Genomic DNA, 114,158 nt, shown 5'->3' on the forward strand with positions numbered 1-114,158 from the left:
GGCGGGCCGCCGCGCGCGGGCGCGCGCGGGGGGGGCGGGGGGGGGGGCGGCGGGGGGGGGGGGGGGGGGGCGCCCCCCGCCCCCCGGCCCCCCCCCCCCCCCCCCGACCCTGCCGTCCGACCGACCCTGCCGTCCGACCCGACCCGACCGTCCGACCGACCCTGCCGTCCGACCCGACCCGACCGTCCGACCGAGCCTGCCGTCCGACCTGGGCGGCCGTTCAACCGAGCCTGCCGTTCAACGGGATCGCGCCACCGACGCCCTGCCGGGAGTCGGTCCCGGTTGCGTGTACTGGGGCCCGGCGCCGGAGCACGGTGCCGTCGACGCCGAAGGAGCCGCCGTGACCCCGCCCCGTCCTGGAGACCCGATCCCCGGCCTGTACTGCCCCGAGGTGTCCGAGCCCGATCCGGAGCTGGTCGCGGCGGTCGACGCGCGGATCGCCGCATGGGTGCGGACCGAGGACGTCTGCCCTCCGCAGTGGGAGGAGGGGCTGGCCGGCTTCGGGGTCGGCCGGGCGGTGGTGCTGCAGTACCCGGACCACGCGAGCATCGACCACCTGGTGACGGCGGCCGAACTGCTGGCCGCCGAGAACGTGGTGGACGACTGCTACGCGGAGGACTCGGGCGGATCGCCGGAGGGTCTGGGCGCCCGGCTGGTGATCGCGCAGAGCGCACTCGACCCGGCCCACCTGCCCGCCGGGTACCGGGCCGACTGGGAGGTGGGCGTGAAGGCGGACGAGGCGTTGCGGAGCTACCGCACCGCGATGAGGGACTTCGAGGCCCTCGCCTCGCCGCTCCAGGCGGACCGGTTCCGACACGACATGGCCCGGCTGCACCTGGGCTACCTGGCCGAGGCGACCTGGAAGCTGGACGGCCGGATGCCCGCCGTGTGGGAGTACCTGACGATGCGCCAGTTCAACAACTTCCGGCCCTGCCTCACCATCACCGACACCGTCGCCGGCTACGAGCTGCCCGCCGGGCTGTACGCCGCGCCCGAGGTCCAGCGGGCGGTGGCGTTCGCCTGCAACGCCACCACCGTGGTCAACGACCTCTACTCCTACACCAAGGAGCTGCACATGCGGCACCCCCATCTGAACCTGCCGGTGGTGATCGCGGCGGGGGCCGGCGACCACCGGGCCGCCTTCCTGGCGGCGGTGGAGGTGCACAACGACCTGATGCGCACCTTCGAGGACGCGGCGGAGCGGCTCCGCGGCCGGCACCCGCTGCTCGACCGGTTCCTCGACGGTCTGGCCGCCTGGGTGGCGGGCAACCACCGCTGGCACCAGACCAACACCCGCCGCTACAGCCTGCCCGACTACTGGGGCTGACCGGCCGGCGGGCCGTCCCGGGGCCCGGGCGGGTGCGGGATGCCCGCCCTGCGGGGACCGGACGGGCCGGTCACCTGACCGGCCCGGACGAGCAGTCGCTGGGCGATGGGCTCGCGCCGGTAGGACCGCAGCCGCCGCCGGAGGTCCCGGAAGAACGCGTCACCCCGGCCGGAGGAGACCAGCGGATAGTCGTCCAGGAACAAGTCCCAGGTGGTGCAGGCGAGTTCGAGCCGTCCACGGGTCAGGTACAGATCGGCCAGCCGTGCGGTGGTGAGCATCCGGGCCCGGCGCTCCCGGGCGGGCCTGAGTCGGAGCGAGGTGGTCAGCGCGGCGCAGGCGGCGGTCAGGTCGCCGACCGCCGCCAGCACCTCGGCCTGCTGGTGGGCGAACGCGGCCGGGTGGTAGCCGCCCAGCGCCGTGCCTCTGCCCTCCGCCCGCTCCAGCAGGTGCTCGGCCCGGCCGAGCGTGGCCAGCGCCGACCGCCGCCGGCCGGCGCCCGCCAGGGCCAGCGCCAACTGGCCGACCACTGCGGCGGCCGGGCGGGCGGGCAGGGACCGGACCTCCCGGCCGGCCGCCTCGGCGAGCAGCAGGGCGAGCCGCCGGTCGCCCAGTCCGTGGGCCTGGACACTCATCTGCCGGACGGCGGTGGCGTACCGGACCGGATCGCGGGCCTCGGCGGAGAGCTGGGCGGCGATCCGCAGGTACGCCTGGGCGGCGCCGTGCAGCTGCTCGTCGAAGGCCATGAACCCGGCCAGGTAGGCCAGATCGGCGCTCGCCCGGCGGTAGGCGCGGCTGACCGTCGCCGAACCGGGGCAGCGCAGCCGCACGGCGACGTCGGAGGCGAGGTGGGCGGCCAGCGCCGGACGGGCCCGCGCACCGCCGAAGACCTCGTCGGCCTCGGCGAACAGGGTGACCATCAGTTCGGCTCCCCGGACGTGGTCGGACCCGATGCGCTCCGACCGGTCGGCCGGGGGGAGGCCGGCCCGGCCGAGCTCCGGCAGGGAGGGCTCGGGCGAGTAGGGGAGCTGCCGGAGCGCCCGGTGGCCGGACGCGCCGGGGCGGGCGAGCCGGTGCAGCTGCTCGGGCAGCGTGGCGGTGGCCGGCCCGGGCGCCGCCGGCGTGCCCATCCCGATGTCCACCGGCCGGACCGGGCGGCGCAGTTGCCGGGAGAGCACCCGGCAGATCAGCTCGCGGATCGGCTCCCTCGGCCGGGCGCCGCCCAGCCAGTGGGCCACCGCCGTCCGGTCGTAGCGGGTCGGGACGGCGCTGCGGCGGCCCTCCTCGTTCACCGCCCGGGCGAACTCCGGTCCGGTCCAGCCGGTCTCGTCGAGCAGGGAACGGAGCCTCAGATTCGGTGTCCTGGACGTCACGCCGCCTCCTGCTCGGTCGGGTGCCCGGGGCGACCGGCCCCCGAGCGGTCTCGCCTGGTTCGGCTCCCGCGTGCTCTCTGCTTCCCGTCACGGCCTCGGACAGCGAAAGTTCACCCGATCGGGTGAGGCGGTCCTTTCGAGGGCCGTCGCACCGCCCTAGTGTCATGGACTCGTTCGACGGTCGGGTGGGACCGTGCGAGTCGTATCGGGAGGGGATGAGGACATGGGGGAGAACGTCGAGGACTGGGCGGAGCGCGGTGCCTGCCGGACGGCCGATCCGGACGCGCTGTTCGTCGAGGGGGCGGCCCAGCACCGGGCCAAGGCGGTGTGCAGCGGCTGTCCGGTCCGCACCGAGTGCCTGGCCCACGCACTCGACCGGCAGATCGAGCACGGGGTGTGGGGCGGCATGACCGAACGGGACCGCCGGGCGCTGCTGCGCCGCCGTCCGACGGTGGCGTCCTGGGCCGAGCTGCTGCGGCAGGCGCGGTACGAGCACGAGCAGCGGTTCGCCGGGAGCGCCTGGGAGTTGGGCAGTACCGGCTGAGCCCGATCGGGGGCGACGGGCAGCGGGCAGGGGGCAGGGGCGGGCCGTTCCGACAGCCGAGGTCGGAGCGGCCCGCCCCGTCGTCACCAGTCGGAGTTGTCCGCGCCCAGACCCAGCAGCACCTGGTCGAAGGAGTTCCCGTCGTTGTCGTCGGTGTACGCCATCGCCAGCGTGCCGAACGGCGAGGAGGCGACCGTGAGTTGCTCCTGCCGGCCGGTGGCGGTCTGGCTGACCGACCGGGCCGGCAGCCGCCCGGCGAAGGTGCCGTCCGGGTTGACGCCGCGCGCCCAGACCGCGGGATCGGCGCCCGCGACGCTCCACCCGGCCACCACGTGGCGCTGGTCGTCGATGCCGACGCTCGGGGCGGTGCCCCCGGCGGCGATCTCGGCCTCGGCGGAGCCGGCCGTCCCGCCCGCCGAGAAGGAGCGGGCCCAGACGCCCCGGGTGCCGGTGTGGTCGGACTCCCAGGCCACCGCGAAGTCACCGTTGAAGTCGGCTGCCACGGAAGGGCGTTGCTGCTGCCCGTCGGCGAAGGAGTTGGCGCTGCGGCGGGTCAGGGTGACGGCCCCGTTCGCCTTGGCCAGCCGGACCAGGCCGATCTGGTAGTAGCCGTTGCCGTCGGTGTCCTCGTCCCAGACCACCACCGCCTCGCCGGAGGCGGAGACCGCCACGTCGGGGGCGTGGTGGGAGCCACCGGTCGCGTTGACCGCCACCTCGTACGCCTTGGTGGTGGTCCCGGTGTAGCCGGCCGCCCGCACGGTGGCCGGCGCGCTGCCCTGGACGTCCTCCCAGACCACCGAGAACGCGACCGCTGCCGCGTCACCCGGAGCGCCGTCCGGATCGACCCCGACGCGCGGGTGGATCTGCTGGCCGGCCGTGTCGGCGTTGGCCCGGCCGGAGCCGAGCACCGCGCCGGTCGGGGAGAGCACCCGGTAGACGATGTTGTAGAGCCCGTTCCCGTCCGGGTCCTCCGCCCAGACCACGACCGCGTTGCCCCGGTCGTCCAGGCCCACGTCGGGCTGGAGGTGGCGCCAGGCCGTGCCCGCCGTCCCGCCGGCCGAGAGCTTCTGCTCGTAGGCGGAGGTGCCGTTGCGGTACAGCCGCACCCACACCTCGCTGTGCGCGTCGTCGGCCGGGGCGGTCGAGTCGCGGTCGTCCTCCCAGACCACCGCCACGTCGCCGAGGCGGTTGGCCGCGACCGAGGCCGAGTCCTGGTCGCCGGTGGCGTCGCTGTTCACGGTGGTCCAGGAGGACGGCCCGGCCGCCGAGGCCGGGGCGGCCAGCGCGAGGACGGCGGCCAGGGCGGCCGTGGCCACGCCGAGTACGGAGCGCCTACGCATCGGCCAACCCCGGCTGTCCGTCGTGGATGACGAAGGTCCGGGCGGTGGTGGCCGCCGCCCCGTGCTCGGTCACCGTCGCCACCGACCGGAAGTCGGCGGTCAGTTGTGAGGGTGTGATGCGGGTGCGGACGTACCCGCGCCGGTTGGAGTAGTACCGCAGGTGCGGGTTGTACGCGCCGTTGGGGATCGCGGTGGTGGCGCTGCCGTCGCCGCCGCTGGTGATGGAGGTGCAGACCAGCTCGGAGCCGATGGTCGCCGAGGACGGGTCGGCGTAGTCGGCCTTCAGGTCGTTGCCCCAGGAGGCGTGCACGTCGCCGGTCAGCACCACCGGATTGCGCACGCCCCGGTCGACGATGCCCTGCTGGATGCGGGCCCGGCTGGCCCGGTAGCCGTCCCAGGCGTCCATGTTCATCGCGCCCGCCGCGTTCACGTTGCGGGCGAAGAAGACCTGCTGGCCGATCAGGTCCCAGGTGCCCAGCCGCTGGCCCAGCCCGTCCAGCAGCCAGGACTCCTGGGCCGAGCCGGTGATCGAACGGTTCGTCAGATCGGCGTCGGCGCAGACCTTGGTCCCGTCCCCGCACGCCTGGTCGTCGCGGAACTGCCGGGTGTCGAGCATGTGGAAGGTGGCCAGGGTGCCCCAGCGGACCCGGCGGTAGAGCTGGATGTTGTTGCCGTTCGGGGTCGCGGCGGCCCGCAGCGGCATGTTCTCGAAGTACGCCTGGTACGCGGCCGTGCGGCGCGCGGTCCACTGGGCCGCCGTCAGGACCGGGCTGCTGTCGGCCCGGACCATGTTGGCGTAGTTGTTCTCCACCTCGTGGTCGTCCGGCACCACCAGCCAGGGCGCGACGGCGTGCGCCGCCTGGAGGTCCGGGTCGGTGCGGTAGAGCGCGTAGCGGCGGCGGTAGTCGGCCAGCGAGACGATCTCGCTGCCGAGGTGGCGGCGCACGCCGCTGCTGCCCGCACCGCCCTCGTAGATGTAGTCGCCCAGGTGCAGGATCAGGTCGGGGCGGTCGTCGGCGATCCGCCGGTAGGCGGTGTAGTAGCCGGACTCGTAGTGCGCGCAGGAGGCGAAGGCCATGGTGAAGTCGCGCCCGAGCGAGGTGGGGGAGGGGGCGGTACGGGTCCGGCCCACCGGGGAGACGAACCCCTGGGCGCGGAAGCGGTAGTAGTACTCCGCGTCCGGCGCCAGCCCGCCGGCCAGCACGTGCACGGCGTGGGCCTGGGCGTACCGGGCGGTGACGGTCCCCGAGGCGACCAGGGAGGCGAAGTCCTGACGGGCCGACACCTGCCAGTCCACGGCGACGTCGGCGTTGGGCATGCCGCCCTGGCCGTCCGCGTTGACCGGCGACGGCGCCAGCCGCGTCCAGAGCACCACGCTGCTGTCGTCCGGCTCCCCGGAGGCGACGCCGAGCGTGAAGGGGAAGGGGGTGGTGGCGGCGGCCGACGGCTGGGCCGTCGCGCCGAGTTGGAGCGCTGCGGCGCTCGCGGTGGTGAGCCCGCCAAGGATGAAGATGCGGCGACTGAGGTTGCTCATGACCGTTCATGGTCAGGGCCCCGGATGAACTCCCGCCGCTGCCGAGGAGACGCCCGCATGACGGGCCGACGGCGCACCGCCCGGCCGCGCACCGCCCGGCGACTACTCCGAGGCGCGGACCGGCCAGCGGGCGCCCAACCGCTTGGAGATCCGGTCGCCGACCTCGAACTGCACGTAGACCTCCGCCGGCACCCGGAGGAACTCGGTGTCGCCGCGGTCGGTGCGGACCTCCAGCGTGTGGTCGGTCCGCATCCCGGTGGTCAGCGTGACCTCCTGGACGGTGCGGCCGACCACCTCCCCGTCGAAGGCCCGGTCGATCTCCCGGGCGCGGTTGTTCGAGGCCATCACCAGCAGCGAAACGAACGTCACGATCCCGATCGCGAACAGGATCAGCTCCACGGGTACCCCCCCGGTCCCTCGGCCTCACCGGCCTGTGTGCTGCGAGGGTAGCGCCGTGCGCGGACCCCGGACAGGGCTCGGGCCGATGCCGCCGCGCCCGATGTGACGGTGCGTCAGGCCGGACGGCGGCGAGCCCCTGCTGTCGGTCCGTCCGGCGTCGGATGGGCAGCTCCGGAGTGTCCGTCACCCTGCGGTAGGGCACGGGTGGTCAGCCGGCGTCCTCCTCCGGTAGCCAGCCGGCCGGGCCGGCGTGGTCCGGGGCCAGGCGGCGGACCACCTCGGCCAGTTCCACGCAGGCCTGTTCCAGGCGCTGGTGGGTGTTCTGCTGCTCGGCGACGATCGCGGAGAGCAGCAGGCCGGTGAGCGCGGCGCAGGCGTTGAGCGCCTGGAGCATCACCATGTCGGCCACCAGCCCGTGGTCGGCGAACGGGCCGGCGTGCCGGGTGGCCGCCATGATGGTGATGACCGAGACCACCGCCACGCAGGGTGCGGCGCCCAGCAGTTGGAAGCGCAGCGCGGCCCAGATCAGCAGCGGGAAGACCAGGAACAGCACGCTCAGCTTGGTGGAGCTGGCGATCAGCGTGACGGCGGCGGTGCCGGCCAGCAGCAGGGCCGGCTCCAGCCAGTCGACGGGCGCCGGGTCGTCGGGGAGCCGGGCCGTGCGCAGCGCCAGCAGCAGCGGGGTGACCACCAGGACGCCCATCGCGTCGCCGGTCCACCAGGCCGACCAGGTGGGCCAGAAGCCGCCGTCCGGCAGGCTCCCGCTCAGCCCCAGCACACCGGCCCCGAAGGTGGCGCTGACCAGCATCCCGGCGCAGGCTCCGAGGAAGACCAGCGCCATTCCGTCCCGCAGCCGGTCCAGCTCGGTCCGGAAGCCGACCCGACGCAGCATCAGGTACGCGGCGACCGGGGCCAGCGTGTTGCCGGCCACGATGCCGATGGATCCCCAGCGCGGGGCGCCGGAGGAGGCGATCACCAGGAAGGCGCCCAGCGCCACGCCCGGCCAGACCCGGAGGCCGAAGAACAGCAGGCAGGCGAGGGCGATCCCGGTCGGCGGCCAGAGCGGGGTGACCCGCGCCCCGCCGATCACCACCTGTTGCAGCAGGCCGATCCGGCCGGCCGCCAGGTAGACCCCGGTGACGGCCAGCAGGAGACCGCAGGTCCGCGCGAGGCGGCGGAGGTCACGGGGGGAGGTGGTGGTGGGAAGGGGCACAGGAGCCATCACACTACGGCCCGGCGGCGGAGTGGGCGGTGACACGCACGGTGGGGGTGGGAGGTCGAGGTCGGTGCGGGGCGCGGTGCGGTCGCGGTCCCTGGCCGGTGGTCGGCTTCGGCATCCCGCCGGTTCGGGGCCGGGAGGGACCGGGATGGGCCCGTTCGGGGCCGGGAGGGACCAGGGGCTGCGTGGGCTCCGGGGAGCGGCGGCGCGGGGGCGGTGACAGGCGCGGTGTAGTGCCGGGGGCCAACGGCGGCGCGGTGGGATCATGGCCCTTGACGGGCGCTCAGTTCCCGCGCACCGTCGCCGGGTCGCCGGGTCGCCGGGTCGCCGGGTCGCCGGGTCGCCGGGTCGCCGGGTCGCCGGGTCGCCGGGTCGCCGGGACGTCGGGGCCCGGGCCCGGTGGCGGCCTCAGCCGTGGCGTAGCACCAGGACGGCGGCGTCGTCGGTGTGCCCGGTCAGTTCGGCCACCGCCAGCAGTTCGGCGGCCAGCACGTCCGGATCGGCCCCGGCCTGCTTGCGCAGGACCGACTCCACCCGGTCCAGCCCGGTGTCGATGGAGAACTGCGGGCCCTCGACCACCCCGTCGGTGACCAGGGCCACCACCCCGCTGCCGGTCAGCCGGTGGCGGGCGACCGGGTACCGCTGGCCGGGCAGCACGCCCAGCGGCGGCCCGGGTTCGTCGGAGTAGTGGCCCCCGTCGCCGTCGCCGTCGGCCCAGATCGGCGGGACGTGGCCGGCCCGGGCGTGGGACAGCTCCCCGGAGACCGGGTCGTAGCGCAGGAAGCTGCAGGTGGCGAAGCGTCGGAAGGCCATCGAGGTCAGCAGGTCGTTGGCCCGGCCGAGCACCTCGCCGGGGTCGGTGGCGGTGGTGGCCAGGGCCCGCAGGGCGATCCGGATCTGACCCATGATCGCGGCGGCCTCCGCGTCGTGGCCCTGCACGTCGCCGAGCGAGAACGCCACCGAGCCGTCCGGCAGCCGGAAGCCGTCGTACCAGTCGCCGCCCACGCTCAGCCCGTGCCGGGCCGGGGCGTAGCGGGCCGCCGTGCGGAGGCCGGGGAGCTGGGGGAGGGCCGAGGGCAGCAGCTCGCGCTGCAGGGCCATGGCCAGCTCCACCCGGGCCTTCTGCAGCTCGGCCTGCTCCAGGGCGGAGGCCGTGAGCCGGCCGAGCTCGGTCAGCAGGTCGTCCGCGCTGCGGCGGCCGGTGGGGCGGCGTCCCGTCATCGGCCCTCCGGCGGTCCACGGGGTGGGTGGTCCGGCCCAGCCTATGTCGACCGAACGGGCTACGGCTGCCCGTGCGCAGCGGTGGTGGCAGGGCCGTGACCAGGCGCGTTCGCGCCTTCACGCACGGTCTCCGGTGCGGGGGCCGGCTCCTCGTCCAGGTGGGCGTAGACCTTCAGGACCGGCACCCGCACCTTCCGCCGGGCCTGGCTCGCCCAGTCCGCCTGGAAGAACTCCTCGATCAGGTGCGGTGCGGTCAGCACCACGACCTCGTCCGCGCCGGTCTGCCCGACGACCGCCTCCAGCGCCTCCAGCGGGTGGCCCTCGACCACCCGGCCGACCGCCTCGGCCCCGGCGGCACGCAGGGCCGCGAGCGACCGCTCCAGCGCCTCGGCGGGGTGGGCGTCCGCGCCGGTGCCCTCGGACTCCCCGCGCTCGTGGACCGCCTGGTCGAACGCACCGAGGGCCACGTCGTCGATCGCGCGGAGCAGGACGGCCTCCGCCTCGCGAGGCCGCATCAGCACGAGGAAGGACACCGGCTCCGCGCCGTGCAGGGTGGTGACGAAGCGGACGTCCGTGGCGGACAGCTGCCGTTCGGTCAGCAGGACGGTGGTGAACACGATGGGCTCTCCCTCTCCGGCACCCCCGGTGGAGGTGCTGCCGCCGGTGCGGCATCGGTGGATCGACTGGTGGCGCCCGTCTACCCCGGGGAGGGGCGGTGCAGCGCACCGGACGGCGATCTTTCGGCCGTGCGCCGCGAGGAGGCCGTCCCCGGGATTCGGCCCGGGCGGATCGGGGCACTGCTCCTGACGACCACGGACGTGCACGCACCACCACCCCCGAGGAGACACCCGTGAGCCTCGAGCCCCAGGACCAGCCCCAGGACCGGGACCAGCCCCAGGTCGAGCCCGAAGCCGAGCCCCGGGACGGAGCCGAGGCCCTCCGGCGCTCCGCCGCCTTCCTAGCCGACGAAGCCCTCGGCTTCCTCTTCCCGGCCGCCCTGCGCGCCGCCGCCGAGACCGGCGTGGCCGACCACCTGGCGGACGGCCCCCGCAGCCCGGCGGAGCTCGCCACCGCCACCGGGACCGACGCCCGCAACCTGCACCGGGTGCTGCGACTGCTCGCCACCCGGGGCGTGGTGACGGAGGATCAGGCCGGCCGGTTCGCGCTGACGGAGGCGGGCCGGGCGCTGCGCGGGGACGTGCCGCACTCGGCCCGGACGGCGGTGCTGATGCTCACCGACCCGACCATGTGGCGGCCGGCCGGGGAGCTCGCCCGCTGCCTCACCGAGGGCGGCTCGGCCTTCGAGGGCATCTTCGGCATGCCGTTCTTCGACCACTTCGCCAAGGACGAGCGCACCGCCGCCGTCTTCCACGTCGGCATGGCGGCGTTCTCCGACGCGGAGAACGCCCCCGTCGCCGGCGCCTGTGAGCTGCCCGCGACCGGCACGGTGGTGGACGTGGGCGGCGGTCACGGCGGCCTGCTGCGGGAGGTGCTGCGCCGCCGGCCCGGACTGCACGGGGTCCTCTACGACCGCGCGCACGTGCTGGCCGGTCACGGCCTCGGCGACCTGGCGGCGGACCGCTGGTCGCTGGCCGAGGGCGACTTCTTCGAGGCCGTCCCGCCCGGGGACGTCCACCTGCTCAAGCGGATCACCCACGACTGGGACGACGCGCAGTGCGTCGCCCTGCTCGGGCACTGCCGCCGGGCCCTGCGTCCGGGCGGGCGGGTCCTGGTCCTGGACGCCGTGGTGCCGGAGGGCAACGCCCCGCACCAGTCCAAGGCACTGGACCTGATGATGATGGCCTCGCTCACCGGCCGGGAGCGGACCGCCGCCGACTTCGCCGCGCTGTTCGACGCGGCCGGCCTGCGCCTCGTCCGGGTCACCCCCACGCCCACCGTGCTCTCGGTGGTCGAGGCGGTACCGGTCTGACAGGCGGCGCCGTGACACGTGGGTGCCGTGGGGGGCGGGTGCCGTGACGCGCGGTGCCGCGACACGCGGTGCCGGTCCGACCGGCGGTGCTCCGACGGCCGGTGCCGCAGCCGGGGGCTGACGGACGGTCAGCGCGGCAGGGCGACGTGCAGGCGGATGGTGGTGCCGGCCTCGGGGGTCGAGCGGATCTCCACCAGGTCGCAGAGCTGGTGCACCAGCCAGAGGCCCCGGCCGCCGATCTGGTCCACGGTCGGCCGGGACCGGCCGGCCAGCGGGTCGGGGATGTGGCCGGCGTCGTGGAACTCGCAGACCAGGCTCGTGCCGTCGCTCCAGGTCCGAAGGACGCCCCGGCCGCCGCCGTGCTTGATGCTGTTGGAGGCGACCTCGCTGACCGCGATCAGCAGCTCGCGCAGCCGCGCGCCGTCCAGCCCGACGGCCTCCGCGCAGTCGGCCACCCTGGCCCGGACGGCGGCCAGGTCGCCGTGCCGGTAGGGCAGCTCCTGGGTCGGGTCGCAGGCCGCGGAGAGCTCGGGGAAGGCGAAGGGCTCGTCCAGGTAGGAGCCGTTCGGGCCGTGCGCGCCCCCGTGCAGCACCAGCGGGTGGCAGCGGCCGGCCGCCTCCAGGATGCCGGGCTCCAGGGTCGCGGTGTCGTACGGGCAGAGCAGCCACCAGGCCGGTGAGCGGGCGAAGGCGAGGTTCAACAGCCATTCGTGGTAGCGCAGTTCGCTGCTCTCGGCGGGCGAGCGGTCGTTCCAGGAGGACTCGCTGATGCCCCGGACCGGGTGGCCGGCGGCGGTGTGCTTGCTGATCCAGTCCTGCCAGGCCGGGATCAGCCGGCCGGGATTGCGGCCGAGCCCGGCGGCGTCCAGGAAGGTGACCGAGGCGGCTGCCCCGGTGCCCTCCAGCTCGCGGCGCAGGATGCGCTCCTTGGGCTCGGCGACGGCGATCAGCACCAGGCCCTGGCCGGCCCGGGCGTCCTCGATGAAGGACATCGCGCCGGCCAGGAACTCGGCATCGCCGTCGTACGGGTAGAACTCGTGCCGGAAACCGCCCTCCGCCGCCCCGGCCTCCACCGTGGTGCCGTCCTTGCTCATGGCGTCAGCTCCACGGGGATCAGCGGATGGTCGTACCCGAGCAGCGTCCAGCACCGCCGGACCGTCTCGTTGGCGTGCTCCAGCAGCACCCGGCGGCCTGGGACCGCCCGGGTGGCCTCCGCGAGGGCCCTCATCCCGGCGGCATCCATGAACTCAGTCTCCTCGCAGCGCAGCCGGACGGTCGCGGATCGGGCGAACAGCTCGCCCAGCGCGGTGCGGAACGCCTCGGCACCCTCCGAGTCCACCACGCCGCTGACGCCCCAGCAGCCCGGGGCCACGCTGAACAGCCGGAAGGCGGGCGGCGTCCGGTGCCCGCCCAGGCGCTGCGGGTGCACGGCGCCGGCCTGCTCCAGCGCGCCCGGCCGGAACGCATCCCGGTGGTACGCGCAGACCACCAGCGCGGCGCCGCCGGCCACCAGCGAGTCCAGGCCCAGCTCGTGCCGGGCGATCTCCTGCGGGCTCGCTCCCTCGGGCCAGACCCGGTCCATCCGGGCCAGCACCCGCAGTGCCCGGAAGCCCTGTCGGCAGGCGGTGTCCGCCTCCCGGCGCAGCAGGCCGAGCATCGCCTCGGCGTCCCAGCCGGGCCGCTCGGCGGCCGGGTCGACCAGGACGCCCCGGGCGGTGCCGCCGGGGGCCCAGCGGGCCTCGGGGGAGCCGATCACCAGGACCTTGTCGCCGAACAGCGCACCGTCGGCGGCGAACGCGCGGGCGGTGCCGGCGAAGTCCTCGTCCGGGCCGGTCACCCAGCAGACGTGGTCCCCGACCTCGACCGGGTCGAGGGTCGCCAGGTGCCGTGATCGTCGTGCCGTCACTCGTGACCCTCCCCTCACCCGTTCCGGCGCATCGTACCCCGGGGAGCCGCCCGCCCCGTCCGGGCCGCGCGGTCGGGCTGAGGGGCCGTCAGGCAGCCTGCACCGGCCGCACGGGCCCGAGCAGAACGGCCCGTTCGTCCTCGGAGAGGCCGCCCCAGACCCCGTACGGCTCGCGCACCTGCAGGGCGTGCCGGAGGCACTCCCGGCGCACCGGGCAGCCCTGGCAGACCAGCTTGGCCTGCTCCGCGCGCTCGTCCCGGGCCTTGCCGCGCTCGCCGGAGGGATGGAAGAACTCGGCGGTGTCGTGGTCCCGGCAGACGGCTCGGAGCTGCCAGTTCCAGTGGTGCTCGAAGGCGCCGGGCAGGCGGGCGATCTGGGTCACTGCTCTCTCACCTCGGGGAGTCGGTGGCGGGCGGCGGGACGGAGCGGGCCCGCACGGTCCTCGTGCGGGCCCCGGCCTGAGCGGTGGTCACCACCGGTACCAGCGGCCCCGGCTGCCGGAGGCGCCGGTGCCCCGGGCCACGAAGCCGACCAGCCAGAACACCAGCACGATCACGGCCACCCACCAGAGCGCCTTCAGGGCGAAGCCGGCGCCGAACAGCAGGAGGGCCAGCAGCAGGACGAGCAGAAGGGGAACCATGGTGACCTCCGTGGTCAGTCGTTGTCGGCGGCTCGCCTGCCCGGGGCGGCGGAACGTATGCGGGGGAATCTTCCGGGCGGACCGGGGCAGACGACGCGAACCCGTGTGCGGGCACTGGGCCGGTGGAGTGAAGCTGCGGGGGAGGGCGGAGTGGAACCGCGCAGCCGGGGCATCCGGGCTCCCACGGAGCGTCAGGGACCGACCTCACGCCGCCGCCTGACCACCCGTCACCGAGGGGGAGTGTTGGACACCGCCAAGACCGTCGCCCACCGCCTGGCCGTCCGGATGCTGAACAGCGCCCACCCGGACCTGTCGCTCTCCGCCCGGCTGGTGTACGACGCCGCCGCTCCGTACGCGGTCGAGCTGCACGTCCTGGAGGTGCGCCCGTACCCGGAGGACGAGCCGCCGGTGTGCTGGACCTTCGGCCGGGAGCTGCTGGACCGGGGACGCCACGTGCCGTCCGGCCTCGGCGACGTGCTGGTGGCGCCCGGCCCGGGCGGCACGGTGCTGATCGAGCTGCGCGGCACCGGCGGCACGGCGGTGCTCGGCATGCCGGGCGGCCAGGTGGACGACTTCCTGGCGGACAGTCACTCGCTGGTGCCGCCGGGGGAGGAGGGCCGCCACCTCGACCTGGAGGGCTGCCTGGCCCGGCTGCTGGTCTGACCGGCCCTCCTGGAACCCCGGCGGATCTTTTTCACCGGAGGGTGGTTTGGGATCGCGCGGACGGGTCAGACGGGCGTGAGCCCGTGGGTACGGGCCCGATCGATGGGATGTGCGCGCGTGACGGTACAGGCAGTGGAGTCGGTGCGGCTGGTCGAGCTGCTCTCGGAGCGGCGCGAGGCGCTCGGCGCGGAGTGGGTGGAGGCGGTCGCGCGGACGCTGCGCGGCCGGATCAGCGCGGCCGAGCTGGACCGTGAGCTCCAAGAGCTCTTCACAGCCCTGGTGGAGGCGCTCCGGCGCGGCGGCCAGGACTGGCAGGGCGAGGAGTACGCCGAGGTCCGCGCGCTGCTCACCGAGCTCTCCCGCAACCGCGCCCGGCAGGGCTTCAGCACCACCGAGACCGCCACCAGCGTGCTCGCCTTCAAGGCGATCCTGGCGCCGACCACCGACAGCTCGGCCCAGGACATCACCGCCTACCTGGAGCTGGCGCGGCTGATGGACGCGCTCGCGCTGTTCACCATGGAGGTGTACGCGCGGACCCGCGAGGAGCTGATCAGCGCGCAGTCCGACCAGCTGCTGGAGCTCTCCACCCCCGTGGTCAAGCTCTGGGACGGCGTGGTGGCCGTGCCGCTGGTCGGCACCCTGGACTCGGTCCGCACCCAGGTGGTGATGGAGAAGCTGCTCCAGGCGCTGGTGGACACCGGCTCGGAGCAGGCGATCATCGACATCACCGGTGTGCCCGCAGTGGACACCGAGGTCGCCCAGCACCTGCTGAAGACGGTGGTGGCGGCCCGGCTGATGGGCGCCGAGTGCACCATCTCCGGCATCCGCCCGCAGATCGCGCAGACCATCGTCGCGCTGGGCATCCAGTTCGGCGACATCGTCACCAAGGCGACGCTGGCCGACGCGCTCAAGCACGCGCTGCGCCGCGGCGGCATCGACCCGACCGAGACCGGGGGCCGGCCGTGAGCGAGCGGGTGCCCGTACTGAAGATCGGCGAGGTGCTGCTGGTCTCCATCCAGGTGGACCTGGAGGACCAGACCGTCCTGGACCTCCAGGACGACCTGGCCGAGCGGATCGTGGCGACCGGGGCGAGCGGCGTGGTGATCGACATCACCGCCGTGGAGATCGTCGACTCCTTCGTCGGCCGGATGCTGGCCACCACCGCCGCGATCTCGCGGATGCTGGACGCCGAGACCGTGGTGGTCGGGATGCGCCCGGCCGTCGCGATCACCCTGGTCGAGCTCGGGCTCTCGCTCGGCGGGGTGCGGACGGCGCTCAGCCTGGAGAAGGGCCTGGAGATGCTCGGCCGGCCGTCCGACGGCCGACGCGCGGTCCGCCCGTGACCGGCTTCGCGCCCGCCCCCGAGGGCGCGCAGGAGAGCCTGCCGGTGCGGTCCAACGACGACGTGGTCCGGGCCCGGCAGTCCGTCCGGGTGCTGGCCCAGCGCTGCGGGCTCTCGCTGGTCGACCAGACCAAGCTGGTCACGGCCGCCAGCGAGCTGGCCCGCAACACGCTGGTCTACGGCGGCGGCGGCACGCTGCGGGCGGGGCTGGTCCGCCAGGGCGCCCGGCTCGGTGTGCGGGCGGTCTTCGAGGACCACGGGCCCGGCATCCCGGACGTGGAGCTGGCCCTGACCGACGGCTGGACCTCCGGCAGCGGGCTGGGCCTCGGCCTGAGCGGTGCCCGCCGGCTGGTGGACGACTTCGAGCTGGACACCGAGGCGGGCCGGGGCACGCTGGTGTCGGTGACCAAGTGGGCGCGGTGAGACCGGTGCTGACGGCCAGTGAGGACGTGGCCTGGTACCGCGACGAGCCCTCGCTGCCCGCCGCCGCCCGGGGCGCCGCCGCCGCGCTGGCCCGCCGGATCGGCCTGGGCGACCAGCGGGCGGCCGAGGTGGCGCTCGCGGTCAGCGAGGCCGCCACCAACCTGTGCCGGCACGCGGTGGACGGCTCGCTGCTGCTGCGGGTGGTCCGCACCCCGTCCGAGGCCGGGCTGGAGTTCGTCACGGTCGACGCCGGCCCCGGCATGGCCGACGTGCCGCACGCCCTGACCGACGGGACCTCCTCGGCCGGCACCCTGGGGATCGGTCTGGGCGCGATCTCCCGGCTGGCCGACTCCTTCGACCTGCACTCGCTGCCCGGCCGGGGCACCGTGCTGGCGGCCCGCTTCTGGGCCCGCCCGGCCGGGCCGCGCGCCCGCGCCGAGCAGGGGCCCCCGGTGGCCGGGCTGACCCGGCCGATCAGCGGCGAGCAGATCTGCGGCGACGCCTGGGCCGCCCGACCGGCCGCCGGCGGGGTGGCCGGTGAGGCAGCCGAGCCCGTCGCCGCCCACCGCGCGACCGCCGCCCCGGCCCTCAGCTGGGCCGCGCTGACCGGGCTGACCGGGCCGTCCGGACCGACCGGGCGCAGCCCCGGGCCGGACCGTCCGGGGCTGCGCCCGGCGCCGACCGCGCGGCCGACCGGCCCGGCCGATCCGGACGCCCTGCTGGTGATGCTCTGCGACGGCCTCGGCCACGGCCCGCTGGCGGCCCGCGCGTCCCAGGACGCGGTGGCCGCCTTCCACGAGTCCCGGGCCGTCCGGCCCGAGACCGTGCTGGCCGACGTCCACCGGGCCCTGCGGGGCGGCCGGGGCGGCGCGGTGGCGGTGGCCCTGATCCGGCCGGCCGCCCGCCGCCTGCTGTTCTGCGGCGTCGGGAACGTCAGCACCTATCTGCTCGACCCGGCCGCCGGCACCCGGCGCGCCCTGGTCTCCGCCCCGGGCATCGTCGGTCACCACCTCCCGCCCCTGCACTCCGTCGAGCTGGAACTCCCGGCCGGCAGCGCGGTGGTGATGCACTCCGACGGGCTGACCGACCGCTGGCGCTCGGACGACCTGCCCGGCCTGCTCGACCACACCCCGCTGGTGGCGGCGGCCCAACTGCTCCGGGAGGCCGCCGTGCGCCGGGACGACGCGGGCGTACTGGTGGCGAAGGGGCCGTGGTGACCGAGGACGACACCGCCGCCGTGCACCTGATGACCGTCCCGGTCGCCACCGAGCAGGACACCTTCGCGCTGCGCCGCTGCGGCCGGTCGGTGGCCGAGCTGTACGGCGTGGAGCACCAGGACCAGATCCGGCTGGCCACCGCCCTCAGCGAGCTGGGGCGGGACCTGCTGGCGGCCACCGCCCTGACGGTGGAGTTCACCGTCAGCGGCGGGGCCCCGCCCGTGCTGCTGGTCACCCTGCGCTGGCAGGGCGGCCCCGGTCCCGGCCGGGAGGCGCTGGGCGCCGCCGCGCGCCTGGTGCGGATACGCCGGGACGGAGGTCCGGAGACCGGACACCTGACGGTGGAACAGCCCCTGCTCATCTCCGGCACGTCAGCGGCCGGCCTGACCGGAAGGGCACGCGAGGTGCTCAGCGCGCACGCCGGCTCCTCGGGCGCGGAGGATGCCCGGGCACAGACCAGGGACCTGATCGCCGCACTGGAGGAGTCCCGCGCCCAGCGCGAGGAACTCCACCGGCTGAACCAGGAGTTGGAGGAGACCAACCGGGGAGTGCTGGCGCTCTACTCCGAGCTCTCGGCCGAGCTGGAGGAGACCAACCGGGGCGTGGTCGCGCTCTACGCGGAGCTGGACGAGAAGTCCCGCCTGCTGCGCGAGGCGAGCGAGGCCAAGACCAGGTTCTGGGCCAACGTCAGCCACGAACTGCGCACCCCCGTCAACTCGGTGGTCGGCCTGGCCGGTCTGCTGCTGGACGGCGACCAGGGCCGCTTCGAGGAGGAGGAGCGGATGCAGCTCGGGCTGATCGCGGCCTCCGGCCGGACCCTGCTGACCCTGGTCGAGGAGCTGCTGGACGTGGCCAAGGCCGAGTCCGGCCGGCTGGAGCCGGCCTGGTCCCGGGTCGACCTGAGGGCGCTGCTCGGCGAACTGCGCGGCACCCTGCGGGCGGTGGGCCCGGCCGAGCAGGTCACCCTGGCCATCGCCGACCCGAGCACCGCACCGCCGCTGGTCAGCGACGAGGTGATGCTCACCCGCATCCTGCGCAACCTGCTCTCCAACGCGCTGAAGTTCACCGAACGCGGCACCGTGGCCCTGGACGTGACGACCGGTCAGGACGGGGAGCTGGTGCTCACCGTCACGGACACCGGCGTCGGCATCCCGGCCGACCAGCAGGAGCGGATCTTCGAGGAGTTCTACCAGGTGCGCGGGCCGCACCAGCGCGGCCGGTCCGGCACCGGCCTCGGCCTGCCCTACGCCCGCCGCCTCGCCGGCCTGCTCGGCGGCACCCTCACCCTCACCAGCACCCCCGGCGAGGGCACCGCCGTCACCGTCCGGCTGCCGGCCGGCCCACCCGCCCAGGAACCGCCCGCCCAGGACCCGCCGGGCCGGGTCGCGGTGCTGGTCACGGTGGACGACGACGAGGCGTACCGGGCGGTCGTCCGGCCGCTGCTGGACCAGGTGGCCGAGCGGGTCATCGAGGTGGCCGAGGGCGGCCGGGCCCTGGAGGCCGTCCGGCGCGAGCACCCGGACGCCGTGCTGCTCGACCTGCAGATGCCCGACCTGGACGGCTACCAGGTGCTGGCCCAGCTCGCGGCGGACCCGACGCTCCGTCAGCTCCCGGTCGTCGTGATCACCTCGGCCGACCCGTCCGTCCTGGAGCACGACCGGCTGGCGCACGCCCGCGCGGTGCTCGACAAGCGCACCCTCGCACCGCAGCAGCTGGCCACCGCCTTCGCGGCGCCGCCGGTCCGGGCCCTGGACGGGCGGGCCGTCCGGTGACCGCCGACCACAGCACCGACGGCGCGGCCACCGTCCTGGTGCTGGACGACAACGACGTCAACCGGTACCTGATCCGCAGCCGCCTGACCCGCCACGGCCACACCGTGCTGGAGGCCCGCGACGGCACCGAGGCGCTGGCCATGCTGGCCGCCGCCGACGACCGCGAGCTGCCCGAACTCGCCGTGGTGGATGTCCGGTTGCCCGACATGAGCGGCTTCGAGGTGTGCGAGCGGATCAAGGCCGACCCGCGCACCGCGGCGATCCCGGTGGTGCACGTCTCGGCCACCGCGATCGAGGTCGCGGACCGCGCCCAGGGCCTGCACCGGGGTGCCGACGCCTACCTCACCGAACCGATCGCCCCGACCGAGCTGCTGGCCACCGTCACCGCCGTGCTGCGCTACGCGCGGGCCCGCCGCCGGGCCGAACGGCTGGCCACCCGGGTCACCACCCTCAACCGCACCACGCTCGCGGTCTACGAGGTGACCGGCGCCGAGGCGTTCGCCGCCCGGGCGGCGGCCGGCACCGCCACCCTGATGGACTCCCCGGCCCTCGCGCTCGCCCTCAGCCCGCACGGTGGCACCCTGCACCTGGCGGCGGCCGACCGCCCGGGCCGCGAGGGCGACGCCCCGCCCCGGCTCTCCCGGGCACCGGTCGGCCTGCTCGACCAACTGGCCGACCGGGTGCTCGGCGACGCGACCGGAGCCGAGACGGCCGTGCTGCCCCGCGCCGACTGGCAGCAGCTGGCCGCCCGGCTCGACGGCCCGGTGGCCGACCTGCTGCCCGGCGACGTCGCCGTGCTGCTCGCCCGCACCAAGCAGGGCCGCCCGCCGGTCGCCCTGCTGGTGGACGCCGACGCCCTGGCCAACCCGGACGACCGGGGCCTGTTCGCCCAGCTCGGCCACACCTGCGGACTCGCCCTGGAGGCGGTGCGGGTGCGCAGCGAGGAGCACGCACTGGTGCTGACCCTCCAGCGCACCTTCCTGCCCGACCGGCTGCCCGAGGTCGAGGGCGTGGACCTCGCCGTCCGCTACGAGCCGGCCGCCGCCCACACCGAGATCGGCGGCGACTTCTACGAGGCCATCGAGACCCCGGCCGGCCTGCTGCTGGCCATCGGCGACGTGGCCGGCCACTCGCTGCACGCCGCCATGGTGATGGGCGAACTCCGGCACGCGCTGCGCGCCTACGCCATCGAGGGCCACGACCCGCAGACCCTGCTGGACCGGCTGGACGCCCTGCTGGTGCGGCTGCGGCCCGCGATGACCGCGACCGTCTGCCTGGTCCTGGTGGAGCCGGGCGGCCGGCGCGTGCGGATCGCCAACGCCGGGCACCTGCCCCCACTGCTGCGCTACCCCGACGGCTCCACCCGCTACCTCACCGAGCACGGCATCCTGCTGGGGCTCAACCTGCCGCACCCCGCGCCCGTCACCCACGAGGTGCCGCCCGGCTCCACCCTGCTGCTGCTGACCGACGGTCTGGTGGAGGTGGCCGGGGAGGACCTGGACGAGGGCCTGCGGGAGCTCGCTGACGCCGTGTCAGCCTCCTCGCAGGAGCTGGACGAGCTGTGCGACGGGCTGCTCGCCGACTTCGGCAAGGCGAAGACCGACGACATCGCGCTGCTGGCGGCGAGGCTGCACTGAGCCCCCGTACTCAGCCCCCGTACTCAGCCCCCGCACCGAGCCTCTGCACGGAGCCTCTGCTCCGAACCTCGGAGACCCCGATCGCCCACCCATCCGCCCGCCCGTCGGTACGGGCCCTGTCAGGAGTTCCGGTGCCCGACTACACCCTCGCCACGTCCGTCCACACCCATCCGAGCGGGGCGGTGGTGGTGGTCGCGGACGGAGAGCTGGACCACCACACGGCGCCCCGGCTGATCCGGACCCTGACCACCCTGGAGCCGACCGCCGGCCTCCCCCTGGTGCTGGACCTCTCCGGCCTGTCGTTCTGCGACTCGGCCGGGCTCTCGGCCCTGGTCGCCGCCTACCGGGTGGCGGTGAACGCCGGGGCGCCGTTCGCCCTGGCCGGGGCCGACCGCGACCTCACCCGGATGCTCCGGATCACCGGCGTCGACGGGGTCTTCGGCCTGTACCCGGACGTGGAGCAGGCGGTGGCCGCCCGGTCCTGACGACGGCTCGGCCGGACCGAGCGCGCTCCACCGAGCCGTCGGCCGTGCCCGTCCGTGCGTCCGGCTGTCGGGTGCCCCGGTGCCGGCCCTGCCCCTCGGTCGGCTTACCGCCGTGCCTGGTCCTGACGGCGGCTCGGCTCGGCCCGCCGTCCGTGCGCACCCGTCCGCCCGTCCCGCAGCACCCACCCGGCTGGGAGCGGACGGACCGTCACCGGCGGGCGCCCACCGCCTCGGCCGGTGCCGCACCGTGGGCCGCCGCCCCGGCCAGGTCCGTCAGCCCGGTGAGCGACAGCAGGGTGGTCGCGGCGGCGGTCAGCACCGCGACCGGCCGGCGCTCGGGCCGACGGGCGTGGCGGTGGCGCTGCGGCGGGGCCGGGACGGCCGCCAGCTCGGCCAGGGTCCGTGCGCACTCGTCGGCCGAGGGCCGCCGGTCCGGCTCGGTGGCGGTCATCCGGCGCAGCAGCCGGGCCAGCGAGTGCGGCAGTCGGCCCGGTATCCGGGGCGGCCGGTGGAGCCGGGCGGCTGCGGCCTCCAGCGGGGCGCCACCGTACTCCCGACGCCCCGTCAGGCACTCCAGCAGCACCAGCCCCAGCGCGTAGACGTCCGAGGCGGGCCGGGCCCGCCGCCCCCGGATCTGCTCGGGGGAGAGGTAGGCGGGTGTGCCGACCACCAGCCCGGTCCTGGTCAGCTCGGCGTCCCCGGGGAGCCGGGCGATGCCGAAGTCCGCGAGCCGGGGGGTGCCGTGGCGGTCGAGCAGGACGTTGGACGGCTTGACGTCCCGGTGGACGATGCCGTGGCCGTGGACGAAGGCCAGGGTCCGGGCCAGGGCGGCGCCGAGGCCGGCGACCGAGGCGGGTGACAGGGCGTCACGGGCCAGCAGCTGCCGCAGGGTCGGGCCCTCGACCAGCTCCAGCGCCAGGTAGTGCAGGCCGCCCCAGCTGCCGCCGTCGTGCACCGTGACCAGGCCCGGGTGGTCGAGCCCGGCCAGTGCGCGGCCCTCCAGCACGAAGCGCTCGGCGGCGCCCTCCTCGGCCGTCGGCCGGAGCACCTTCAGGGCCACGTCCTGCCGGGAGTGGTGGTCGTGGGCCCGGAGGACGTCGGCGGCCCCGCCGCTGCCGAGCCGCTCCCGGACGTGGTAGCGATCGGCGAACAGCTCTGTCGCCACGGGCAGGGCACAGGGGGTGGCCATCGACGTCTCCGCTCCGGAGGTTCCACCGCGCCCCGGCGCCGGGAAGGGTGGGCTCCGGGCCGCCTACCCGGCCGTGGCCGGTCCACTCCCCGTGCGTCCGGGTGGCGGTCCGGGGTAGGCGAGGGAGGGTCAGTGAGCTGGAGCGGAGGGCGGAGTGATGGGTGATCAGTCGATGCGGGCGACCGGGTGGGCCAGGTCGTTCCCGGTCAGCGGAGGGGTGCGCGCGGGGCGGCGGTGGACCGGCGAGCACCTGCGCGCGCTGGGCTGGACGGAGCACGCGCCCGACACGGCGGATTCGGTGCTGCTCGCGGTCTCCGAGCTGATCACCAACGCGCACCGCCACGCGGGCAGCGACGCCAGCCTGGTGCTCACCTGGGACGGCCGCTCCCTGGAGGTCAGCGTCCACGACTCCTCCCCGGTCCTCCCGGTGGTCCGCGCCCCGGACGCCACGGCCACCGGTGGTCGCGGCATCGGCATCGTGGCCGCCCTCGCGGACGACTGGCGCACCCACCCGCAGTCCGACGGCAAGACCGTCACCGCCACCTTCACCCCGCCCGGGACGGACTGACCCTCCGCCACGTGCGGAGGGCCGGACGTCCGCCGAGGCCCGGCGGTGCGAGGATGCGTCAGGTGCCGGTACCCGTCCGGCCGGAAGCGGTGAGGTGCGTGGTGGTGGAGACCGACGGCTGGCTGTCGCAGCGCGAGGTGGCGGCCGAGCAGGTGGTCGAGGGCGCCTTCGACCTGTCCGCCTGCGTGCGCGAGGAGATCCACCTGCTGGGCGGTGTCCAGTCGTACGGGACGCTGCTCGCGGTCGATCCGGCCACCGGCCTGGTGGACACCGCCGCCGCCAACGCGGCCGGGCTGCTGGGCCACCCGGGCCGCAGCCTGCCGGGCGTGCCGGCCGAGGAGCTGCTCGGCGCGGAGCAGTACGCCGAGGCCCGCGCGGTGGCCGAGGACGAGGGCGGGGCGGCCGGGGTGCTGCCGATGGTGCTGACGGCGGGCGGCGAGCCGTGGCCGGTGGACGTGACGGTGCACCGCACGGGTGGGCTGCTGGTGCTGGAGTTCGAACCGCGCGCCGAGCCGCCGTTCCGCCTCGACGGGTTCTACCGGGGCGTGCGGCAGGCGCTCAACCGCCTGCGGAAGTCCCGGACCGTGCTGGAGGCCTGCGCGGCGGCGGTGCACGAGATGCGCGAACTGACCGGCTTCGACCGGGTGGTGGCCTACCGCTTCGACGGCGAGGACGGTCCGGGCGAGGTGCTGGCGGAGGACGCGGCGCCGGGCCGCGAGCCCTGGCTCGGCCTCTGGTTCCCGGCCACCGACATCCCGCCGCAGGCCCGCCGGCTCTACCGGGAGAACTGGATCAGGGTGATCGGCGACGTCGACGACCCGACCGTCGGGCTGGAGCCGCCCACCCGCCCGGCCACCGGACGGCCGCTGGACCTCTCCGGCTCGGTGCTGCGGACCGTCTCGGGCTTCCACCTGGAGTATCTGCGGAACATCGGCGTGCGCTCCTCGATGTCCGTCTCCATCCTCTTCGAGGACCGGCTCTGGGGTCTGATCGCCTGTCACGGGGACCGGCCGAACCGGCTGTCGCCCGAACTGCGGGCCGCCTGCGAGTTCTTCGGCATCGCCTTCTCGATGCAGCTGGCCGCGATCGCCGAGCGGGAGCGGTCCGCCGCCTCCGACGCCGCCCGCGCGGCGGTCGACCACACCTGCGAGCGGCTCTCCACCGACCTGGCCGCCTTCGTCCACGACGAGGGCGACGCGCTCCGCGAGCTGGTGGCGGCCCAGGGGGTGGTGCTGTACCGGGACGGGGTGGCGACCGGCGACCTGGACGCCCTCCCCGGCACCCTGCTGGCCACCCTGGCCGAGCGGGCCGCCGCCGCCGGGTCGGCCGAAGTCTGGTCCACCGACCGGCTGTTGGAGGACCTGTACGGCGCCGACGGCGCCCCGGACCCGGCCGGTCCGGTCCCGCCGAGCGGGGTGATGCTCGCCCCGCTCGGCGGCACCGGCGACTACCTGCTCTGGTACCGGGGCGAACGGGCCGTCACCCGCCGCTGGGCCGCCGACCCGCAGCGCCCGGTGAACGTCGGCAGCCGCGGCGAGCGGCTGACCCCGCGCGGCTCCTCGGCGGTCTTCGAGGCCACCGTGCGCGGCCGGAGCGAGCCCTGGCGCACCGCCGACCTGGTGGCCGCCCGCGAGCTCGGCCGCACGGTGGCCGGCCGGCTGCTCGCGCACACCGCCGAACTCACCCGGCTGAACGCCGAACTGGCCCGTTTCAACGAGGACCTGGACTCCTTCGCGCACGCCGCCGCGCACGACCTCAAGGAGCCGCTGCGCGGCATCGCCAACGCGGCGGCCTTCATGGCCGAGGACGCCGGCGACCGGCTGGACGGCACCTCCCGGCGCCGGCTGGCCACCGTCCAGCGGCTGGCCACCCGGATGGACGACCTGCTCAACTCCCTGCTCCACTTCGCCCGGCTCGGCCGGGCCGGGCTGCGGCCGGTGCCGGTCGCGCTGGACGAGGCGCTGGACGAGGCGCTGGAGGTGGCCGGCCCCCGGCTGGCCGAGCAGCGGGTCACGGTGGTCCGCCCGCCCGCGCTGCCGGAGCTGACGGCCGACCGGGACCGACTGCACGAGGTGCTGGTCAACCTGCTGGTGAACGCGGCCAAGTACGCGGCCGACGGAGGGCCCCGGACGGTCGAGCTGGCGGTGGCGGAGCGGGTGCCGCCGGGCGGTACCGCACCGGTGCGGGCGGTGGTGGTCCGGGACAACGGGATCGGCATCCCGGCCGACCAGCAGCAGGAGGTGTTCGAGCTGTTCCGGCGGCTGCACCACCGGGAGGAGCGCGGCGGCGGCTCCGGGGTCGGCCTGGCGGTGGTGAAGCGGATCGTCGAGCGGCACGGCGGCCTGCTCTGGCTGGACAGCGAGCCGGGCCGGGGCACCGAGGTCTGGTTCACCCTCGGCGGCTGAGCCGACGGACCGTCAGGGTGCCGGGGCCGCCTCGCCGGTGGTGCCGTCCGGGCGCTGCGGGAGCACCTTCCGGGCCCGGCAGCGGGCCGGCCCCGGATGTCGGCCGGCACGCCGTGCCCGCCCCGGCTGTCAGGCGGCGCCCGCGCCGAGCCAGTAGTCCACTGCGCCGCGCAGTACGGTCTGGAACAGCTCGAAGTTGACGGGTTTGTAGACGTAGCTGTCGGCGCCGGCCGCGTAGCAGGCGTCCACCTCGGCCGGGGCGGTGGAGGAGGTGAACACCACCACCTTCACCTCCGCCAGCTCGGGCCGGGCCCGGATGTCGGCCAGCACGCCGTGCCCGCCCCGGCCGGGCATGTTGAGGTCGAGCAGCACCAGCAGCGGGGCCGGCCGGGTGGTGTCGAGCAGCCGGGGGAGGGCCGCCTCGCTGCGGGCCAGGAACTCCAGGCGGAGCAGCGGGTGCGAGCGGGTGAGGGCGCGCAGGATCGCCTCGGAGTCCTCCTCGGAGTCCTCCACCACCAGCATCAGGGCGGGGTCCTTCATCATCGGGTGGTTCCTCCCGGTGCTGCTCCGGCAGCGGGCGTGAGTGCGGGGGCGGACGGGGGTGGGGTGAGGCCGGCCACCAGGACCGCTATGTCGTCGGTCCCGGAGGCGGTGAACTCGGTCGCCTCGTAGGCGAGCCGCTCGGCCAGCTCGGCCGCCGGGAGGTCGCGCAGCTTCGCCAGCCGGGCCTTCAGGTGCTGCTCGAAGAAGACCCCGCCGGCGTCCCGGGACTCGGTCAGGCCATCGGTGAACATCACCAGCCGGTCGCCCGGCGCCAGCCGGACGGTGCTCTCCTCGTACGCGGAGCGCTCCAGCACCCCGAGCAGCAGGCCCCGGGCCGGCACCTCGTCCACCGTGCCGTCCGTGCGCAGCACCAGCGGCGGCGGGTGCCCGGCGTTGGCGGCGTGCACCAGCAGCCCGCCGTCCACCGGCTCCAGCACGCAGGCCAGCGCGGTGACGAACCGTGAGGTGGCGGCGGAGTGCAGCGTGCGGTTCAGCCGGGTCAGCGCCGGGCCCGCACCGGTGCCGTCCTCCAGCACGGTGCGCAGGGTGTGCCGGGCCAGGCCGGTCAGCGCGGCGGCCGGCGCACCACGCCCGCAGACGTCGCCGATCAGCAGCGCGGTCCGACCCTCGGGCGCGGCCACCACGTCGTAGAAGTCGCCGCCGACCTCCAGCATCGCGTCCGCGACCCGGTAGGCGGCGGCCAGCTCCAGGCCGGGCAGCTCCGGCAGCCGGGCGGGGAGCAGGTGCCGCTGGAGCGAGAGCACGTCCTGCCGGCGCTGCTCGTAGCTGGCGGCGTTGTCGATCGCCAGCGCGGCCCGGGTGGCCAGGTCGGCGCGGAAGGCGGGCTGCGGGACGCGGTCCCGGTCGTAGAGGAAGGTCAGGGTGCCGAGCGCGCGGCCGTGGGCCCGGAGCGGATCGACCGTCAGCGCCCGGATCGGCCCCGCCTCCGAGCCCGGACCGAACGGGCCGCCGGCCAGCTCGGCCTCGCCCAGCAGCAGCCCGCCGGGGCTGCGGGAGGCCCGGGCCAGCAGCGCGGCCAGCCACGGGTCGGCCGGGTCGATGGCCACCAGTCGGGCCTGCCGCCGCGCGCTGACGTGCACCTGGGCGACCGCGGCCGGAGCGCCGTCCCGGTACAGGTGGACCAGGCAGCCGTCGGCCACCGCCGGGACGGCGATCCGGGCCACGCGCTGCAGGGTCTCGCCGATGTCCAGCGAGGACCCCATCTGGAGCGAGGCCTCGGCCAGGATGGCGTCCCGGGCCAGCAGTTCCTCGCGCCCGTGCTGGTCGGAGAGCCGCTGCTCGCAGCAGGCGACCACGTCCGCGGCCTGGGCCAGGCAGTCCGCGGCGGCGTCGGCCGCGGACTCGTCGGCGACGCCCAGCAGGATGGTGCCCCAGCCGCCGTCGCTCAGCGGGAAGACCGCCTGGACGGCCAGTGCCGCGCCGCTCGCCGCCAGTTCGGCCGCCTCCGGGCGGCCGGCCGCCGCCAGCGCGCCCGGGTCCGAGCGGTGGACCGGCGGGCCGTCGGTGACCGGGGCGGGCAGCGGTGCGTGCAGTGCGCCGTCCGGGTACTCCCAGCGCGGCTCGGCGTCACCGGGGTGACTGATCCTCAGGTACCGCACCCGGCGGTCCGCACCCCACCGGGCGCCCGCCACCACCAGGACGCCGGGCTCCCCGCCCAGCGCGCCGAACAGCTCGGCGGTCAGCGCGGTCACGTCCGGCGCCGAGGTGGCCACGCGCCACAGCCGGTGCAGGTGGTCGCTCCACGCCATGCGCTCGTCCTCGTGTCCTTGACGGCCCGTCGGGCCGGTGTCGTGCTCCGGTCGCGGCTCGCCGGGGCGGTGGCCGGAGCCCCGCCTACCCGCGACCGGTGGTGCCATGCGGTGCCGACCGTCCGTCAGTCGCGGGGCGGGCGGGTGGCGGTGTCGAGGTAGAAGGCGTCGATGCTCTGCACCGCCCGCTCGAACTCGGCCAGGTTGACCGGCTTGGTGACGTACGCGTTGGCGTGGCTGCTGTAGGCGCCGGCCACGTCGTCGGGGGCGGCGGAGGTGGTGAGCACCACCACCGGGATGGACCGCAGGTCCTCGTCGGTCTTGAGCACCCGCAGCAGGTCGCGGCCGTTCATCCGGGGCATGTTGAGGTCCAGCACGATCAGGTCGGGCCGTACCGTGCCGGGGGCGCGCAGGTGCTCCAGAGCGGCGATGCCGTCGGTCACCTGGACGAGGTTGCGGGCGCCGCGCTCGGCCAGCGCCTCCTCGATGAGGATCGCGTCGGCCTCGTCGTCCTCGACCAGCAGGACGTCGAAGGCACGGGCGGGGCTGGTCATCATCAAGGTCTCCGTGGGTGCTTCATCGGAATGGTCGTAGATGCCCGGCCAGCGCCGTCGGGCGCCCTGGCGGGTCAGGCCGCAGGCCGCGCCGAGCTGCGGGTAGCCGGCCCCGGCGCGGGCGGCGGTGACGGCGGCCTCCCGCTGGAGGTGCTCGGCGGCCAGCCGGAGCCGGTCGAGGACGTGCACCAGGCCGAGCGCCGGGGCGGCGGCCCCGGCTCCGGTCGGCTCCAGCAGGTGCAGGACCAGGCGCCGGGCCAGCCGGTCCACGGCGGCCTCGGCGATCGCCGCCGTCTCCTCGGTGCTGGATCGGAGCACGAAGTTCTTGCCAGGCATGACGCCCACTCTAGGCGGGTTTCCGGAGCCACGACAACAACCGTTGTCGCAATGGCCCTACAGTATGCGCGGGCCCCCCTCCCGGATGGCCCGTACTGGAGGTGCTCAAACCATGCCCGACGACCGCAGGCCTCCGCACAGCGGGCCGGGTGCCGGATGGACCACCCGGCGCTGGCTGCGGAGCGGCGTCGCCCTCGCCCTCGCGGCACTGGCGTTGCTGGGCGGTGCCGGGTTCTGGGTGCTGGACCGGACCCAGATGCTCAGCACCGAGCTGGTGGACGTGCGCTCCCCGGCGATGTCCACCTCGTTCCGCCTGGAGGCGGCCCTGCTCAACCAGGAGACCGGCATCCGGGGCTACGGCCTGACCGGCAACCCGGTCTTCCTGACGCCCTATCAGCAGGGCCTGGCCGACGAACGGGCGTACACCGCCCGGCTGGCCGAGCTGCTGCGCGGCAACGACACCGGGCTGGCCGACCTGGCCGCGCTCGGCACGGCGGTCGCCGCCTGGCAGCAGGACACCGCCCGCCCGATCGCCGAATCCCCGCCCGGCACCCCCTCGCCGGAGGCCGCCGCCTCGGCCACCGCCGGCAAGGCCGGCTTCGACGCCGTCCGGGCCGGCCTCCAGCGCCAGCAGGAGCACCTGAGCGCGGACCGGGCCCGGGCCCGGACCGACCTGCTGTCCACCATGCGGCTGCGGAACTGGCTGTTCGGCGCCATCGCGGTGGTCATCCTGCTGCTCACCGTGCTGGCCTTCGAAGGCCTGCGCCGGGGCGTGACCAGGCCGCTGGAGCGGCTGGGCTCGGACACCCGGCGGGTCACCGGCGGTGATTTCGGACACCCCGTCAGCACCGCCGGCCCGGCCGACCTGCGGCGGCTCGGCGAGGAGATCGACTCGATGCGGCTCAGCCTGGTGCGGGAGCTGTCCTTCACCGAGGAGGCGAGGATGCGGCTGGACGCCCAGGCGGCCGACCTCCAGCGGTCCAACGCGGAGCTGGAGCAGTTCGCCTACGTGGCCTCGCACGACCTCCAGGAGCCGCTGCGCAAGGTCTCCAGCTTCACCCAGCTGCTCCAGCGCCGGTACGGCGGGCAGCTCGACGACCGCGCCGACCAGTACATCGGCTTCGCGGTGGACGGGGCGAACCGGATGCAGGTGCTGATCAACGACCTGCTGGAGTTCTCCCGGGTCGGCCGGGTGCACCAGAGCCACCAGGAGGTGGACCTGGAGAAGACCCTGGAACGGACCCTGGACGCGCTGAGCGTCGCCGTCGAGGAGGCCGGCGCGGTGATCACCCACGACCCGCTGCCGACCGTGATCGCCGACCCCACCCAGATGGGGATGCTCTGGCAGAACCTGATCGCCAACGCGGTCAAGTTCCGCCGCCCCGGCGCCCACCCCGTGATCCACGTCTCGGCCCGCGCGCAGGCGGACGGCCGCTGGCACTTCGCCGTCACCGACGACGGCATCGGCATCGGCCCGGAGTTCGCCGAGCAGGTCTTCGTGATCTTCCAGCGGCTGCACACCAAGGACGTCTACGGCGGCAGCGGGATCGGTCTGGCGATGTGCCGGAAGATCGTCGAGTTCCACGGCGGCACCATCGCCGTCGACCCGGAGCACCGCGAGGGCACCCGGATCACCTTCACCCTCGCGGCCGGCGCCCCCGCCGCCTCCGCCGACGCCCCCGCTCCCGCCGCCGACGGCCCGGTCGCGGAGCGGCCCGCCCGATGACCACCACCGCCGCCACCGTGCCCGGCACAGCCGAGGAGCAGCCGCTCTACCGGGTCCTGCTGATCGAGGACGACGACGCCGACGCCCTGCTGGTCGAGGAACTGCTGCTCGACACCGGCCTGCGCTTCGAACTGACCGTCAGCACCACCCTGGCCGAGGCCAAGCGGCTGCTGACGACCCGTCGGATCGACTGCGTCCTGCTCGACCTGCACCTGCCCGACGCGGCCGGCACCGCCGCCGTCCGCGAGCTCGCGCCCGAGCACGCCGTGATCGTCCTGACCGGCCTCTCCGAGGCCCGGGCCGGCACCGAGGCGATGGCCGCCGGCGCCCAGGACTACCTGGTCAAGGGCAAGGTGGAGCCCGAGCTGCTGCGCCGCACCCTGCGCTACGCGGTCTACCGCAGCCGGACCGAGCGGGCCGCCATGGAGGCCCGGACGATCCGGTTGCGGGCCGAGGAGAACGCCCGGCTGGAGCGCGGCCTGCTCCCGCCGCCGATCCTCGGCACCTCCACCGTGCAGGTCACCAGCCGCTACCTGCCCGGCACCGCGATGGCCCTGCTCGGCGGCGACTTCCTGGACGTGGTCGAGGGCGACGACGGCCTGCTGCACGCGGTGGTCGGCGACGTCAGCGGGCACGGCCGGGACGCCGCCGCACTCGGCGTGCTGCTCCGGATCGCCTGGCGCTCGCTGATCCTCGGCGGCCACCGGGGCGAGGAGCTGCTGCACCTGATGGAGCGCGTGCTGGTCGCCGAGCGGGACGGCGACTCGCACTTCGCCACCTGCACCCTGCTCACCCTCGACCAGCACCGGGGCACCGCCACCCTGCACCTGGCCGGTCACCACGAACCGCTGATCACCACCCCGGACGGCACCCGCGAGGTGAGCGCCGCCCACGGCATCGCGCTCGGCATCCTGCCGGGCCTGCGGAACTGGCCCAGCACCGTCGTCCCGCTGCCCGGCACCGGCGCCCTGACGCTCTACACCGACGGCCTCACCGAGGGGCACGACGGCGGCAGCGGGGAGCGGCTCGGGGTGGACGGCCTGCTGGCCCTGATCAACGCCTCGGCCCCGGCCGACCCGGCCGTCCACGTGGACCGGCTGATCGCGCGCACCCAGGAGCTGAACGCGGGCCGCCACACCGACGACCTCGCCGTGCTCCACCTCCGCTGGGACCGCAGCCGGCCCGCCCCCGAACCCCTTCACCGAAACTTCACATCCGATCCGCGCATGGGCTCCGGAATCCCGGGTAGCCGGGCGTCGGACCCGACAGCCGAGGGGAAGGATCGACATGGCCGCGATCGGTGACCAGTTGGTGGTAACCGCGCCCGCCCAGCAGGAGGACCGGGTACGCGTGGCTCCGCCGCGCAGCCCCCGGGACGCCGCGCCCGAACTGGCCGAGGTCGGCGACCTCGCCGAGGTCGCGCCGACCGACGCCCGCGACCTCACCCGGGTCCTGCTGGTACGGCTGGCCGCCCTGGAGGAGGGCACCCGGGAGTACTCCTACGTCCGGTCCTCGCTGGTCGAGCTGAACCTCTCGCTGGTGCGGTTCGCCCTGCGCCGGTTCGGCTCGCACCGGGAGAACACCGAGGACCTGATGCAGGTCGGCGCGGTCGGCCTGATCAAGGCGATCGACCGCTTCGACCCCGAGCGCGGGGTGGAGTTCACCACCTTCGCCATACCGACCATCCTCGGCGAGCTGCGCCGCCACTTCCGGGACACCACCTGGGCCGTGCACGTGCCGCGCCGGCTCCAGGAGCTGCGGCTCTCGCTGGCCAAGGCCCAGGACGCGCTCTCGCAGAGCCTGGACCGGGCGCCCACGGTGGCCGAGCTGGCCGAGTACCTGAGCATCTCCCAGGAGGAGGTGGTCGAGGGCATGACGGCGGCGAACGCGCACAGCACCGACTCCCTCGACGTCCCGGCCGGGCCGGACGAGGACGGCCCGGGGGCGATCGCCGCCCGGATCGGCGGGGTGGACGAGCGGCTCGGGATGGTCGAGGACCTGGTCTCGCTCCAGCCGCTGGTCGCGGCACTGCCGGAGCGGGACCGCCTGATCCTGTCGATGCGGTTCACCCAGGAGATGACGCAGTCCCAGATCGGCGAGCGGCTCGGGCTCTCCCAGATGCACGTCTCCCGGCTGCTCAGCCGTACGCTGAAGCAGCTGCGCGCGGGCCTCGAGGGCCGCTGACAGCGACCCGCGTCCGCTGGTCCGGTCCGGCCGGTTTGGCCGGGCCGGGCCGCGGTGCGTACAGTCACGACGACACTCCGGGGAGGGAACGAGGATGCCCGTCCACGACGACGAAGGCTTGACGGTCGACCTGCGACCGTCCGGCGAGCACGCGGTGGTCTGCACCCTCGCGGGCGACTTGGACATCGAATCGCTGGCGCCCGCCGAACAGGTGCTGGGTGAGGCGCTCCGGAGCGGGCCCGCCACCCTGGTGATCGACCTGGAGCAGGTCGGCTTCTGCGACTCCTCCGGGCTCAACCTGCTGCTCAAGGTACGGGTGGACGCCAAGGCAGCCGATGTCGGACTGCGGCTCGCCGCACCCTCCGCACCGGTCCGCCGACTGCTCGAACTCACCGGCGCCGAGGCCGTGTTCGAGCTCCATCCGAGCGTCCGTGCCGCCCTCGGGGAGCCCGGGTGAGCACCTTCCGGGTGGGCCCCGGCCGGGTCCGCCCGGGGCGACCGCCCGGCGGGCGGACCGCCGACCGCGCGCATCATCCGCGCCACGGCGGGAAGCAGCCTCAGCGACGACCACCGATCCGAAGGGTTGACCCCATGAGCGCCCCCCGGGAGACCCTGACCGACCGTCAGCCCGCCGGCCCCGCCTTCCCGCCCGGCGGCCAGCGCCGCCGACTGGCCCTGGCCGGGCAGCGCAAGCCGGTGGCCCGGGCCCGGGAGTTCACCGAGGGCGCGCTGGCCGACTGGCAGTGGCCCGGGGCCGAGGACGTGGTGCTGCTGGCGGCCGAGCTGGTGGCCAACGCCATGCTGCACGCCGGCGGCCCGATCGACCTGCTGCTCGACATCACCGAGGCCCGGCTGCGGATCGAGGTCGGCGACTCCTCCCCGGAGCTTCCGGTGCTCCGCGAGCCGCACCGCCCCGGCGTGCCCGGCGGCCACGGCCTCTACATCGTCCAGCAGGCCTCCGACCGCTGGGGCGCCACGCCCCGCGCGGACGGCAAGGCGGTCTGGGCCGAGATCGACGCCGTGAGCGGCCCGCAGCCGGCCTGAGGTTGTTCACGGTTGTTGTTCGGCGGCGGTCCGCCGACCCCGAACAACCCCGGTGCGCTACACCTGGGAGGGCATGCTGCGGGAGCTGCACCTAGGGGCGGGAGACGGCGCCGGATGGCCACGCTGTGGATCGGGAACAACCGGACCGAGGAGATGGTCGGCGACCTCTCCGGGATGTCCTCCGTGGAGCTGGCCTTCGCCGGCTGCGGCGCCCAGCGGATGCTGTGGTTCGCCGAGGACGGCGACGTCCTGGTGCTGCCCTGGGAGCCGGAGCCGCACTACCTGGCGTACGTCACCGGGCTGACGGGCACTCAGGCGCCGGCCCTGACCGTGGTGGTGCCGCCCCCGGGCGTGCAGGGCACCGAGGTGCTCACCCCCGACCGGCTGGCCGACCCCGGCTTCCGGGCCGCGCTGGCCCGGGTGCTGGCCGCACGGGCGGCGGCCGGCGACCCGGTGGACCGGGTGGTCGGGATCGCGGGGAACGCCACGGTGGCCGCCCTGGCGGAGGCGCTGGGCATCGGCGGGGCCGTCCCCGGACACGCCTTCGCCGCCCAGGGCGGGCTGGCGCTGGTCAACTCCAAGGCCGCGTTCCGCGCACTGGCGGCCGGGGCCGGGGTGGCGGTGGCGCCCGGGACGGTGGCCGGCTCGCCCGCCGAGGCGGAGGCGGCGGCCGAGGCGCTGCTGGCGGCCGGGCACAGCGTGATGGTGAAGGTCGAGTACCAGGCGGGCGGCCACGGGAACGAGGTGCTGGTCCGAGACGAGGCCGTCCCGGTGCCGGCCGGGGCGCAGCGCGCCGTGCCGCTGGCGGACCGGGCGGCGGTGGCCGCCTACCTGGCCGAGCGGTGGGGCTGGCTGACCGGCGGGCGGGACCACCGGGTGGTGGTGGAGCGGTACTTCACCGACGCGGTGGCGCTCTACGCCGAGTTCACCGTCGGCGACGGCGGCGCGGTGCTGTCCGGCTGCGGCGAGATGCTGATGGACCCGGTGGTGGTCGGCGAGATCACCCCGCCGGTCACCCCGGACGCCGCGGTGCTGGCCGAACTGGTCGACCAGGCGGGCCGGCTGTGCGAGTCGCTGCGGGTGCTCGGCTACCGGGGCACGGTCAGCGCGGACGCCTTCCTCACCCCCAAGGGCGAGCTCTACTTCAGCGAGACCAACGGCCGGCTGACCGGCTCCACCCACCTGCACGAGGCGCTGATGCGCCGTCTGGTCGGCGCCGGGCGCCGGGCCGACCGGGTGATCCTGGAGCTGGCCGGTCTGGCGGTGCCGTCCTTCCCGGAGGCGGTGGCGGCGGTCCGCGACGCCGGGCTGGCCTTCGACCCGGCCACCGCCACCGGGGTGGTGTTCAGCTGCGACTTCGCCCGGGCCGACGGCTCGGTGATGTACTGCGTGATCGCCGGCTCGGCCGCCGAGGCCCGGACCGCCGAGCACCGGCTGCGCGCGCTGTTCGGCGGCTGAGCGTGCGGGCCGCGCTGATCCGGCGGTACGGCGGGCCGGAGGAGTTCGAGGTCGCCGAGGTGCCGGAGCCGGTGCCCGGCCCCGGGCAGTCGCTGGTGGACGTCACGCTGGCCGGGCTCAACTACGCCGATCTGCACTGCCGTCGGGGCGAGTACCTCCGGCTGCCGCTGCCCGCCGTGCTCGGCGCGGACGTGGTCGGCCGGCGGCGTACGGACGGCCGGCGGGTGGCGGCGCTGCTGCGCGGTGGCGGCGGGTACGCCGAAGTCGCCTGTGTGGAGCAGGCGTTCACCGTCGAGGTGCCGGACGCCCTGTCGGACGCGCAGGCGCTGGCGCTGCTGGAGCAGGGCGCGACGGCCTACGGTGCGCTGGCCCTGCTCGGGCGGCTGAGGCCGGGCGAGTGCGTGGCGGTGACGGCGGCGGCCGGCGGGGTCGGACACCTGGCGGTGCAGCTGGCCGTGGAGCTGGGGGCCGGGCGGGTGATCGGGCTGGCCTCGACGGCGGCGAAGCGGCGCTTCGTCCGCTCGCTCGGGGCGGACGAGGTGCTCGACCCGGCCGATCCGGCGCTGGCCGACCGGCTGGCCGGGTCGGGCGGGGTGGACCTCTTCCTGGACACCCTGGGCGGGCCGGTGCTGCGCGCGGGCCTGGCCGGGCTGGCGCCGTTCGGCCGGCTGGTCGGGGTGGGGGACCGGGGCGGTGCCGAAGAGGCTTTCACGGTCGGTGAGTTGGCGGACCGCTCGATCGGCGTGGCGGGCTTCTGGTTGCACCAGGTGCTGGCCGACCGGGCGCTCTACCTGCGGGTGGCCGGGGAGCTGTACCGCCTCGCGGCGGCGGGCCGGCTGGTGGCCACCGTGGACCGGGTGGTGCCGCTGTCCGGGGTCGGCGAGGCGCACCGGGCGCTGGCCGCCCGGGAGACCCGCGGGAAGGTGCTGGTGGACGTCGGCCGGACGGACTGAACCCGCCGGTGCCCGCGCGCGGGACGCGGGCACCGGCAGGTCCGGTCCACCCGGTGCGGTCAGTACCCGGTCGCCTCGTCCAGGCCGTGGCCGGACAGCGGGACCAGGAAGCTGCGTTCGAAGACCACCACCACCTCACCGGTCGACTTGGTGCCGGTGCTGCGGCAGGTGACGATGCCATGGCCGTCCCGGCTCTTGGAGAGCCGCTTGGCCAGGGTCTCGGTCTCGGCGTAGAGGGTGTCGCCGGCGAAGACCGGATGGGTCAGCCGGATGTTCTCCCAGCCGAGGTTGGCGGTGGTGCGACCGCTGGTGGTGCGCGCGGTCATCCCGCCCACGATGCTGAGCGTCACCAGGCTGGAGACCACCGGGCGCTGCCACGGGGTGTGGGCGCTGTAGGCGGCGTCGATGTGCAGCGGTGCGTCGTTCATGCTCAGCATGCTCATCAGCACGTTGTCGAGCTCGGTGACGGTCCGGCCGGGTCGGTGCTCGACCACCTCGCCGACGGTGAACTCCTCGTAGTACCGCCCGACCACCTCGCGGTAGCGCCCGGGGCCGAGCTCCCGGAAGCCGGAGAAGGCGGCTCCGCTCTCCCCGGCCGCGCTCACCGCTCCTCCGTCAGATCCCGGACCTGGGCCGCGAAGTCGGTGATCAGGCGCTCGTCCATGTCGGCCCGGAGCATCAGCCGCAGGCCCGCCTCGCCCTTGGGGACGATCGGGAAGAACACCGCCGAGCTGTAGTAGCCGCGCTCGAAGAGCCGCGCGGAGAGCCGTACCGCCTGCTCGGCGTCCCCGACGTCCACCCGGCGCACCGGCAGGCCGTTCCCGGCGAAGGAGGTCGGCAGCAGCTGGTCGAACAGGTCGATGTTCCGGTTCAACCTGGCCTGCAGGTCTTTGAGTTCGGGCGAGCGGTGGATGGCGGCACTGGCCAGCGAGGCACCGACCAGCGGCAGGGCCATGTTCTGCGACCAGCCGACCGGGCCGGCGTGCCGGTGCAGGAACTCGAACTGCTCCCGGCTGCCCAGCATCGCCACCCCACCACCGGTGCCGAAGCCCTTGCCGAGGCTGGCGGCGATCACGGTGAGCGGGTTCATCTCCAGCCGGGAGCGGACGAAGCCCTCGCCGTGCTCGCCCATGATGGAGAGCGAGTGCGAGTCGTCGACGTAGAGGAACAGGCCGTAGCGGTCCTGGAGTTCGAGCAGCCCGTCGAGGGCGGCGGCGCCGCCCATCGAGTAGGCGCCGTCGGCCACGTAGGCCACCCGGGGGTACTTGCGGCAGATGTCCTCCAGGTAGTTCAGGTCGTTGTGCGGGCAGTTGAGCACCAGGGCCTCGTCGGCGCAGATCGGCTTCACGTAGGCCATGCAGAAGTGGCAGAACCGGTCGAAGACCATCACCCGGGGCGTGCCGTCGCCGCCCAGGTGGCCGGAGGCGATCAGCGGCAGGATGCCGGCGGTCAGCGAGGTGCAGGAGGCGCCGGGCAGCACGTGGGCGCCGAACAGCTCGCCGAGCTCCTCCTCCAGCCGGACCAGCAGGTTGTGCCGGATCCGGGTGGTGGAGGTGACCAGCCAGGTGGAGCGGGACTCGGCCAGCGCGTCCACCGCCCCGGCCGCCACCGAGGGGTGGTTGTTCAGGCCGAGGTAGGCGCAGGAGACCATGTTGGCGAACTCGTGGCCGGTCTCCCGGACGGTGAGCCGGTTGTTGGACTCCGAGTCGACCTTGATGCCGATCAGCCCGTGCTCCCCGGCCGCCCGCCAGACCGGGTCGGCGGTGGCGAGCATGGTCTCGGCGTTGCGGTACCGGCGCGGTCCGGCGACGTCCGGGGGGTTGGGCTGGCTGCTCATGACGGCTCCTTCTCGGCGGAGTCGGCCCGGGCGCCGGTCGGGCCCGGGACGGCGGGGACGGGCTGGTCGGGCTGGTGGGTCGGATCGGTTGCGGTGGTCGGGTCGGTTGGGGTGGTCGGGGGGTCGAACTGCTCGACCAGGCGCAGCGCGGCCTCGAAGAACGGCATGCCGACCATCACGCCGTCCACCACGGTGACCGAGCGGCCGTTCTGCAGCCCGGCCTCCACCACCCGCCTGGCCCGGTCGAGCAGCTCCTGGTCCGGGCTGAACGCCTGGTTGATGGACGGGAGTTGGCGCGGGTGTACGGCGATCTTGCCGCTGAAGCCGAGGTCCCGGGCGAGCCCGGCCTCCCGGCGCAGCCCGGCCAGGTCGGCGACCTCGAACAGCGGGGCGTCCAGCACCTCCAGCCCGGCCGCCCGGGCCGCGTTGACCACCCGGGCCCGGGCCGGGGCCAGCGCCTCCCAGCCGAGCCGGGCGCCGACCGCGAAGGCGTAGTCGGCCGAGCCGAAGACCAGCCCGCGCAGCCGGTGGCCGGCCAGCGCGATGGCGTGGGCGTTCTCGATCCCGCGCGGGGTCTCCACCACGGCCAGGTACTCGGTGGCGGGGCAGTCGGCGGCCAGCGCCCCGGCCACGATCTCCACGTCCCGGGGGGATTCGGCCATCGGGATCAGCACCAGCTCGGGCTTGACGGCGTACCGGGTGAGGGCCAGCAGGTCGCGCAGCCCGTCCGGGCCGGCCACCGTGTTGATCCGGACCGCGCTGCGGGCCAGCCGGGTGGTCGGCAGCGCGAAGAACTCCTCGGCGAGCGCACGGGCCTCGGCCTTGCGGGCGGGCGGGACGGAGTCCTCCAGGTCGACCATGGCGATGTCCGCGCCGGAGCGGTGGCTCTTGGCGTAGCGCTCGACCGCCAGCGCGGGGGTGGAGAGCAGGGAGCGGCAGAAGCGGGTGTACTTCACGGGCGGTCTCCGGGGGTCGGTGTCGCTGGAGCCGGTCCCCGGTTCTATCCCAGGCGAGTTGTTCGCCGCCGAGCGGGCGGGCATCGAACAAAAGGTCGGAACAACCGCTCCGTGTGACCCGTTGTTCGGCGCCGTCCGACTGCGCATCATGAATCACGGGGGATGCGGGAGCGAACGTGCGTCGTTCGAACCACTTCAATGGAGAAGGGGGCCGCTGTGCCGCGTCGGGAGAGTCCACTGGATCAGGGGGACGGGCCGCTGGTGCGGTTCGCCGGCGATCTGCGGGCACTGAGGGAACGGGCCGGCAGTCCGCCGTACCGGCAGATGGCCGTCCGGGCCCACTGCTCGGCCTCCGGCCTCTCGGTGGCGGCCGGCGGCCGACGGCTGCCCAGCCTGGCCGTCACCCTGGCGTACGTGCGGGCCTGCGACGGTGACGTGGCGCAGTGGCAGCACCGCTGGCAGCTGCTGGCCGCCGAGCTGGCCGCCGACACCGCCGCCCGGCGCCGGGCCGGCGAGGCCGGCCGGGCCCCCTACCCCGGCGCGGCGGCCTTCGAAGTCGCCGACGCCGAACGGTTCTTCGGTCGTGAGCTGCTCACCGACCGGCTGCTGGAGGTGCTCGCCGACCGGCCGCTGGTGGTGCTCGCCGGGCCCTCCGGTGCGGGCAAGTCCTCGCTGGTCCGGGCCGGCCTGCTGGCCCGGCTCGGCGGGGCCCGGCAGCCGGTGCGGACGGTGCTGCTGACGCCGGGTGAGCGGCCGGTGGAGGCGTACGGGGTGGCGCTGGCCCGGCTCGGGCAGCAGCCGGCGGGTGCGGGCGGCGCGGTGCTGGTGGTCGACCAGGCGGAGGAGCTGTACACCCGCTGTCGCGACGGCGCGGAGCGCGACCGCTTCCTGGCCGAGCTGGCCCGCCTGACCGGCCGGGCCTCCGCCGGTGCCTCCGCGGGAGACCGCGCCGAGAGCGGCCCGGCGGGCGGCGTCGCGGGTGCACAAGTCGGGTCCGGGGTACGGGTGTTACTCGTGGTGCGGTCCGACCATCAGGAGCGGCTGGCCGGGCACCCGGTGGTCTCCACCGTCTGTCGGGTGCCGGTGCTCTCGCTCGGTCGGCCCGCACCGGAGGAGCTGCGCCGGGCGATCGTCGAACCGGCCGTGCGGGCCCGCTGCACCGTCGAGGGTGCGCTGCTGGCGGTGCTGGTCTCGGCCGTCGCGCAGGAGCCCGGCGCCCTGCCGCTGGTCTCGGCCGCCCTGCTGGACACCTGGCGCCGCCGCAGCGGCAACGCGCTGACCCTGGCCGGCTTCCAGGCCACCGGCGGCTTCGAGGGCGCGCTGGCCCGGACCGCCGAAGCGCTCTACGCCGGCCTCACTGCCGGGGACCGGGACCGGGCCGCGACGGTCTTCCGGCTGCTGGGCGGCGGGCCCGGCCAGGACGGCCCGCTCGGGACGCCGGTCGCCCGGCGGGAGTTCGAGGCCGACGGGATGCCCGCGCTGCTGGAGCGGCTGGCCCGGGCCCGGCTGGTGGTGCTGGACCGGGACGGCGTGCTGCTCGCCCACCAGGGCCTGGCCCGGGCCTGGCCGAGGATGCGGGACTGGCTCGCCACCGGTCCGGACACCACGGCCGAGCAGCGGCGGCTGACCGAGGCGGCCCGGGCCTGGGCCGGGGTCGGGGGCGATCCCGAACTCCTCTACCGGGGCGCCCGGCTGGAGCAGGTACGGCGTCAGCTGATGACCGGTGAGCTGGCCCCGGGCCGCTCCGAACGGGCCTTCCTGGCCGCCGCGTTCCGGGCCGCCGCCGCCGACCGGCGCCGGCTCCGCCGTCAGCGCCGGGCGGTGGCGACCCTGGCGGCGGCCGGCGGGGCGCTGCTCACCCTGGCGGGGGTGGCCGCGGTCGAGGAGGCCCGCAAGCTGCGGCGGGGGTGACGGTGGCGGCCCGGGCGTCCGGTGGCGGCCCGGGCGATCGGCGGTGGGGAGGCCCGACCGGAGGGATGGCCAGAGGCGGTGCCGCCCGGCGGAGAGGTGACCGGAGGCGGTGTGGTTGATCGCCCCCGGGTGCGGTGCCCGCGAACAACGCGGGGCCGCTCCCGGGGTCGCGATCAGCTCCTTGCGCGCCCTTCGCGAGCGTGGGTATGTTGGCGCTCCGCTTGACCGGCCCGCTGAAGAACTCCCCTGCCCAGCAGGGGTTTTCGGCCGGTTCCGGCGCCTCTCCGATCCACCGCCGGGCCGTCTGCCCGGGTCCTCCGCGCCCTCGTCGGCGCCCCGTGTCCTCGCAAGGGGTAGTCATGTCCGATTCGGTCAGCCCGGTGCACAGCTGGGACGAGTTCAGCACCCTGCGCGAGGTGGTGGTCGGCACCGCCGTCGGCGCCCGGCTGCCCGCCCAGGACGACCGCTCGTCCTGGCTGTCCTGCTATCCCAAGACCCCGGCCGGAGACCTGGCCGGCATCGCGGCCGGTGCCTACCCGCGCCGGGTGGTGGAGGAGACCGAGGAGGACCTGGACGCCCTGGTGACCACCCTGCGCGGCCTCGGGATCACCGTCCACCAGCCGGAAGTCATCGACCACGCCCGGGAGTTCGGCAGCCAGGACTGGCGGGTGGAGGGCGGCTTCCACTCCTACTGCCCCCGCGACCTCACCCTGGTGGTGGGCGAGACGGTGATCGAGAGCCCGAGCCCGATGCGGGCCCGGTACTTCGAGGTCTTCGGTCTGCGCCCGCTGTTCCAGCGCTACCTGGCCGAGGGCGCCCGCTGGCTGGCCGCGCCCCGGCCGCAACTGGCCGACGGGCTCTTCCCCTTGGACCCGGACGGGCTGCCGCTGCTCGGCGAGACCGAGCCGGTCTTCGACGCCGCCAACGTGCTCCGGCTCGGCCGCGACGTCTTCTACCAGGTCTCCCGCAGCGGGAACGAACTCGGCCTGCGCTGGCTGGAGTCCACCCTCGGCCTGCTCGGCGACCTGCGGGTGCACCCGCTACGGGACATCTACGGCTACACCCACATCGACTCCACCATCGCCCTGCTCCGGCCCGGCCTGGTGCTGCTCAACCCCGAGCGGATCACCCCCGACCAGGTGCCCGCCGCCTTCCGTGACTGGGACGTCCTCTGGTGTCCGCCGGCCGACCCCACCGCCGACGGCCCGGCCCCCGAGCACTCGCTCAGCGAGAGCTGGATCAGCATGAACCTGCTGATGCTGGCTCCCGACCTGGCGGTGGTCGAGTCCGGCCAGCACCGCCTGATCGCCGCCCTGGAGCGGGCCGGGATCACCGTCCTGCCGCACCGCCTGCGGCACTCCCGGGTGCTCGGCGGCGGCTTCCACTGCGTGACGCTGGACATCCGCCGCGACGGCGGGATGGAGGACTACCTCTCCTGACCCGTCGTCACCCGGGCCGGGTGTGGCAGGGTGTGGCCACCGGGGCGGGGTCCGCTCCGGTGGCCGACGAGCACCCGGAGGACGCACGGTGACGCACAGCCAGGCGCGGCGGACGGACGACCGGGCCCGCACGACGGCACCGGCCGAGGCCGAGCCACCGCTCGTGGTCCTGGTCAACGGGGTGCCGGCGGCGGGCAAGACCACCCTGGCGCGGGAGCTGAGCCGCCGGCTCCGGCTCCCGCTGTTCGGCAAGGACGTCATCAAGGAGGCGCACGCCGGGGTCTTCGGCGCCGAGCCGCCGGACGGGCGCCCGCAGCGGGAGTGGAACCGGCAGTTCGGTGAGGCCGCGAGCCGCACCCTGTGGGCGTTGCTCGCCGATGCCCCGGCCGGCGCCGTCCTGGAATCCACCTGGCCGGCCGCCGAGACCTGGGGCCACGTGCGCGACGGGCTGCGCGGCGCCGGGATCGAGCGGGCGCTGCAGATCTGGTGCGCCGTCCCGGTGGAACTCGCCCGGGAGCGCCACGAACTGCGCCACCCGAGCCGCCACCCGGTGCACGGGGCCGCGCCGGACGACCGCGAGTGGACCGAGCGCTGGGCCGGGGCGGGGCCGCTGCCGCTCGCGGACACCCTGCACGTGGACACGGCGGGCCCGGTCGATCACGACGCCCTCGCCGCGTGGTGCCGGCGCACCGCAGCCGCCCCGCTCGCCTGACCACCGGCCGGGTCCCGCCGGAGGCCGGCCCCTACCCTGGCCGGATGGGTACGACGGGTGCGACGGGCGAGTGGGACCTCAGGCGGCTGCGGGTGCTGCGGGCGGTGGACGAGTGCGGGACGGTGACGGCGGCGGCCGAGCGGCTGCACCTGTCGGCCTCGGCGGTCTCGCAGCAGATCTCGGCGCTGGCCCGGCAGGTCGGGGCGCCGATGCTGGAGCCGTACGGGCGACGGGTGCGGCTGACCCCGGCGGCCCGGCTGGTGCTGCGTCACGCGGCGGTGGTGTTCGGGCAGTTGGAGCGGGCCGAGGCCGAGCTCGCGGGCTATCTGCACGGCGAGGCGGGCGAGGTCCGGGTCGGCTCCTTCGCCACCGCGATCACCGGGCTGGTCGTCCCGGTGGTGGCCCGGCTGCGCGGGGCCGCCCCCGGGCTGACGGTGCGGGTGGTGGAGGCCGAGGCGGACGAGGCGGTCCGGCTGCTGGCGGCGGGGGAGGTGGACCTGGCGCTCTCCCTCGCGGTCGGGTCGGTCGGGCGCGGACCCGGCTTCGTGGAGACGGCGCTGCTCACCGATCCGCTGGACGTCGCCCTGCCGCCCGGACACCCGCTGGCCACCACCCCGGGGCTGCGGCTGGCGGACCTGGCGGAGGAGGAGTGGATCTACGGCGCGGCGGGCCCCTGGCGGGAGATCACCCTGGAGGCCTGCGGCGAGGCCGGCTTCACGCCCGAGCGGGCCCACACCGCTGTCGACTGGGCTGCCATCCTGGCCATGGTGGCGGCCGGGCTCGGGGTGGCGCTGGTGCCCCGGCTGGCCTCGGCCGGGCGGGACGGCGGGACGGTGATCCGGGCGCTGCCGGCCGATCTGCCGACCCGTCGGGTGGTGGCGGCGGTCCGGGCCGGGACGGAGGCGACCCCGCCGCTGCGCCGGGTGCTGGCGGAGCTCGCCGAGGTGGCCGGGACCGTTCAGCCGCAGTGAACGGTTCGGTCAGAACTCCGTGATGGACCTGACAGGTCGTCGGCGGTGAAGGTGGACCCATGACCACGCACCCGAACTCCAGCCCCCTGCAAGCCCGGTCGACCGACACCGACGCCCCGCAGTACGCCGGTGGCCACCCCTACGCGGACTACCGCTCCGCCGAGTTCCCGTTCACCACCCTGACCGACCTGGCCGACCGCCGCCTCGGCGGCGCCGTGCTCGCCGCCAACGACGAGCTGTTCGCCGAGCGGGAGAACCTGCTGCTGCCGCAGCCCGCCGAGTTCCGCCCGCACACCTTCGGCAACAAGGGCCAGATCATGGACGGCTGGGAGACCAGGCGCCGCCGGGGCGGCGAGCGGCACCCGCACCCGGTGGCCGAGGACCACGACTGGGCGCTGATCCGGCTCGGCGTGCCCGGCGTGGTGCACGGCGTGGTGGTGGACACCGCGCACTTCCGGGGCAACTACCCCCAGCAGGTCTCCGTCGAGGGCACCGAACTCCCCGGCACCCCGGGCCCGGAGGAGCTGCTCGCCCCCGGCACCGTCTGGCACCCGCTGGTGCCCCGGAGTCCGGTGCGGGGCCACGCCGCCAACGGCTTCGCGGTCGAGGACGGCCGCCGCGTCACCCACCTGAGGCTCCGTCAGTACCCGGACGGCGGCATCGCCCGGCTCCGGGTGCACGGCGAGGCCCGGCCGGACCAGGCCTGGCTGGCCGCGCTCGGCACCTTCGACCTGGCAGCCGCCGAGAACGGCGGCACGGTCGAGGACGCCTCGGACCGGTTCTACTCGTCCCCGGAGAACATCCTGCTGCCCGGCAAGTCCGGCGCGATGGGCGACGGTTGGGAGAACCGGCGGCGCCGCGACGAGGGACACGACTGGGTCCGGCTGCGGCTGGCCGGGCGCGGCGCGATCCGGGCGGTGGAGATCGACACCGGCTACTACGTCGGCAACGCGGCCGGCTGGGTCGGGCTGCTCGGCCGGGACGAGAATGCGGCCGACCCGGAGGAGTGGTTCGAACTCCTCCCGCGCACCCGCCTCCAGCCCGACGCCGTGCACCGCCTGCTGCTCGACGCACCGCGCCCGGCCACCCACGTCCGCCTCGACGTCTTCCCGGACGGCGGGATCGCCCGGCTGCGCCTGTACGGCGGCCTGGCCAAGTCGTGACGGGCCGGGTCGTGACGGGCCCGGCCAGGCCCGCCGGAGTGGTTTCCGCGATCGGGGGCAGAGGGGCAGGGCCGGTGGCGGGGACCTCACGGAGCACCACCGTCCTTCCGGGGTAGTCCGCACGGACACCCCGTCGACCACCGGTCTTGGCGCTCCCGGGTGCGACCGTGCCCCAGGACAGCGCCGAACGTGACGCGGTCACCCCTCGGCGGGCGAGCCGGTGGGGCGGGTGGGACGAAGGGGCAGGGCATGAGCGAGACGGCAGCACCGGACCTGGCGGACCAGGCGGCACCCGGCCCCGCCACCCCCGCCCCGACCGGACCCCCGGGCCCGCCGTCGTCCTCCGGCACTCCGGCGGCCGAACCGTCCCCGGGGTCCTCACCCGCCGCTGCGCCGTCCTCCGGTGCTCCGGTCCCCGGGTCGTCCCCGGGAGCGCCGGCTGCCGGGCCGTCGTCCTCCGGTACTTCGGTCGCCGAGCCGTCGTCCGCCGAGCCGTCGTCGCCCGAAGCAGCGCCGCCGCCGGACGGGACCACCCCACCGCAGGCGGTCCCCGCCGCGATGGGGAGCCCCGCGCGCCGGCCGCAGCCGCAGGGCCCTGCCGCGCGCTGGCTGCTCAAGTACCGGGTGCAGCCGGTCGGCCCGGCCGCCGCCGAGGGGCATTCGGAGCCGCACGCCTGGTGGAAGGTGATGTGCCTGACCGGCGTCGACTACTTCTCCAGCCTCGCCTACGTGCCGGCCATCGCCGCTCTCGCGGCCGGCGCCGTCTCGCCGCTGGCCACCCTGCTGCTGGTGCTGCTGACCCTGGCCGGCATGCTGCCGATGTACCGGCGGGTGGCGCGGGAGAGTCCGAACGGTGCGGGGTCGGTGGCGATGCTGGAGGACCTGCTGCCGTTCTGGCGGGGCAAGGTCTTCGTCCTGGTGCTGCTCGGCTTCGTCGCCACCTCCTGGATCGTCACCATCACGCTCTCGGCCGCCGACGCCTCCGTCCACCTGGTGGAGAACCCCGCCCTCGGCGCCGCCCTGCACGGCCACGAAGTCGCCCTGACCGTCGGCCTGTTGGTGCTGCTGGGCGGGGTCTTCCTGCTCGGCTTCAGCGAGGCCGTCAAGGTCGCCATCCCGCTGGTCACGGTCTTCCTGCTGCTGAACGCGGTGACCATCGGGGCCGGTGTGCTGGAGGTGATCCGCACCCCCGGCGCCTGGGCGGCCTGGACGCACCAGCTGACCGAGGTCGGCGGTGGCGGCCTCGGCGGCATGGTCCGGCCCGCGCTGCTCGCCTTCCCGCTGCTGGTGCTCGGCCTGTCCGGCTTCGAGACCGGGGTGAGCATGATGCCGCTGGTGGCCGCCGACGGAGCGGACGACGCGGAGCGGCTGCGCGACCGGATCCGCAACACCCGCAGGCTGCTCACCACCGCCGCCGCCGTGATGAGCGTCTACCTGCTGGCAGCCAGCTTCGTCACCACCGTGCTGATCCCGCACCGGGAGTTCGAGGCCGGCGGCGCGGCCAACGGGCGCGCGCTCGCCTGGCTGGCCCACGAGCAGGTCGGTGAGGCGTTCGGCACCGTGTACGACGTCAGCACCATCCTGATCCTCTGGTTCGCCGGGGCCTCGGCGATGGCGGGGCTGGTCAACATCGTCCCGCGCTACCTGCCGGACTACGGCATGGCCCCGGAGTGGGCCCGCGCGGTCCGTCCGGTGGTACTGGTCTACACCGGCTTGTGCGTGGTCATCACGCTGGTCTTCGGCGCCGACGTCAACGCCCAGGCGGGGGCGTACGCGACGGGCGTCCTGGCGATGATGGTCTCCGGCGCGTTCGCGGTCACCGTCTCCGCGCTGCGCCGCCGACGGCGCGGTGCGACGGCCGGATTCGCCGCCCTCACCGCCGTGCTGCTCTACGCGCTGGCCGCCAACATCGTGGACAAGCCCGACGGCATCGCCATCTCGGGCGCCTTCGTCCTCGGCATCGTGCTGGTCTCGCTGGTCTCGCGGATCTCCCGGACCACCGAACTGCGGGTGGACAGCATCGCCTTCGACCCGACGGCCCGTCATTTCCTCACCGAGACCCTGGCGGCCGACCGCGGGTTCAACATCATCACCAACCGCCGCCACACCGGGGACGGGGCGGAGTACGCGCACAAGGAGCGGGAGCAGCGCGGCGACAACCCGGTGCCCGGCGCGGCGCACGTGCTCTTCCTGGAGATCGACGTGGTCGACCCCTCGGAGTTCAGCGAGACCCTCACCGTGCGCGGCGTGGAGGTGGACGGCTACCGCGTCCTGCGGGCGGAGGCCCCGGCCGCGCCGAACGCCATCGCCGCGATCCTGCTGGCCCTGCGGGACGCCACCGGAGTCCGCCCGCACTGCTACTTCGCGTGGGCGGAGGGGAGCCCGCTCAAGCACATGTTCCGCTACTTCCTGCTCGGCCGGGGCGACACCGCGCCCGTCACCCACGAGATCATCCGCCGGATCGAGCCCGATCCGGCCCGTCGCCCGGGCATCCACGTCGGTGCCTGACCATTCGGCCGCACACCGTTCGCACCCCAACCCGCTTGTACAGCAGGGTGGATGAGCACCGATCAGGGGTGGCAGGTGTTTGGAACCCGCGATCCGGGTCAGCCGGGGGGAGGAGTGAAACCGAGCAGCGCGGCACCCCGGGAGGGGAGGCCGCCGGTCAGGAGGCAGAGCATGTCCAGTGGTCTGGTCGTGACGATCGCGGTGGTCGTCCTCGTCGCGGTGGTGGTGCTCGGTGCCGCCGCCCTCGGCGTGCGGCGCCGGCAACACCCGGACCTGAAGCGGCGGTTCGGCCCCGAGTACGGCCGCACCGTGGCCCGGCATGGCGGCGACACCGCCGCAGCGGAGCAGGAGCTGACCCAACGCGTCGAGCGCCACCGGGAGTTGACGCTGACGCCGCTGAGCGAGGACGCCCGGACCCGGGCCGACCGGGAGTGGGCCGAGCTCCAGGCGCACTTCGTGGACTCCCCGGCCCGGGCGCTGGTCGAGGCCGAGGCGCTGCTCTCCCGGGTGGCCCGCGAGCGCGGCTACCCCGACAGCGACGTGGACGCCCAGATCGACGCGATCTCGGTCGACCACGGCGAGCAGGTGGAGTACTACCGCCTGCTGCGCACCAACGCCGGCCCGGATGCGGCCGGTACCGAGGAGCGCCGCCAGGCGCTGATCCAGGCCCGGGAGCTGTACGCCGCCCTGGCGGGCGCGGACACCGCCCGGCAGCCGGCCCGTAGCGACGCGGCCCCGGCCCGGCGCGAGCGGACCGCCCCGATCACCAAGAACTTCCCGAGGCAGCGCGAGTACCACGCGTAGCTCCGCGCCCCACCCATCAGCAGCCCCACCGAGGAGGACAGCATGACCACCAGTCACCAGGACCGTCACACCGACTCCGTGGACACCCCGCACCGCGCGGACCGCACCCGCACCCCGGGCCGCTGGGCCCGGACGGACGACCACCTGACGTCGGTCACGCCGCGCCGCGAGCACCCCGCCCCGTCGGCACCGCCGCAGCACCCCGCCCCGTCGGCACCGCCGCAGCACCCCGCCCCGTCGGCACCGCCGCAGCACCGCGCGCCGGAGGCGGCCGCCCCGGAGGAGGTGGCCGCCGCGTACGACGCCGCCACGGCCGAGGACCGCAGGCGGTCGGCCCAGGCGGGGGACGAGTCCCCGGCGGCCGTCGCCGCCGCGCACGAGGCGGCCACGGCCGAGGACCGGCAGCGCTCCGCCCGCAACCACGGCGGGACCCGGCCCACCGGCTCCGCCACCGTCCTCCCGCCCGAGCTGGCGGCGCGGCTGACGGACCGTCTGGAGCAGGCGGTGGGCGGCTTCGTGGACGACCCGCGCGGCTCCGTGGACCAGGCCGACGCCGCCCTCGACGAGGCGATCCGCCGCCTCACCGAGGAGCTGCGCGAGCGCCGCGCGGCCCTGCGCGGCACCCACCACGGCACCTCCGGCGACGTAACGGACGGCAGCAAGGACACCGGCACCGCCACCGGCACGGCCGAGCGCGGCACCGAGGACCTCCGCCTCGCCCTCCGGGACTACCGCGACCTGCTGCACCACCTGCTCACCGTCTGAGCCCCACCCCACCGAGCCGGGGGGGGGGGGCCCCCCCCCCGGGGGGGGGGGCCCCCCCCGCGGGGGGGGGCCCCCCCCCCGGCTCGGTGCCGTCCCGGAAGCGCCCGTTCGCACCGGAGGTGTGGTGCCATCAGCGTTCCGGCTCAGCTTCCCGAGCACGTTCGGTGCCACGACGGACCCGGCGCCGTCATCCCCGGCCGCCCCGGCCGGCGAGCCCCGCAGCCGCTCCGGCCCCGGCCGAGGAGCCGCGCATCGGCCGGGGCCGGGAGGATCTCGACATTCCGCAGTCCTCCGCTGCACGCACCCGTGTCGTCCCCCGGACCGCGAAGGACCCGGCGGCACCCGCGACCGGGCCGTCCCGCCCCACCGCCGCGTCACCGCCGTGGGGCAGGATGGCGGTCATGATCCTGATGCCCGTCACCGTGCCCGCCGTCCTGATCGACGAGGTCGGCCTCGACCCCGCAGCGGACTCGTGGCGGCAGGAGGTCCTGCACGCGGTCGGCACGCCGGACGGCGGCGCCTACGTGCTCAGCAGCCTCTGGCGGCACGACCCGCGCCCAGCCGGGGACGGCGGCCGGGGCTTCGGCTGCCGCCTGATCACCCGTCACGACCCGGACGGGACGGCCCTCGCCACCGCCGTCCTGGCGCAGGAACTCCCCGGCCGGGCGCCCTCGGTGGTCGTCCCGGGCAACGACGCCGCCCTCGCCGTGCTCCCCGACGGTGCGCTCGCGGTCAGCTCCCGGCCCGGGAACACCCACCTCCTGACCCCCGCCCTGGACGCGCTGGCGGCCGGCTGGACGATGCCGGCCAACCCCCGGGCCCGGGACGGCGCCGGCCCGGCCGACGACCCGTTCGCCGCCTCGGTGGCCGTCACTCCGGGCGGCCGGCTGCTCTGCCTCAACGCCGAGCGTAACCTCGGCCCCTGGGGCGTCCCGCTGGTCAATCTGGTCACCCTCTCCGAGCCCGCCGCCCGCCCGGCCGTCGGCCACAAGCCCGAGCTCCGCGCGCTCGCCACCCTCGGCACCGAACGCACCCGGCAGAGCGAGGCCGACGCCCAGCCCCACCTTCGCCACGGCGACGCCCCGGTGGCCGCCGGCCACCGCCCGTCACCCACCCTGGTCGAGATCCTGCCCGAGCTGGTCGGCGGCGCAGCGCACCGCTGGAAGGACGCCTTCCTGCGCCGCCCCGTCCCGATCGCCGAAGACCGGTACGTGGTCCCGGTGTTCGGCCGCACCCACCGGGCCGGCAGCCGGGGCCAGGTCTTCGCCTTCGTCCTGCTCGACGACACCGGAGCGGTGCGCGGCCACCTGGGCGGCCTCGACCCGTACGCCCACAGCCCCTACACCGGTGACCACTTCACCGTGGCCGCCGACCCGGCCCGGGGCACCGCCTTCCACCTCAACCGCTACGGCCTGTTCGGTTGGACCGCCGACGGTGCCCTGCGGGCGCAACTCCTCACCACCGACGCCCCGTTCAAGGCCCTGACCACCTTCGAGCTGCTCACCGTCACCCCCGCCGGAGAGCTCCTGCTGGCCCACCGCACCCAGCACCTCCTGCTCCGGGTACCCGTCCCCGCCGAACTCGCCGGGCTCCCCGCCGCCGTCACGGAGGCGCTGGCCGGCCTGACCCGGGCCCGCAACGCCCTCAAGCGCCGCCACGCCCCGGTCGAGTGGCTCTGGCCCGAGGCCACCGGGGCCGTTCACCACCTCTGAGCGTGCGCCGCCTCTGAGCGGGCGTCGGCTCCGAGCGGGCGCCGGCTCACGGCGGGGCCTGGCCGCGCTCGCGCTCCGCGGCCAGCACCTCCGGCAGGCCGGTCAGCCGCCGCATCCCCGCCACCGCGCGCGAGGTGCGGTGGTTGCCGGCCAGCAGCTCCTGGTGGCGGTGGACGAAGGCCCAGTAGCCGGTGGTGAACGGGCAGGCGCGCGGCCCGAGCCGCTCGGTCGGGCGGTAGGCGCACGGGCCGCAGTGGTCGCCCATCCGGTGCAGGTAGGCCCCGCCGGCCGCGTACGGCTTGGTGGTGACCAGCCCGCCGTCGGCGTACTGGGACATGCCCAGCACGTTGGCCGCCATCACCCAGTCGTAGCCGTCCACGAAGCTGCGGTGGAACCAGTCGGTCAACTCGGCCGGGTCCCAGGCGTGTTGGAGTGCCCAGTTGCCGAGCACCATCAGCCGGGGGATGTGGTGGACCCACCCGTGGTCGCGGACCTCGCCCAGCACCCCGGCCAGGCAGCGGGCGGTCACCGCTTCGGCGTCCAGCTCGCGGAACCACCCGGGCAGCGGCTCGTGGTGGCCCAGCCGGTTCACCTCCCGGTACTCGGGCCCGAGGTGCCAGTACAGCTGCCAGACGTACTCCCGCCAGCCGGCCACCTGCCGGACGAAGCCCTCGGCGCTGTTCAGCGGCACCGCCCCGGCCCGGTACGCGGCCTCCGCCGCCGCCACGCACTCGGCCGGGTCGAGCAGCCCGAGGTTGAGCGGCACCGAGAGCGCGCTGTGCGCCATCCACGGGTCGGCGTGCAGCATGGCGTCCTCGTAGCGGCCGAAGTCCGGCAGCCGGTGCTCGACGAAGTGCGCCAGCGCCCGCTGCGCCTCGTCCCGGGTGGCGGCGAACCGGCGCGGGCCGTCCCGGCCGACGAAGGCCACCTCGCCGGCCCGCTCCCAGCGGTCCAGGTCGGCCCGCACCTGCCGGTCGATCTCGTCCTCCCGGGGCTCGAACGGCGGTGGCACCGGGAGGGTGGCGGCGCCCTTCGGCGGCGGCTCGCGGTTGTCGTGGTCGAGGTTCCACCGCCCGCCCGCCGGGCCGCCGTCGGCATCGAGCAGCAGGTGCTCGGCCCGCCGCACCCGGTGGTAGAAGTCCTCCATCAGCAGCCGCCGCGAGCGGGTCGGCCCGGCCCACCGCCGGAAGTCGGCGAACGGCACCAGGAAGCCGCGCGGCGGCAGCACCGTCACACCCTCCAGTGAGCTCACCAGCCCGAGCGCGGCCCTGGAGGTCGGATGACACACCGTCACCTCCGCGCCCGCGCCGACCGCCTGCGCCAGGCCGTCCCGGTAGGTCTCGGCCCGGACGTACCGCACCCGGTCGCCCCACTCCTCGGCGGCGTGCCGCATCGCCGACAGCACCAGATGGGCCTTGGCCCGGTGGAAGCGGCGCCGCCGCAGCACCGACCGGGCCTCGATCAGCACGACCGGCGCCCCCGAGTCGGGGCCGTCCGGGCCCGGGGCCCGGAAGTGCGGGCCGAGCTGGTCGCCGAAGACCCAGTGCGGCCTCGGCCCGGTCGGTCGTCCTCGTCCCACGGCAGCTCCGTCCCCTGACCCGGTGTCACCACCACCGTGCCCCCGGGGGCGTCGGCGGGCGCAGCCGCATCGATCGTGCACCGGCTCCGGGCACCGCTTCGGGGGGTGTCGGAGCGGTGCGCGAGGATGACCGCCATGACGCACTTCCCGATCACCGTGCCCACCGCCCTGGCCACCGCCTTCGACCTCGACCCGGAGGCCGACGACTGGGGACAGGCGGCCCGGCACGCGGTCGGCACCGCGAACGGGGAGACGTACGTGCTCAGCGGCCTCTGGCGGCACGTGCCGTACCGTGCGACCGGGCCGGAGCGGGACCGTGGCTTCGTCTGCCAGCTGATCACCCGTCACGCCCCGGACGGCACCACCCTGGCCACCGCCGTGATCGCGGACGAGACCCCCGGTGGCGGCGCCCCGTCGGCGATCCGCCGGGGCGGCGAGGGCAACCTCACGCTGCTCCCCGACGGTGCGCCGGTGCTGAGCTCCAAGCCCGGGAACACCTACCTCCTCACCCCGGAGCTGGACCGCCTGCAGGCCGCCTGGCAGATGGACGAGCGCCCCGGCTGGAGCGACGAGCCGCAGACCGACGACCCGTTCGCCGCCACCGTCGCCGTCACCCCCGGCGGCCGGCTGCTCTGCCTCACCTCCGAGCACCGCCTGGAGAACTGGGGCTACCCCCGGGGCAACCTGATCGCGGTCTCCGAGCCCGGCGCCGTCCTCGCCCCCGGCCGCAAGCCCGAACTGCGGGCCCTGGCCACCCTGAAGACCGAGACCAAGCGGCAGACCGAGAACGACGCCATCGCGCACGTCCGCTTCGGCGACGCCCCGGTGCTCGGCGACCACCGGCCCGCGCCCTCGCTCGCCGACACCCTGTACGCGCGGCACGGCAGCAGCCGGTTCCGCCGGGACGGCTCCTTCCTGCACCGTCCGGTCCCGCTCGCCGACGACCTCTACGTGGTCCCGGTGTTCGGCGGCACCTACCGCTCCGGCAGCCGCGGCCAGGCCTTCTCCTTCGCCCTGATGGACGACCGGGGCACCGTCCGGGGCGAGCTCGGCGGCCTCGACCTGCATGCGCACAGCCCCTACAACGGCGCCCACTACCGGGTGGCGGCCGACCCGCACCGGGGCACCGCCTTCCACCTCAACCGCTACGGCCTCTACGCCTGGACCGCCGACGGCACCCTGCGCGCCCTGATCGGGACCGACCGGGCTCCGTTCAAGGCCCTGGCCACCCTGGAGCTGCTCACCGCCACCCCCACCGGCGACCTGCTGCTCTTCCACCCCAAGCACCACCTGGTGCTGCGCGTCCCGGTCCCCGCCGACCTCGCCGAGCTCCCCGCCGCCGTCGCGGCGGTGCTGGCCGGCCTGGCGAAGGGGCGCAATGCCCTGAAGAAGCGTCACGCCCCGCTCGCCTGGCTCTGGTTGGACACGGCGGGAGCCGTGCACCACCTCTGACCCGTGCTCGTGCTCGCGCTCGTGGCGTCCGGGCCGGGCCGATGCCGGCCCGGACGGTCGGTCAGCCGGTCTTCTTGATCTGCTGGATGACCAGCACCCCGCACCAGGAGCCGTTCACCGTGCCGGTGACGGTCCATCCGGCGGGCAGCGGCGTGTTGCCGCAGACCTGGAGGTCCGTCTGGGTGGTGATCCGCAGCAGGCTGTTCACCCAGTAGGCGCCGCACGGGGAGTTGGTGCTGCTGATCGAGGTCACCACCCAGCCCGCCGGGACGGGGGAGTTCCCGCAGCCCTGGAGGGTGGTCTGGTCGGTGATCTTCACCAGGCTGTACGTGCCGTACGTGCCGCACGGGGTGTTGGCGGTCTGGATCGAGGCCACGATCCACCCGGCCGGGACGGGCGTCTGGCTGCAGACCTGGATCGCGGTCTGGGTGGTCAGCCGGGTGATGGTGTAGGTGCCGTAGGTGCCGCACGGCGTGTTCGCCGTCTGGGTCGCGATGATCACCCAGCCCACCGGGATGGCGGACTGCGCGCAGTCGGTGACGGTGGTCTGGTCGGTGATCTTCAGCATGGTGTAGCGCGGGTAGCTGCCGCACCCGGCGTTGTTCTGCATGGCGGTGATCACCCAGTTCTCGGCGATCGCCGAGTGGCCGCACGCCTGGTAGGTGGTCGTCGCGGTCTGCAGGGTGACGGTGTAGGTGCCGTAGGTCCCGCAGGGGGTGTTGGCGGTCTGCACCGCGATGATGACCCAGCCCGGGAGGATGGCGGACTGCGCGCAGTCGGTGACCGTGGTCTGGGTGGTGATCCTCAGCAGCGAGTAGAGCGGGTAGCTCGCGCAGCCGGAGGTGTTCTGCATGGCCGTGATCACCCACCCGTCCGGGATCGGTGAGTTGGAGCAGGCCTGGACGGTGGTCTCGGTGGTCAGCTGCATGATGGTGCGCTGCCCGTAGCCGCTGCACCCCGCCGTGGTCTGACTGACGATCACCCACCCGGCGGGCACCGGTGCCCAGCCACAGATGGTCTGGGTCGGTCCGCTCTGGACGGTGGCCGCTGCCGTCGCGGCCGGGACGCCGGCCGAGGCCGTCCCGACGAGTATCAGCGCGACGACCGTCAGCAGCCGGGCCAGCAGGAGCCGGAACGCTCGCATGTGCACATCCCTGGTGATCGATTCCGATGGGGCTGCCGGCGAGCCTGGCACGGCCCCGGGCCCACCCGACACCCCCCGGACGGCGGTGGCAGGAAGCGACCCTGACGGCCCGTCAGTCGAGCGGCCGCGCGTTCTCCCCGGTCCTCGCGCGGGACGGCGCGTCCGGATCGGCCCGGTACGCTTCCCGGGTGGCAGACGGCCCGGAACGACGTGACCCGATCACAGCTCGACACCCCTACCGCGCCCTGGTGCTGGACTTCGCCGGCGTGCTCACCAGCCCGCTCGGCGGCTCCGTCCGCGCCTGGTGCCGGGCCCAGGGCCTGCCCGAAGGAGCCTGGCGGCAGGCCCTGGTGGAGCACCCCGAGGGCCGTGCGCTCTACCTGGACCTGGAGGCGGGCCGGATCGGCCAGCGGGAGTGGAACGCGGGGACGGCCGCGCTGCTCGGCGTCGACCCGGAGGACCTGATGGGCCGGGCCCACGCCGCAGTCCGCCTCGCCCCCGCCGTCGCGGCCACCGCCCGGGCCGCCCGGGCGGCCGGGTACACGGTCGCGATGCTGTCGAACTCCTACGGCCTGGAGGGCGACCCGTACGACCCCTACACCGCGCTCGGCGTCTGGGAGCTGCTCGACCTCGCCGTGGTGTCCGGCCGGGAGGGGCTGGCCAAGCCGGACCCCGCCCTCTACCGGCTGCTGCTGGACCGCCTCGGCCTCCCGGCCGCAGCCTGCCTCTTCGTCGACGACCAGGCGGCCAACCTGCCGCCCGCCGAAGCCCTCGGCATGGCCACCCTGCTCGCCGACCCCGACGACCGCACCACCGCTGCCCGGCTGACGGCCCTCCTGGGCCTGCCGCCCCGTCCCTGACGGCCCGTCCGCCCCGGGCGGGGCGCCCGGCGGGACCGCGCACGGACGCCCGCCCGCCTCAGCTCCGCCCCTGACGCCCCGTCCGCCGCGCACCCCGCCGACCGGGCCACCCGGACCGATCCCGGATGCCGCCCGGTACGAGTCGGGGCAAGCTGCTGGGGAGGGGACGACCGGCCGAACCGGAAGGCGCGCACGCGGTGGACGTACCAGGCTTCCCAGCGGACGGCACCGCCACCGTGCTGCTCGACGGGCGACGCACCGTCAGCTGGTGGTCCCGCGCAGCCGCCGACCTGTTCGGCCGTACCGCCGACGAGGTGCTCGGCCGCCCGGTCGCCGAGGCGCTCGGTGCCCCACTCCCGCCGGGCACCGCGCGGGTCGAAGGCGCCGAGCTGCACCGCGCCGACGGCACCCGGTTCACCGCCGACCTGACGCTGCTGCCCACCGCCGGAGCCCAGGACACCGCCGCCGGAGCCGAGGACCCGGCCGTCGGAGCCCAGAACACCACCGTCGGAGCCGAGGACACCGCCGACCGACGCTCCGCCACGGGCTCCGCGCTGCTGGTGGTCGAGCCGCACCCGACCGGCCCCGGCCGCGCGGACGACGTGCTGCTGGCCCGTGCGCTGCTCCAGCAGGACCGCCTCGCCGTCGCCCATCTGGGCCCCGACCTGGAGCTGCTCCGGACCAACCCGGCGTTCGAGGTCCTGCGGCTCTCCGGACTGGCCGCCCCCGGGGAGGGGCCGCAGTGGCTGGAGCGGCTGCGCACGCCTGACGACGCGTCGAGCGCCCGGGAGGCGGTGGCGCTGGTCGCGGCCCGGGGCGACGGCGTGATCGGCGCCGAGTACCGGCTCACCGAGCCGCTCGCCCCCGCCCCCGCCTCCGGACCGCGGCCGCGCACCGCCACGCACCGCGTCTTCTCCCTCACCGGCTTCCGGGCGACCGACCCGGCCGGGGCCCCGGCCGGGGTGGTGCTGGTCCTGGTCGAACTCCCCGGACGGGACGGCGGGCGGCTGCAACTCGCCGAGGCGTACCGCCGGGCCGCCGAGATCGGCGCCTCGCTGGACGTGGTCGGCGGCGCCCGCGAACTGGTGGACATCCTGGTGCCCGCCCTCGGCGACCTGGCCGCCGTCGACTTCCCGGACGCCGTCCTGCAGGGCCGGGACCCCCAGTTGGGCTACCCGGGCCCCGAGGCGTCGGCCCCGCGCCGGGTGGCCGCCAAGGCCGCCGTCGGACGCTGGCCGACCGCCCTGGTCCAGGTCGGCGAGCTGACCCCGACTCCGGCGGCCACGCCCGAGACCGCTGCCATCGCGGTCGGCGGCGCCATCCTCTTCGACCCCGCCACCGCCCTGCTGGCGATGGGCGACCAGCCCGAGCTGGCGATCCGTCACATTCCGGCCGGCCTGCGCTCGGCGATCGGCTGCCCGCTCTACCACCGGGGCCGGCTGTTCGGCTACGTGCAGGTCTGGCGGACCGGCGACGCCGAGCCGCACGACCAGGAGGACCTGCGGGTGGTGCAGGACCTCTGCGACCGCACCGCGCTCGCCCTGGACAACTCCTTCCGCTACACCCGCGAGCACCGGACGGCCGTCGTCCTGCAACGCAGCCTGCTGCCGCCCGCCGCCACCGCCAGCACCGCCTGCGAGACGGCCGGCAGCTACCGCCCCGCCAGCGGCGCGGTCAGTGTCGGCGGCGACTGGTACGACGCCTTCCCGCTCTCCTCGCTCCGGGTCGCCCTGGTGGTCGGCGACGTGGTCGGCCACGGCCTCCAGGCCACCGCGACCATGGCCCGGCTGCGCACGGCCGTCCAGACACTGGCCGAACTCGACCTCCCGCCGGACGAGTTGCTGATCCGGCTGAACGACCTGGTCCAGCGGATGGCCGCCGAGGCGGACGAGCCCGACACCGTCGGCGCGTCCTGCCTGTTCGCCGTCTACGACCCTGTCACCGGCACCTGCGAGCTGGCCAGCGCCGGCCACCCGCCGCCCCTGCTGCTCACCCCCGACGGTCGGGCCGAGGTCCTCGCGGTGCCGCCCGGCCCGCTGCTCGGCGCGGCCGACCAACCCTTCGAGCCGACCCGCACCGTGCTCCCGGCCGGCAGCCTGCTGGCCCTCTACACCGACGGCCTGACCGCCCACGACCCGGACACCGCCCTGCCCCGGCTGCTCACCGAGCTCACCCGCCGGCACGACCCGGACCGCCCGCTCGCGGACATCGGCGCCCACCTGATCGCCACCGTCCCCGCCGAGCACCCCGACGACGACATCGCGCTGCTGCTGGCCCGCACCCGCACGGTGCCGCCGGACTCCACTGCCGGCTGGCGGTACACCGACCTCTCCGAGGTCTCCCGGGCCCGGGCCGACACCGCCGCCCGGCTCGCCGCCTGGGGCCTGGACCACCTCGCCTTCGCCGTCGAACTGATCGTCAGCGAGCTGGTCACCAACGCCATCCGGCACGCCGGCGGCCCGGCCGAGCTGCGGCTGATCCGCGACCGCATCCTGGTCTGCGAGGTCTCCGACCCGTCCAACACCCAACCCCGGCTGCGCCGCGCCCTGGAGACCGACGAGGGCGGCCGGGGCCTGTTCCTGATCGCCCAGCTGTCCGACCGCTGGGGCTGCCGCTACGCCGCCCGGGGCAAGACCATCTGGGCGGAGTTCGCCGTGGAGCCCGAGCTCTGACGGTGCCTCGGGCCGCTGCGGATGCTCAGCGGCCGGGGTCGTAGCGCTCCAGCCGGACGGCGACGGCGCGGTCGCCCGGCCGGACCGGGTGCTCCGTGGTGGACAGCCAGTCGCCGGGCCTGAGCCACTCCGCGCCGCTCGGCGTCCAGCCGAGGTTCAGCACCGCGCTCGCGGCGTAGCGCTCCGGCCCGTCGGCCGGTGCGGCGAAGTCGAGGGCGATCCGCCCCGGCAGCACGCCGCCCGGAGGGATCGGGACGGACCGGGCCGCGAGCGTCCGCGCCGGGGCGTCCATCAGGCTCACGTCCTGGACCCGGACGTGCAGCACCCCGCCGCCCGTCAGTCCGGCGGTCCCGCCGCCCAGTTCCACGGTCACCACGATCTCCGTCACGCCCCCGACAGTAGCCGCGCACGGCCCCCGCAGGGCGTCGCCGGGCCGACGTTCGCGGTGTGCGGATCGGGGCGGAGGGTCGGGAGGGACGTCACGTGCCGCGGGCATCGGCGTGCAGGCCGACGGCGGGCCATCGCCGGACTGACGGCGCGTCACCCCGGCTTCGCGGCGCGTTCCGTCACGGGCGGATCCGGGCGGTGCGACCGTCGGGGCGGGACGTCAGCCGTCCTGCGTGGTCCAGGTGCCGAGGGCGCGCTCGCGGACGTCGGCGTGCGGGTGGAGCCGCAGGGCGTGGAGGGCCGCGCGCCACTCGGTGGACCACGCCTGCCCCGGACCCACATCGCACCGACGTACAAGCCGCTGTTGGACCAGAACCCGAGAACCGACAGCAGATGTTCAGCACTTCGGGCTCTGGCTCAACCTCTGTGGTGGGGTACCGCCCCGGTGGGCCTCGCCGCCCCGTCGGTCGATTGAGGGCTCTGGCACCCTTCTCTCATGGATTCGATCGATGCGGCAGAGGATGTCATCGAGGCGGAGTGGGCGGAGCTCCTGGTCTCGGATCACGTGGACGGCGGTTTGGTGCGCGCGGCCTACTCGGAGCCCAGGCTGCGGCAGCTCTTCCCGTGGGTCGGCATGTGGGAGCTGCACTTCAGCCGGTGCACCGAGCACCCCTGCACGTGGGACGTGCCCTACATCGCCCCACGGCCGGGCGGGGGCTACGTCGTGGAAGGCCCGTCCAGAGCGGAGTTCGTCGGTGAGGCTGACACCGCGGAGACAGCTGTGGCAATGGTGGCGGACCGTCTGCCGCCGGGCTGTGGCCGGGCCATTGTCGGCAACCGTCACGACGTCGGCGCGTCGGCAGAGGACGGCTGACGATCGGATCCCCGTCCCCCGAGCGGCACCATCACGGAAGTTGAGCCAGAGACGCACTTCGGGAGTCGGTTGACCATCCGTCAGAATCGAACTGCATGGCTGTCAGCGGCCCTCCATGGCGAGTTCAGACAAGCCACTCGTTCCCTGAGTCCCAGTGCTGGACCCAACCCTCGAAGCTCGTGGCGTCGGCGACCGGTGCTGGGACGGCTCCGACGTCGGAGCCATCCAGACCTCACCGCGAGGGGGCCCGTCGTTAGCAGCGGCCAGAACATCGGCCCGTCCTCAGCGCTGAGGACCACCGATCCGTAGGCGAGGACAGCGTCGATACGCGGATCGTCGGCGCTGACCGTCTCGTCGTCCTCCCACGCCCAGGCCCGCTCCAGCGGGAACGGCTCTCCAGGGCGCCGCAGCCCCGGATCCGGCCAGGGTGGCGTCGTCGGGACGGGGATCAGGTGCACTACATGTGCCGTCGGGCCCTCGGGTTCTGGCTCACTTTCGGTGAAGTGATGATGGAGAGTCAGATCCTGGGCGCCAGACGATGGCGGTTCGGATGAGCGTGAAGCTTCGGTGAGGTGAGCTGCAGGGCCGGGTTGTCGAATCCGGCGCTCATGTGGTTGAGCCAGCGTTCGTACCAGCTGAGGAAGTCATGGGCGGAGGAGACGTTGGGGCCCCAGTAGCCGTCGCCGTTACCAATGAGGACGCGGCCGGTGAGGGGGCCGGTCACCGCGATGACGCATATGTCAGTGCAGCCCATCTCGATGATGTGGAGGAAGAGGTCGCGTCCGTGTGCCCTGGGGTCTCTGCCGTCGAAGCCGCGGGGTTTCCCTGGTTCTCCGCGGGGATTCATGACCCGCAGGGAACACTGCTCCAGCGGCACGAGGCCGTAGAAGGGTGCCGCGCCCGAGCCGCCGACGTGCGTGAGGAACTGTCGATAGGCGTCGGGCAGGGCAATGTCCTGCTCGGCCTCGAACGCAGCGACACGTGCTTCGGTCAGCTTCGGATCGAGGCAGAACCTGTGCTTCTCTTCCCCGAAGGAGTGGCTGCGGAGTGGTTGGAACGGGATCGCGGCCAGCTTGCGACGCAGGCGGGGGATGCGGGGATCCATCGTGCTCTTCTCTCGTCCCCGTCACCCTAAGGGTGGCTGTGGTCAGCTGGCCAGGAAAACCCTCTTCCGTGGCCGAGCGAAGCCGGCCCGTCCGAACATCCGGCGCTTGAGCATCTTGATCGGGTTGACATGCCCTTCGACGACGCCGGAGTTCCATCGGAGGGTGAGTCCTGCGATGACGGCGTCCCGGTCGGGGTCGATGCCGGCAGCGAGGGTGTGAAGGCTGGGCAGGTCGTCCTGGCGGACCGCGTCGAGCCGATCGGGGAGCCGCTGGCCCTGGCGCTCGGTGAGCATGACAGCGAAGGAGCGGACGCGCCGGGTGAGGGCGTCGAGTTCGGGGCAGTGGGCCAGGACGGTCTTGAGCTGGAGTTGTCCGGCCTCAGGCGGTGCCGAGGGCTGCCGGAGAATCCAGTCGGCGGCGGTGCGGGGTGGCGGCGGTGCGGTCACCGGCTGCGGCGAGGTGCGCTTGAGCCGGTGGTAGGCCCGGACTCTCCCGCAGGTACGGCACCAGCCGCTCGGCCACCGCCGTCCGGCCGGCCCGGAGCGGGGTGCGGACCAGCTCGTGGCGGATCGTGGTCGGTGCGGTCCGGACGGACTGCTCCAGCACCTCGTCCGGCACCGGGAGCGCCCGCACCGCCCGGTGGGCGTAGCGCCGCACCACGGCGTCCGGATCGGCCAACCTGGCGCTGAGGTACGAGAGTTCACCGCCGGTCAGGGCGGCGAGGGAGGCGAGCCGCTGCTCGTAGGGGCCGCGCGTGGACAACTCGGCCAGCAGGTCGGTGAGTCGTCCCTGGAGTGTCAGGCGGTGGGCGGCCCGGGCGAACTCGCGCAGGCGCTGGGCATGGGGCAGGCACTCGACGTCGGCGAGCAGCCGGTCGGCGGTGAGCTGAGGCATCGCGGGCGATCCTGCCGGCGCGACCGCCCCGCCGCACCGGGTTTTCCGTCAGGGCGGGGCAGGGCGGGGCGGAGCGCCGGAGCCCGTCGCCGGGCCGGGTCGCGGTGGGGGCGGGACCCGGCCCGGCGACGGGCGGACGGCGGCGGATCAGCCGCAGTGACCCCAGGGGCTCTCGTACGAGCTCTGGTCGTTGTCGCTGAACCAGCCGTTCCACTTGACGCACTTGCCGGCGGCGTGGGCGTAGACCGGGCCGGCGTAGGACCCGTAGTAGCCGGTGTCGTTCTTCTGCGGGCTGCCCGCCACGGTGAGGCCGGCCGACATGTGCACCGGGGCACCGGCGACATCGCGCACGGTGACCACGCAGTTGTAGCCGTTGGAGCTGTTGTAGGTCAGGTAGACCCACACGTCACGGTTGATCAGCTTCTCGGAGTCGACGACCTTGTAGCCGGGGCCGCAGACCTGGGCCGGCGAGGCGGCGAGCGCCGAGGCCTGGGGCGCGGTCAGCACGGTGGCGGCTCCGGCCATCGCGAGGGCGCCGAGGGCGGAGACGAGCTTGTTGCGCACGGGACTGCCTCTCTTGCGCCGGACACCCAGCGGTTCGGCGCGGTGGGGGGTTCGTCGGTGACCGATCGAAACGCGACCATGCTGGCGCAGCCGTGTATCACCGCGGTATCGCCGGGGGAGCGGGGCAGTCGGGGCGGCGGTCGGTCCCGCAGCCAGGCCCGCAGCCAGGGCCCGTAGTCGGGCTCGCAGGCAGACCCGCGAACCGGCCGGTACCGGGGGCGCGGGCCATTGATTACGTAACCCTACGGGGCGTCACCTCGCTTGTTCGCCCGGGCACCGCGCCCAACAGTGGGGCACCGGCGGCCCCGACCGCCGCCCACGGCGCGACCCGCACCGTGGGCTCCCGTACGAGCAAGCGGAGCCAGAGCATGCGCAGACTCCTCGTCGCGGCAGCGGCGATACCGATCGCCCTCGGCCTCGGCGCCCCGGCCCTCGCGGTCTCCCCGCCGGCCGCCGAGCCGGAGGGCACCGTGGTGGCGGCCCGGCAGCACTACGGCGACCAGTACATCGTGGTGCTGAGGCAGACCGCCTCCGCCGCCGGGGCGTCCACCCTGGCCGGGCGGTACGGAGGTGAGGTCCGCTCGACCTGGAGCCGGGCCCTGTCCGGCTTCTCGGCCCGGGGCCTGACGGCCCGACAGGCCCGGCGGCTGGCGGCCGATCCGGCGGTGGCGGCGGTCTACGAGGACGGCACGGCCCGGGTGGCCGGTACCCAGGCGAACCCGACCTGGGGGCTGGACCGGATCGACCAGAAGGCGCTGCCCCGGGACTCGTCCTACACCTACCCGAACACCGGGGAGGGCGTCACCGCCTACGTCATGGACACCGGGATCAAGCCGGACAACCCGGAGTACGAGGGCCGCGCCTCGGTCGGCAAGGACTTCGTCGGCAGCGGTGGCGCGGACTGCTTCGGGCACGGCAGCCACGTGGCCGGCACCATCGGCAGCCGGACCTACGGGGTGGCCAAGAAGGTGAAGCTGGTCGCCCTCAAGGTGCTCGGCGGCGACTGCTCCAACACCGGCCCGGACTCCGCCGCCGTGGACGCGATCGAGTGGGTGACGGCGAACGCGGCCAAGCCCGCCGTGGTCAACATGAGCATGACGATGGATCAGGTCGGCGTCGGCGACGACGCGATCAAGCGCTCGGTGGCCGCCGGGATCACCTACGCGGTGGCCTCCGGCAACAGCAGCACCGACGCCTGCGGCACCAGCCCGGCCCGGGTGCCGGAGGTGATCACGGTGAACGCCACCGACGAGTCGGACAACCGGGCCTCGTTCTCCAACTACGGCTCCTGCACCGACATCTTCGCCCCGGGCAACAACATCACCTCGCTCGGGCTGAACAACGGCAGCACCGCCGGGATGAGCGGGACCTCGATGGCCACCCCGCACGTGACCGGCGCCGCCGCGCTCTACCTGGCGGCCAACCCCACCGCCACCCCGAAGGCCGTCCGGGACGCGCTGGTGGCCGGGGCCACCGACGGCGCGGTCAAGAACGCCGGGTCCGGCTCGCCGAACAAGCTGCTGAACGTCTCCTTCATCGGCGGTGACACCCCGCCCCCGGCCTGCGCCGCGCGCTCGAACACCACACCGGTGGCGATCCCGGACGCCGGTGCGGCGGTCAGCAGTTCGGTCACCCAGCAGGGGTGTGAGGGCCGGGCACCGGCCGCGCTCGCCGTGAAGGTGGACATCGGCCACCCCTACACCGCCGACCTGGTGGTGGACCTGGTCGGTCCGAGCGGCGCGGTCTTCCCGCTCCAGAAGGCGGGCGGCATCGGCTCGTCGGGCGGCATCCACACCACCTACACGGTGAACGCCGCCACCGAGCAGGCCAACGGCACCTGGTCGCTGCGGGTCCAGGACGTGTACCGCTTCGACACCGGCACCGTCGAGGGCTTCACGCTCACCTTCTGACGCACCGGCAGCAGGACGGGAGGGCCACCCGCCGGTGGCCCTCCCGTCCTGTTCCGCTCCCCGACGGCTACTTGACGGTCAGGGTGTACGTCGCCGTCGAGGTCCGGCCGGCCGCGTCCTTCGCGGTCACCGTGACCGGGAAGGTCCCGGTTCGGAACGGGGCGACCACCTGCATCCGCGAGGTGCCCGAGCCGTTCACCGAGGCGGGGCTGAACGAGGGCGGGATCGGCAGGCCGGGGCCGGTGGCCGAGAGCTTCACGGTGCCGCTGCCCCCGGTGACGGTCACCGTCGGGTTGACGAAGAAGCCCGGCGAGGCGGTGCCGCCGGTCGGGTTCACCGAGACCTTGAGGTCACCGGGCTGGGGCTGGCCGGCGCCGACCGTCAGGGTGAGCTTCGCGGTCGCCGTGCCGCTCGGGCCGGTGCCCGTGACGGTCACCTGGTACTCGCCCTGCGGGGTGGTGGCCGCCGTCTCCACGGTCAGCTTCGCGTTGCTCCCGGTGCTGATCGAGGCGGGCTGGAAGGTGGCCTTCGCCCCCTGGGGCAGGCCGGAGGCGGTCAGGTCGACCGTCTCGCTGCCGTTCTGACCGGCCGTGCTCGTCACCGTGGTGGACACGGAGCTGCCCGGCTCCGCCTTGACGGCGGCGGGGGAGAGCCCGAGCGAGAAGGTCTGCGGCGGCTGGGTGCCGCCGATCTGCTCCTTCACCCAGTCGCCCATGTCGTTGTTGAGCCGACCGTAGACGCTGTACCACTTGAAGTCGCTGCGGCTCCAGGAGGCGACGCCGACCACCTTGCCGTCCACGATCAGCGGGCCGCCGCTGTCGCCGGGCAGGATGGTCACCCGGCCGTCGGAGTAGCCGCTGCAGATCATCGTGGCATCCTGGAAGCCGGCGCCGACGCCGTTGCAGTTCGCCCCGGCCACGATCGGCAGGCTGAACTTGGCGAGGGTGACGTCCTTGGAGTCGTCGTTGAAGTCCTTCTTGCCGTAGCCGAGCCCGAGCCCGGTCCTCCCGGGCTTGTGCAGCTCGGTGTCGGCGGAGGTGGCCACCGTGGCGTACCGGCCGCCCGGCACCGGGATGTCCTGGTCGGTGGTGACCACGGCGACGTCGTACCCCTGGTCGAAGTTCACGTACTTGGGGTGGGTGTCGTAGCTGACCACGCCGATCCGGGTGCCACCCCCGGCGTTCAGGTCGTCCAGGCCGTAGAGGAAGGACTTCCGGCCCTCGGCCGCCTTGCAGTGCGCGGCGATCAGGATCTTGCGCGGCGCCACCACCGAGCCGGTGCAGGTCTGCCCCTGCGGACGCGAACCCCCTTCCCGCAGACCGGCGATGATGAACGGGTGGTCCTTGACCGAGGCGGGGGTGCCGCCCACCGACTGCGGTGAGGCGTCGGAGTGCGGCAGCGGGGTGTCGCCGAGCGGGGCGACGGCCCGCTGCGGGGCGGCGGGGGCCGCACCGGCGGTGGTGATCGGGAGGGCGAGCAGCGGCAGGGCGAGCAGGGTGGTGAGGGCCACGCCCAGCGTGCGGCGGTCGGGTTTCACGGCAACTCCTCGTCGGGGGTGATCTGTTGCCGGTAACCCTGGGGCGCCGTCCGGACCGGAACAATCGGTGGAGCACCCCGTACGGCTACGGTACTAATGCCGGGCGTCCGCCGGGCCGACGGGGCGTCAGGCCCGGTCCGCCGAGGGCTCGGGGACGGCGGTCACCTCCGCCCGGGAGCCGACCCTCAGCTTGCGCAGCACGTTCACCACGTGCTGCTCGACCGTCCGCACCGAGAGGAAGAGCACCTCCGCGATCTCGCGGTTGGTGTGGCCGTCGGCCAGCAGCCGGGCCACGTCGTGCTCGCGCGGCGAGAGCCGGTCCCCGTAGCCGCGCCGCCCCCGGCGGGACGGGGTCGGCGCACCGGTGGCCCGGTAGGCGTGGCGGCAGCGGGCCGCGTCCCGGGGAGCGCCCAACGCCAGGAAGACGTCGGCCAGTTCGCCGATCGCGGCGGCGGCCCCGGGGTCACCGAGGGCGAGCCCGCAGCGGGCCGAGCGCTCGGCGGCCAGGGTGGCGGGGTAGGGGGCGGGCAGCCGCCCGTACAGCTCCCGGGCCCGGTCGAAGCAGCGGACGGCGGTGGTCTGGTCGCCCTCGTGCGCGGCGACCACGCCCCGGCCGTGGGCCAGCGCGGCGCGGGCCAGCGGGGCGGACAACTCGGCGGTGTGCGCGTCGAGTTCGGCCAGCAGCCGGAGTGCCTCGCCGGTCCGGCCGACTCGGCAGAGCGCCTCGACCGCCACCGGGGCCAGCTCACCCGCCCAGGCCCAGACCCCCTTGGCGCGCAGCAGGCGCAGGCCGCGGGCCGCCTCCTCGGCGGCGGGCCCGTCGGCGTCCTGCGCCAGCAGCAGGCCCACCAGGCCCGCGTGGGCCGCGAGGGCCACCGGGGTGACGGCGTTGTCCGGCCGGTGCACCCCGGTCGCCGTCAGGTGGAGCACCGCCCGGTCCCAGGCCCCGCGCGCCGCCGCCAACAGCCCGAGCACCAGCTCCAGTTCACTGGCGACCGGGAGCAGGTCCCGGTACTCCGCGAGCAGCCGGGACGCCCGCTGCTCCAGGCCCGCCCACCTCCCGGTCAGCCAGTCGAGGTGCGAGGCTGTCGCCCGGGCGGTGCTCACCACGTAGGGGGCGCGGGAGTCGGCGGCCAGCCGCAGGCCGCGCCGGAGCAGGCTGTCGGCCCGGCGGTGGTGACCGGTCCAGGCGCCCGAGTCGGCGGCGTTGCAGTAGAGCCGGGCCAGTTGGCGCAGCTCCTCGGGGGTGGCGGCCTCGGCCGGGAGCCCGTCCGCCGCCGCCCAGGCCTCCGGGTCTCCGGTGTGCAGCCGGGAGGGCAGGTTGTTCGCCGCCAGGGTGAGGCGCAGCCGGTGGTCGTCGGTGGTCCCGATCAGTGCGTCCACCCGGTGCAGCCAGGGGAGGTGGACGTCCAGCGGGCACGCCCCGAGGTAGGGCTGGGCGAGCACCGCCATGCCGAGCCCGGCCAGGTCCGGCCGGTGGGTCAGCCCGGCGACCGCCAGCTCGATCTCCACCCGGGCCGCCTCCAGGCCGTCGGCCTGACGGATCAGCAGCAGGCCCAGACTGAGCCGGAGTTCGGCGGCCCTGGGCGCGGACAGCGGGGCCCCGGAGACCAGCGCCGCCAGCAGGGCGAGGACCTCCCGCTGGGAGACCCCGGTGTAGGCGACGGCGCCGAGCTTGGCCGCCAGGCGGTCGAGGTCCTCGGCGGGCAGCCGGTCCAGATCGAGGGCGGCACCGGGGCCCGCGTCCAGGTCGAGGATCGGGCCCGACTCCTCGGTCGGCCGTGCCTCGTTGATCGGCCGGGCCTCGTCGGTCGGCCACGGTTCCACGCCCGGCCACGGCGCCTCGGCCCGCCATGACTCCTGACCCGGGATCAGACCGGCGCCCGGGGCGGTGGCCCCGGCGGAGCCGCTGCCCCACGGGCCCGATCGGCCCACCTGCGCCCCTGGCGCGGGGTCCGTGCGCGGCCGTCGCCCGGCCGGGGAGGGGGTGGAATCCGGGGAGTGGAGCAGGCGTTGGAGCAGGTCGATCGCGGCAGCCGGGTCGCCGGCCCCGATCGCGTGGTCGGCCGCGGCCTCCCCGTAGCGGAGGAATCCGGCCGGGTCGCCGGCCCGGCGGCTCTGCTCGGCCAGCCGGCTCCAGGGTTCGGGCCGCTCGCCGAGCAGGGCGGCCACCGCCCGGCGGTGCAGCTCCTGCCGACGGGGTCCGGGCACCGTCGCGTAGACCGCGAGCCGGGCCAGCTCGTGGCGGCAGGCGTAGCGGCAGTCCGCCACCTCGACCAGCGCGGCCCGTTCGAGCGCCAGGCTCAGGGCCTGTCGGCCCTGAGCGGGTGCCAACCCGGCGACGGCGGACAGCAGGTGGGCCGGCGCGGGCTCGGCCAGCACGGCGGCGGCCTCGGTGATCCGCCGGGCGGCGGGCGGCAGCGCCGCGAGGCGTTCGGCGGTGGCCTCCAGCAGCACGGGCGGCACCTCGGGGGAGCCGAGGAGCCGTCGGACGGCCACGTCGGCCCTGGGTCCGGTGTGCCCCGGCCCGATGCCGTCCGGTCCGGACCCGTGCGGGCCGCTGTCGTAGGAGCCGCTGCCGAAAGGGCTGGTGTCGCGCGGCCCGGTGTGGTGGGGGCCGGTGTCGTGGGGGCCGGTGCGGCCCGCTCCGTCGGGCGGCGCCGCGGCCGTCGTCACCGCCGCCACCACGGCCAGCGGCAGCCCCGCCGTCCGGGCGTGCAGGCGTGCGGCGAGGACCGGCGGTACGTCAGGCCGCCCGAGCAGCGCGGCAGTCAGCCGTCCGACCTCGCCGACGTCCAGCGGGCCGAGCCGGACCTGCAGGCTGGTGCAGCCCGGTGCCGGCCGGTACGCCCGGCCCAGGGGGAGCCCGCCGGGGGAGTCCTCGGGGCGGTGGGTGAGCACCAGCACGGTGCGCGGCGGCAGGTCGTCCAGCAGGAAGCGCAGCAGTCGCCGCGAGCCGTCGTCCGCCCACTGGAGGTCCTCCACCACCAGGACCAACGGGCCGAGCAGGCCGAGCAGTTCGCGCACCGCGCGGTAGAGGCGGTGCAGCTCGCCGCGCCGGTCGCCGAGCGGTGCGGGCGGCTCCGGCAGGTGCGGGGCGAACTCGGGGAGGTAGCGGCCGAGCACCCCGAGCAACGGGCTGTGCCCGGCGGCGGTGGGCAGCCGCGCGGCGGCGCCGAGCAGCGCCTCGATCACCACGCCGTACGGGAACTGCTCCCGTGAGGCCCGGCAGCGCCCGCTGAGCAGCCGGTGCCCGGCCAGCTCGGGGCGGGCCAGCAGCTCCCCGACCAGCCGGGTCCGGCCGACCCCTGCCTCGCCCTCCACGGTCAGCACGGCCGGTGGCGACAGCGCCGCGTCCAGCAGCGCGGCCAGCTCCGCCGCCCGGCCGACCAACGGGGGCACGCCGGTGCCCGCCACGATCCTGGAACCCATGGACACCCCGATCCGCGCGTCGGTCGCGCGTCGGTCGCGCGCCGACCGCGTCCGGTCCACCCGGGCCGGGTGAAACGGGGTCAAGTGTCCTGAGCCACCGGTGAGTCGGCAAGGGAGCGCGCACGCGCGGACGGGCCGGGCCTCCACGGAGGCCCGGCCCGCCGGTACGCCGCTCGCCATCACGGCGGCGGCAGGGCGATCGAGTCGACCGGCGTCAGGTCCTCGTCCGTCTCTCCGGGCGGATGCGGACCGCACCGTACCGGCAGCCCCGGTAGCCGCCCGCGCCCTGGGCGCTGCTGGTGCCGACGGGGCGGCGAAGGCCGGTGCGATCGCCGAGCCGGGAGTCCGCAGGCGGATCGATCGCCGCCGTCGGTCGGTGCGCCGTCGGCCGGTGAGGGCCCGTCAGGCCGGGTCGGCCACCCGGCCCAGGGCCTCGACCTGCTGCTCGGGCACGTACGCGGGCGGGATCTCCCGGCCCCGCCCGAGGTGGTTGAAGAGCAGGTTGAGCACGACCGCCAGCAGGCAGCCGACCGAGATGCCGGAGTGCAGCACCGTCGCGAGCTGCTCGGGGAAGGCGTGGTAGAAGGACGGGAAGGCGATCGGGAAGATGCCGAAGGCCAGGCTGACCGCGACGATGACGGCGTTCGAGCCCAGGCTGAGGTCCGCCTTGCCCAGGGTGCGGATGCCGGCCACCGCGACGGAACCGAAGAGCACCACGCCCGCGCCGCCGAGCACCGGCTGCGGCACCAGCGAGACCAGGCCGCCGACCACCGGCACCAGGCCCATCACCACCAGGAAGACCCCGGCCAGCGCGACCACGAAGCGGCTGCGGATCCGGGTGAGTGCCACCAGGCCGATGTTCTGCGCGAAGGCCGAGCAGATGAAGCCGTTGAAGACGCCGCCGAAGGCGGTGGCCAGCCCGTCGGCCCGCAGGCCGCCCGCGATGGTCCGGTCGTCGGCGGGGCGGTCCACCACCTCGCCGAGGGCGATCATGTCGGCGGTGGATTCGGTCATCGAGACCACCATCACCACCAGCATCGAGACGACGGCGGCGAGTTGGAACTGCGGGGCGCCGAAGGCGAAGGGGTGCGGCAGCTCGAAGAGCGGCAGTTCGGCGAGCGCACCGGCGTCCACCTTGCCGAGCGGGATCGCCACCAGGGTGCCGACCAGCAGGCCGAGCAGGATCGCGATCCGCTGGAGGAAGCCGCGCAGGAAGCGGTTGAACAGCAGCACGGCGAGCAGGGTGAGGCCGGCCAGGCCCAGGTTGCCGAGTGAACCGTACTCCGGGGCGCGGGAGTTGCCGCCCTGGGACCAGTTCCCCGCGACCGGGAGCAGGGAGATGCCGATCAGGGTGATCACGGTGCCGCTGACCACCGGGGGGAAGAACCTGACGAGGCGGCAGAACAGCGGCGCCAGCAGGAAGCAGACCAGGCCGGCGATCAGCGTCGAGCCGAAGATCAGCGGCAGCGCCGCGTCCTTCTCGGCCTCGATGACGGCCAGGATCGGCGAGACGGTGGCGAACGAGACGCCGTTGACGAACGGCAGCCGGGAGCCGATGCCCCAGGGGCCCAGGGTCTGCAGCAGGGTGGCGATGCCGGCGATGAACAGGCTGGCGGCGAGCAGGGTGGTCAGCTGGGCCGGGCCGAGGCCGGCCGCCGCGCCGATGATCAGCGGCGGGGCGGCGACGCCCGCGTACATGCTGGCCACGTGCTGGAGCGCGACGGTCGCCATCCGGCCGGGCGGCAGCAGCTCGTCGACGGGGTGCGGTGTCGATCCGGGGGCCGTGACGGCGGTCCGAGGTCTCACGTGGGGTTCCTCCACATCCAAGGCGTCTTCGGGTCCGGGAACGCCGACCGCTGGGGGACGGGGCGGCGCTGGGACGACCCTGGCGGGCGACGGTCCCGTCGCGCGCCTGCCGGCTCCTGCGGCGAACAGGTCCGGCCCATGGGTGGGATGGCTCCGCGATGCGGAATGGGGTTTCCGCGATCCGGGCTGCAACAGAATGTAGAAAGTCGGCGGGGCCTGGTCAATAGCTCCGGCCGGATTGCCGACGGCGCCCCGGGGTGCTGTACGTTCCACCAAATCGGACGGGTGCTGACCAGCTGTCAGCAAGCGGGCCCGCAGGCGGGTTGACGGGCCGTCCGGCGGGCCGGTGGCAAGGGGAGGCGGCGGTCCGGCCTCGATTCGATCAAAGTCATTGACGTACGTGCGATTTCTGTCGTCATACTGCTGGTCATCTCCGCGCCCCTCCGCGATAACGATGCAAGGAACTACCGTGACCAGCACACCGAGACGACGCTGTCTCGGCGCCCTCGCCGCCCTCCTGCTGACGGCGGCGACCGCCTCCTGCTCAAGTCCCGCCGACGAGACCACCACCCTGACCTTCTGGGGATGGGCGCCCGGCTACGCCGAGGCCGCCGCCGCCTACTCCGCCGACCACCCGAAGGTCCGGGTGGAGTTCAAGAGCACCGACCCCGGCAGCAAGGGCGGCTACGACGCCATGCTGCAGGCGATAGCCGACGGCAAGGGCCCCTGCCTGGTCCAGGTCGGCTACGAGTCGCTGCCGGCCTTCGCCGCCGCGAAGGCCGTCACCCCCGTGGACACCGGGGCCGCCCGGGTGCTGTACCCCGAGTCCGCCTGGTCCCAGGTCACGGTGGAGGGCGACGCCTACGGGATGCCCGTCGACGTGGGCCCGATGGCGCTGTTCTACCGGCGCGACGTCTACCAGCGGTACGGCATGCGCCCGCAGTCCACCTGGGAGGAGTTCGCCCGGGACGCCGACCGGCTGCACCGGGTCGCCCCGCGCACCACCCTCACCGCCTTCACCCCCGACGACCCCTGGTGGTTCACCGCCCTCGCCGCCCAGGCCGGTGCGCAGTGGTTCGCCACCCAGGCCGGCAAGTGGCAGGTGGACGTGGCCGGCGCGGCCACCGTGACGACGGCCCAGTACTGGCAGGGCCTGGTCGACCGCGGGCTGGTGTCGGTCCGTCAGGGCTTCTCCGCCGACCTCTACAAGGGCCTGGGCGACGGCACCATCGGGGCCTTCCCGGCCCCCGTCTGGTTCGCCGCGCTGATGGAGGAGAACGCCCCCGGCGCCTCCGGCACCTGGGCCGTCGCCCCGCTCCCGGGCTGGGGCAAGGGCAACGACCCGGCCGTCTTCGACGGCGGCTCCGCCACCGCCGTGGCGGCCGGCTGCCCGAAGCCCGCCGCCGCGGCCGACTTCGCGGCCTGGCTCGGCACCGACCGCAAGGCGCTCGACATCCTGGTGGCGAAGGCCAAGATCTACCCGGCGGCCGTCGCCACCGACACCCTCCCCTCCCTCAACGCGCCGAGCGCGTACTTCGGCGGCCAGGTCATCGGCGACGTCTTCCGGCAGGTGGGCGCCTCCGGCAGCACCCGGTGGCGCTGGGGGCCCGGGGTGGCGGCCACCGCGACCAGCCTCACCGCCGAGCTGCCCAAGGCACTCAAGAACCGCACGCCGCTGAGCGGTCCGCTGCGCACGGCACAGGACGCGACGGTGGAGGCGATGCGCAAGCAGGGCGTCCCGCTGGCCGGCGGCTGAGGCCGGCCCGGCCGGGGCCATCCCAGGGCGGCACCGTCACCGCCCGGTGCCGCCGACCCGCTGCGGTTCCGCCGACCCGCTGCGGTTCCCCGGCCGGCCCGTGCTCCCTGTCCTGCACGTCGTCCTGGAAGTCGTGGTGCTCCAGGGCGGCGATCTCCGCGCTGCGGGCGAACATCGTCCGCTCGTGAGCGGCGAGCGCGGCCTCGACCCGGCCCGGGTGCGCGGCCAGCGCCCGGCCGAGGTCCGCGCCGTCCAGCATCGCCAGATTGGCGCCCTCGCCGTTCGGCGGCTGGAGGTGGGCGGCGTCGCCGAGCAGGGTCACCCCCGGCACCCGGGCCCAACGGTGGTCGCCCGGCAGCCCGAAGTGGGCCCGCAGGACCGGTGCGGTGTCGCCGTCGGTGAGCAGCGCGGTGAGGGCCGGGGCCCAGCCCCGGTACTCGGCGGCGATCCGGGCCCGGGCCGCCGCCGGATCGGTGAAGTCGACGGCCGCGAACCAGTCCTGACCCCTGGTCAGCAAAGCGTAGGCGTGCAGCGTGCCGCCCTCCTCGCGGTGGGCGAACAGCTCGGTGTCCCGCCCCTGCACGATCATCGAACCGCCGCCCACCGCTGCGGCGGCGGCCGGGTGGCGGGTGTCCGCCCCGTACAGGTAGGTCTCCACGGAGGAGACGCCGGAGTACTCGGGCACGGCGTCGGAGAGCAGCGGTCGCACCCGGGACCACGCGCCGTCGGCACCGACCAGCAGGCTGGTCGTGACGGCCGTACCATCGGCGAAGGCCACCTCGTGCCGGCCACCGCCCACCGGGCGGACCCCGGCGACCTTGCGGCCCCAGCGGACGGTGCCCGCCGGAAGCGACTCCAGCAGGATGCGGCGCAGCTCACCGCGCGGCACCTCCGGCCGCCCGCCGGTGCCGTCGTCCGGCCGGTCGAGCAGCACGGACCCGTCGCTCGCCAGTACGCGCAGCGCCTGGCGGCCCGGCAGCACGATCCGCTCGAACTCGGCCGTCAACCGCGCCGCCTCGACGGCGAGCAGGCCGTTGTAGTCGTGGATGTCGAGCAGCCCGCCCTGGGCCCGCTCGGTGGGCGAGGACTCCGCCTCGTAGACGGTGGACGGGATGCCGTGGACGTGCAGGACCCGGGCCAGGGTCAGGCCGCCGAGTCCGGCACCGATGATCGTGACGTGGGTGGGGGTGGGGGTGGGGGTCGGGGTGTGGGCGTGGTCGGGCACGGTGGCTCCTCCGGGCTGGGGCGGCCCGGTCGTTCCGGGCTGCCGTCCCTTCCGAAGGTGCCGGACCGCACCGGCAGTTCACCGGCATCCCGCTCACGCCCGCTGTCAGGTGACCGGCAGTTCGCTGCCGGGCGGAGCAGGACCCGCTCCGGCCCGGTGCGAGAGGCGTGCCTGGCGGTCAGACGTGCGGGGTGAGCGGCCCGCCCGCAGTACGGGTCGCGCCCAGCGGAGCCAGGGCGGTGGCGGCTGCCGCGATGGTCTCGGCCAGCAGGGCGGCGGTCCGACCCGCCTCGTAGAGGTGCTCGCGGGCGTCCCGCGCCAGCCGGACGGTGTCGAAGTCGTCCGCCTGGGGCGTGCCGATCCGGCCGGTGGCCTGCTCGCTGCTGAGGAACGTGCCGACCTGGTCCAGCAGTTCGGGTAGCCGGGCGGTCAACCCGGCCAGCGCGTGCACGGCCTCGGCGGCATCGGCGGGGTGGAGCAGACCGGGAGCACCGCCGGGCTGCGCGGCCAGCCCGGCCGCCCGGATCAAGTCGGCGGCCTCGGAGGCCAGTTCGGCGGTGGAGAGCTGGGACGGGACGGGTCGGTTCATCGGGGATCTCCTGTTCCGGTGTGCTGACGCTCCGTGGCTCGCCGCGCGGGTGCGGCGGCGTCCGGGCGCGCATGCCCCGGATCCCGGCGGCCATGCGGGGGCACGGGCCGGACCCCCGCCGGAGTAGCGCGAGCCGACCGTGCGAACCGGCACTGTGGGCCGGCGTACTGACGTGCGGTCAGGCCGGCTGTCCTCGGTCGTGCGGGTCGGTGTGCTGACGCCCTGTGGCTCGCCGCGCGGGTGCGGTGGTGTCCGGGTGCGCATGTCCCGGATCCCGGCGGCCATGCGGGGGCACGGGCCGGACATCCGCCCCGCCGGAGCGGCGCAAGCCCACCGCGTGAACCGGCTTTGTGCGCCGGTTTACTGACGCGCGGTCAGTCCTGCGGTCCTCGGCCGTGCGGGTCGGTGTGCTGACGTTCCGTGGCTCGCCGCGCAGGCGCGGTGGTGTCCGGGCGCCCATGCCCCGGATCCGGGCGGCCACGCGGGGGCGGGGGCCGGACTCCCGCCGGAGTAGCGCGAGCCGACCGCGTGAACCGGTACGGTGCGCCGGTGTACTGACGTGCGGTCAGTCCTGCTGCTCTCGGCCGTGCGGGCCGGCCGTACTGGCGGCATCGCTCCGTCCGTCGGCTGTGCGGCCCGGTGTGCTGATGCACCGTCAGACTGGCTCCGCCCCTTGGCTGGTGGCCGTCAGCCGACCGGCAGCGGATTCGCCTCCAGCCAGTTCCGGACGCCTGCAGCCTCCTGCTCGCGGCCGAGGCCGGACAGCAGATCCGCCTGGAGCCGGAGGGTGCGGCGCAGGCGCGGCAGGGCAGCGGGCAGCCTGGTGACGTACGGCCGGTACGCCTCCACCGCCTCGCCGGTCGCGTGCAGGGCGCCGGTCAGGTCGCCCCGGTTCGCCCGAGCCGTCGCCCAGGCCGTCAGTGCCGTGCCGAGCTCCGGCGCATGCGCGGCCGGAGCGGACCGCGCCAGCCGGCGGCGGAGCGCCACGGCCTCCGCCAGCACGGTCAGCTCCTGCTCCAGCAGGGCGGGTTCACCGGTCCGCCGGCCCTCACGGCCCAGCCCGAGGGCGAGGTTGAACAGGGCGCCGGCCAGCGCGCTCTGACGGGCGGTGGACTCCGGGGTCGACTCCAGGGTCGACTCCGGGGTCGACTCGGAGGTGGACTCGTCCAGCCGCCGGTAGATCTCCACCGCCGTCCGCTGCGCGGCCACCGCCTCCGGGTGCCGGCCCGACCTGGCCAGCTGGACGCCGTGGTTGACCAGGACGGCGGCCAACTCGGGCCGGTGGGCGGCGGGATCGACCCCGGCCGACCACCGGAGCAGTGCCACGGCCTCCTCGGCGGCGGCGAAGCCCTCCTCACCGCGTCCCGAAGCATGCAGCCAGGAGCTGGAGTTGGCGAGTGCGATGGCCAGGGAGTGCCCGTACGCGGCCGGGTCCGCCTCCGCCAGTCGGCGGCGGATCAGGATGGCCTGCTCCGTCGCGGTCAGCGCGGCGTCGATCCGCCCGGCCTCCGCCAGCCGGAGGCCGAGATCCCCGAGCGAGCGGGCCAGTTCGGGCCCGTGCGCGGCCGGGTCTGCGGCGGCCAGTCGACGCCGCAGCGCCACCGCCTCCTCCAATACGGCGAGGGCGTCCGCCCGCCGGCCCGCATCGCGCAGCCGGGCCCCGAGGTCCGCCAACGCCCCGGCCAGCAGCGGCAGTCGGGCCTCCGGGTCGGAATCGGCCAGTCGGCGGTGGATCGCCGTCGCCTCCTCCGCGCGGGCCAGCCCCTCCGCAGGCCGACCGGCCTCGGCGAGGCGGTGCGCCGAGTCGCCGAGGGAGTCGGCGAGCGCGGGCTCGTGCGCGGCCGGGTCGGCGGCGGCCGGGTGCCGCCGGAGCTCCACCGCCTGCTCCGTGACGGCCGGCGCCTCGTCCGGGCGGCCCGTCTCGGCGGTGGCCAGCCGACGCCACAGTTCCACCGCCTGCTCCGTGACGGCGAGCGCCTCGTCCGGGCGGCCCGTCTCGGCGAGCAGGGTGCCCAGCCCGCGCAGCGAGGCCGCCAGCCTCGGCTCGCCGACGGCCGGCTCACGGACCGCCGCCCTGCGGTCGCCGTGGACCAGGGCGGTCTGCAACTGGAGGGCGAGCGGGGCGAGCACACCGGCCGGGCGGGGCAGTGCGAGGACGGCGGCGCGCACCGTGTCGTAGGACAGGCCCAGGCCGCCCAGGGCGGCGGCGAGGGCGGTCAACTCCCGCTCCCCGGCGGCAGTCCGGCCGGCCTCGACCTGGGCCTGGCCGGCCCGGGCCAGCACGGTGACGGCCTGCGCCCGCTGCGCCCGGTCGGCCGCGCCGAGCACGGCCCGCAGGTCGAGCCCGCCCCCGGCGAGCGTGCGGGCGGCGTGGTACTCGGCTATCCGGCCGGGCAGCGGGGAGCACCGGGGGCTCCCCGGACCGGTCGGAGCGAGGGCGGCCGACCAGGCCGCGGCTGCTTCGAGCCGGTCCGCAGGGAGCCCGGGGACGGCACCGAGGACGCGGGCGGTGCGGTCCCGGTCGGCGGAGCCGCACAGTACCGCCGTGGCGACGGTGGCGGCCAACACGGCGGTGGGCAGGGCGAGTCCGGAGGTCTCGGCATCGGCGGCCCAGCACCGGGCCTCGTGCTCCAGCAGGATCTCCTCGGCCGGGGCACCGGGTGCGGCGGCCACCGGCAGGGGGCCCTCCTGGAGCAGGGTGACCAGGGCGGTCACGTGCAGGGTCAGGGGGTCGGCGTAGCGCGGGTGGTCCAGGTCCCCGGGCACCTTGAGGCAGTCGGCGAGGGCCGCCCAGTCGTGCTCGGGCAGCGTGGACACCCGCGGCAGCAGCCGGGCCAGGTCGGCGGCGGCCCGGTGGAACGCCGTGCGGCGAGCGTCGGTGGAGCCGGTCGGCGGGCGGAGCGGGAGCAGGGGGGCGAGCGGGACGATGGGGGCGGCGGCGCAGCCGGCCTCGGTGCGCCACCCGCCGTCGGCACGGGCGAGCAGGAGCAGCCTGACGCGGTGTCGGGAGCCGCTCAGCCGGGCGAGCAGACGGCCGACCAGGTGCGGGCGGGTCTCGGCGTCGTCGACCACCAGCAGCAGGGGCAGACCGGTGTGGAGGGAGTCGAGGTCGGGCAGGTCCCCGTCGGTGAGGTCGGGGCGCAGGTGACCGACGGCCCAGCCCTGCCGGGCCAGCACCTCGGTGAGGCGGCGGGCCAGCCGCGTCTTGCCGTGCCCACCGGGGCCGGTGAGCACCCGGACCCGGACCGGCCCGGGGGCGTCCCGGCACCAGGCGGTCAGGTCGGCGAGCTCCTGGTCACGGCCGTGGAAGGCGACCGCCTCGGCGTCGGCCCACAGCAGGGCGGCGGGGGAGCGGAGGCTGTGGGCCTCGGAGGAGGCGGGGCTCAGCAGGCCGGCGGGTTCGACCGGCTCCGGTCGCGGCTCCCGACCGGTGTGACGGGTGACCAGCTCACGGAACTCCGGGTCGTCCAGCAGCCGGTGCGCGGAGGTGACGGTCAGTCGGGTGCCGCCACCGTCGGCGCGGCGGTCCTGACGGACCACCCCGCACAGCAGGTCCCCGCCGGAGCCGCCCTCGGCCAGCACCGCGGCCCCGGCCAGCCCCGACCAGCGGCCGACGGCCGCCGGCGGGTCGATGGCCAGCGCGCCCGTGCCGGGCTCCAGCAGACCGGTCAGCGGCTCGGCCGCCCGGCCGTCGCCGTCGCCGGGCGCTCGCGGCGTCCGGAGCGGCCGGGGCAGGCCGGTGACGGCCACCGGACGGGGACGGTCGCCGATCAGCTGCCCGAAGCGCAGGGGCGGACGGTGGCCCGGACCGGCCGGCCAGTCGGGGTGCTCGTCCGCCTCGATCAGCGCGGCGTCCAAGCCGTCGTGGTGGCGCCGCCAGCGCACCGTCGCGGCGAAGTCGCGCTCGCTGGTCCCCGGCAGCCGGACGGTGACGGTGCCGGGCGGGCCGTCCGGATCCACGCCGTCCAGCAGGTGGCCCGCCGTCAGCACGAGCCGGGGGGCGATCAGGTACCCCGCCCCGATTCCCCGCACGGCCGTACCGGCCCGGCGCACCCGGATCTGTGCCCGACGGTCGAACTCCACGAAACCCCCAGCCACTCACCACCACCGCCGTTGCCCGGCCCCCGATACTCCTACCTGGCCACCTGCCCCTTCGTCCACTCGCCCCCCGTCGGGTGCTGCCCCTCGTCCACGGCGGAGAGCGGGGCGGCGACCTGCTCCAGCGGCCTGCGCTCGGCGTCCACACCCCAGCGCAGGGCGGTCAGGCCGCCCGCCACCATCAGCACCGCCCCGACCGCGTAGCCGCCGAAGACCCGCCACGGGCTCGACCCGTCGCCGATCAGGGTGGCGAACAGCCAGGGCGCGACCACCCCGCCGAAGAGCGTGGAGAGGGCGAAGAAGAACGAGATCGCCTGGGCCCGGATCTCCACCGGGAAGACCTCACTGACCGTCAGGTAGGCCGAGGAGGCGGCGGCCGAGGCGATGAAGAAGATCACGCACCAGAGCACGGTCTGCGTGACGGCGTTCAGCATCCCCTCCGCGAACAGCCAGCCGGTGACGAACAGCAGCACCCCCGAGGTGCAGTAGGTCGCGGCGATCATCCGGCGCCGTCCGAGGGTGTCGAAGAGACCGCCGAGCAGCAGCGGCCCGAGCAGGTTGCCGACCGCGAACGGGAAGAGGAAGTAGGCCACCGCGCCGTCCTTGACGCCGTAGAACTCCGCCAGGATCAGCGCGTAGGTGAAGAAGATCGCGTTGTACAGGAAGGACTGGGTGACCATCAGCACGAAGCCGAGGATCGACCGGTTGCGGTGCTCCCGGAACAGCACCCGGGCCAACTCCCGGTAGCCGATCGGCGGGCGCTGCCGCAGCGCGATCCCCTCGCTCTCCGGCACGGCCGTCAGCTTCGTCCCGGCCGCCTCGACCTGCCGCTCGATCTCGCCCACCGTCTGCTCGGCCTCGGCCGTCCGACCGTGCGTCAGCAGCCACCTGGGGCTCTCCGGCAGGGTGCGGCGCAGCCCCCAGATCAGGACCCCGATCACCGGGCCGACCAGCAGCCCCAGCCGCCAGCCGAGGTCCGGACCGAACAGCGCGGGGTTCAGGAAGGCGAGGTTGGCGGCGGCGCCGATGATCGCCCCGAGCCAGTAGGTGCCGTTCACGGCCAGGTCGGCGTGGCCCCGGTGGCGGCTCGGGATCAGCTCGTCGATGGCCGAGTTGAGCGCGGCGTACTCGCCGCCGATGCCCGCGCCGGCGATGAACCGGGTGACGGCGAAGAAGGTGAAGTCCATGGACAGCGCCGTCAGCCCGTTGCCCAGCAGGTAGACCGCGAGGGTGACGATGAACAGCTTCCGCCGCCCCAGACGGTCCGCCAGCCGCCCGAACACCAGCGCCCCGACCACCTCGCCGAGCAGGTAGATGCTGGCCGTCAGCCCGACCTGGGAGGAGCTGAGGCCCAGGGTGGCGCCGTCCCGCAGCCGGTCGGCGATCGACCCGGCGATGGTGATCTCGATCCCGTCCAGCACCCAGGTGATCCCGAGCGCGATCACCACCTTCCAGTGGAACCGGCTCCACGGCAGCCGGTCCAGGCGTTGCGGCACCGTGCTGCGCACCACCGTGCCGGGTGTCTCCTGATACGTCGTCATGACCACGGACCTCCATGCCGTTCACCGCGAAACCGTCCGGGTCTGCGTGTGGCTGCCGGTCGGTGGGTTCAAACCTCCTCGGTGGCGCGCGGGGGGGGGGTCGGAGCGGGGGGACCGGGCCCGGCCCGGAGGCCGAGGCGGAGAGCGGGTGGAGAGCGGGGCGGATGGATCCGGTGATCGGGGGTAGCCGGGTCAGCGACACCGACGCGACCCGAGGAGAGGACCCACCGATGACCACAGGGACACCCGGCGACGACGTCCCCGCGCCGACCGCCGACCAGTTGAGCGCCGAAGTCGCCCGTACCCACCGCCAGTTGGGCCGCACCATGGAACGCCTCGACGAGGCGGTCCCGGACCCGGCGGACCAGACGACCGAGGGCGGGCACACCGTGGCGGAAGTGGCCCAGCAGGCCCGCGATCTCGCCGGCCAGGCTGCCTCGACGGTGCGCGAGACGGTGACCCACGTGGTGGACGCCGCGCGGGCCCACACGCCGGAGGCGCGCGAGCAGCTCGACCAGGCCACCGCGATGGCCGAGCAGGCGGCGGCCCAGCTCGGGCAGTTCGCCGCCGAGCACACCCCGCCGCACCTCCAGGAGCAGGCCGGCAAGGCCACCGCCGTGCTCCGGGCCAACCGCAAGCCGCTGCTGGTGGCGGCGGCCACCGCGACGGCCACCGCGGCCGGTGTGGTCGCCCTGCGTCGGCTGCGCCGCCGACGGGGCCTGCTGTCGTGAAGGCGGTGGCGCTCGCCTACCGGCCCGTCGGGCTCGCCCTCGGCGTGACCTCGGGCCTGGTGGCGGGCGCGCTGTTCAAGCAGGCGTGGAAGTTGGTCTCCCACGACGACGACGCACCGGACGCCACCGACCAGGAGCGCGGCTGGCCCGAGGTCCTGGTCGCCGCCGCCCTGCACGGGGCGATCTTCGGCTTCGTCAAGGCCGCCGTCGACCGGGGCGGCGCCACCGCCACCCGCCGCCTGACCGGGGTCTGGCCGGCCTGAGCGGGCCGGCCGGATGGGTACGGCCGGATGGGTACGGCCTCCCCCGAACGCGCGGCTCCGGTCGCGGAGGTGACGGGCGGCTGGCACCGTCACAAGGGTTGCCCCGCAGCGGTGCGGGGCGGCCGTCCATGAACAGAGGAGCGATCCGTGTCCGACGCGAGCGACAAGTTCAAGCACAAGGCCGAGGAGGCCGTCGGTGCGGCCAAGGAGAAGACCGGCCAGGTGACCGGCAACGAGCGGCTGGAGGCCGAGGGCCGTGGCGACCAGGCCGAGTCCCAGGCGAAGCAGACGGTCGACGAGCTGAAGGACAAGGCCAAGGAAGGCATCGACAAGATCAAGGGCGCCTTCAAGCGCTGATGCCGGGCCGGAGGCCGCGGTGACACCCCACCCGGGGGTGTCACCGCGGCCTCCGGCTGTTCCGCTGGTGACGGTGCCCCGTCGCGTCCTCGGCCTGCGACCTGGCCCCCAGCCGGGAACGCCCCGGGACCGCCCGACCCTCGCCCGGTTCGGGCGCCAAGGACGCCGTCAGGGCCTCTCCTGACCCTCCGTCATTCCGCGCTGTGGTGACGGATCGTGGGTGATAGGAGAAGCCCTGATGGGCCGGCCGGTCGGAACGGGAACAGGTCGCGCACCGCCTTGAGCAGCATCGACAGCGCCCGTTGCGTGGCCGAGCCCGCGATGTCCTTCCGACGGGTCTCCGAGACAGGACGCGCAGTGTCCTCGCCCTGGTGGGCCGGCCCCCTCCGATCGCCCGCAGGGGCGCGACCACCCCGCTCAGGCGTCCAGGACCGCAGCGCGGGCGAGGCGGTCGAAGGTCCGGTGTAGCACGGCCCGCCGTTCCTCCTTGAAGGCCGGTGAGGGTTCGAGACCGTCGATGCTCTGCTCCCAGACGGCCATAAAGGTCCGCTTCCAGCCCTCGACCACCTCGGCCTCCGGCAGGCTGCCGCCCGCGTAGCCGCCTTCGGCCAGCGCGTGCAGCAGTTCGAGGTGGCACGGCACGGCGACGCCCCAGTACTCGTCCGGCTCCAGCTCGACGGGATCGCCGGCCATCGCCTCGGCGACCTCGCCGACCAGCCGGTCGATGACGATCGACAGGTGGTCCAGTGCCGTGTCGCTCTCGAAGTTGCCGCTGCCCCAGGTCCCCACGAGGTCCCCTCCGGAAGGTGGTGGCGCCGTCTGTTCGGGTCATCGAAGCAGGGCGGGGTGACACCAGGTGCCGGAGGGGATGGAACGGAGGGTGATGCGGCGTCAGTGGCTGTGGTCGATGACGTTGCCGTTGGAGCAGTTGTTGACGTGGTCGCCGACCCAGTCGCCGAGCACCGGCACGACGGCGAGTTCCTGGAGGCAGACGGCGGCGGCGGTGAAGTTCCAGTTGTTGGCGGCGTTGACTCCCCCGCCGAAGTTGCTGTCGTTGTCGGCGTGGGCCGGGGCGACGGCGAGGGAGAGGGCGGCGGCGGTGAGCGCGCACAGCGCGGCGGTCTTCTTCATGCTCCGAGCCCACCAGCCGCCGGGTGCACGGGCGACGGCTGCTGTGCCAGGTGGCCGAGGCGGTTCCCCCGTCCGACGGGGCGTCAGCCCTCCGGGTCCTGGAAGCGGGCGAGTTCGTGGTCGATCATCGACTGGGCGCGGGCCAGCACCCGGGAGTTGTAGGTGCCGGTGGTGCGGATGGTGAGCAGGGCGTCCTGCTGGGCGGAGGCGGCGGTGAGCATCAGCTCGCGGTACTGCTCGCGCGGGTCGACGCCCTCGGCGACCGCCCCGGGGGCGGGGCGCTTGCGGCGGGCGGCGGTGAAGGCGCGGGCCTGGTCGAGGATGGCGGGGTCGTACGGGGTGCCGTCGGGCATGGTGAGGGTGGGATCGGTGAGGGTCTCGGTCACCTTCGCCGAGAGCTCGGCGTAGAGCTCGGTGAAGGCGGCGCGGTCGGCGGCCTCGTCGTCGCCGGGCAGCTTGAGCGCGCGGATCACCCGAGGCAGCGTCAGGCCCTGGAGCAGCAGGGTGGTGCCGGCCACGGTGAAGGCGATCAGCAGCAGCTGCGGGCGGTAGGGGGTGTCGGCGGGGAGGCTCTGGGCGGCGGCGACGGTGACCGCTCCGCGCATGCCGGACCAGGCGATGACCAGGCCGCCGCGCCAGCCGAACTTCTCGTTGATCCTGAACTCGGCGTCGTTGCGCCCGTGTTCGATCCGACCCTCCAGCCGCTTGGGGTCGGTCTTCTGGAACCGGCGCGGCAGCTCCTGCCCGGAGTCGAGCCGGTCGGCGAGGTCGTCCAGCCGGGTCCGGAAGTCCACCGCCTTGTCGGCGTCGCGGCGCAGCGAGGCGACCAGCGGGGCCACGAAGAGCATCCGGATCACGATGGCCAGCAGGGAGGCGAGCAACCCGATGCCGACCGCGTGGGCGACGCTCTGACCGGCGTCCTCGGCCTGGTCCACCAGGGTGCGGAGCTGAAGGCCCATCAGCAGGAAGATGCTGCTCTCCAGCAGGAAGGCGATGGTCTGCCAGTTCACCTCCTCGGCGAGGCGGTCCCGGGCACGGAGGAAGCGCGGGCTGAGGTGGCCGCTGACCAGACCGGTGAGCACGACGGCCAGCACACCGGAGGCGCCGAGCTCCTCGGCGGGCAGGAAGGCGAGGAACGGGACCACGAAGGAGAGCGCGGTGGTCAGCACCGTGTCCTTGAGGCGCCCGCGCACCAGCACGGTGAGCAGGCCGACCAGCACACCGATCACCGAGGCGACCGCGACGGAGAGCAGGAAGTCGGTGCCGACCTTCCACAGGTGCACCGTGGAGGTCATCGCCGCCACCGCCGAGCCGAGCAGCACCAGGGCACTGGCGTCGTTGACCAGGCCCTCGCCCTCCAGGATGGTGGTCAGCCGGGTCGGCAGCCCGAGCCGCTTGCCGATCGAGGTGGCGGCCACCGCGTCGGTGGGGCTGACGATCGCGCCGAGCGCGAAGGCGGCGGCCAGCCCGAGGCCGGGCAGCAGCCAGGCGAACAGGTAGCCGGAGCAGAGCGTGGTGATCACCACCAGCAGCACCGCCAGCCGGAGGATCGCCTTGAGGTCCCGGCGGAAGTCGACGGCGGGCATGTGGACGGCGGAGGCGTACAGCAGCGGGGGCAGCACCACCGTCAGCACGAGGTCGGGCTCGACCTCGATGTGCGGCACCCCCGGCAGGAAGCTGAGCGCCGTCCCGACCACCACCAGGGAGAGCGGGGCGGCGACCCCGATCCGCCGGGAGGCCGCCGCCACCGCCACGATGCTGATCACGCCGAGTACGGCGACCAGCGTCCACACCATCGGCCGACTCCTGTCCTGGTCCCTGCGCCGCCGCACCGGTCGCGCGGGCGCTCACCCCGCATCATGGACGCCGGGCCGGGCCGGACCGTGCTTCCCGGGGCGGACGGCGTGCCGTCGCCGTCAGGCCTCCACGGGGGCGGAGACCTCGCCGGTGCGCCGGAGCTTCTGCCAGCGCAGTCGGCCGCCGGTGACCGCGGTGATCGCGGACTGGAGCAGGACGATGTACATCAGCTGACGGTAGACCAGTTGCTGGGTCGGCAGGCTGATCAGGTGCCAGGGCTTCTCGCGGTCCAGCCGGAAGGCGTACCAGGAGAGGATCGCCTGGATCCCCAGGAAGCCAGCGAAGCTGACCAGGGTGGTGGTGGCGTCCGCGAACACCACGCCGTAGATCAGGAAGATGTCGACCAGTGGCGCCAGCAGCGGGGCGACCACGCCGAACAGCACGACGAGCGGCAGGCCCCGGCGGCCGTACCGCCCTGCCGGTCCCTTGGCGAAGACCGCGCGGCGGTGCTTCCACATCGCCTGCATCGAGCCGTAGCTCCAGCGGTAGCGCTGGGACCAGAGCTGCTGGATGCTCACGGGGGCCTCGGTCCAGGCGCGGGCCCGCTCGGCGTAGACCACCCGCCAACCCTGGCAGAGCACCGCCATGGTGATGTCGGTGTCCTCGGCGAGCGTCTCGTCGCTCATGCCGCCGACGGCGTCGAGGGCCTCCTTGCGGAAGGCGCCGACCGCGCCGGGGATGGTCGGGATGATGCCGAGCATGTCGTACATCCGGCGGTCCAGGTTGTGGCCGAGGACGTACTCGATGTGCTGCCAGGCGCCGATCAGGGTGTCGCGGTTGCCGACCTTGGCGTTGCCGGAGACCGCGCCGATCGTCGGGTCCGCGAAGGGCTGGACCAACTCGCGCACGGTGGACGGTTCGAAGACGGTGTCGCCGTCCATCATCACGATGATGTCGTGCGAGGCGGCCGCGATGCCGGCGTTCAGCGCGCTGGGTTTGCCGCCGTTCACCTTGCGGATCAGCCGCACGAACGGCAGGGCCATCTCCTCGACGACGTCCGCGGTGCCGTCCGAGGAGCCGTCGTCGATGACGATGACCTCGATCGGGTAGTCGCTCGCGGCCAGCGAGTTGAGGGTGTGGGCTATGCACTCGAACTCGTTGTACGCGGGCACCAGCACGGTGACCGGGCGGGTGACGGGCTCGCCCCAGAGGTCCTTGCGCTTGGAGCGCCGGGCGTGCAGCGGGGCGAGCACCAGCATCAGGGCGAAGCGGCCGAAGTTCAGGAAGCCGACCACGGCCAGCAGGGCGATCAGCGCGGGCAGGGTGTGCACCGCCAGCTGGGTGGCCCAGACGTAGCCCTTGCCGGCCCACAGCTGGAAGCCGGTGACCGGCGTGGTCGCGCTGGTGGCGCCGAGCGCCTCGGAGATGGTGGTGAAGCGGTAGCCGTCCGCCTTCAGCTTGTCGATCAGGATGCCGAGCGCCTCGACGGTCTGGGAGCGGTCACCACCGGAGTCGTGCAGCAGGATCAGCTCGCCCGCGTTCGGCGTGGTGGGCATCGCCTCCTTGACGATGGCCTCCACCCCCGGCCGCTTCCAGTCGTCGGTGTCGTGGTCGATGAAGGCCGTGACGTAGCCCCGGGCCCCCAGGTACTTGATGACCGGCCAGGTCCAGTCGTCCAGCGCCTGGGCGTTGGACGAGTACGGCGGGCGGAACAGCGAGCTGTGCACCCCCGCCACGCCGGCCAGCGCCAACTGGGTCTGGGCCATCTCCCAGGTGATCCGGGCGTGCGACTGGAAGGCCAGGTCGGGGTGGGTGAAGCTGTGCAGGCCGATCTCGTGACCGTCCGCCACGATCCGCCGGATCAGGTCCGGGTGACGGGCCGTCATGGCGCCGGTCACGAAGAAGTCCGCGCGCACCTTGCGGGACTCCAGGATCTCCAGGATCTTCGGGGTCCACTCCTCGTCCGGGCCGTCGTCGAAGCTCAGCACCACGGTGCGGTCGGGGATGCGGTAGCTCACCGGGTCGTCGTTGCGCTCACCGCGCGCGTCGATGATCGGGCCGCCGGTGAGCAGGTTCTCCGGCACGGTGGTCTTGTCCGCCGAGTCGGCGACCCGGGTGTCGTGGAACACCTCGTTGGTGGCCAGGCCACGCAGCACGATGAGCGCGAGCAGACAGGCCAGCAGGGAGAGCGGCATGAAGAAGCGCAGTGGCGGCGCGGCCAGTCGGCGCGGCCTGCGCAGGGACTGCCGGCGGCGCTGGTGGCGGGACAATGGTGCTCCTGGAGATGGGTGGTACGGCGGTTCAGGGCTGCTTGGTCGACCGGGCCGAAGGCGTGGCGCCGTGCGGTGCGGTGGTGCCGGAGGTCTTCGAGGTCGGCTTCGCCGTGGGGGTCGCCGGGCGCGTCGTGCCCTTGGAAGGCGTGGTCGACGGCTTCTGGGACGGCTTCTGCGACGGAGCCGGAGTCGGCGACGGTTCGGGGGCCGGTGTCTCCACGGGTGCGGGCGTCTCGGCGACCGGCTGCGCGGGTATCCCCATGGCCGGAGCGTCCGCCTGGACGCCGACCAGGCTGCCGGCCATCACGAAGGCCAGGACCGCGCCGATCACCGAGACCGGCCAGCCGAGACCGCGCAGCAGGCGTCCCCGCCGACCCGACTGGGAGACGAACACCGGTGAGGGATCTGCCTCTTCGAGGCTCGACCCCGGAACGTCGGGCTGCGGCGGCCGGGCCGAACCGCTTTCGACGGAGGTGATGACTGGGCGCACCTTGCCACGCCTTTCAGTGCAGGGCACGTAGACCATCGGAGCGTAGGCCGAACGCTAGTGCACCTCACGAACGGAAAGGCACCCCGTGGGTTGATTTGGACCGATCTGGCAGTCGGCCGTAACCGGATCGCAATGCCCGCCGACGCGCTCCGGAGGGCCCGTCACCTCCCGTTAGGATGTGCCCTTCATCCGAACCGCACGAACGTGTGACCGGTACGTCCCGAGGAGCCCGCGTGAGTCAGCCCCGCCGCCCCCGTCACCACCGCGGGTGGAGCCTCCTCACCCTCCCGGTCCTGCTCGGCACGCTGGCCGCCTGCTCCAGCGGTCCGGTCTCCGGTACCGGCAGCGGCGCCGGGGGCGGCGCCACCGCGACGGCGAAGGGCGGGGCCGCCGCAGTCGCCACCCCGACCCCGACCGGTCCTCCCGGCACGCTCTTCGACAGCTTCCGCTACACGGGTGCCACCGATCCCGCGCTCACCGCCCACGGTTGGGAGGTCCGCACCGGCGAGGGCGGCCCCGGGATCAAGGACACCTGGTCCGACGCCGGCGCGAGCTTCCCCGCCGACTCCACCGCCCAGGGCGGTAGGACCCTCCAGTTGCAGGCCACCACGGACGGCACCGCGAAGGGCACCAAGCAGGTCGAGATCCAGACCACCGGCGTCAAGCTCCTCAACGGCACCTACGCCGCCCGGATCCACCTCAGCGACAAGCCGGCCGCCGGCAAGAACGGCGACCACGTCGTCCAGTCCTACTTCCCGATCTCCACCTCCGACGACTCGGCGAACTACAGCGAGCTGGACTTCGAGTACATGCCGAACGGCGGCTGGGGCGCGCCGGGCCCGCAACTCGACACCACCAGCTGGTTCAAGGCCGATCCGGCGGACCGCTCCACCAAGCCGCACAAGCAGCGCCTCGAGGGCTGGCACATCATGATGGTCACCGCCGTGGACGGCAAGGCCACCTACTCGCTCGACGGCAAGGACCTCTTCACCAGCACCGGCAAGTACGTCCCGCGCGAGAAGATGAACGTCCACTTCAGCAACTGGTTCATCGACCTGCTGCCCTCCCTGGGCGGACAGCGCACCTGGAACATGAAGGTCAACTGGTTCTACTACAAGGACGCCGCGGCCGTCTCCTATGCGGACGTCCAGAAGACGGTGGACGGCTTCTACGCCGCCGGCACCGACTTCGTGGACACCCTGCCCAAGTCCTGAGCCCCGCCCGGGTCCTCGGGCCGGGCCGGCCCGAGGACCTACGGTCAGCCCTTGGCGATGTCCACGTGGATGTTGAAGCGCACGGACACGAAGGAGACGAACATGTTGCCCTGCACCTTGCGGCGGGCCAGCGTGGCGCCCACGCTGCCCTTGCCCTTCTCGTCCTTGTTCTCGGGCTCGAGTGCCTTGAAGCCGAAGAACAGGTCGGAGTCGACGGATGCGGCGAGCTTGGCCAGGCGCTCCCAGTCGGCGGCCATCTGCGCGTAGCGGTCGGCCTTGACGGCGGTGCTGTAGGTCATGTCGGTCTGGGCACCGTCGATGTATTGGGCGCTCGCCTCCAGGAAGGCGGCGAGGGCGTCCGAGATGATCGCCTTCGAGGTCCCATCGAGTGCCCGGACCTTGGCGACCAGTGCGTTGAGCTTGGTGGTGATCGCCCGGCGGCGCTTCTCCTTGGCGGTGTCCTTGGCCTTCTCGTCCTTGTCCGCCAGGATGGCGTCGTAGGTGGTCTTCAGACCGATCGTCGGGTCACAGGCCATCCGGAGCGAGGTGCTCCAGGCGTCGGCGTCGATCCAGCCCGGGTCGAAGTCGATCTCCTTGCAGAACTCCCGGAGCAGCCTCTCCGCCTCGTCCTCGTCGATGGCGTGCTCGATCTTCCTGGTCGTCTTCGGCATGGTGGACCCCCTCCACTGTCCGTGCCCACCCGGGCCGCGCGCCCGGCTCGGCCAGCAGCGTCCCACCGCGTCCACGGCACGTCACCCGGTGGCGCGGCTTCCGCTTCGGGGCCGCTGACGGGAGGTCAGGAGAGCTGCTCGGCCAGGCCGACCACGATGCCCTCGGGGCCACGGAGGTAGCAGAGCAGGTAGACGTCCTCGAACCGCACGATCTCGCCCACGAGTTCGGCGCCCCGCTGCCGCATCCGACCGACCACCTCGTGCAGGTCGTCCACGGCGAACATCACCCGGCGCAGGCCCAGGGTGTTCGCCGGGGCCTCGGCGGGGACGGGCGTGATCGCCTCGGGCTGGTGGAACCGGGCCAGCTCGATCCGGCCCGGGCCGTCCGGCACCCGGAGCATCGCGATCTCCTGGCGGACGCCGGTGAGGCCGATCACCCGTTCGGCGCCCGGCCAGTCCAGCGGGCCCCGGCCCTCCAACTCCAGGCCGAGGGCGAGGAAGAACGCGATGACGGCATCGAGGTCGTCCACCACGATCAGGACGTTGTCCAGGCGTCGGATCGCCATGAGGGGTGTCTCCTCCGGGTCGGGATGAGGGTGCGTCAGAGGGCGGCGCGGGCCAGGCGGAGCAGCCCGGCCCGGATCCTGGCTGGGCCCAGCTCCGGGAGCAGGGCGGCGACCTGCTCGGCGGCGAGCGGGGCGAGCAGGGCGTGGGCGGTGTACTCGGGGTCGGGGGCGGGAGCGGGGGCGTCGGCGAGCAGCAGGGCGACGTGGTGGTGCCAGAAGCGGTAGGCGCCGATGCGGTGGCGGGCGCCGGGGGAGGCGGTCTCGGACATCCGGACCAGGGCGAGGTGGTCCAGCAGGTAGTCGAGGTAGGCGGAGAGGAAGGCGGGCAGGCGTTCGGCGGCCGGGGCGCCGGGGCCGAGCGGGGGCGGACCCTGGATGACGGCCTCCTGGAGGACGCGTTCGCGACTGTCCAGCAGTGCCGCCGCCAGGCCCGACTTGTCGCCGAAGCGGCGGAACAGCGTGCCCTTCCCGACCCCCGCCGCCGTCGCGATCTGGTCCATCGAGACGGCCTCGACGCCGTGCTCGGCGAACAGCCGGGCCGCCGCCTCCAGGACGGCCGCGCGGTTGCGGGCCGCGTCGGCGCGCTCCTTGGGCGGGGGCGTGCGCAGCAGTTCGAGCGGCACGGGTGCCGGAGGCGTTGCGGAAGCGGACTGCGGTCCGTTAATGTCGTGAGCCACAAGAGGACTGTAGTCCGATTCTCTGTAGGAGGCACTGCCATGACCGCACTCATCACCCGCGACGAACTCGCCGCAGCCATCGGGGCCGGCACCGTGACCGTCGTCGACACCCTCGGCGGCCAGTACCACGCCCAGCAGCACCTGCCGGGCGCGCTGGCCCTGACGCCGGGCGAGGTGGACGCCCTGGCGGCCACCGTGCTGCCGGACCGCACCGCCGCCATCGTCACCTACTGCTCCAACCCGGCCTGCCCCAACAGCGGCCAGGTCGCCGACCGGCTGACCGCCCTCGGCTACACCGACGTCCGCAAGTACCGGGAGGGCATCCAGGACTGGGTGGAGGCCGGTCTGCCCACCGAGTCCGCCTGACGGACCGGCAGGGGACGGGGGCGGACGGGACCGGGGCACGGAGGGGACGCCCCGGACCCGTCCGGTCCGCCGGTCCGCCGGTCCGCCGGTCCGCCGGGGCGGTCGGCGGTCGGCGGTGGGGCACCGGGGCGGCCGGCCCGGGACGGCGGCGCGAACCGGTGCCCGAGGTGGCAATCCACTGTCCGACCGGCTCCGAACCGTAGTCTGCGGACCCCAGCACCGGTCCGCCCGCGCGCTCGAACCGACCCGGGACCACCACGATGACCGTCTCCATCGCCCTGTTCACCCAGGACCTGCGACTGCACGACAACCCCGTCCTGCACGCCGCCCGGACCGCCGACACCACCGTCCCGCTGTTCGTGCTGGACCCGGCCGTCGACAAGGCCGGCTTCGCCGCTCCGAACCGGATGGCCTTCCTCGCCGACTGCCTGGCCGACCTCGACCGGGAACTGCGCAGACGCGGCTCCCGGCTGATCCTGCGGCACGGCGACCCGGCCGAGCAGGCCGCCCGGCTGGCGGCGGAGACCGGGGCCGCCGAGGTGCACGTCGCGGCGGGGGTGAGCGCCTTCGCCCATCGCCGGGAGGCCCGGCTGCGCGAGCTGCTCGGCGACCGGCTGCGGGTGCACGACGCCTCGCTCACCGTGGTCCCGGCCGGGGCCGTCACCCCGGCGGGCAAGGACCACTACGCCGTCTTCACCCCGTACCACCGCGCCTGGCAGCAGGCCCCGCGCCGGGCGGTGCTCGGGGCGCCGCGCGTCCTGCGCCTGCCGGACGACGTCACGAGCGAGCCGCTGCCCACCGCTGACGGCACGTCACCCGGGCTGGCCGCCGGCGGCGAGAGTGCCGCCCGCGAGCACTGGAAGCGCTGGGACCCGGACGCGTACGCCGAGCTCCACGACGCCCTGGCCGCCGACGGCACCTCGCGGCTCTCGCCGTACCTGCACTTCGGCTGCCTCTCCGCGAACGAGCTGGCCGATCGGGCCACCGCCCACGGCGGCGCGGGCGCCGAGGCGTTCGTCCGTCAGCTGGCCTGGCGGGACTTCCACCACCAGGTGCTCGCCGCCCGCCCCGAGGCGGCCCACCGGGACTACCGCAGCCGGGAGGACCGCTGGCACCAGGACGAGGCGGAGGCCGAGGCCTGGCGGCAGGGCCGCACCGGCTACCCGATCGTGGACGCGGGCATGCGCCAGCTGCGCCACGAGGGCTGGATGCACAACCGCGCCCGGCTGCTGACGGCCAGTTTCCTGGTCAAGTCGCTCTACCTGGACTGGCGGATCGGCGCCCGCCACTTCCTCTCCCTGCTGGTCGACGGGGACGTGGCCAACAACCAGCTCAACTGGCAGTGGACCGCCGGCACCGGCACCGACACCCGGCCGAACCGGGTGCTCAACCCCCTCCGGCAGGCGGACCGTTACGACCCCGACGGCGCGTACGTGCGGCGCTGGGTCCCCGAGCTGGCCCACCTCCCCGGCGCCGCGATCCACCGCCCCTGGGGCCACGCCCCCGACTACCCGGACCCGATCGTCGCCCCGGAGTCGCTGGGCGCCCGGCTCCGGCACGCCCGCGCCCTCGACTGAGCAGGAGGAGCACCGATGACACCCGCCCCCGGACGCCCCGACGTCGTGGTGATCGGCGCCGGCCTGGCCGGCCTGGCCTGCGCCGCCGACCTGACCGCAGCCGGACGCACCGTCCGGCTGCTGGAGGCCTCCGACGCCGTCGGCGGCCGGATGCGCACCGACCTGGTCGGCGGCTTCCGGCTCGACCGGGGCTTCCAGGTCTTCAACACCGGCTACCCACAGGTGCGTTCACGCCTGGACACCGGGTCGCTGGACCTGCGGCCGTTCAGCCCCGGCTTCCTGCTGGCCGGCTCCCGGGGGCGGCGGCGGTTCGCCCACCCGCTGCGCAGCCCCGGGCAGTGCGGCGACCTGCTCACCGGCCGGCTCGCGCCCCGGCGGGACGCCGCCGCGCTCGGGGTGCTGAGTGCGCGCGACCTGCTGACCCCGGCCGCCCGGCTGCGCGCGGCCCCCGACCGGACCACCGCCGAGGCGCTGCGGGCGGCCGGGATCTCCGGGCCGGTGGTCGACCACGTGCTGCGGCCGTTCCTGTCCGGGATCTTCCTGGAGGACGGACTCACCACCTCCAGCCGGGTGTTCCACCTCTACTGGCGGAGCATGCTGCGCGGCACCCTCGGCCTGCCCGCCGACGGCATCCGGGCCGTCCCCGAGCAACTGGCCGCGGCCCTGCCGCCGGGCGTCCTGCGGCTGGAGACCCCGGTGGCGGCGGTCCGTGCGGGCACCGTGACCCTGACGGGCGGTCAGGAGCTGGACTGCGGCACGGTGGTGGTCGCCACCGACCCGGCCACCGCCGCCGGCCTGCTCCCGGGGCTCCCCGTCCCCGAGGCCAGGGCGGTGACCACCCTCTACCACGTCACCGACCGCCCGCCGCTGGACGAGCCGACCCTGGTGGTGGACGCGGGCCGGCAGCTGCTCAACTCCGTGGTGCTCTCCCGGGTCGCCCCCTCCTACGCCCCGCCCGGCCGGCACCTGATCGCCACCTCGGTGCTCGGCAGCACACCGGACGAGCCGGCCGTCCGGGACCGCCTGGCGGTGCTGTACGGCCGGGACACCGCCGCCTGGGACCTGCTCGCCACCTACCGCATCCCCTACGCCCTGCCCGCGATGCCCGCCCCGCACCCGCTGACCCGCACCACCCGGTACGCCCCGGGCCTGCACGTCTGCGGTGACCACCGTGCCACCGCCTCCGTCCAGGGTGCCCTGGCCTCCGGCGCCCGGGCGGCCCGGGAGGTGCTGGCCGGGACCGCCTGACCGCACTCCGCACCACGCATGAGCGCCGGACCCGGGTCCGGCGCTCATGCGTGGTGCGGGCAGAGCAGGGTGGCGGGCAGGCAGTCGGCCACGCCGTCCAGGGGCGGCGCCGAATCGCCCTCCGGGGCCGTTCACCGCCTCCCCGGGCGCGGTGGAGGCCCGGACCGTACCGCAGCACTCCCGCCGCCCTCCCCGTACCGGTGTGCGCAGGGCGTCCTGCCCGACTGGCGGACCTGTTCGATCACCGCCCTGGGCGGCGTCGTAGGCTGCCGTCATGTCGACCACGCTTCCCACCACTCCCGCCGATGCCTTCGCGATGCTGATGGCCGGCAACGGACGGTTCGTCACCGGCGAGCCCGAGCACCCCAACCAGGACGCCGCCCGGCGCACCGAGATCGCCCCGGAGCAGAACCCGTTCGCCGTCATGTTCGGCTGCGCCGACTCCCGGCTGGCCGCCGAGATCATCTTCGACCGGGGCCTCGGTGACCTGTTCGTGGTCCGCACCGCCGGGCAGGTGGTCGGGCCCGAGGTGCTGGGCAGCATCGAGTACGGCGTCGCCGTGCTCGGTGCCCCGCTGGTGGTCGTGCTCGGCCACGACTCCTGCGGTGCGGTCGCCGCGACCCGGGCCGCCGTGGAGGCGGGCACCCGGGCGCCCGGCTTCGTCCGGGACGTGATCGAGCGGGTCACCCCGAGCGTGCTCACCGCCCGGGCGGCCGGCCACACCGAGGACGGCGAGTTCATAGCGGAGCACATCCGCCAGACCGTGGACCTGCTGGTCGACCGCTCCCGCATCCTGGCCGAGGCGATCGAGGCCGGCCGGGTCGCGGTGGTCGGCCTCTCGTACCGCCTGGTGGACGGCAGCGCCCACGTGATCGCGGCCCACGGGCTGGACGGCGTCGCCGCCGCCTGACCCTCCGTCACCGCAGCCGCCCGGACCAGGCACGGCCGCCTGGTCCGGGCGGCCGCGCCTGGCTACCATCGGTGCTGCCCGAGCCGCCGAAGGGGACCCATGGTGCTGAACGACCCGGCCTTCTACCGCGACCGGTACCCGCACTACGCCGCGCTCCGCGCGAAGGCACCGGTGCTGCCCGTCCCGTTCGGCGGGAGCGAGGCGGGGGCGGTGGTGGTGACGGGGCACCAGGAGGCGCGGGAGGCGCTGGCCGGGGCGGCGCTGTCGAAGGACACCACCGCGTACTTCGCCGACAAGGAGTCCGACCGGGAGCTGCACCCGGCGATCGCGCGGAACCTGCTCACCACCGATCCGCCCGAGCACACCCGGCTGCGCCGCCTGGTCACCCGCGCCTTCACCACCGCCACCGTCCAGCGGCTCCGGCCGGCCATCGAGGCGCTGGCCCGCAAGCTGACGGCGGACTGGGCACCGGGCCGCGAGGTGGACCTGATCGAGGGGCTGGCCGCCCCGCTGCCGGTCACCGTGATCTGCGAACTGCTCGGCGTGCCGGAGGCGGACCGGGACGCGATCGGCGTCTGGTCGGCCGAGCTCTTCGTCACCGGGGACCACACCCGGATCGACGCCGCCTCGCACGCCCTGGCTGCCTACATGGCCGGGCTGATCGCGGCCAAGCGCAGCAGGCCCGACGGTGCGCTGATCTCCGGGCTGATCGCGGCCCGGGACGGCGTTGACGCCCCGTTGGACGAGCACGAGCTGCTCTCGCTGGCGATCCTGCTGCTGGTGGCGGGGCACGAGACCACCACCGCCGCGATCGGCAACGGCGTGCTCGCGCTGCTGCGCCACCCCGGGGCGTGGCAGGCGCTGCTCGCCGACCGGGGCCGGGTGCCGGCCGCCGTCGACGAACTGCTCCGGTACGACGCCCCGGTCTCGATCGCCACCTGGCGGTGGGCACCGGCCGCCACCGTGCTCGGCGGGCAGCCCGTGCCGGCCGGCCGCCCGGTCTTCGTCTGCCCGGGCGCGGCCAACCGCGACCCGGCCCGCTTCCCGGACCCGGACCGGCTGGACCTCGACCGCCCGGACGCCGCCGCCCACCTGAGCTTCGGTCACGGCGTCCACCGCTGCCTGGGGGCACCACTCGCCCACGCCGAGCTGGAGATCACCCTGCGGGTGCTGCTGGAGCGCTTCCCGGGGATGCGGCTCGCCGGACCGGCGGAGGAGCTGACCTGGCGTCACTCCCGGCTGTTCCGCGGCCTGACCGCCCTGCCGGTCCTGCCCTGAGCGGTGGTCCCGTCCTGCCCCGACCTCCGGCCCCTTCCCCGTGGCCCGTGGCCCGGCTCTGACCGGTGGTCAGGCCCGGGCCCGGCGGGCCCAGTCGACGAGGACCGGGACGCAGTGCTCGGCGAAGTACTCGTAGTCGGCCGCGGTGTTGTAGACGTGGGTGGAGAGCCGGAAGTAACCGGCCCCGCCGAAGCTGGTGAAGGCGGCCTCGACGCCGAGCTCGGCGGCCACCCGGTCGCGCAGCGCGTCGGCCTCCAGCCGGGTGCGGGCCAGGCCCTCGGGGAGGCGGACCAGGCGCAGCGCGTTCACCGGCATGCCGACGTCCACGGCGGCGCTCCCGCCGGTCAGCTCGGCGAAGGCCGCGCCGATGATCAGCTCGGCGTGGTCGGCCAGCGCGGTCAGGTAGTCGCGGGCCGTCGGCCAGCCCCAGGTGCGTTCGACGAAGTCCAGGGCGGTCGGCGCCGCCAGGTAGCCGGTGACGTCGATGGTGCCCTGGGTATCGAAGCGCTCGGGGAAGGGCTCCTGCGCGCCCCAGGAGTCGATCAACGGGTAGAGCCGGTCCCGGAGTTCGCTGCGGACCACCAGGGCGGAGGCGCCGCGCGGGGCGCAGCCGAACTTGTGCAGGTTGCCCACCCACACGTCGAACTCCAGCCCCGCCAGCGGGTCTTCGGCCAGGCCGGGGACGTGGGCGCCGTCGATCAGCAGGGGGATGCCGGCCTCCCGGGCGGCCCGGCCGATCTGCTCCACCGGCAGCCAGCGGGCGGTGGCGGAGGTGATGTGGTCCAGGACGATCAGCGCGGTCCGGTCGGTGACCTCGGCCAGGATCGCGGCGGTGGCCTCGGCTGCCGTGGCGTGCAGCGGTACGTGGGCCGTCCGCACCTGCCCGCCCCAGCGGCGGGCCAGCCGCTCGGCGCCCATGGTGACCGCCCCGTACCCGTGGTCGGTGACCAGCACCTCCCCGCCGGGCCGGTGCGGCAGGTTGCCGAAGACCACGCTGGCCCCGGCGCTGGCGTTGGGCACCAGGGCGAGGTCGTGGGCCGGGACCCGGAGGAAGGCCGCCACCTCCGCCCGGGCCGCCGCGACCCGCTTCGGCAGGGCGGGGAACCAGACCACCGGGGCCCGGTCCATCTGCTCGCGCAGCCGTTGCTGGGCCTGCTGCGCGGCGAGCGGGACGGCACCGAAGGAGCCGTGGTTGAGGTGACGGAGCGCCGGGTCCAGGGTCCAGGCGTGCGCGGCGGGGCGGCCGTCGGGCAGGAGCAGGGGCTTCGGTGCTTCGGTCATGCGCTCTCGGTCCCTCGGAACTAGGCGGTGGGCGTGGGCGGTCGGCGCCCGGTGGCATCCTGCCGCATCGAACAGGACCGCACAGCACCGCACAGTGTCACACGGCACCGCACACTGTCACGTGCTACCGCGCACGGTGGCCGCTGCGCACGGGTGGTCGCCCGCCCACGCCGGGACGGCCGCACAGTACGGACGGCCGCACAGCGCGGACGGCCGCGCCCCGTGGTGCGGGCGCGGCCGTCCGGTGGTGCCGGGTGGTGCGTGGGGTGCTGGTGCTGCGTCAGGCGGCGGTGGTCCACCGCTGGGCGGTGGTCCCGTCGCAGGTGGCCAGGGTGAGCTTGGTGCCGTTCGCGGTGGCCGCGCCGACCGGTGCCAGGCAGCGGGTGCCGTTGGTCACGGTGCCGCCGCTGCCGGGCTTCCACTGCTGGCCGGCCGCACCCGTGCTGCACGCCTGGATCGCGACGGTGGCCGAACTGCCGTCCAGGCAGACGCCGTTGAGGCCGGTCAGGGTGCCGTTCGGCTGGAAGGTCCAGCGCTGGTTCGGGCCGCCGTGGCAGCTGTAGAGGGTCGGCTGGGTGCCCGGGGCGGTGGCGCTGCCCGGCAGGTCGACGCAGCTGTTGGCGGCGGTGTTGACGAGTTGGACGTTGGCGGGCAGCGGGGTGGGCTTCCCGGTCGCGGTGATCTCCGCCGCGCTGGTCCACGGGCCGCGCCCGCCCGCCTCGGTCAGGGCCCGCAGCCGCAGGTAGCGACCGGTCTTCGGGGCGAAGGTGACGGTCTTCGCGGCGGCGGTGTCGGCGAAGGTGCCGGTGGCCACCGCGCTGCCCCAGTCAGTGGTGCTGTCGGAGACGTAGACCTCGTAGCTGCCGATCCGGCCGTTGACGCCGCCGTCCTGCCGGGGCAGGTAGGTGGTGCCGTCCACGTCGTAGCGGGCGCCGAGGTCGATCCGGATCTCGTGCGGGAGGGCGGCGGGGGTGCCGCCGGACCAGGCGGTGTGCCAGAGGCTGCCGGTGTTGCCGTCGAAGGCGTTGGTGGCCGCGCCGTTCTCGCCCGAGGTCTCCTGGCTGTCGGCGGAGACCAGGCTCCAACCCGCCTGGGAGATCGGGGAGGAGGTGGACGGGATGGCCGAACCGGTGGGCACGGTCAGGCCGTTGGCGGTCACCGAGAAGGCGCCGGACTTGTTGCCGGTCTTCACCCAGAGCACGCCGGAGCGGTCGGTGGGGTCGAAGTACCAGCCGCTGGTGGCGGCGGTGTAGGCGGCCTTGGAGGCGTGGGCGGTGAGCGTGCTGCCGTCCACCGTGACGCTGCTCGGCGCGGCGGCGGCGTGCAGGCTGAACTGGTAGCCCCGGGAGGCCGGCTTGCCGGTGTAACTGCCGGTGCTGGCACCGACGTTGACGGTCACGTTGCCGGAGCCGGAGGTGGGCGCCGAGACCGTGACGGCCTGGGTGGCGGAGGCGCCGCTCTGGTAGGCGCGGGTGATGCCGTCGTCCTCGTAGAGGGTGAAGGAGGACGAGCCGCGCGGGTAGACGTCGTAGGTCAGGGTGTCGACGGGCTTCTCACCGGTGTAGTTCATCTTCGGCCACATCGGCACGATGCCACCGCCCTTGACGAACAGCGGCAGGGTGTCCAGCGGCGCGGAGTACCCGTTCAGCCAGCCCGGGCCGTTGTACGCCTTGCCGGTCCAGTAGTCGGTCCAGGTGCCGGCCGGCAGGTAGATGCCGTCCCGGGTGGCGGTGTCGGTGACCACCGGGGCGACCAGGAAGGAGTCACCGGCCATGAACTGACCGCTGGTCAGGTTCCCCCGGGCGACCGGGTCGTCCGGGTACTCCAGCACCATGGCCCGGGTGGAGGGCAGGCCGGTCTGCGAGGCGGTGTGGCTGGCGGTGTAGAGGTAGGGCATCAGCTCCATCTTGAGCTGGAGGTACTTGCGGTTGATCGAGAGGTACGGCTCGGCGAAGCGCCACGGCTGCTTGTCCGAGTACCCGGCGGCCGGGTTCGTCGGGCCCCAGCCGGACATGGTCATGAACGCCGGGGTGAACGCCTTCCACTGGAGGTCGCGGACGTAGGTCTTCGGGCTGCCGCCGAAGATGCCGTCGACGTCGCCGGTCGCGTAGTTGAAGCCGGACAGCCCGGCACCGGTGATCGCCGGGACGTGCCAGCGCATGGCGTCCCAGGTGCCCGAGGTGTCGCCGGTCCAGACGACCGCGTTGCGCTGGGTGCCGGCCCAGCCGTCCACCGTCCAGACGTAGCGGCGGGCGTCCGAGTTGTTCTCGATGCCGTTGACGGCCTGCTTCACGCCGTCGAAGGCGTACTTGTAGCCGCTGCCGATCCAGGCCACGTCGGTCTTGACGCCCCGGCTGCCGGCCACGCCGACCTCGTTGTCGATGCCGGACAGGCCGGTGGAGGTCCACAGGCCGGTCTGGAAGCCCTTGGCCTTCAGGCCGTCCACGGTGGCCTTCAGGTCGGTGTAGCCGCAGCCGTAGCCGTCGTTCGGCAGGAACCAGCCGGACGGCATGTCGGCGTTGCGGGCGTCGGTGGCGTAGCCCACCACGTCGGGGGTGGTCTGGTGCCGGGCCCGGTCGTGGGCGCCCTGGTAGTCCGGGTTGGAGGCGTTGAAGCAGTCGGCGTTGCCGAGCTCGAAGCCCCACATCGGGGCCAGGAACGGCTTGCCGGAGACGTCGGTGTAGGCGTTCAGCACGCCCTTGAGCGAGTCGCCGACCACGTACCAGGCGTCGAACCGGCTCTCGTTGTGGGTGAACGCGCCGGGTGCGCCGAAGCTGTAGCTGCCGGGGGCCCAGGTGTTGCGCATCACGCCGTAGCCGTTGGTCGACATGTAGAACGGGGCCGGGCTGGCGTTGTCGTTCTCGCGCCACTTGTTGTTGACCGAGATCGGGACGGTCTTGCCGCGCAGGGCCCACTCGCCGAGCCGCAGCCCGGTGCCGTAGAACTGCTCGTCGGCGCCCTGGGCGAGGTACTGGGTGGTCTGGGTGCCGGTCCAACTGGTCGGCTGGGACTCCTGCCAGACCAGGGTGGAGTTGTCGGCCCGGTAGAGGGAGAACTGCATCGGGGACTTGTTCACCCGGATGGTCATCGAGGCGGTGCTAATCCGGAAGTAGCTCCCGGCGTCCGACCAACTGCTGGTCACCGGGCCGAAGTCGGTCTTCACGGCCAGGTCGGTGCCGGCCGGGTCGTCGGTGAAGGCGCCGTTGGTGGAGAGCCAGATCCGGAAGATGTCGGCCCGGGCGATCACCACCCGGGCCTTGGCCCCGCCCGAGGTGCTGACGGTGTAGGTGTTCCCGGACTGGGTGATCCCGGTGGCGTTGCCCGCGGTGGCGGCTGCCGCCGAGGAGACCGGGCCCGCCACCGAGAGCACCGCGCCGAGCAGTGCGGTGACCAGTCCGGCGGCCAAGGTCCGTTTCCTGCACCAGCGTTCGAGCCTGCGTGTGCTGCTTGCGCGCATGCGAAGTCCTCCCCGGGGGTGGTGGGCAGCCCGAGCACCGCAGGGCGTGGGGCACCTGCCGGTTGGCTGCGCACCGCATGACATCACTCACCAAAAGTGCAGTCAAGAGTGCGAACATGCTTCGAGTGGCACATTTGCAATCACATTTGAGCACTCTGATTGCGCGAAAGGGGAGCCCCGGCCGGCCGGCGCGGTCACCCGGGCGGTCCAGTCGGACGGTGCGTCAGGTGCGGGCCGGGGACGGGTGGGGTTGGGTGGTGGACGCACCGGTCGCCGTCCCGCCGCTCCTGCCGCACGTGTCCCGGTTGCGCGATCCACCCCCCGAACGTTCCCGAATGCTCGATGTGGAGTCAGTCATGCCCATCTGCAAGACCCGTGACGGTGTGGAGATCTTCTACAAGGACTGGGGCCGTGGCCGCCCCGTGGTGTTCATCCACGGCTGGCCGCTCAACGGCGACGCCTGGCAGGACCAGCTGAAGGCGGTCGCCGACGCCGGCTACCGGGGCATCGCCCACGACCGGCGCGGCCACGGCCGGTCCACCCCCGTCTACGACGGCTACGACTTCGACACCTTCGCCGACGACCTGAACGACCTGCTCACCGGCCTGGACCTGCGCGACGTGACGCTGGTCGCGCACTCGATGGGCGGCGGCGAACTCGCCCGCTACATCGGTCGGCACGGCACCGACCGGATCAGGTCGGCCGTCCTGCTGTCGGCCATCCCGCCGCTGATGGTGCAGGGGCCGGACAACCCGGAGGGGGTGCCGGGCAGCGTCTTCGACGACATCAAGGCCGGCATCCTGAACGAGCGCTCGCAGTTCTGGAAGGACACGGCGGTCGGCTTCCTCTCCGCGAACCGCCCCGGCACCAAGGCCACCCAGGGCAACCAGGACGCCTTCTGGTACATGGCGATGGCACAGACCATCGAGGGCGGCGTCGACTGCGTGGACGCCTTCGGCTACACCGACTTCCACGACGACCTGAAGAAGTTCGACGTCCCGCTGCTGGTGGTGCACGGCGACGACGACCAGGTGGTGCCGATCGACGCCACCGGCCGGAAGACGGCCGAGCTGGTCCCGGGCGCGGTGCTCAAGGTCTACGAGGGCGGCTCGCACGGCATCGCCGTCGTCCCCGGCGACAAGGAGCGGTTCAACCGGGACCTGCTGGACTTCCTGAAGGTGTAGCCGCCGGACGCCCGGAGCCGCCGCACCTCGCGGGTGCGGCGGCTCGCGGGTGGGTGGGGGTCAGGCCGCGCGGCGGACGGCGGCGAGGGCGTCCTTCACCTGCTGTGCGACCCGCGCGGCGTCCTCGGGGACGTGCACCACGTCGGTCCGGTTCATGTCGATCACCAGCACCTCGCTGGCCGAGTAGTGCTCGTGCACCCACGCGTCGTAGCCGGACCAGAGGGTCCGGTAGTACTCCACCAGGCCGGCGTCCTGCTCGAAGTCCCGCCCGCGCAGCCCGATCCGGTGCAGCACCGTCTCGAAGTCGGCCTTCAGGTAGACCATCAGGTCGGGCGCCTTGCGGTAGGGCAGGCCGTCGATCTCGCGCATCATCTCGGCGAGCAGGCCCTCGTAGACCTGCATCTCCAGGGCGCTGATCCGGCCCAGGTCGTGGTTGACCTTGGCGAAGTACCAGTCCTCGTAGATCGAGCGGTCCAGCACGTTGTCGCCCTGCTTGTACGCCTCCTTGATCGCGGCGAAGCGCGTCTGCAGGAAGTACAGCTGGAGCAGGAACGGGTACCGGTTGGCCTGGATCTCCTCGGGGCTCGCCGTGTAGAAGAGCGGCAGGATCGGGTTCTCGTCCACGCTCTCGTAGAAGACCTCGCTGCCGAGCTCCTTGGCGAGCAGCTCGGCCACGCTGGTCTTGCCGATGCCGATCATGCCTCCGACGCAGATCACTGGCATTCCTCACTTCTCCCTGGGGGTCTGTCACGGGGCCCCTCAGGGCCGAGGTCCCGGTACACCACGTCGCTGGGGCAAGCGAGAATCATACGGTGAACGGCGGGAGGGTCGGACCGCGGGACCGGTCACCGTCGGGTCACCCCTCGGGTCACCCGTCCGGTCCGCCTCCGGCGGTGCGGGTCGGCCGGCCCCGCGTACGGTCCGGGTATGGATCCGGTCACAGAGTCCCTCGGTGAGCTCCACGGGCGGCTGAGCGGTCTGACGGAGGGTGAGGTGGCCTCCTACATCCCGCAGCTCGCCGGGGCCGATCCGGCGGACTTCGGGCTGGCCCTCACCAGCATGGCCGGCCACCGCTACCAGGCGGGGCAGGCCGACACCCGGTTCAGCATCCAGTCGGTCTCGAAGCCCTTCGTCTACGCCCTGGCGCTGTCCGACCTGGGCCCGGCCGAGATGCTCCGGCGGGTCGGCGCCGAGCCCAGCGGCGAGGCCTTCAACGCGATCAGCCTGGAGCCGCACACGGGCCGGCCCGCCAACCCGATGGTCAACGCGGGTGCCATCGCCACCACGGCCCTGGTGGCGGCGGCGGGCCCGGCCGAGCGGTCGGCCCGCATCCTGGACTGGCTGTCCGCCTTCGCCGGGCGGCGCCTCGACCACGACGAGGAGGTCTACGCCTCGGAGGCCGCCACCGGCGACCGCAACCGCGCGCTGGCCTACCTGATGCGCTCGGCCGGCTCGCTGGCCGGTGACCCGCACGTGGTGACCGACACCTACTTCCGCCAGTGCTCGGTGCGGGTGACGGCGGCCGACCTCGCGGTGATGGCGGCCACCCTGGCCAAGGGCGGCGTCAACCCCGTCACCGGCCGACGGGCCGTCAGCCAGGACGTCGCGGTCCGGACCCTGGCGGTGATGGCCACCTGCGGGATGTACGACGGTGCCGGGGAGTGGCTGCTGAACGTCGGGCTGCCGGCCAAGAGCGGGGTGTCCGGCGGCCTGATCGCGGCCAGCCCGGGGCGGTTCGGCGTCGCGGTCTACAGCCCGCCGCTCGACCCGGAGGGCAATTCCGTGCGGGGCGTGGCCGCCCTGACCGAGATGTCCGCGCGCTACGCCCTGCACCTGATGCACGCCCCGGTGCACCTGACCGCCACCGTCACCGACACCGTGCACGCGGCGCGGTCCGCCCGCGAGCGCGCCCCGGGAGAGCGCGCCGCCCTGGACCGGGACCCCCGGCGGATCGCGGTGGTCGGGGCCCAGGGCGACCTGGAGTTTACCGAGACCGAGCAGCTGCTGACCGCCGTGCAGGCCGCCGCACCGGCCACCCCGGGCGGGGTGGTGCTGGACCTGACGGCCGTCACCGCCGTCGGCTCCGGCCCGGCCACCATGCTGGCCCGGAGCCTGGCCGGCCTGGAGGCCCGGGGCCACCAGGTGGCCGTCGCCCTCCAGCAGCCCTTCCTGGAGCAGGTGGACGCTCACCCCGGGAGGTGGGTGGCCACCCGTGAGGAGGCGGTGGCCTGGTGCGAGGACCGCTTCCTCGACGGCTGAGCAGCGCCGGGGCACCTGCTCGGCCGAGCAGCGGCAGGCACGGAGGACCGGGTTCTGTGCCCCTGGGAGGACGTCAGGCCGAGACCGGTGAAGGTGTCGGCCGGGGTCTGCCCGGCTGCCGGTCCCCGATGGCACCAGCGGCCCGACGGCGGTGTACGAGCACCGTTCGGGCCCGGCCTCGGCGGGGCACGGCCGGTCAGAGCGCTGGGCGGGGAGGCGCTCCACCGGCCGGCCCGGTTCGACCGCCCCGGAGGTCGAGCGTCGGGAGCAGCTCACCCTGACGGCCGGTCAGAGCACCCACCACCGGGCCCCGCCCGCACCGCTGCCGGCGAGTGCCCCTCCCTGGGCCTGACGTTCAACCAGCTTGCACGCCGATCTACCAGTCGACTGTTCCGTCACCGGGCAGCATCGGCCGGCTGACGGGCTCCAGGCGACTGCGGTTGTCGTGGTGCACCATCGCCTGCGCGACGCAGTGGAGCCAGGCTGCCAGGCTCGGCCAGCCGACGAAGCACGCCGAGTCGTCGTGGGCGGCGCGTCCGAGGTGGTCGTGCCACGGACCGGGTCCCGCGTCGATGAAGTGCTCGTCTCCATCGCTTCCCGCAAACGGCACCCACAGGGTCCCCCACCATGGTTCGTCCTGTTGGTCCGGGTCGTCTGCATCCCAGATGCTCATCCGCAGGTCGCGGACCTCCACGATCCTCTCAGCGGAGTAGAGCGGACCGCAGGGAAGAACACCCAGGTAGGAGCTGTCCCCGTCGTGGCACCGGAGCGACTCGCGCAGATCGGCAGGGAGCGTGAATCCGAGCTGCTCCTCCGTCCGGTCGATCGCCTCGGGCGGCGCCGGCGGGCGGAGCGCGGCCCGGCCGGCCGGTGCGTGCTTCGCCAGCCAGGCGTCGATGAGGCGCCAGGACTCGGCCACGGGCGCGATCACCGGACTGACACCGATGTGTGGGGGCTCGATCATGGACCCGTAGCTTGCCCGATCGCTGTGACACCGAAGGAAGTGGCCCCAGGCTCAGTCGAGTTGCCTCGCTGTGGCCTGGTCCTGCTCGTGGCGCCGGCGGCACGGAGCGGATGACGGGAGGTCGTTGCCATGGTGGTGGAACGCCTGCCGATCGGGTGCGGGTTGGCCTTCGTCGGCACCCCGGAGGAGCTCGCTGCCCACGAGGGAGCAGGCCGAGACCCCTTCAACGGTCGAACGACAAGCTGAGGGCGGGTGTTCAGGGGTGCGTTCAGGCGGGCAGCCAGGTCGGCCACCAGGGTGGGACGTTGTCCGGCGGGCAGAGTCCGGAGTCGCCCGGGTAGGCGTCCAGGGTGCCGAAGTAGGCGAACGAGCCCACCGTGAGCACCGCGAGGGCGAGCAGGACCAGCCCCGCCGGGAGGAGGCCGCGCCAGGCGATCGGCAGGCGGGCCGTCAGGTGCCGGGCGCCCGCCCAGGCACCGACGGCCATCAGCAGGCCGAACAGCTGCATGACCGGCCAGTCGACCATGGTGAAGACGAGCCGGTGCTGCGGCTCCCAGGCCGCGTCGCAGTAGCTCCGGGCCGAGGCCGCGAGGACGGTCGCGCCGTACCCGCCCGCCACACCCAGCAGCACCACGCCGGCCGCTGCCGCATGGCGCAGGACGGCGGGGCCCCGCGCCCCCGGTGCGCGGCCGGGCCCCGATCGCACCGGAACGCTCATGCAAGGGCCGACGCCTCCCGCGGTCTGACGGTTCCTCAGCCCGCCCGGCCCCGGCCGAGGTCGATCGAGACCGTCAGGTGCGGGGCGAGGGCGCGGAGGAAGTCGGCGGCGTCGAAGGCGGCGCCGGCCGGGAGGACGCCGACCGCACGGGTGCGGCCGTCGAGGACGCGGGTCAGGGCCTCCACCACGAGCGGGGCGGTGACGGCGTAGATGTCCCGGCCGTGGGCGGTGGCGCGGCGCTCGGTGGCGCCCGCGCGGACCAGGACGTCCACCACGAAGGTCTGGTCGGAGCGGCCGGAGTCGTCGGTGGCGGTCGGGGCAGGGGTGTCGGGGGCGGCGATGTCGGCGACCGCGTTGGTGGTCATGTAGCTGGTCACCGAGGGGACGTCCAGGTGCCGGGCCACCGTCACCACGTCCGCCATGGTGAACTCGCCGATCACCGGGCGGCGTCCCAGCGGCGCCGGGAAGTCCCAGTCCAGGACGGGGGCCGGATCGGTCCGGCGCTCCCACCGCCCGTCGGCGTAGCGCAGCCGGGCGTCCCCGCGTCGCTCGCGGGAGACGGCGCCGGCCCGGCGGGTGCCGGCCGTGGGGTGCCACCGGCTGAGCCCGTAGGCGATGTGCACCTCGTCCGCCGCGTCCAGGCCGTCCATCGCGGCGCTGGCCAGCAGGTCGCCGAGGCCGCCGAAGAAGGCCATCGCCGGGATCACCAGGGCCTTCGCCTCGTGGGCCCGCTCGGTGTGGTGGGCGAAGGTGTCGAGATTGGCCTCCAACTCGGCGGCCACGTCCAGGTAGGGGATCCCGGCGCGCAGCGCGGCCTCGATCACCGGCCCCGAGGTCGCGGCGAACGGGCCCGCACAGTTGATCACCGCCACCGTGCCCGCCAGCGCCCGGTCCAGCGAGGCCGGGTCCTCCGCCGAGGCGACCCGGCCGGCCAGGCCGTGCGCACCGGCCGACGCCGCCAGCGCGACCGGGTCGCGGCCGGACGGCACCGGCAGGTAGCCGCGCTCCAGCAGCTCCGCCACCACGAACCGCCCGGTGTGCCCGTACGCACCGAACACCGCCACCTGCTGACCCGCCGTCATGACCATCGTCCCTCGCCCGCCTCGCCGACACCGGGCCCTGGCGACCCGGTGCCTACGATCCTGCCGGGGGACGGCATCCCGGACGAGTGTCGGAAACGACCCGCACCATACAGTTCCGGACATGCCCTCCGTCGCCCTGGCCGTCACCGACGGCATGCTGCACTACGAACTGTCCGTGGCCCTGGAGGTGTTCGGGTCCGACCTGACGCACCTGGTCGACCCCTGGTACGACTTCGCGCTCTGCGGGCCGGCGCCCGTTCGGCTCGGCCACGTCACGGTGGCACCCGAGCACGGCCTCGACCAGCTGGTGCGGGCCGGCACCGTGATCGTCCCCGGCTGGGCCGACCCCGACCGGGAGCCACCAGCCGAGCTGGTCCGGGGGGTGCGCGCCGCGCACGCCGCCGGGGCGCGGGTGGTCTCGTTCTGCACCGGCGCGTTCGTGCTGGGTGCGGCCGGGCTGCTGGACGGGCGGCGGGCCACCACCCACTGGGCCCACACCCGGGAGCTGGCGCGGCGTCACCCCGCCGCCACGGTGGACCCGGACGTGCTCTACGTCGACAACGGCGACGTGCTCACCTCGGCCGGCAAGGCCGCCGCGATGGACCTCTCGCTGCACTTGGTCCGCCTCGACCACGGCTCGGCCGCCGCCAACCGGATCGCCCGGCGGCTGGTGGTCCCGCCGCACCGCGACGGCGGCCAGGCGCAGTTCATCTCCACCCCGGTGCCCGCCCCGGGCAGCCACCCGCTCGGCGACCTGTTCCCCTGGGCGCTCCAGCGGCTGGACCGGCCGCTCACCGTCGAGGACCTGGCCCGGCAGGCCCGGATGAGCTCGCGTCACCTGGGCCGCCACTTCAAGCAGCTCACCGGCACCACCCCGCTCCAGTGGTTGCACACCCAGCGCATCCGGCACGCCCAGGAGCTGCTGGAGACCACCGACGCCACTGTGGACACCATCGCCGGGGCCACCGGCATGGGCACCGCCACCACGCTCCGCCGTCACTTCCAGCGCAGCGTGGGCGTGCCGCCCGACGCCTACCGGCGGACCTTCCGCCCGCGCCCGCACCGCTGACGCCGCGTCAGCCGAGGGGGTGGGCGTCCACGTCCGCCGCGCTCACCCCCGGATGGAGGGTCGGAAGCTCCGCCCGGAACCGTGCGGCCCACCGCGGGTCGAGCCCGCGCAGCAGGTCGAGCTGGTGCGCGAGCCGGCCGATGCCGGGGTCCCGGTCGGCGGGGAGTCGGCCGCGCTGCTCCCGCTCGCGGCGCCTGGCCGGTGGGCCGGTGGCGTCGAGGGTGATCCAGTAGAGGAGCTCGTCGAGGCTGGTGGTGGTGCGCCGCCGGAGCTCCCGGCCCTGGTCCACCAGCACCCAGTGCAGGGTGCGGCCGTGGACCTCGACGTAGGGGTGGGCGCCGTCCCGCGGGTGGAAGCCGACGAGTTCGGCCCGGCCCGCGCCGGGGAGGCGGGCCGCCAGGGCGTGCACGGCGGTCCGGATGTCCTCGAGCGTCGTCGTCACGGTGACGATCATGGCATGCCGCCGGGTTCGCTTGCCGCTCGGTTCGCTTGCCGCTCGGTTCGCTTGCCGTCGGTCGGAACGGGGCAGGTGAACGGGGACAGCGAAGGGAAGTGCACCGTGTTCCGAACCACCAAGTCCCCGTCCGACCTCGAATCCGTCCTGCTCGTCCGCGAGGCGCCCGAACTGGCAGCGGCGCTGCGCGAGGCCCTCGGCAGCGCCACGGAGGAGCAGCGAGCCGGGCTGGAGGTGGCCTTGGCGATCGTCGCGCAGGCCGCGGAGCGTCCCGATCCGGCGGTCCGGGGCGGCTGGGCGGAGCGGGCGCTGGCGGTGCGGGGCCTGAGCCCGGAAGACGACACCGTGGCTGCGGTCAAGGCCGTGCGGGAGGCCGCACCGGCCCTCTCCCTGCTGAGCGCCCATCAGCTGGTGCAGGAGGCCCGGCTCCACCGGCCTGCGGCGGGCTGAGCGGCCGGGCGCGGGCTGACGGCGGGCCGTCCGCCCCCGGGAGGACGGCCCGCCGTCAGGTCGGTGGGTGTGCGGTGTGCGGGTCAGTAGTTGCCGAGGCCGCCGCAGACGTTCAGGGCCTGGGCCGTGATCGAGGCGGCGACGTCGCCGGCCAGGTAGCCGACCAGGCCGGCCACCTCCTCGGGGGTGGAGTAGCGGCCGAGCGGGATCTTGGCCTCGAAGCGGGTCTGTACGTCCTCCTCGGTGGTGCCCCAGTGGGCGGCGTAGCCCTGCCGGACCCGGGCCGCCATCGGGGTCTCCACGTAGCCGGGGCAGACCGCGTTCACCGTGATGCCCGAGCGGGCCAGCTCCTTGCCGAGCGCCTTGGTGAAGCCGATCACCCCGTGCTTGGACGCGGAGTACGGAGCGGCCAGCTCGACGCCCTGCTTGCCGCCGGTCGAGGCGATGTTGACGATGCGTCCGTGCCCGCGCTCCAGCATCCCGCCGTTCGAGAGCACCTCGCGGGTGATCCGGAAGACGCTGTTGAGGTTGGTCTCGATGACCGACTCCCAGAGCTCGTCCGGGAGTTCGGCGGTGGTACCGCCGCCGCCCCGGCCCGCGTTGTTGACCAGGACGTGCAGCGGGCCGAAGGCCGCCACCGCCGCCCGGACCAGCTCCGGCACGTCCTCCTTCGAGGTGACGTCGGCGGCGATGCCGTCCGCGGTGAAGCCCCGGCCGCGCAGCTTCTCGACGGCGGCGGTCACGGTGTCGGCGTGCCGCCCGTTCAGGAAGACCGCGTGGCCCTGCTCCGCGAGCAGCTCGGCGACCGCGAAGCCGATGCCGCTGGTGCCGCCGGTGATCAGTGCGGCCCGGGGGGTAGCTGTCCCTGCCATGGTGGGTCCTCTCTCGGTGCTCAGGTGGTGGGTCGGTGCAGGACGCGGCGCAGGGCGCGCTCCAGCTCGGCGGCCGGATCGGCGGCGGCGCCGGCGGACCGCCAGGCGACGAACCGGTCCGGTCGCACCAGGGTCGCGCCGTCCGCTTCGATGCCGTGGGAGGTCAGGAAGTCCCCTCCCTCGTCGAGGAGTTGCGCGCCGCGCCCGACGACGTGCACGGCCAGCGGGATGCCCAGCGCCTCGGCGGCGGCAGCCGCGCCCGCCGTCCAGGCGGTGGCCCCGGCCGGTCCGGTCAGCAGGACGAAGGAGCGCCCGTACAGTGCGGTGGTGCTGGTCGCCCAGCCCTCCGCGTGGGTGAGCCTCACGTAGGGGGCGTGCGAGCCGGGCCGCCCGGTGGGCCGGGCCGGGTCCTCGAACAGCTTGCCGTCGTCGCCGGCTTCGGCGACCACCGCGCCCTGCGGGTAGCGGTAGCCGAAGGCGATCACCGGTGGGGGCAGCGGTACGGCCAGCGTGTCGTCGGCCAGCTCGGGGGAGATCCGGTCCACCAGATTGGCGAACTGCTGCTCGACCAACTCCTCGGCGTACGGCCGCCGTTCGGAGTCGTGGCTGTCCAGCAGTGCGGCGCCCGCCGTGCCGTCCAGGACGGCCGCCAGCTTCCAGCCGAGGTACAGGCCGTCCAGGTAGGCGGTGTTGCCGCCCATGCCCCCGGTCGGCGGCATGACGTGCGCCGCGTCCCCGACCAGCAGGACCCGGCCCTCCCGGAAGCGCTCGGCCACCCCGCAGGAGATCTCGGTGACGCCGACCTCCTCGATCTTCAGCGGGGTGCCCGGAGCCAGGCCCAGATCGCTCCGGATCTGCTCGGTGACGGTGGCCTCGTCCTCCCACCAGCCCTGCGGCAGCTCGTCGGTGAGATTGCGGAAGTAGCCGTACAGCGAGGGGACTTCGGTGTTGAACAGCACCGCGTGCCCGATGTGCAGGGCGACGAACCGGCGGCCGTCCGAGGCGCCGTCGGTGTGGGCCAGCGGCTCGCTCAGATCGGCGTCGAACAGCACCCGCAGTACCCGGCCCACCGTGCCCCGGCCGCGCAGCGCGATGCCGAGCGACTCCCGGACGGCGCTGCGCCAGCCGTCCGAGGCGACCACGTACCGGGCCCGGATCGTGCGCCGCTCGCCGGTGCCGGTGTGCTCGGTGACGGCGGTGACGCCGTCGGCGTCCTGGGCGAGCGAGACGAGCCTGGTGGAGAAGCGCAGCTCGGCGCCCAACTCGGCTGCCCGGTCGGCGAGTACGGCCTCCACGGTGGACTGGCTGGCGGTGCCCCAGTCCTCGGGGGAGACGTGCCGCATGCTCAGCTGGTCGCCGCTCATCAGGGTGCGCAGCACCGGGCCGGCCACTGTCTCGGCGACCACCATGTGGAAGTCGCTGCGGTAGGCCCGCCCCCGGTCCCGGACGGTGTCGGCGACCTTGGCGATGGCCAGCGCCTCCATGGTGTGCGGGTACTGGCCGGTGGCCTTCACCGCCGTCGAGGTGCCGGGGCGGCGCTCGACCACCAACGGCGGGGCGCCGTGCAGCCCGAGGAAGACGGCGGTGCTCAGGCCGCCCGGCCCGGCTCCGATCACCAGGACGGCGACGGTCTCGACGGACTCGGCCGCTCCGGCGGTCTCAGTGCTCTCAACGCTCTCAGCGGCCTCAGCGGTCTCGATCTGCTCGGAGGTCGTGTGACGGGAGGTCATGGCAGGGGCTCCTGTCGGCTCAGGGGAGGAGGACGACGCGGCCGAGCTGCCCGCGGCCCTCGATGACCCGGTGCGCCTCGGCGGCCTCGGCGAGCGGCAGCGTGGTGTGCACGGCGACCTTGAGTTCCCCGGCGGTGACCAGCCGGACCAGCTCCGCACGGGCCTCGGCGGTCCGGGCCGGGTCGACCTTCGCCCAGGCGTCCAGCGAGCTGCCCACCACGTAGGTCAGGCCCAGCAGTTCGGTCATCGCCACACTGGCGACCTGGCCCTCGGCGCCCGCGAAGCCGTAGTAGACCAGCCGCCCGTAGGGGCGGAGCAGCCGCAGGCCGTCCTTGAAGACCGCGCCCTCGACGCTGTCCAGCACCACGTCCACCCCCTGACCGCCGGTCAGTTCGCGGACCCGGTCGGCCCAGTCGGCCTGCCGGTAGTCGACCACCTCGTCGGCGCCGTGCGCCCGGACGAAGTCGGCCTTGGCGGGGGAGCCGACGGTGCCGATCACCCGGCCTGCGCCGCGCAGCCGGGCCAGCTGGGTAACCAGGTGGCCGACGGCGCCGGCCGCCGCGTGCACCAGGACGGTGTCACCCTTGGCGATCCGGCCCGCCTCCAGCACGCTCCAGGCGGTCTGCGCGGTGGAGCCCAGGGCGGTGGCGGTGGCCGCGTCCAGGTCGTCCGGGACGACCACCGTGCGGTCGGCGTCCACCACCACCAGGTCCGCGTACGCGGCGTTCACGCCGTAGGCCGCCACCCGGGCGCCGACCGCCGGGCCCTCGGTGTCCGGGCCGGCCGCCTCCACCCGGCCGACCACGTCGCCGCCCGGCGCGCCGGGCAGCGGGGAGGGGAACGGGGCGGTGTTTCCCCGGAGCTGGGTCTCGATGAAGTTCACCCCGATCGCCTCGGTGCGCAGCAGCAGCTGCCCGGGCCCGGGGACGGGGGCGGGCGCGTCCGTGAGGCGCAGGACGTCGGGGGAGCCGTGCTCTTGGTAGCTGATCAGTCGCATGGAGACCTCGGGGTGCGTGAAGGGCGGGCTTGGGAAAACGGGGGACTGGCGGAGGATCAGATCGACAGCACGATCCGGCCGTTGACCTCGCGCGAGTGCAGTGCCTCGACGGCGCGCTGCGGGTCGGTCCACGGGGTGAGCAGGCCGGGCTCGGCGGTGATCCGCCCGGCGGCGGCCAGGTCGAGCAGCAGCGCCAGATCGGTCGGCACGTCCCGGTGGTGCACCTCGTCCAGCAGGAAGAGGTACTCGATCCGGACGCCGGGCCGGGCGTGGCCCCAGTCGGCGGGCAGCCGCAGCTCGGCCCGGACGGTGTTGCCGAAGACGGTGGCCACGCCGCCGCGCCGGAGCAGGGTGTAGCCGGTGCTGAAGACCTCGCCGCCGGTGCTGTCGACCAGGACGTCGAACGGCCCGTCCGGTGGGGTCCCGTACCCCGTCGCCACCTGGGCGCCGAACTCGGCGAGACCGGCGCCGCGCGCCGGCGAGCTGACCCAGGCGGTCACCTCCGCGCCCGCCGCCAGGGCGAGTTGGACCGCGATCCGGCCGACCCCGCCGCTCGCTCCGGTCACCAGCACCCGCTTGCCGAGCAGCCAGCCGGCCCGCTGGAGCGCGTAGAGCGAGGTGAGCCCGGCGACCGGCAGGGTGACGGCGTCGGTGTCGGTGACGCCGTCCGGGATGACCGCCAGCCGGTCGGAGCGGACGGCCGCCAGCTCGGCCCAGGCGTCGTTGGCGGCCAGCCCGGCGACCCGGGCCCCGGCCGGCGGGCCGCTGCCGTCGGCGGCCGGGCGCAGCACGGTGCCGACCACGTCGAGGCCGAGCTGCGAGCCGGTCGGGCGGCGGACGGCCAGGAGCAGGTCGGCCCGGTTCAGCGCGGCGGCGTGCACCTCCACCAGGACCTCGTCCGGCCGGGGCCGGGGGTCGGGCACGGAGCGCAGCTCCAGGGTGAGCGGGTCCAGGGCGGTGGTGACGAGTGCCTTCACGGTTGTCCTCTAGGGCAGGAGGGTGGGTGGCCGGTACTGCGGTCGGTGGGTGCGGTGCGTGGCGGTGGCGGTGTGCCGACGGCTCCCGCCGGGGCCGGTCCCGCGCGTGGCGGGGGAGCTCCGCCCGGCCGGAGCGACGGGCCCGACGCTCCCCGGTGGGGCCCGGGCGGCCCGGTGTCCGGGCAGCCGCCCGGCGTGCCGCGGTCGGCAGGCTCCGGGGCGCCCGGGCCCGGCCCGACGGGAGCCGCCGGACGTCCCCAGGTCTATCCGCCGCCACTGGATTCCTGGTCCAACATCCCTACTGGGAAGGGCGGCTGACATGCCGAAGGCCCGTCCGGCGGCGCGGGCCGGACGGGCCTTCAGGGGACTGCGGAGCTCGGGGCTCGGGGATGCCGGGTTCGCAGGGCCCCGGGACCTCGGGTCGGCGCGAGCCGGGGCCCGGGCCGTGCGCGGTCGGTCCTCCGGGTGCCGGTCAGACCGAGGCCGGCGCGGGCGCGTCGGCCGCCGGGGCGGTCTGCTCCGGCGGGGCCTCGGCCTTGAACGGGCCGGGCAGGAAGAGCGCCGCGACGGCCGCGACCAGGCTGAAGCCGATGATCACCCAGTACGAGCCGCCGTACGCCGAGGCCGGGTGGCCGGTGGTGCCCTCCAGGCGGCTCTGCAGGGTGATCGCGATGACGGCGATGCCGAGCGCGCCGCCGATCTGGTTGACGATGAACAGCGCACTGGTGGCCCGGGGCGCCTTGGCCTCGCCGACCGCCCGGTACATGAAGGCCATGGTGCCCGGGGCGGTCAGGCCGATGCCGTAGCCGGTGAGGGCCAGGGCGACGGAGAGCCAGGCGGTGTTGGTCGCGGAGGTGATCTGGGAGAAGGCGAGCGCCCCGAGCCCGGTCACCAGCATGCCGACCGCCGAGGTGAGCCGGGCGGTGACCTTGTCGGCGGTCTTGCCCGAGGTGATCGCCCCGGCCGCGCCGAGGAAGCCGGAGGGGATCAGCAGCAGGCCGGCGTGCAGGGCGCCGAAGTCCCGGGACTGCTGGTAGTAGAGCGGGGTGAGCAGCAGGATGCTGTTGGCGATCGCGCCGACGAAGAACATCGTCACCACGGCGAGGGTGAAGCCCCGGCTGGTGAACATCCGCAGGTCGATCAGCGGCTCCACGGTGGTGCGCAGCGCGTGCACCACGTACCCGGCCAGCAGCAGGACGCCGAGCACGAAGGC

The 114,158-nt window shown here is 74.7% G+C and carries 100 protein-coding genes (1 of these 100 running past the window's edge); 48 read left to right on the plus strand and 52 right to left on the minus strand.

From position 1 onward, the window contains the following. Positions 1-340 precede the first annotated feature (340 nt). The gene (locus ACIRBX_RS22745) at positions 341-1,327 is read left to right on the plus strand and encodes a family 2 encapsulin nanocompartment cargo protein terpene cyclase (RefSeq protein WP_402298906.1); all 987 of its coding nucleotides are present in this window, start codon (positions 341-343) and stop codon (positions 1,325-1,327) included. On the opposite strand, the gene ACIRBX_RS22750 is transcribed toward ACIRBX_RS22745, so the two are convergent. Continuing rightward, positions 1,315-2,697: a hypothetical protein gene (locus ACIRBX_RS22750; protein ID WP_402298907.1), complete on the minus strand. Its 1,383-nt coding sequence runs from the start codon at positions 2,695-2,697 to the stop codon at positions 1,315-1,317. The genes ACIRBX_RS22745 and ACIRBX_RS22750 overlap by 13 nt on opposite strands. 223 nt (positions 2,698-2,920) lie before the next feature. On the opposite strand from ACIRBX_RS22750, the gene ACIRBX_RS22755 reads away from it, so the two are divergent. After that, positions 2,921-3,241 carry a WhiB family transcriptional regulator gene (locus tag ACIRBX_RS22755; protein WP_402298908.1) on the plus strand — a complete coding sequence of 107 codons (321 nt, stop codon included), beginning with the start codon at positions 2,921-2,923 and terminating at the stop codon, positions 3,239-3,241. An 83-nt stretch (positions 3,242-3,324) separates the two neighbouring features. Here the strand turns inward: ACIRBX_RS22755 and ACIRBX_RS22760 are convergent, their stop codons facing one another. From ACIRBX_RS22760 to ACIRBX_RS22785, 6 genes are all read right to left on the minus strand, one after another. Further along, positions 3,325-4,581 (minus strand): hypothetical protein, encoded by a 1,257-nt coding sequence (locus ACIRBX_RS22760; RefSeq protein WP_402298909.1) that lies wholly within the window; start codon positions 4,579-4,581, stop codon positions 3,325-3,327. Then, positions 4,574-6,115: an alkaline phosphatase D family protein gene (locus ACIRBX_RS22765; RefSeq protein WP_402298910.1), complete on the minus strand. Its 1,542-nt coding sequence runs from the start codon at positions 6,113-6,115 to the stop codon at positions 4,574-4,576. The genes ACIRBX_RS22760 and ACIRBX_RS22765 overlap by 8 nt, the downstream gene beginning before the upstream one ends. Positions 6,116-6,217: 102 nt before the next feature. Further along, positions 6,218-6,514: a hypothetical protein gene (locus ACIRBX_RS22770; RefSeq protein WP_402298911.1), complete on the minus strand. Its 297-nt coding sequence runs from the start codon at positions 6,512-6,514 to the stop codon at positions 6,218-6,220. Between the two features lie 208 nt (positions 6,515-6,722). Then, positions 6,723-7,736: an MASE1 domain-containing protein gene (locus ACIRBX_RS22775; RefSeq protein ID WP_402298912.1), complete on the minus strand. Its 1,014-nt coding sequence runs from the start codon at positions 7,734-7,736 to the stop codon at positions 6,723-6,725. 405 nt (positions 7,737-8,141) lie between these two features. Next, positions 8,142-8,954, minus strand: coding sequence for a PP2C family protein-serine/threonine phosphatase (locus ACIRBX_RS22780; RefSeq protein WP_402298913.1), 813 nt, complete (start codon positions 8,952-8,954; stop codon positions 8,142-8,144). 59 nt (positions 8,955-9,013) lie between these two features. Next, positions 9,014-9,571 (minus strand): indole-3-glycerol phosphate synthase, encoded by a 558-nt coding sequence (locus tag ACIRBX_RS22785; RefSeq protein WP_402298914.1) that lies wholly within the window; start codon positions 9,569-9,571, stop codon positions 9,014-9,016. A gap of 233 nt (positions 9,572-9,804) precedes the next feature. On the opposite strand from ACIRBX_RS22785, the gene ACIRBX_RS22790 reads away from it, so the two are divergent. After that, entirely contained in the window at positions 9,805-10,884 is a 1,080-nt protein-coding gene (locus tag ACIRBX_RS22790; protein WP_402298915.1) for a methyltransferase, read from the plus strand. Between the two features lie 128 nt (positions 10,885-11,012). Here ACIRBX_RS22790 and ACIRBX_RS22795 read toward each other — a convergent pair whose 3' ends face one another. The 4 genes from ACIRBX_RS22795 to ACIRBX_RS22810 all read right to left on the minus strand — a co-directional run bounded on the left by ACIRBX_RS22795 (position 11,013) and on the right by ACIRBX_RS22810 (position 13,430). Then, positions 11,013-11,978 carry an anti-sigma factor RsbA family regulatory protein gene (locus ACIRBX_RS22795; RefSeq protein ID WP_402298916.1) on the minus strand — a complete coding sequence of 322 codons (966 nt, stop codon included), beginning with the start codon at positions 11,976-11,978 and terminating at the stop codon, positions 11,013-11,015. After that, entirely contained in the window at positions 11,975-12,790 is an 816-nt protein-coding gene (locus ACIRBX_RS22800; protein ID WP_402298917.1) for an MEDS domain-containing protein, read from the minus strand. Before ACIRBX_RS22800 ends, ACIRBX_RS22795 begins: the two co-directional genes overlap by 4 nt. A gap of 88 nt (positions 12,791-12,878) precedes the next feature. Then, positions 12,879-13,172 (minus strand): WhiB family transcriptional regulator, encoded by a 294-nt coding sequence (locus ACIRBX_RS22805; RefSeq protein ID WP_402298918.1) that lies wholly within the window; start codon positions 13,170-13,172, stop codon positions 12,879-12,881. Between the two features lie 87 nt (positions 13,173-13,259). Beyond that, entirely contained in the window at positions 13,260-13,430 is a 171-nt protein-coding gene (locus ACIRBX_RS22810) for a hydrophobic protein (RefSeq protein ID WP_402298919.1), read from the minus strand. A gap of 243 nt (positions 13,431-13,673) precedes the next feature. Between ACIRBX_RS22810 and ACIRBX_RS22815 the strand changes: the two genes are divergently transcribed. From ACIRBX_RS22815 to ACIRBX_RS22850, 8 genes are all read left to right on the plus strand, one after another. Then, a complete protein-coding gene (locus tag ACIRBX_RS22815) occupies positions 13,674-14,093 on the plus strand; it encodes an SsgA family sporulation/cell division regulator (protein ID WP_402298920.1) in 420 nt (139 codons plus the stop codon). Positions 14,094-14,195: 102 nt separating this feature from the next. Next, on the plus strand, positions 14,196-15,059 hold the full coding sequence (locus tag ACIRBX_RS22820) for an STAS domain-containing protein (RefSeq protein WP_402298921.1): 864 nt from the start codon (positions 14,196-14,198) through the stop codon (positions 15,057-15,059). After that, positions 15,056-15,436 (plus strand): STAS domain-containing protein, encoded by a 381-nt coding sequence (locus tag ACIRBX_RS22825; protein ID WP_402298922.1) that lies wholly within the window; start codon positions 15,056-15,058, stop codon positions 15,434-15,436. The genes ACIRBX_RS22820 and ACIRBX_RS22825 overlap by 4 nt, the downstream gene beginning before the upstream one ends. 38 nt (positions 15,437-15,474) lie before the next feature. Then, a complete protein-coding gene (locus ACIRBX_RS22830) occupies positions 15,475-15,858 on the plus strand; it encodes an anti-sigma regulatory factor (RefSeq protein WP_402299220.1) in 384 nt (127 codons plus the stop codon). After that, complete coding sequence (locus ACIRBX_RS22835; RefSeq protein WP_402298923.1) at positions 15,846-17,075, plus strand: ATP-binding SpoIIE family protein phosphatase; 1,230 nt, start codon at positions 15,846-15,848, stop codon at positions 17,073-17,075. The genes ACIRBX_RS22830 and ACIRBX_RS22835 overlap by 13 nt, the downstream gene beginning before the upstream one ends. Next, a complete protein-coding gene (locus ACIRBX_RS22840) occupies positions 17,072-18,847 on the plus strand; it encodes a hybrid sensor histidine kinase/response regulator (RefSeq protein WP_402298924.1) in 1,776 nt (591 codons plus the stop codon). Before ACIRBX_RS22835 ends, ACIRBX_RS22840 begins: the two co-directional genes overlap by 4 nt. Then, the gene (locus ACIRBX_RS22845) at positions 18,844-20,484 is read left to right on the plus strand and encodes a SpoIIE family protein phosphatase (protein ID WP_402298925.1); all 1,641 of its coding nucleotides are present in this window, start codon (positions 18,844-18,846) and stop codon (positions 20,482-20,484) included. The genes ACIRBX_RS22840 and ACIRBX_RS22845 overlap by 4 nt, the downstream gene beginning before the upstream one ends. 131 nt (positions 20,485-20,615) lie before the next feature. Beyond that, positions 20,616-20,969 (plus strand): STAS domain-containing protein, encoded by a 354-nt coding sequence (locus ACIRBX_RS22850; protein WP_402298926.1) that lies wholly within the window; start codon positions 20,616-20,618, stop codon positions 20,967-20,969. A gap of 208 nt (positions 20,970-21,177) precedes the next feature. On the opposite strand, the gene ACIRBX_RS22855 is transcribed toward ACIRBX_RS22850, so the two are convergent. Beyond that, positions 21,178-22,158: a serine/threonine-protein kinase gene (locus ACIRBX_RS22855; protein ID WP_402298927.1), complete on the minus strand. Its 981-nt coding sequence runs from the start codon at positions 22,156-22,158 to the stop codon at positions 21,178-21,180. 157 nt (positions 22,159-22,315) lie between these two features. Here ACIRBX_RS22855 and ACIRBX_RS22860 point away from each other — a divergent pair, with 157 nt between their 5' ends. Both ACIRBX_RS22860 and ACIRBX_RS22865 read left to right on the plus strand, forming a co-directional pair. Continuing rightward, positions 22,316-22,726 (plus strand): ATP-binding protein, encoded by a 411-nt coding sequence (locus tag ACIRBX_RS22860; protein WP_402298928.1) that lies wholly within the window; start codon positions 22,316-22,318, stop codon positions 22,724-22,726. Positions 22,727-22,788: 62 nt separating this feature from the next. Next, a complete protein-coding gene (locus ACIRBX_RS22865; RefSeq protein ID WP_402298929.1) occupies positions 22,789-25,131 on the plus strand; it encodes an ATP-binding protein in 2,343 nt (780 codons plus the stop codon). A 129-nt stretch (positions 25,132-25,260) separates the two neighbouring features. Here the strand turns inward: ACIRBX_RS22865 and ACIRBX_RS22870 are convergent, their stop codons facing one another. The 3 genes from ACIRBX_RS22870 to ACIRBX_RS22880 form a co-directional block, all read right to left on the minus strand. After that, a complete protein-coding gene (locus ACIRBX_RS22870; RefSeq protein ID WP_402299222.1) occupies positions 25,261-25,671 on the minus strand; it encodes a response regulator in 411 nt (136 codons plus the stop codon). Further along, a complete protein-coding gene (locus ACIRBX_RS22875; protein ID WP_402298930.1) occupies positions 25,671-27,443 on the minus strand; it encodes a PP2C family protein-serine/threonine phosphatase in 1,773 nt (590 codons plus the stop codon). The genes ACIRBX_RS22870 and ACIRBX_RS22875 overlap by 1 nt, the downstream gene beginning before the upstream one ends. A gap of 125 nt (positions 27,444-27,568) precedes the next feature. Continuing rightward, complete coding sequence (locus tag ACIRBX_RS22880) at positions 27,569-28,333, minus strand: response regulator (protein ID WP_402298931.1); 765 nt, start codon at positions 28,331-28,333, stop codon at positions 27,569-27,571. A gap of 112 nt (positions 28,334-28,445) precedes the next feature. On the opposite strand from ACIRBX_RS22880, the gene ACIRBX_RS22885 reads away from it, so the two are divergent. The 7 genes from ACIRBX_RS22885 (at position 28,446) to ACIRBX_RS22915 (ending at position 35,698) form a co-directional block, all read left to right on the plus strand. Then, positions 28,446-30,059, plus strand: coding sequence for an ATP-binding protein (locus ACIRBX_RS22885; protein WP_402298932.1), 1,614 nt, complete (start codon positions 28,446-28,448; stop codon positions 30,057-30,059). Next, a complete protein-coding gene (locus ACIRBX_RS22890; RefSeq protein ID WP_402298933.1) occupies positions 30,056-31,363 on the plus strand; it encodes a PP2C family protein-serine/threonine phosphatase in 1,308 nt (435 codons plus the stop codon). Before ACIRBX_RS22885 ends, ACIRBX_RS22890 begins: the two co-directional genes overlap by 4 nt. Then, positions 31,347-32,243 carry a SigB/SigF/SigG family RNA polymerase sigma factor gene (locus tag ACIRBX_RS22895; protein WP_402298934.1) on the plus strand — a complete coding sequence of 299 codons (897 nt, stop codon included), beginning with the start codon at positions 31,347-31,349 and terminating at the stop codon, positions 32,241-32,243. The genes ACIRBX_RS22890 and ACIRBX_RS22895 overlap by 17 nt, the downstream gene beginning before the upstream one ends. A 94-nt stretch (positions 32,244-32,337) precedes the next feature. Beyond that, a complete protein-coding gene (locus ACIRBX_RS22900; protein WP_402298935.1) occupies positions 32,338-32,700 on the plus strand; it encodes an STAS domain-containing protein in 363 nt (120 codons plus the stop codon). Between the two features lie 134 nt (positions 32,701-32,834). Then, positions 32,835-33,287 (plus strand): ATP-binding protein, encoded by a 453-nt coding sequence (locus tag ACIRBX_RS22905; protein ID WP_402298936.1) that lies wholly within the window; start codon positions 32,835-32,837, stop codon positions 33,285-33,287. Between the two features lie 114 nt (positions 33,288-33,401). Then, positions 33,402-34,745 (plus strand): peptide ligase PGM1-related protein, encoded by a 1,344-nt coding sequence (locus ACIRBX_RS22910; RefSeq protein WP_402298937.1) that lies wholly within the window; start codon positions 33,402-33,404, stop codon positions 34,743-34,745. A gap of 2 nt (positions 34,746-34,747) precedes the next feature. Continuing rightward, positions 34,748-35,698, plus strand: a complete 951-nt coding sequence (locus ACIRBX_RS22915; RefSeq protein WP_402298938.1) for a zinc-binding alcohol dehydrogenase family protein — start codon at positions 34,748-34,750, stop codon at positions 35,696-35,698. 59 nt (positions 35,699-35,757) lie between these two features. On the opposite strand, the gene ACIRBX_RS22920 is transcribed toward ACIRBX_RS22915, so the two are convergent. Genes ACIRBX_RS22920 through ACIRBX_RS22930 form a run of 3 tightly spaced genes read right to left on the minus strand, consistent with a single transcriptional unit; the run spans position 35,758 to position 38,491 of the window. Beyond that, positions 35,758-36,303, minus strand: coding sequence for a MaoC family dehydratase (locus ACIRBX_RS22920; RefSeq protein WP_402298939.1), 546 nt, complete (start codon positions 36,301-36,303; stop codon positions 35,758-35,760). Then, positions 36,300-37,535, minus strand: a complete 1,236-nt coding sequence (locus ACIRBX_RS22925; RefSeq protein WP_402298940.1) for an aminotransferase class I/II-fold pyridoxal phosphate-dependent enzyme — start codon at positions 37,533-37,535, stop codon at positions 36,300-36,302. Before ACIRBX_RS22925 ends, ACIRBX_RS22920 begins: the two co-directional genes overlap by 4 nt. Then, positions 37,532-38,491 carry an HpcH/HpaI aldolase/citrate lyase family protein gene (locus ACIRBX_RS22930; protein WP_402298941.1) on the minus strand — a complete coding sequence of 320 codons (960 nt, stop codon included), beginning with the start codon at positions 38,489-38,491 and terminating at the stop codon, positions 37,532-37,534. The genes ACIRBX_RS22925 and ACIRBX_RS22930 overlap by 4 nt, the downstream gene beginning before the upstream one ends. A 216-nt stretch (positions 38,492-38,707) precedes the next feature. Between ACIRBX_RS22930 and ACIRBX_RS22935 the strand changes: the two genes are divergently transcribed. From ACIRBX_RS22935 to ACIRBX_RS22975, 9 genes are all read left to right on the plus strand, one after another. Continuing rightward, a complete protein-coding gene (locus ACIRBX_RS22935) occupies positions 38,708-40,402 on the plus strand; it encodes a hypothetical protein (protein WP_402298942.1) in 1,695 nt (564 codons plus the stop codon). A gap of 359 nt (positions 40,403-40,761) precedes the next feature. Further along, a complete protein-coding gene (locus tag ACIRBX_RS22940) occupies positions 40,762-41,841 on the plus strand; it encodes an inosamine-phosphate amidinotransferase 1 (RefSeq protein ID WP_402298943.1) in 1,080 nt (359 codons plus the stop codon). A gap of 88 nt (positions 41,842-41,929) precedes the next feature. Then, positions 41,930-42,553, plus strand: coding sequence for an AAA family ATPase (locus ACIRBX_RS22945; RefSeq protein ID WP_402298944.1), 624 nt, complete (start codon positions 41,930-41,932; stop codon positions 42,551-42,553). Between the two features lie 44 nt (positions 42,554-42,597). Continuing rightward, a complete protein-coding gene (locus ACIRBX_RS22950; protein ID WP_402298945.1) occupies positions 42,598-43,524 on the plus strand; it encodes a LysR family transcriptional regulator in 927 nt (308 codons plus the stop codon). 59 nt (positions 43,525-43,583) lie between these two features. After that, on the plus strand, positions 43,584-44,687 hold the full coding sequence (alc, locus tag ACIRBX_RS22955) for an allantoicase (protein WP_402298946.1): 1,104 nt from the start codon (positions 43,584-43,586) through the stop codon (positions 44,685-44,687). A gap of 558 nt (positions 44,688-45,245) precedes the next feature. Next, positions 45,246-47,195 carry an amino acid transporter gene (locus ACIRBX_RS22960; protein WP_402298947.1) on the plus strand — a complete coding sequence of 650 codons (1,950 nt, stop codon included), beginning with the start codon at positions 45,246-45,248 and terminating at the stop codon, positions 47,193-47,195. Positions 47,196-47,366: 171 nt separating this feature from the next. Further along, positions 47,367-47,999, plus strand: a complete 633-nt coding sequence (locus ACIRBX_RS22965) for a hypothetical protein (RefSeq protein WP_402298948.1) — start codon at positions 47,367-47,369, stop codon at positions 47,997-47,999. A gap of 42 nt (positions 48,000-48,041) precedes the next feature. Further along, positions 48,042-48,764 carry a hypothetical protein gene (locus tag ACIRBX_RS22970; RefSeq protein ID WP_402298949.1) on the plus strand — a complete coding sequence of 241 codons (723 nt, stop codon included), beginning with the start codon at positions 48,042-48,044 and terminating at the stop codon, positions 48,762-48,764. 401 nt (positions 48,765-49,165) lie between these two features. Further along, positions 49,166-50,476 carry a hypothetical protein gene (locus ACIRBX_RS22975; RefSeq protein WP_402298950.1) on the plus strand — a complete coding sequence of 437 codons (1,311 nt, stop codon included), beginning with the start codon at positions 49,166-49,168 and terminating at the stop codon, positions 50,474-50,476. A 46-nt stretch (positions 50,477-50,522) separates the two neighbouring features. On the opposite strand, the gene ACIRBX_RS22980 is transcribed toward ACIRBX_RS22975, so the two are convergent. Further along, entirely contained in the window at positions 50,523-52,055 is a 1,533-nt protein-coding gene (locus ACIRBX_RS22980) for a cryptochrome/photolyase family protein (protein ID WP_402298951.1), read from the minus strand. Positions 52,056-52,190: 135 nt separating this feature from the next. On the opposite strand from ACIRBX_RS22980, the gene ACIRBX_RS22985 reads away from it, so the two are divergent. Next, positions 52,191-53,507 carry a hypothetical protein gene (locus ACIRBX_RS22985; protein ID WP_402298952.1) on the plus strand — a complete coding sequence of 439 codons (1,317 nt, stop codon included), beginning with the start codon at positions 52,191-52,193 and terminating at the stop codon, positions 53,505-53,507. 61 nt (positions 53,508-53,568) lie between these two features. On the opposite strand, the gene ACIRBX_RS22990 is transcribed toward ACIRBX_RS22985, so the two are convergent. Next, positions 53,569-54,651 carry a hypothetical protein gene (locus tag ACIRBX_RS22990; RefSeq protein ID WP_402298953.1) on the minus strand — a complete coding sequence of 361 codons (1,083 nt, stop codon included), beginning with the start codon at positions 54,649-54,651 and terminating at the stop codon, positions 53,569-53,571. A gap of 188 nt (positions 54,652-54,839) precedes the next feature. On the opposite strand from ACIRBX_RS22990, the gene ACIRBX_RS22995 reads away from it, so the two are divergent. Together ACIRBX_RS22995 and ACIRBX_RS23000 are read left to right on the plus strand one after the other, a co-directional pair. Beyond that, positions 54,840-55,511, plus strand: a complete 672-nt coding sequence (locus tag ACIRBX_RS22995) for an HAD-IA family hydrolase (RefSeq protein WP_402298954.1) — start codon at positions 54,840-54,842, stop codon at positions 55,509-55,511. 197 nt (positions 55,512-55,708) lie between these two features. Further along, positions 55,709-58,183, plus strand: coding sequence for a SpoIIE family protein phosphatase (locus tag ACIRBX_RS23000; RefSeq protein WP_402298955.1), 2,475 nt, complete (start codon positions 55,709-55,711; stop codon positions 58,181-58,183). Between the two features lie 25 nt (positions 58,184-58,208). Here ACIRBX_RS23000 and ACIRBX_RS23005 read toward each other — a convergent pair whose 3' ends face one another. After that, a complete protein-coding gene (locus ACIRBX_RS23005) occupies positions 58,209-58,571 on the minus strand; it encodes a hypothetical protein (RefSeq protein ID WP_402298956.1) in 363 nt (120 codons plus the stop codon). A 495-nt stretch (positions 58,572-59,066) separates the two neighbouring features. On the opposite strand from ACIRBX_RS23005, the gene ACIRBX_RS23010 reads away from it, so the two are divergent. After that, on the plus strand, positions 59,067-59,444 hold the full coding sequence (locus tag ACIRBX_RS23010; protein WP_402298957.1) for a DUF6193 family natural product biosynthesis protein: 378 nt from the start codon (positions 59,067-59,069) through the stop codon (positions 59,442-59,444). 517 nt (positions 59,445-59,961) lie between these two features. Here ACIRBX_RS23010 and ACIRBX_RS23015 read toward each other — a convergent pair. The 4 genes from ACIRBX_RS23015 to ACIRBX_RS23030 all read right to left on the minus strand — a co-directional run bounded on the left by ACIRBX_RS23015 (position 59,962) and on the right by ACIRBX_RS23030 (position 62,008). Then, positions 59,962-60,549, minus strand: coding sequence for an SMI1/KNR4 family protein (locus ACIRBX_RS23015; protein WP_402298958.1), 588 nt, complete (start codon positions 60,547-60,549; stop codon positions 59,962-59,964). Between the two features lie 42 nt (positions 60,550-60,591). Continuing rightward, complete coding sequence (locus ACIRBX_RS23020; RefSeq protein ID WP_402299244.1) at positions 60,592-60,843, minus strand: hypothetical protein; 252 nt, start codon at positions 60,841-60,843, stop codon at positions 60,592-60,594. An 85-nt stretch (positions 60,844-60,928) separates the two neighbouring features. Continuing rightward, positions 60,929-61,444, minus strand: coding sequence for a hypothetical protein (locus tag ACIRBX_RS23025; protein ID WP_402298960.1), 516 nt, complete (start codon positions 61,442-61,444; stop codon positions 60,929-60,931). Positions 61,445-61,591: 147 nt separating this feature from the next. Then, positions 61,592-62,008: a hypothetical protein gene (locus tag ACIRBX_RS23030; protein WP_402298961.1), complete on the minus strand. Its 417-nt coding sequence runs from the start codon at positions 62,006-62,008 to the stop codon at positions 61,592-61,594. Positions 62,009-62,376: 368 nt separating this feature from the next. Between ACIRBX_RS23030 and ACIRBX_RS23035 the strand changes: the two genes are divergently transcribed. Then, positions 62,377-63,918: a S8 family peptidase gene (locus ACIRBX_RS23035; protein WP_402298962.1), complete on the plus strand. Its 1,542-nt coding sequence runs from the start codon at positions 62,377-62,379 to the stop codon at positions 63,916-63,918. Between the two features lie 67 nt (positions 63,919-63,985). On the opposite strand, the gene ACIRBX_RS23040 is transcribed toward ACIRBX_RS23035, so the two are convergent. The 3 genes from ACIRBX_RS23040 to ACIRBX_RS23050 form a co-directional block, all read right to left on the minus strand. Beyond that, on the minus strand, positions 63,986-65,455 hold the full coding sequence (locus ACIRBX_RS23040; RefSeq protein WP_402298963.1) for a trypsin-like serine protease: 1,470 nt from the start codon (positions 65,453-65,455) through the stop codon (positions 63,986-63,988). 126 nt (positions 65,456-65,581) lie between these two features. Next, complete coding sequence (locus tag ACIRBX_RS23045; RefSeq protein WP_402298964.1) at positions 65,582-68,887, minus strand: AAA family ATPase; 3,306 nt, start codon at positions 68,885-68,887, stop codon at positions 65,582-65,584. A gap of 402 nt (positions 68,888-69,289) precedes the next feature. Next, entirely contained in the window at positions 69,290-70,618 is a 1,329-nt protein-coding gene (locus tag ACIRBX_RS23050; protein ID WP_402299224.1) for a nucleobase:cation symporter-2 family protein, read from the minus strand. A 544-nt stretch (positions 70,619-71,162) separates the two neighbouring features. Here ACIRBX_RS23050 and ACIRBX_RS23055 point away from each other — a divergent pair. Next, positions 71,163-72,449: an ABC transporter substrate-binding protein gene (locus ACIRBX_RS23055; RefSeq protein ID WP_402298965.1), complete on the plus strand. Its 1,287-nt coding sequence runs from the start codon at positions 71,163-71,165 to the stop codon at positions 72,447-72,449. Here ACIRBX_RS23055 and ACIRBX_RS23060 read toward each other — a convergent pair. The 4 genes from ACIRBX_RS23060 to ACIRBX_RS23075 form a co-directional block, all read right to left on the minus strand. Next, entirely contained in the window at positions 72,352-73,674 is a 1,323-nt protein-coding gene (locus ACIRBX_RS23060; protein ID WP_402298967.1) for an FAD-dependent oxidoreductase, read from the minus strand. The genes ACIRBX_RS23055 and ACIRBX_RS23060 overlap by 98 nt on opposite strands. A gap of 178 nt (positions 73,675-73,852) precedes the next feature. Then, a complete protein-coding gene (locus ACIRBX_RS23065) occupies positions 73,853-74,263 on the minus strand; it encodes a hypothetical protein (RefSeq protein ID WP_402298968.1) in 411 nt (136 codons plus the stop codon). 687 nt (positions 74,264-74,950) lie between these two features. Next, positions 74,951-78,346 (minus strand): tetratricopeptide repeat protein, encoded by a 3,396-nt coding sequence (locus tag ACIRBX_RS23070; protein ID WP_402298970.1) that lies wholly within the window; start codon positions 78,344-78,346, stop codon positions 74,951-74,953. 50 nt (positions 78,347-78,396) lie between these two features. Next, positions 78,397-79,902, minus strand: a complete 1,506-nt coding sequence (locus ACIRBX_RS23075) for an MFS transporter (protein WP_402298972.1) — start codon at positions 79,900-79,902, stop codon at positions 78,397-78,399. A gap of 230 nt (positions 79,903-80,132) precedes the next feature. Here ACIRBX_RS23075 and ACIRBX_RS23080 point away from each other — a divergent pair, with 230 nt between their 5' ends. From ACIRBX_RS23080 to ACIRBX_RS23090, 3 genes are all read left to right on the plus strand, one after another. Beyond that, positions 80,133-80,633, plus strand: a complete 501-nt coding sequence (locus ACIRBX_RS23080; protein WP_402298974.1) for a hypothetical protein — start codon at positions 80,133-80,135, stop codon at positions 80,631-80,633. Continuing rightward, positions 80,630-80,896 carry a DUF4235 domain-containing protein gene (locus tag ACIRBX_RS23085; RefSeq protein ID WP_402298976.1) on the plus strand — a complete coding sequence of 89 codons (267 nt, stop codon included), beginning with the start codon at positions 80,630-80,632 and terminating at the stop codon, positions 80,894-80,896. The genes ACIRBX_RS23080 and ACIRBX_RS23085 overlap by 4 nt, the downstream gene beginning before the upstream one ends. 147 nt (positions 80,897-81,043) lie before the next feature. Beyond that, the gene (locus ACIRBX_RS23090; RefSeq protein ID WP_402298977.1) at positions 81,044-81,253 is read left to right on the plus strand and encodes a CsbD family protein; all 210 of its coding nucleotides are present in this window, start codon (positions 81,044-81,046) and stop codon (positions 81,251-81,253) included. A gap of 417 nt (positions 81,254-81,670) precedes the next feature. Here ACIRBX_RS23090 and ACIRBX_RS23095 read toward each other — a convergent pair whose 3' ends face one another. From ACIRBX_RS23095 to ACIRBX_RS23115, 5 genes are all read right to left on the minus strand, one after another. Beyond that, positions 81,671-82,042 (minus strand): DUF4259 domain-containing protein, encoded by a 372-nt coding sequence (locus ACIRBX_RS23095; RefSeq protein WP_402298978.1) that lies wholly within the window; start codon positions 82,040-82,042, stop codon positions 81,671-81,673. A 102-nt stretch (positions 82,043-82,144) separates the two neighbouring features. Beyond that, the gene (locus ACIRBX_RS23100) at positions 82,145-82,384 is read right to left on the minus strand and encodes a hypothetical protein (protein ID WP_402298979.1); all 240 of its coding nucleotides are present in this window, start codon (positions 82,382-82,384) and stop codon (positions 82,145-82,147) included. An 83-nt stretch (positions 82,385-82,467) separates the two neighbouring features. Further along, positions 82,468-84,180: a cation:proton antiporter gene (locus ACIRBX_RS23105; RefSeq protein WP_402298980.1), complete on the minus strand. Its 1,713-nt coding sequence runs from the start codon at positions 84,178-84,180 to the stop codon at positions 82,468-82,470. Positions 84,181-84,300: 120 nt separating this feature from the next. Next, the gene (locus ACIRBX_RS23110) at positions 84,301-86,376 is read right to left on the minus strand and encodes a bifunctional polysaccharide deacetylase/glycosyltransferase family 2 protein (RefSeq protein WP_402299226.1); all 2,076 of its coding nucleotides are present in this window, start codon (positions 86,374-86,376) and stop codon (positions 84,301-84,303) included. Positions 86,377-86,482: 106 nt separating this feature from the next. Further along, on the minus strand, positions 86,483-86,848 hold the full coding sequence (locus ACIRBX_RS23115; RefSeq protein ID WP_402298982.1) for a hypothetical protein: 366 nt from the start codon (positions 86,846-86,848) through the stop codon (positions 86,483-86,485). A gap of 329 nt (positions 86,849-87,177) precedes the next feature. Between ACIRBX_RS23115 and ACIRBX_RS23120 the strand changes: the two genes are divergently transcribed. Beyond that, positions 87,178-88,158 (plus strand): glycoside hydrolase family 16 protein, encoded by a 981-nt coding sequence (locus ACIRBX_RS23120; protein ID WP_402298983.1) that lies wholly within the window; start codon positions 87,178-87,180, stop codon positions 88,156-88,158. A 44-nt stretch (positions 88,159-88,202) separates the two neighbouring features. Here ACIRBX_RS23120 and ACIRBX_RS23125 read toward each other — a convergent pair whose 3' ends face one another. From ACIRBX_RS23125 to ACIRBX_RS23135, 3 genes are all read right to left on the minus strand, one after another. Continuing rightward, entirely contained in the window at positions 88,203-88,829 is a 627-nt protein-coding gene (locus ACIRBX_RS23125) for a hypothetical protein (RefSeq protein WP_402298984.1), read from the minus strand. A gap of 125 nt (positions 88,830-88,954) precedes the next feature. Beyond that, entirely contained in the window at positions 88,955-89,395 is a 441-nt protein-coding gene (locus ACIRBX_RS23130) for a VOC family protein (RefSeq protein WP_402298986.1), read from the minus strand. Between the two features lie 35 nt (positions 89,396-89,430). Further along, positions 89,431-90,018 (minus strand): TetR/AcrR family transcriptional regulator, encoded by a 588-nt coding sequence (locus ACIRBX_RS23135; protein WP_402298987.1) that lies wholly within the window; start codon positions 90,016-90,018, stop codon positions 89,431-89,433. Positions 90,019-90,111: 93 nt separating this feature from the next. Between ACIRBX_RS23135 and ACIRBX_RS23140 the strand changes: the two genes are divergently transcribed. The 5 genes from ACIRBX_RS23140 (at position 90,112) to ACIRBX_RS23160 (ending at position 95,451) form a co-directional block, all read left to right on the plus strand. Continuing rightward, positions 90,112-90,438, plus strand: coding sequence for a rhodanese-like domain-containing protein (locus ACIRBX_RS23140; RefSeq protein WP_402298989.1), 327 nt, complete (start codon positions 90,112-90,114; stop codon positions 90,436-90,438). Between the two features lie 260 nt (positions 90,439-90,698). Next, entirely contained in the window at positions 90,699-92,015 is a 1,317-nt protein-coding gene (locus ACIRBX_RS23145; protein ID WP_402298990.1) for a cryptochrome/photolyase family protein, read from the plus strand. 15 nt (positions 92,016-92,030) lie between these two features. Beyond that, a complete protein-coding gene (locus ACIRBX_RS23150; RefSeq protein ID WP_402298991.1) occupies positions 92,031-93,263 on the plus strand; it encodes an NAD(P)/FAD-dependent oxidoreductase in 1,233 nt (410 codons plus the stop codon). Positions 93,264-93,537: 274 nt separating this feature from the next. Continuing rightward, on the plus strand, positions 93,538-94,173 hold the full coding sequence (locus ACIRBX_RS23155; RefSeq protein ID WP_402298992.1) for a carbonic anhydrase: 636 nt from the start codon (positions 93,538-93,540) through the stop codon (positions 94,171-94,173). Positions 94,174-94,272: 99 nt separating this feature from the next. Further along, complete coding sequence (locus tag ACIRBX_RS23160) at positions 94,273-95,451, plus strand: cytochrome P450 (protein WP_402298994.1); 1,179 nt, start codon at positions 94,273-94,275, stop codon at positions 95,449-95,451. A gap of 69 nt (positions 95,452-95,520) precedes the next feature. Here the strand turns inward: ACIRBX_RS23160 and ACIRBX_RS23165 are convergent, their stop codons facing one another. Continuing rightward, on the minus strand, positions 95,521-96,732 hold the full coding sequence (locus tag ACIRBX_RS23165; RefSeq protein WP_402298996.1) for an aminotransferase class V-fold PLP-dependent enzyme: 1,212 nt from the start codon (positions 96,730-96,732) through the stop codon (positions 95,521-95,523). 280 nt (positions 96,733-97,012) lie between these two features. Beyond that, complete coding sequence (locus ACIRBX_RS23170) at positions 97,013-100,138, minus strand: TIM-barrel domain-containing protein (RefSeq protein WP_402298997.1); 3,126 nt, start codon at positions 100,136-100,138, stop codon at positions 97,013-97,015. A gap of 407 nt (positions 100,139-100,545) precedes the next feature. Here ACIRBX_RS23170 and ACIRBX_RS23175 point away from each other — a divergent pair, with 407 nt between their 5' ends. Next, positions 100,546-101,373, plus strand: coding sequence for an alpha/beta fold hydrolase (locus tag ACIRBX_RS23175; protein WP_402298999.1), 828 nt, complete (start codon positions 100,546-100,548; stop codon positions 101,371-101,373). A 60-nt stretch (positions 101,374-101,433) separates the two neighbouring features. Here the strand turns inward: ACIRBX_RS23175 and ACIRBX_RS23180 are convergent, their stop codons facing one another. After that, complete coding sequence (locus tag ACIRBX_RS23180) at positions 101,434-102,096, minus strand: deoxynucleoside kinase (RefSeq protein WP_402299001.1); 663 nt, start codon at positions 102,094-102,096, stop codon at positions 101,434-101,436. 204 nt (positions 102,097-102,300) lie between these two features. On the opposite strand from ACIRBX_RS23180, the gene glsA reads away from it, so the two are divergent. Further along, positions 102,301-103,632, plus strand: coding sequence for a glutaminase A (gene glsA / locus ACIRBX_RS23185; RefSeq protein WP_402299003.1), 1,332 nt, complete (start codon positions 102,301-102,303; stop codon positions 103,630-103,632). 376 nt (positions 103,633-104,008) lie between these two features. Here the strand turns inward: glsA and ACIRBX_RS23190 are convergent, their stop codons facing one another. The 3 genes from ACIRBX_RS23190 to ACIRBX_RS23200 all read right to left on the minus strand — a co-directional run bounded on the left by ACIRBX_RS23190 (position 104,009) and on the right by ACIRBX_RS23200 (position 106,396). Next, positions 104,009-104,596: an SMI1/KNR4 family protein gene (locus ACIRBX_RS23190; RefSeq protein ID WP_402299005.1), complete on the minus strand. Its 588-nt coding sequence runs from the start codon at positions 104,594-104,596 to the stop codon at positions 104,009-104,011. Between the two features lie 268 nt (positions 104,597-104,864). Further along, positions 104,865-105,314 (minus strand): hypothetical protein, encoded by a 450-nt coding sequence (locus tag ACIRBX_RS23195; RefSeq protein ID WP_402299006.1) that lies wholly within the window; start codon positions 105,312-105,314, stop codon positions 104,865-104,867. Between the two features lie 35 nt (positions 105,315-105,349). Beyond that, complete coding sequence (locus ACIRBX_RS23200; protein ID WP_402299008.1) at positions 105,350-106,396, minus strand: saccharopine dehydrogenase NADP-binding domain-containing protein; 1,047 nt, start codon at positions 106,394-106,396, stop codon at positions 105,350-105,352. A gap of 121 nt (positions 106,397-106,517) precedes the next feature. Here ACIRBX_RS23200 and ACIRBX_RS23205 point away from each other — a divergent pair, with 121 nt between their 5' ends. Further along, positions 106,518-107,465, plus strand: a complete 948-nt coding sequence (locus tag ACIRBX_RS23205) for a helix-turn-helix domain-containing protein (RefSeq protein WP_402299009.1) — start codon at positions 106,518-106,520, stop codon at positions 107,463-107,465. A gap of 7 nt (positions 107,466-107,472) precedes the next feature. Here the strand turns inward: ACIRBX_RS23205 and ACIRBX_RS23210 are convergent, their stop codons facing one another. Next, positions 107,473-107,907, minus strand: a complete 435-nt coding sequence (locus tag ACIRBX_RS23210; RefSeq protein ID WP_402299011.1) for an Imm63 family immunity protein — start codon at positions 107,905-107,907, stop codon at positions 107,473-107,475. Positions 107,908-108,024: 117 nt separating this feature from the next. Between ACIRBX_RS23210 and ACIRBX_RS23215 the strand changes: the two genes are divergently transcribed. Beyond that, the gene (locus ACIRBX_RS23215) at positions 108,025-108,369 is read left to right on the plus strand and encodes a hypothetical protein (RefSeq protein ID WP_402299013.1); all 345 of its coding nucleotides are present in this window, start codon (positions 108,025-108,027) and stop codon (positions 108,367-108,369) included. Positions 108,370-108,452: 83 nt separating this feature from the next. Here the strand turns inward: ACIRBX_RS23215 and ACIRBX_RS23220 are convergent, their stop codons facing one another. The 5 genes from ACIRBX_RS23220 to ACIRBX_RS23240 form a co-directional block, all read right to left on the minus strand. After that, on the minus strand, positions 108,453-109,241 hold the full coding sequence (locus tag ACIRBX_RS23220) for an SDR family NAD(P)-dependent oxidoreductase (protein WP_402299014.1): 789 nt from the start codon (positions 109,239-109,241) through the stop codon (positions 108,453-108,455). Between the two features lie 20 nt (positions 109,242-109,261). Continuing rightward, positions 109,262-110,971, minus strand: a complete 1,710-nt coding sequence (locus tag ACIRBX_RS23225; RefSeq protein ID WP_402299015.1) for an FAD-dependent monooxygenase — start codon at positions 110,969-110,971, stop codon at positions 109,262-109,264. Between the two features lie 19 nt (positions 110,972-110,990). After that, on the minus strand, positions 110,991-111,968 hold the full coding sequence (locus tag ACIRBX_RS23230) for a zinc-binding alcohol dehydrogenase family protein (RefSeq protein ID WP_402299017.1): 978 nt from the start codon (positions 111,966-111,968) through the stop codon (positions 110,991-110,993). A 56-nt stretch (positions 111,969-112,024) separates the two neighbouring features. Next, positions 112,025-112,945, minus strand: coding sequence for a zinc-binding dehydrogenase (locus tag ACIRBX_RS23235; protein WP_402299018.1), 921 nt, complete (start codon positions 112,943-112,945; stop codon positions 112,025-112,027). A gap of 472 nt (positions 112,946-113,417) precedes the next feature. Then, positions 113,418-114,158: the final stretch of a DHA2 family efflux MFS transporter permease subunit gene (locus ACIRBX_RS23240; protein ID WP_402299019.1), read on the minus strand. 795 nt of this gene lie beyond the right edge of the window; only the last 741 of its 1,536 coding nucleotides appear in the window; the start codon falls outside the window, past its right edge — the gene reads right to left on this strand; it ends in the stop codon at positions 113,418-113,420.

The organism is Kitasatospora sp. NPDC096147 (assembly GCF_044763225.1).
In the GTDB taxonomy this organism is placed as follows: domain Bacteria; phylum Actinomycetota; class Actinomycetes; order Streptomycetales; family Streptomycetaceae; genus Kitasatospora.

Bases quoted from the DNA above. Each gene is read 5' to 3' on its own strand.
- ACIRBX_RS22755 (WP_402298908.1), top strand. From the start codon at position 2,921: ATGGGGGAGAACGTCGAGGACTGGGCGGAGCGCGGTGCCTGCCGGACG.
- ACIRBX_RS22760 (WP_402298909.1), bottom strand. From the start codon at position 4,581: ATGCGTAGGCGCTCCGTACTCGGCGTGGCCACGGCCGCCCTGGCCGCC.
- ACIRBX_RS22765 (WP_402298910.1), bottom strand. From the start codon at position 6,115: ATGAGCAACCTCAGTCGCCGCATCTTCATCCTTGGCGGGCTCACCACC.
- ACIRBX_RS22775 (WP_402298912.1), bottom strand. From the start codon at position 7,736: ATGGCTCCTGTGCCCCTTCCCACCACCACCTCCCCCCGTGACCTCCGC.
- ACIRBX_RS22780 (WP_402298913.1), bottom strand. From the start codon at position 8,954: ATGACGGGACGCCGCCCCACCGGCCGCCGCAGCGCGGACGACCTGCTG.
- ACIRBX_RS22795 (WP_402298916.1), bottom strand. From the start codon at position 11,978: ATGAGCAAGGACGGCACCACGGTGGAGGCCGGGGCGGCGGAGGGCGGT.
- ACIRBX_RS22810 (WP_402298919.1), bottom strand. From the start codon at position 13,430: ATGGTTCCCCTTCTGCTCGTCCTGCTGCTGGCCCTCCTGCTGTTCGGC.
- ACIRBX_RS22820 (WP_402298921.1), top strand. From the start codon at position 14,196: ATGGGATGTGCGCGCGTGACGGTACAGGCAGTGGAGTCGGTGCGGCTG.
- ACIRBX_RS22855 (WP_402298927.1), bottom strand. From the start codon at position 22,158: ATGGCCACCCCCTGTGCCCTGCCCGTGGCGACAGAGCTGTTCGCCGAT.
- ACIRBX_RS22860 (WP_402298928.1), top strand. From the start codon at position 22,316: ATGGGTGATCAGTCGATGCGGGCGACCGGGTGGGCCAGGTCGTTCCCG.
- ACIRBX_RS22870 (WP_402299222.1), bottom strand. From the start codon at position 25,671: ATGAAGGACCCCGCCCTGATGCTGGTGGTGGAGGACTCCGAGGAGGAC.
- ACIRBX_RS22875 (WP_402298930.1), bottom strand. From the start codon at position 27,443: ATGGCGTGGAGCGACCACCTGCACCGGCTGTGGCGCGTGGCCACCTCG.
- ACIRBX_RS22880 (WP_402298931.1), bottom strand. From the start codon at position 28,333: ATGCCTGGCAAGAACTTCGTGCTCCGATCCAGCACCGAGGAGACGGCG.
- ACIRBX_RS22885 (WP_402298932.1), top strand. From the start codon at position 28,446: ATGCCCGACGACCGCAGGCCTCCGCACAGCGGGCCGGGTGCCGGATGG.
- ACIRBX_RS22890 (WP_402298933.1), top strand. From the start codon at position 30,056: ATGACCACCACCGCCGCCACCGTGCCCGGCACAGCCGAGGAGCAGCCG.
- ACIRBX_RS22895 (WP_402298934.1), top strand. From the start codon at position 31,347: ATGGCCGCGATCGGTGACCAGTTGGTGGTAACCGCGCCCGCCCAGCAG.
- ACIRBX_RS22900 (WP_402298935.1), top strand. From the start codon at position 32,338: ATGCCCGTCCACGACGACGAAGGCTTGACGGTCGACCTGCGACCGTCC.
- ACIRBX_RS22905 (WP_402298936.1), top strand. From the start codon at position 32,835: ATGAGCGCCCCCCGGGAGACCCTGACCGACCGTCAGCCCGCCGGCCCC.
- ACIRBX_RS22910 (WP_402298937.1), top strand. From the start codon at position 33,402: ATGGCCACGCTGTGGATCGGGAACAACCGGACCGAGGAGATGGTCGGC.
- ACIRBX_RS22925 (WP_402298940.1), bottom strand. From the start codon at position 37,535: ATGAGCAGCCAGCCCAACCCCCCGGACGTCGCCGGACCGCGCCGGTAC.
- ACIRBX_RS22940 (WP_402298943.1), top strand. From the start codon at position 40,762: ATGTCCGATTCGGTCAGCCCGGTGCACAGCTGGGACGAGTTCAGCACC.
- ACIRBX_RS22950 (WP_402298945.1), top strand. From the start codon at position 42,598: ATGGGTACGACGGGTGCGACGGGCGAGTGGGACCTCAGGCGGCTGCGG.
- alc (WP_402298946.1), top strand. From the start codon at position 43,584: ATGACCACGCACCCGAACTCCAGCCCCCTGCAAGCCCGGTCGACCGAC.
- ACIRBX_RS22960 (WP_402298947.1), top strand. From the start codon at position 45,246: ATGGGGAGCCCCGCGCGCCGGCCGCAGCCGCAGGGCCCTGCCGCGCGC.
- ACIRBX_RS22965 (WP_402298948.1), top strand. From the start codon at position 47,367: ATGTCCAGTGGTCTGGTCGTGACGATCGCGGTGGTCGTCCTCGTCGCG.
- ACIRBX_RS22970 (WP_402298949.1), top strand. From the start codon at position 48,042: ATGACCACCAGTCACCAGGACCGTCACACCGACTCCGTGGACACCCCG.
- ACIRBX_RS22975 (WP_402298950.1), top strand. From the start codon at position 49,166: ATGATCCTGATGCCCGTCACCGTGCCCGCCGTCCTGATCGACGAGGTC.
- ACIRBX_RS22985 (WP_402298952.1), top strand. From the start codon at position 52,191: ATGACGCACTTCCCGATCACCGTGCCCACCGCCCTGGCCACCGCCTTC.
- ACIRBX_RS22990 (WP_402298953.1), bottom strand. From the start codon at position 54,651: ATGCGAGCGTTCCGGCTCCTGCTGGCCCGGCTGCTGACGGTCGTCGCG.
- ACIRBX_RS23010 (WP_402298957.1), top strand. From the start codon at position 59,067: ATGGATTCGATCGATGCGGCAGAGGATGTCATCGAGGCGGAGTGGGCG.
- ACIRBX_RS23015 (WP_402298958.1), bottom strand. From the start codon at position 60,549: ATGGATCCCCGCATCCCCCGCCTGCGTCGCAAGCTGGCCGCGATCCCG.
- ACIRBX_RS23020 (WP_402299244.1), bottom strand. From the start codon at position 60,843: ATGCTCACCGAGCGCCAGGGCCAGCGGCTCCCCGATCGGCTCGACGCG.
- ACIRBX_RS23025 (WP_402298960.1), bottom strand. From the start codon at position 61,444: ATGCCTCAGCTCACCGCCGACCGGCTGCTCGCCGACGTCGAGTGCCTG.
- ACIRBX_RS23035 (WP_402298962.1), top strand. From the start codon at position 62,377: ATGCGCAGACTCCTCGTCGCGGCAGCGGCGATACCGATCGCCCTCGGC.
- ACIRBX_RS23045 (WP_402298964.1), bottom strand. From the start codon at position 68,887: ATGGGTTCCAGGATCGTGGCGGGCACCGGCGTGCCCCCGTTGGTCGGC.
- ACIRBX_RS23050 (WP_402299224.1), bottom strand. From the start codon at position 70,618: ATGGCGACCGTCGCGCTCCAGCACGTGGCCAGCATGTACGCGGGCGTC.
- ACIRBX_RS23065 (WP_402298968.1), bottom strand. From the start codon at position 74,263: ATGAACCGACCCGTCCCGTCCCAGCTCTCCACCGCCGAACTGGCCTCC.
- ACIRBX_RS23075 (WP_402298972.1), bottom strand. From the start codon at position 79,902: ATGACGACGTATCAGGAGACACCCGGCACGGTGGTGCGCAGCACGGTG.
- ACIRBX_RS23080 (WP_402298974.1), top strand. From the start codon at position 80,133: ATGACCACAGGGACACCCGGCGACGACGTCCCCGCGCCGACCGCCGAC.
- ACIRBX_RS23100 (WP_402298979.1), bottom strand. From the start codon at position 82,384: ATGAAGAAGACCGCCGCGCTGTGCGCGCTCACCGCCGCCGCCCTCTCC.
- ACIRBX_RS23105 (WP_402298980.1), bottom strand. From the start codon at position 84,180: ATGGTGTGGACGCTGGTCGCCGTACTCGGCGTGATCAGCATCGTGGCG.
- ACIRBX_RS23110 (WP_402299226.1), bottom strand. From the start codon at position 86,376: ATGCCGCTCTCCCTGCTGGCCTGTCTGCTCGCGCTCATCGTGCTGCGT.
- ACIRBX_RS23125 (WP_402298984.1), bottom strand. From the start codon at position 88,829: ATGCCGAAGACGACCAGGAAGATCGAGCACGCCATCGACGAGGACGAG.
- ACIRBX_RS23130 (WP_402298986.1), bottom strand. From the start codon at position 89,395: ATGGCGATCCGACGCCTGGACAACGTCCTGATCGTGGTGGACGACCTC.
- ACIRBX_RS23140 (WP_402298989.1), top strand. From the start codon at position 90,112: ATGACCGCACTCATCACCCGCGACGAACTCGCCGCAGCCATCGGGGCC.
- ACIRBX_RS23145 (WP_402298990.1), top strand. From the start codon at position 90,699: ATGACCGTCTCCATCGCCCTGTTCACCCAGGACCTGCGACTGCACGAC.
- ACIRBX_RS23150 (WP_402298991.1), top strand. From the start codon at position 92,031: ATGACACCCGCCCCCGGACGCCCCGACGTCGTGGTGATCGGCGCCGGC.
- ACIRBX_RS23155 (WP_402298992.1), top strand. From the start codon at position 93,538: ATGTCGACCACGCTTCCCACCACTCCCGCCGATGCCTTCGCGATGCTG.
- ACIRBX_RS23160 (WP_402298994.1), top strand. From the start codon at position 94,273: ATGGTGCTGAACGACCCGGCCTTCTACCGCGACCGGTACCCGCACTAC.
- ACIRBX_RS23165 (WP_402298996.1), bottom strand. From the start codon at position 96,732: ATGACCGAAGCACCGAAGCCCCTGCTCCTGCCCGACGGCCGCCCCGCC.
- ACIRBX_RS23175 (WP_402298999.1), top strand. From the start codon at position 100,546: ATGCCCATCTGCAAGACCCGTGACGGTGTGGAGATCTTCTACAAGGAC.
- ACIRBX_RS23180 (WP_402299001.1), bottom strand. From the start codon at position 102,096: ATGCCAGTGATCTGCGTCGGAGGCATGATCGGCATCGGCAAGACCAGC.
- glsA (WP_402299003.1), top strand. From the start codon at position 102,301: ATGGATCCGGTCACAGAGTCCCTCGGTGAGCTCCACGGGCGGCTGAGC.
- ACIRBX_RS23190 (WP_402299005.1), bottom strand. From the start codon at position 104,596: ATGATCGAGCCCCCACACATCGGTGTCAGTCCGGTGATCGCGCCCGTG.
- ACIRBX_RS23195 (WP_402299006.1), bottom strand. From the start codon at position 105,314: ATGAGCGTTCCGGTGCGATCGGGGCCCGGCCGCGCACCGGGGGCGCGG.
- ACIRBX_RS23200 (WP_402299008.1), bottom strand. From the start codon at position 106,396: ATGACGGCGGGTCAGCAGGTGGCGGTGTTCGGTGCGTACGGGCACACC.
- ACIRBX_RS23205 (WP_402299009.1), top strand. From the start codon at position 106,518: ATGCCCTCCGTCGCCCTGGCCGTCACCGACGGCATGCTGCACTACGAA.
- ACIRBX_RS23220 (WP_402299014.1), bottom strand. From the start codon at position 109,241: ATGGCAGGGACAGCTACCCCCCGGGCCGCACTGATCACCGGCGGCACC.
- ACIRBX_RS23225 (WP_402299015.1), bottom strand. From the start codon at position 110,971: ATGACCTCCCGTCACACGACCTCCGAGCAGATCGAGACCGCTGAGGCC.
- ACIRBX_RS23230 (WP_402299017.1), bottom strand. From the start codon at position 111,968: ATGCGACTGATCAGCTACCAAGAGCACGGCTCCCCCGACGTCCTGCGC.